At 44.3% G+C, this 83,443-nt stretch carries 67 protein-coding genes, 1 tRNA gene and 2 pseudogenes; 56 read left to right on the forward strand and 14 right to left on the reverse strand.

Annotation, left to right across the window (positions count from 1 at the left end):
• The 6 genes and pseudogenes from BN1067_RS19675 to BN1067_RS00910 all read left to right on the forward strand — a co-directional run.
• Nucleotides 1-315, forward strand: a pseudogene (locus BN1067_RS19675) (IS5/IS1182 family transposase); the annotation flags it as partial.
• Between the two features lie 356 nt (nt 316-671).
• The gene (locus BN1067_RS00890) at nt 672-2,399 is read left to right on the forward strand and encodes an alpha-amylase family glycosyl hydrolase (RefSeq protein WP_053217055.1); all 1,728 of its coding nucleotides are present in this window, start codon (nt 672-674) and stop codon (nt 2,397-2,399) included.
• An 11-nt stretch (nt 2,400-2,410) separates the two neighbouring features.
• Nucleotides 2,411-3,568: a glycerate kinase gene (locus tag BN1067_RS00895; RefSeq protein ID WP_110943236.1), complete on the forward strand. Its 1,158-nt coding sequence runs from the start codon at nt 2,411-2,413 to the stop codon at nt 3,566-3,568.
• A complete protein-coding gene (locus BN1067_RS00900; protein ID WP_053217057.1) occupies nt 3,565-5,193 on the forward strand; it encodes a sodium:solute symporter in 1,629 nt (542 codons plus the stop codon). The genes BN1067_RS00895 and BN1067_RS00900 overlap by 4 nt, the downstream gene beginning before the upstream one ends.
• 10 nt (nt 5,194-5,203) lie before the next feature.
• Nucleotides 5,204-5,746 carry a hypothetical protein gene (locus BN1067_RS00905; protein ID WP_053217058.1) on the forward strand — a complete coding sequence of 181 codons (543 nt, stop codon included), beginning with the start codon at nt 5,204-5,206 and terminating at the stop codon, nt 5,744-5,746.
• A gap of 55 nt (nt 5,747-5,801) precedes the next feature.
• Nucleotides 5,802-6,935 carry a CdaR family transcriptional regulator gene (locus tag BN1067_RS00910; protein WP_053217059.1) on the forward strand — a complete coding sequence of 378 codons (1,134 nt, stop codon included), beginning with the start codon at nt 5,802-5,804 and terminating at the stop codon, nt 6,933-6,935.
• 39 nt (nt 6,936-6,974) lie between these two features.
• Here BN1067_RS00910 and BN1067_RS00915 read toward each other — a convergent pair whose 3' ends face one another.
• Entirely contained in the window at nt 6,975-8,738 is a 1,764-nt protein-coding gene (locus BN1067_RS00915) for a glycoside hydrolase family 13 protein (protein ID WP_053217060.1), read from the reverse strand.
• Between the two features lie 374 nt (nt 8,739-9,112).
• Here BN1067_RS00915 and BN1067_RS00920 point away from each other — a divergent pair, with 374 nt between their 5' ends.
• From BN1067_RS00920 to BN1067_RS00940, 5 genes are all read left to right on the forward strand, one after another.
• Nucleotides 9,113-10,384 (forward strand): sugar ABC transporter substrate-binding protein, encoded by a 1,272-nt coding sequence (locus BN1067_RS00920; RefSeq protein ID WP_407701341.1) that lies wholly within the window; start codon nt 9,113-9,115, stop codon nt 10,382-10,384.
• Nucleotides 10,385-10,456: 72 nt separating this feature from the next.
• Complete coding sequence (locus BN1067_RS00925; protein WP_053217062.1) at nt 10,457-11,785, forward strand: carbohydrate ABC transporter permease; 1,329 nt, start codon at nt 10,457-10,459, stop codon at nt 11,783-11,785.
• Nucleotides 11,785-12,624 carry a sugar ABC transporter permease gene (locus BN1067_RS00930; RefSeq protein ID WP_053217063.1) on the forward strand — a complete coding sequence of 280 codons (840 nt, stop codon included), beginning with the start codon at nt 11,785-11,787 and terminating at the stop codon, nt 12,622-12,624. The genes BN1067_RS00925 and BN1067_RS00930 overlap by 1 nt, the downstream gene beginning before the upstream one ends.
• An 85-nt stretch (nt 12,625-12,709) precedes the next feature.
• Nucleotides 12,710-15,064, forward strand: a complete 2,355-nt coding sequence (locus tag BN1067_RS00935; RefSeq protein ID WP_053217064.1) for a glycoside hydrolase family 31 protein — start codon at nt 12,710-12,712, stop codon at nt 15,062-15,064.
• A 36-nt stretch (nt 15,065-15,100) separates the two neighbouring features.
• The gene (locus BN1067_RS00940) at nt 15,101-16,120 is read left to right on the forward strand and encodes a LacI family DNA-binding transcriptional regulator (RefSeq protein ID WP_053217065.1); all 1,020 of its coding nucleotides are present in this window, start codon (nt 15,101-15,103) and stop codon (nt 16,118-16,120) included.
• Nucleotides 16,121-16,442: 322 nt separating this feature from the next.
• Here BN1067_RS00940 and BN1067_RS00945 read toward each other — a convergent pair whose 3' ends face one another.
• On the reverse strand, nt 16,443-16,904 hold the full coding sequence (locus BN1067_RS00945) for a DUF305 domain-containing protein (RefSeq protein ID WP_324777765.1): 462 nt from the start codon (nt 16,902-16,904) through the stop codon (nt 16,443-16,445).
• 177 nt (nt 16,905-17,081) lie between these two features.
• On the reverse strand, nt 17,082-17,525 hold the full coding sequence (locus tag BN1067_RS19680) for a hypothetical protein (RefSeq protein ID WP_053217066.1): 444 nt from the start codon (nt 17,523-17,525) through the stop codon (nt 17,082-17,084).
• Between the two features lie 259 nt (nt 17,526-17,784).
• On the opposite strand from BN1067_RS19680, the gene BN1067_RS00955 reads away from it, so the two are divergent.
• Together BN1067_RS00955 and BN1067_RS00960 are read left to right on the forward strand one after the other, a co-directional pair.
• Complete coding sequence (locus BN1067_RS00955) at nt 17,785-18,375, forward strand: YdhK family protein (RefSeq protein ID WP_053217067.1); 591 nt, start codon at nt 17,785-17,787, stop codon at nt 18,373-18,375.
• Nucleotides 18,376-18,595: 220 nt separating this feature from the next.
• Nucleotides 18,596-19,039, forward strand: coding sequence for a hypothetical protein (locus tag BN1067_RS00960; protein ID WP_053217068.1), 444 nt, complete (start codon nt 18,596-18,598; stop codon nt 19,037-19,039).
• A 58-nt stretch (nt 19,040-19,097) separates the two neighbouring features.
• On the opposite strand, the gene BN1067_RS00965 is transcribed toward BN1067_RS00960, so the two are convergent.
• Together BN1067_RS00965 and dat are read right to left on the reverse strand one after the other, a co-directional pair.
• Nucleotides 19,098-19,604 (reverse strand): DNA topology modulation protein, encoded by a 507-nt coding sequence (locus BN1067_RS00965; RefSeq protein ID WP_053217069.1) that lies wholly within the window; start codon nt 19,602-19,604, stop codon nt 19,098-19,100.
• Nucleotides 19,605-19,905: 301 nt separating this feature from the next.
• Nucleotides 19,906-20,778, reverse strand: a complete 873-nt coding sequence (dat, locus tag BN1067_RS00970) for a D-amino-acid transaminase (RefSeq protein ID WP_053217070.1) — start codon at nt 20,776-20,778, stop codon at nt 19,906-19,908.
• Nucleotides 20,779-21,082: 304 nt separating this feature from the next.
• On the opposite strand from dat, the gene BN1067_RS00975 reads away from it, so the two are divergent.
• From BN1067_RS00975 to odhB, 8 genes are all read left to right on the forward strand, one after another.
• Nucleotides 21,083-21,156 (forward strand) — tRNA-Gly (locus tag BN1067_RS00975).
• A 162-nt stretch (nt 21,157-21,318) separates the two neighbouring features.
• Nucleotides 21,319-23,022 (forward strand): ABC-ATPase domain-containing protein, encoded by a 1,704-nt coding sequence (locus BN1067_RS00980; RefSeq protein ID WP_053217071.1) that lies wholly within the window; start codon nt 21,319-21,321, stop codon nt 23,020-23,022.
• A 222-nt stretch (nt 23,023-23,244) separates the two neighbouring features.
• Nucleotides 23,245-24,387, forward strand: a complete 1,143-nt coding sequence (gene queG / locus BN1067_RS00985) for a tRNA epoxyqueuosine(34) reductase QueG (RefSeq protein WP_053217072.1) — start codon at nt 23,245-23,247, stop codon at nt 24,385-24,387.
• Nucleotides 24,388-24,518: 131 nt separating this feature from the next.
• Nucleotides 24,519-25,382 (forward strand): amidase domain-containing protein, encoded by an 864-nt coding sequence (locus tag BN1067_RS00990; RefSeq protein WP_053217073.1) that lies wholly within the window; start codon nt 24,519-24,521, stop codon nt 25,380-25,382.
• An 84-nt stretch (nt 25,383-25,466) separates the two neighbouring features.
• Nucleotides 25,467-25,940 carry a tRNA (uridine(34)/cytosine(34)/5-carboxymethylaminomethyluridine(34)-2'-O)-methyltransferase TrmL gene (trmL, locus tag BN1067_RS00995; RefSeq protein ID WP_053217074.1) on the forward strand — a complete coding sequence of 158 codons (474 nt, stop codon included), beginning with the start codon at nt 25,467-25,469 and terminating at the stop codon, nt 25,938-25,940.
• A gap of 553 nt (nt 25,941-26,493) precedes the next feature.
• Nucleotides 26,494-28,392: a PrkA family serine protein kinase gene (locus BN1067_RS01000; RefSeq protein ID WP_053217075.1), complete on the forward strand. Its 1,899-nt coding sequence runs from the start codon at nt 26,494-26,496 to the stop codon at nt 28,390-28,392.
• 676 nt (nt 28,393-29,068) lie between these two features.
• Nucleotides 29,069-31,930 (forward strand): 2-oxoglutarate dehydrogenase E1 component, encoded by a 2,862-nt coding sequence (locus BN1067_RS01005; protein ID WP_110943238.1) that lies wholly within the window; start codon nt 29,069-29,071, stop codon nt 31,928-31,930.
• Nucleotides 31,917-33,200 carry a 2-oxoglutarate dehydrogenase complex dihydrolipoyllysine-residue succinyltransferase gene (gene odhB / locus BN1067_RS01010; protein ID WP_053217076.1) on the forward strand — a complete coding sequence of 428 codons (1,284 nt, stop codon included), beginning with the start codon at nt 31,917-31,919 and terminating at the stop codon, nt 33,198-33,200. Before BN1067_RS01005 ends, odhB begins: the two co-directional genes overlap by 14 nt.
• Before the next feature lie 360 nt (nt 33,201-33,560).
• Here odhB and BN1067_RS01015 read toward each other — a convergent pair whose 3' ends face one another.
• A complete protein-coding gene (locus tag BN1067_RS01015) occupies nt 33,561-35,300 on the reverse strand; it encodes an SgrR family transcriptional regulator (RefSeq protein WP_053217077.1) in 1,740 nt (579 codons plus the stop codon).
• Between the two features lie 86 nt (nt 35,301-35,386).
• Here BN1067_RS01015 and BN1067_RS01020 point away from each other — a divergent pair, with 86 nt between their 5' ends.
• From BN1067_RS01020 to BN1067_RS01045, 6 genes are all read left to right on the forward strand, one after another.
• On the forward strand, nt 35,387-36,640 hold the full coding sequence (locus BN1067_RS01020; protein ID WP_053217078.1) for an MDR family MFS transporter: 1,254 nt from the start codon (nt 35,387-35,389) through the stop codon (nt 36,638-36,640).
• A gap of 245 nt (nt 36,641-36,885) precedes the next feature.
• Nucleotides 36,886-38,046, forward strand: coding sequence for a sporulation protein YhbH (yhbH, locus tag BN1067_RS01025; protein ID WP_053217079.1), 1,161 nt, complete (start codon nt 36,886-36,888; stop codon nt 38,044-38,046).
• Nucleotides 38,047-38,187: 141 nt separating this feature from the next.
• Complete coding sequence (locus BN1067_RS01030; RefSeq protein WP_053217119.1) at nt 38,188-38,976, forward strand: alpha/beta hydrolase; 789 nt, start codon at nt 38,188-38,190, stop codon at nt 38,974-38,976.
• Between the two features lie 146 nt (nt 38,977-39,122).
• On the forward strand, nt 39,123-39,650 hold the full coding sequence (locus BN1067_RS01035) for a hypothetical protein (RefSeq protein ID WP_053217080.1): 528 nt from the start codon (nt 39,123-39,125) through the stop codon (nt 39,648-39,650).
• Between the two features lie 422 nt (nt 39,651-40,072).
• Entirely contained in the window at nt 40,073-41,263 is a 1,191-nt protein-coding gene (locus BN1067_RS01040) for a NupC/NupG family nucleoside CNT transporter (RefSeq protein ID WP_053217081.1), read from the forward strand.
• 311 nt (nt 41,264-41,574) lie between these two features.
• Nucleotides 41,575-43,005 carry an aldehyde dehydrogenase family protein gene (locus BN1067_RS01045; protein WP_053217082.1) on the forward strand — a complete coding sequence of 477 codons (1,431 nt, stop codon included), beginning with the start codon at nt 41,575-41,577 and terminating at the stop codon, nt 43,003-43,005.
• Between the two features lie 73 nt (nt 43,006-43,078).
• Here BN1067_RS01045 and BN1067_RS01050 read toward each other — a convergent pair whose 3' ends face one another.
• Complete coding sequence (locus BN1067_RS01050) at nt 43,079-44,440, reverse strand: MATE family efflux transporter (RefSeq protein WP_053217083.1); 1,362 nt, start codon at nt 44,438-44,440, stop codon at nt 43,079-43,081.
• A 130-nt stretch (nt 44,441-44,570) separates the two neighbouring features.
• Here BN1067_RS01050 and BN1067_RS01055 point away from each other — a divergent pair, with 130 nt between their 5' ends.
• From BN1067_RS01055 to BN1067_RS01080, 6 genes and pseudogenes are all read left to right on the forward strand, one after another.
• Nucleotides 44,571-45,656 carry an undecaprenyldiphospho-muramoylpentapeptide beta-N-acetylglucosaminyltransferase gene (locus BN1067_RS01055; RefSeq protein ID WP_053217084.1) on the forward strand — a complete coding sequence of 362 codons (1,086 nt, stop codon included), beginning with the start codon at nt 44,571-44,573 and terminating at the stop codon, nt 45,654-45,656.
• A gap of 193 nt (nt 45,657-45,849) precedes the next feature.
• On the forward strand, nt 45,850-46,179 hold the full coding sequence (locus tag BN1067_RS01060) for a hypothetical protein (protein WP_053217085.1): 330 nt from the start codon (nt 45,850-45,852) through the stop codon (nt 46,177-46,179).
• A 534-nt stretch (nt 46,180-46,713) separates the two neighbouring features.
• Nucleotides 46,714-47,727 carry an ABC transporter substrate-binding protein gene (locus BN1067_RS01065; protein ID WP_053217086.1) on the forward strand — a complete coding sequence of 338 codons (1,014 nt, stop codon included), beginning with the start codon at nt 46,714-46,716 and terminating at the stop codon, nt 47,725-47,727.
• A gap of 170 nt (nt 47,728-47,897) precedes the next feature.
• Nucleotides 47,898-48,755 (forward strand): ABC transporter permease, encoded by an 858-nt coding sequence (locus tag BN1067_RS01070; protein ID WP_053217087.1) that lies wholly within the window; start codon nt 47,898-47,900, stop codon nt 48,753-48,755.
• Nucleotides 48,755-49,969 carry a quaternary amine ABC transporter ATP-binding protein gene (locus tag BN1067_RS01075; protein ID WP_053217088.1) on the forward strand — a complete coding sequence of 405 codons (1,215 nt, stop codon included), beginning with the start codon at nt 48,755-48,757 and terminating at the stop codon, nt 49,967-49,969. Before BN1067_RS01070 ends, BN1067_RS01075 begins: the two co-directional genes overlap by 1 nt.
• Before the next feature lie 231 nt (nt 49,970-50,200).
• Nucleotides 50,201-51,027, forward strand: a pseudogene (locus BN1067_RS01080) (aldo/keto reductase).
• 34 nt (nt 51,028-51,061) lie between these two features.
• Here BN1067_RS01080 and BN1067_RS01085 read toward each other — a convergent pair.
• The 4 genes from BN1067_RS01085 to BN1067_RS01100 all read right to left on the reverse strand — a co-directional run bounded on the left by BN1067_RS01085 (nt 51,062) and on the right by BN1067_RS01100 (nt 55,548).
• Complete coding sequence (locus tag BN1067_RS01085; RefSeq protein WP_110943239.1) at nt 51,062-52,222, reverse strand: Ger(x)C family spore germination protein; 1,161 nt, start codon at nt 52,220-52,222, stop codon at nt 51,062-51,064.
• A complete protein-coding gene (locus BN1067_RS01090; RefSeq protein ID WP_053217090.1) occupies nt 52,186-53,307 on the reverse strand; it encodes a GerAB/ArcD/ProY family transporter in 1,122 nt (373 codons plus the stop codon). Before BN1067_RS01090 ends, BN1067_RS01085 begins: the two co-directional genes overlap by 37 nt.
• Nucleotides 53,308-53,319: 12 nt before the next feature.
• On the reverse strand, nt 53,320-54,828 hold the full coding sequence (locus tag BN1067_RS01095) for a spore germination protein (protein WP_053217091.1): 1,509 nt from the start codon (nt 54,826-54,828) through the stop codon (nt 53,320-53,322).
• A gap of 171 nt (nt 54,829-54,999) precedes the next feature.
• Nucleotides 55,000-55,548 carry a beta-class carbonic anhydrase gene (locus tag BN1067_RS01100; RefSeq protein ID WP_053217092.1) on the reverse strand — a complete coding sequence of 183 codons (549 nt, stop codon included), beginning with the start codon at nt 55,546-55,548 and terminating at the stop codon, nt 55,000-55,002.
• A gap of 1,276 nt (nt 55,549-56,824) precedes the next feature.
• On the opposite strand from BN1067_RS01100, the gene BN1067_RS01115 reads away from it, so the two are divergent.
• From BN1067_RS01115 to BN1067_RS01160, 10 genes are all read left to right on the forward strand, one after another.
• Nucleotides 56,825-58,573 carry an ABC transporter ATP-binding protein gene (locus BN1067_RS01115; RefSeq protein ID WP_053217120.1) on the forward strand — a complete coding sequence of 583 codons (1,749 nt, stop codon included), beginning with the start codon at nt 56,825-56,827 and terminating at the stop codon, nt 58,571-58,573.
• Nucleotides 58,573-60,606 (forward strand): ABC transporter ATP-binding protein, encoded by a 2,034-nt coding sequence (locus BN1067_RS01120; protein ID WP_053217095.1) that lies wholly within the window; start codon nt 58,573-58,575, stop codon nt 60,604-60,606. Before BN1067_RS01115 ends, BN1067_RS01120 begins: the two co-directional genes overlap by 1 nt.
• Nucleotides 60,607-60,634: 28 nt before the next feature.
• The gene (locus tag BN1067_RS01125) at nt 60,635-61,447 is read left to right on the forward strand and encodes a S1C family serine protease (protein ID WP_053217096.1); all 813 of its coding nucleotides are present in this window, start codon (nt 60,635-60,637) and stop codon (nt 61,445-61,447) included.
• 113 nt (nt 61,448-61,560) lie between these two features.
• On the forward strand, nt 61,561-62,334 hold the full coding sequence (locus BN1067_RS01130; protein ID WP_053217097.1) for a PRC-barrel domain-containing protein: 774 nt from the start codon (nt 61,561-61,563) through the stop codon (nt 62,332-62,334).
• A gap of 272 nt (nt 62,335-62,606) precedes the next feature.
• On the forward strand, nt 62,607-62,795 hold the full coding sequence (locus BN1067_RS01135; RefSeq protein WP_053217098.1) for a hypothetical protein: 189 nt from the start codon (nt 62,607-62,609) through the stop codon (nt 62,793-62,795).
• A gap of 591 nt (nt 62,796-63,386) precedes the next feature.
• A complete protein-coding gene (sigI, locus tag BN1067_RS01140) occupies nt 63,387-64,121 on the forward strand; it encodes an RNA polymerase sigma-I factor (protein WP_407701340.1) in 735 nt (244 codons plus the stop codon).
• A complete protein-coding gene (locus BN1067_RS01145; protein ID WP_053217099.1) occupies nt 64,121-65,311 on the forward strand; it encodes an anti-sigma-I factor RsgI family protein in 1,191 nt (396 codons plus the stop codon). Before sigI ends, BN1067_RS01145 begins: the two co-directional genes overlap by 1 nt.
• A 252-nt stretch (nt 65,312-65,563) precedes the next feature.
• On the forward strand, nt 65,564-66,496 hold the full coding sequence (locus BN1067_RS01150) for a Gfo/Idh/MocA family protein (RefSeq protein ID WP_053217100.1): 933 nt from the start codon (nt 65,564-65,566) through the stop codon (nt 66,494-66,496).
• Between the two features lie 45 nt (nt 66,497-66,541).
• Nucleotides 66,542-68,110: a bifunctional GNAT family N-acetyltransferase/carbon-nitrogen hydrolase family protein gene (locus BN1067_RS01155; protein ID WP_053217101.1), complete on the forward strand. Its 1,569-nt coding sequence runs from the start codon at nt 66,542-66,544 to the stop codon at nt 68,108-68,110.
• 5 nt (nt 68,111-68,115) lie between these two features.
• Nucleotides 68,116-68,841 (forward strand): SDR family oxidoreductase, encoded by a 726-nt coding sequence (locus tag BN1067_RS01160; protein WP_053217102.1) that lies wholly within the window; start codon nt 68,116-68,118, stop codon nt 68,839-68,841.
• An 80-nt stretch (nt 68,842-68,921) separates the two neighbouring features.
• On the opposite strand, the gene BN1067_RS01165 is transcribed toward BN1067_RS01160, so the two are convergent.
• Nucleotides 68,922-69,158 (reverse strand): YhdB family protein, encoded by a 237-nt coding sequence (locus BN1067_RS01165; RefSeq protein WP_053217103.1) that lies wholly within the window; start codon nt 69,156-69,158, stop codon nt 68,922-68,924.
• A 219-nt stretch (nt 69,159-69,377) separates the two neighbouring features.
• Between BN1067_RS01165 and BN1067_RS01170 the strand changes: the two genes are divergently transcribed.
• From BN1067_RS01170 to BN1067_RS01205, 8 genes are all read left to right on the forward strand, one after another.
• Nucleotides 69,378-70,088 carry a YhcN/YlaJ family sporulation lipoprotein gene (locus BN1067_RS01170; RefSeq protein WP_053217104.1) on the forward strand — a complete coding sequence of 237 codons (711 nt, stop codon included), beginning with the start codon at nt 69,378-69,380 and terminating at the stop codon, nt 70,086-70,088.
• Between the two features lie 209 nt (nt 70,089-70,297).
• Nucleotides 70,298-70,936 carry a class I SAM-dependent DNA methyltransferase gene (locus tag BN1067_RS01175; protein WP_053217105.1) on the forward strand — a complete coding sequence of 213 codons (639 nt, stop codon included), beginning with the start codon at nt 70,298-70,300 and terminating at the stop codon, nt 70,934-70,936.
• Nucleotides 70,937-70,959: 23 nt separating this feature from the next.
• On the forward strand, nt 70,960-71,427 hold the full coding sequence (locus BN1067_RS01180) for an S-ribosylhomocysteine lyase (RefSeq protein WP_053217106.1): 468 nt from the start codon (nt 70,960-70,962) through the stop codon (nt 71,425-71,427).
• A gap of 13 nt (nt 71,428-71,440) precedes the next feature.
• Nucleotides 71,441-72,364 carry a PLP-dependent cysteine synthase family protein gene (locus tag BN1067_RS01185; protein WP_053217107.1) on the forward strand — a complete coding sequence of 308 codons (924 nt, stop codon included), beginning with the start codon at nt 71,441-71,443 and terminating at the stop codon, nt 72,362-72,364.
• Nucleotides 72,364-73,500 carry a bifunctional cystathionine gamma-lyase/homocysteine desulfhydrase gene (locus tag BN1067_RS01190; RefSeq protein ID WP_053217108.1) on the forward strand — a complete coding sequence of 379 codons (1,137 nt, stop codon included), beginning with the start codon at nt 72,364-72,366 and terminating at the stop codon, nt 73,498-73,500. The genes BN1067_RS01185 and BN1067_RS01190 overlap by 1 nt, the downstream gene beginning before the upstream one ends.
• Before the next feature lie 145 nt (nt 73,501-73,645).
• Nucleotides 73,646-75,022: a dipeptidase gene (locus tag BN1067_RS01195; protein ID WP_053217109.1), complete on the forward strand. Its 1,377-nt coding sequence runs from the start codon at nt 73,646-73,648 to the stop codon at nt 75,020-75,022.
• Nucleotides 75,023-75,541: 519 nt separating this feature from the next.
• Nucleotides 75,542-76,012 (forward strand): PCYCGC motif-containing (lipo)protein, encoded by a 471-nt coding sequence (locus BN1067_RS01200; protein ID WP_053217110.1) that lies wholly within the window; start codon nt 75,542-75,544, stop codon nt 76,010-76,012.
• Between the two features lie 240 nt (nt 76,013-76,252).
• Nucleotides 76,253-77,665, forward strand: a complete 1,413-nt coding sequence (locus BN1067_RS01205; protein WP_053217111.1) for a SpoVR family protein — start codon at nt 76,253-76,255, stop codon at nt 77,663-77,665.
• A 40-nt stretch (nt 77,666-77,705) separates the two neighbouring features.
• Here BN1067_RS01205 and BN1067_RS01210 read toward each other — a convergent pair whose 3' ends face one another.
• A complete protein-coding gene (locus BN1067_RS01210; protein ID WP_053217112.1) occupies nt 77,706-78,341 on the reverse strand; it encodes an FMN-dependent NADH-azoreductase in 636 nt (211 codons plus the stop codon).
• A 176-nt stretch (nt 78,342-78,517) separates the two neighbouring features.
• Nucleotides 78,518-78,655 (reverse strand): hypothetical protein, encoded by a 138-nt coding sequence (locus BN1067_RS19685; protein WP_199868438.1) that lies wholly within the window; start codon nt 78,653-78,655, stop codon nt 78,518-78,520.
• Between the two features lie 206 nt (nt 78,656-78,861).
• Here BN1067_RS19685 and BN1067_RS01215 point away from each other — a divergent pair, with 206 nt between their 5' ends.
• From BN1067_RS01215 to BN1067_RS01230, 5 genes are all read left to right on the forward strand, one after another.
• A complete protein-coding gene (locus tag BN1067_RS01215; protein WP_053217113.1) occupies nt 78,862-79,716 on the forward strand; it encodes an STAS domain-containing protein in 855 nt (284 codons plus the stop codon).
• Between the two features lie 201 nt (nt 79,717-79,917).
• Nucleotides 79,918-80,283: an ArsR/SmtB family transcription factor gene (locus BN1067_RS01220; RefSeq protein WP_053217114.1), complete on the forward strand. Its 366-nt coding sequence runs from the start codon at nt 79,918-79,920 to the stop codon at nt 80,281-80,283.
• Entirely contained in the window at nt 80,273-82,396 is a 2,124-nt protein-coding gene (locus tag BN1067_RS01225) for a heavy metal translocating P-type ATPase (RefSeq protein ID WP_110943241.1), read from the forward strand. Before BN1067_RS01220 ends, BN1067_RS01225 begins: the two co-directional genes overlap by 11 nt.
• Before the next feature lie 38 nt (nt 82,397-82,434).
• Nucleotides 82,435-82,563 (forward strand): hypothetical protein, encoded by a 129-nt coding sequence (locus tag BN1067_RS20365; RefSeq protein ID WP_267893592.1) that lies wholly within the window; start codon nt 82,435-82,437, stop codon nt 82,561-82,563.
• 54 nt (nt 82,564-82,617) lie between these two features.
• Nucleotides 82,618-83,208 (forward strand): GNAT family N-acetyltransferase, encoded by a 591-nt coding sequence (locus BN1067_RS01230; RefSeq protein WP_053217116.1) that lies wholly within the window; start codon nt 82,618-82,620, stop codon nt 83,206-83,208.
• Nucleotides 83,209-83,443: the final 235 nt, after the last annotated feature.

Raw genomic sequence — 83,443 nt, forward strand, 5'->3', positions numbered from 1 at the left:
CCGTCGTAAACGTCTGAAAGACATCAACCTTTTAGATCTCCTGATGGGAAAAACCGTAGAGATCGCTCTTGAGAAAGGCGTGATTCAATCGAAGTCTCTCATCCTTGATGCGACACACACCAAGGCTCGATACAATCAAACATCCCCTCAAGAAGTATTGCGTAGCCGTTCCAAGAACGTCCGTAAAATGATTTATTCTATCGATGAATCCATGAAAAAAAATTTTCTGAGAAACCAACCGAAGATACGCTTGAAGTTGAGCTGGACTATTCGGAACGTCTTGTCGAAGTCATTGAGAAGGAACCAAAGCTCGTTTTTCGTTTACCCTCTGTTGATTCTACGATGAGCGTTCGGTGGTGACGCCTGCGGGAACAGCGCGAACGAAGATCCACTTGATTAAGTGATCTTCTTGACCAAGTTAGCTGAGGCCGTGCCCGCGGCAAGCATCCACCAACAAGCGATTCGCGGAATCAACAACAAACTTTAAAATCTCTTCTAGATTAGAAAGGACTTTTTCAGTGGCCTCTTGCTCAGCAGGGAGGTTTTTTTGCTTTATTGGTTTGTGAAACAAAAAGAGAGATAATAGTTACTTATATTTTGTTATAGATAACATTGAAAGCGGTTTTTTGGTTTGATAGAATGTAGAAATCAAAGCTGGAGGAGGCGACATCATGGATATAGACAAGAAAGCGCTTTACGCCATGGAAGAAAAACTGCAATTTATTTATGCGCAACGTGATGCAGCATATATAATGACTAATATAGAACGCTTGCTGGATGAGTATAAGACGAACATTCCGGCCCAAAATCAAAAACAAGACTTTGTCTCTGAAAAAGATACCATTTTGATCACTTACGGCGATACAATCAAAGAAGAGGGGAGAGCTCCTCTGCAAAGCCTTCATGAATTTTTGAACGGCCATGTGAAGGATGCGTTGACCGGTGTACATGTGCTGCCTTTCTATCCTTATAGTTCAGATGATGGCTTTTCTGTAATCGATTACTTTGCCGTCAATCCGGAAGTGGGCAGCTGGGAAGATGTGGAAAGGCTTTCGGATGATTACGAGTTGATGTTTGACGCGGTAATCAACCACATTTCGGCCAAAAGCGAATGGTTCCAGGGATACTTGAATGGGAACCCGGATTATCAGCAATTTTTCATTGAAGCTGATCCGGACGGCGATTACAGCAAGGTTACCCGTCCGAGGGCACTGCCGTTGTTGACGAAGTTTGAAACCGCTAACGGACCAAAGTATATTTGGACAACCTTTAGCGAGGATCAGATTGATCTGAATTACCAAAATCCAGACCTTGTCCTGAAAATCATCGAATTGTTGTTGTTCTATATCAGCAAGGGAGCGAAATTGATCCGCCTGGATGCGATCGGGTTTTTATGGAAAGAGATGGGCACAAGCTGCATCCACTTGGAACAGACCCATCAAATGATTCAGGTTTTCCGTGACATCGTGGACGCCATTGCTCCTGATACCATCCTTATTACGGAAACGAACGTGCCGCATAAGGACAATATCAGCTATTTTGGTAACGGTTATAACGAAGCGCGCATGGTGTACCAGTTCCCGCTTCCGCCGCTGACGCTGCACACCTTTTTGACCGGTGATGCAGGACACCTTGCAGACTGGGCAGACAGCCTGGAAGGAACAACGGAAGAAACAACCTTTTTTAATTTCCTGGCATCTCATGACGGCATCGGCGTCCGTCCCGTAGAGGGAATTCTGTCAGACAGTGAAGTGGAAAACATGATCAATGCAGTCCAGGATCACGGCGGGTATGTTTCCTACAAAGATAACGGTGATGGGACAAAAAGTCCGTATGAATTGAATATCAATTACTTTGATGCATTGTCAGACCCTGAAGATGAGCAGGAATGGAAAGTGAAGCGTTTCATTGCTGCACAATCGGTATTGCTTTCGGTAACAGGAGTCCCTGGCATCTATATTCACAGTATGCTAGGTTCACAGAATTACCAGGAAGGGGTTGAAGAAACGGGCCGTTACCGTTCGATCAACCGGGAAAAGCTTGACCGCAAAAAGCTGGAACAGGAACTTGCCGATCCATCATCGATCCGCAGCCAAGTACTGGCAAACCTGAAGAAATTGATCAAAATACGAACCGCTGAACGGGCATTCCATCCAAACAGCCCGCAGCAGGTATTAAAGTTGAACGACCATGTTTTTTCCATCGTCCGTACGAACAAAGACAACCCGGAAGAAAGAGTGTTTGTGTTGATCAATGTATCCGAACAGGAACAAAGCCTGACGTTCGATATGGGAAGCAAGACAGCACGTGATCTTGTTTCAGGCGATACGTATCAAGCGGATACTGGTGAACTGTCGCTTGCCTTGAAGCCTTATCAGATTATCTGGCTGAAGGTATAGGGGGAATTGGAATGAAGTACATCATAGCTCCGGATTCTTTTAAAGGATCGATAACGAGTACGGAGGCAGCCAATGCAATCGGCCGGGCTATTGAGGAAATGGACGAGCATGCGGAAATAATCAAGCTGCCGATGGCCGATGGAGGAGAAGGTACGGTCGATGCTGTGCTATTGAGCAGAGGTGGAACCGAAATAACCTGCCAGGTGGAAGATCCACTGGGCAGGAACATATCGGCGAGCTACGGCTGGATAAAGGAAGACAGGACAGCTGTCATTGAGACCGCTGCAGCTTCCGGGCTGCCACTTCTGAAAGAGAAGGAGCTGGACCCATATTTGGCATCCAGCTATGGAACCGGTCAGCTGATCCGGGATGCTTTGGATAAAGGCGCGAAAACGATCATTCTTGGACTGGGCGGCAGTGCAACGGTTGATGGCGGTGTCGGCTTATTCCAAGCGCTGGGTTTACGGGTCTACGATGAAAATGGCGATAAAATCGAACGGGCCGGAGGAAGGCTCCACCGGATCGCGAAGGTGGATACCAGTCTGCTTGAACCGAGGTTGAACCAAGTCCATATCATCGTAGCATCCGATGTGACGAATCCCTTGCTAGGCAAAAATGGAGCAGTGGCCATCTTCGGGCCGCAAAAAGGGGTAGCTCCTGAGCAGGTGGATTCCTTTGAAGCGGGAATGGCCTCCTTTGCTGCCGTTACTGCCAAGACCGTACAGCGCAACATGGTAGATGAGCCTGGCAGCGGAGCAGCGGGTGGAATTGGCTTTTTGCTGCATTCCCTGCTGACAGTCGAGTTTCGCAGTGGTTTGGATCTGATGGTCGAATTAAGCAGACTGGAGGATCATTTGAACGGAGCGGGCATCGTGTTTACCGGAGAAGGAAAAGTCGATGGCCAATCATTGTTTGGCAAAGTCCCTGTAGGGGTTGCCCGTGCCGCGAGGAGAAACAATGTTCCGGCAGTGGCTTTCGCCGGCATGATCGGCGATGGGCTCGAGCGCTTGCAGGAGGAAGGGTTATCGGCCGTCGTGCCGATTATCGATCAGCCAATGACGCTGCAAGAGGCGATGATAAAGGGAGAAACGTTATTATATAAGGCCGCAAAGCGGACAATACAGTTAATTTTATTGCATAACGGGAGTTTGGGAGGGGAAACAACATGAATAATTTTACCACGATAGATTTTGTCGTATTGATTGTGTACGTATTGGGCATTGCCTGTTTCGGCGCCTTTTTCGGCAAAAATCAAAAATCCACAAAAGACTACTTTTTAGGTGGACGGAGTATTCCCTGGTGGGCAATCGGCCTATCGGTGATGGCTACACAGGCCAGTGCGATTACGTTTATCGGCGCGCCGGGCTGGGGATATTCCGGTGGTCTGGAGCGGATCAATACCTATATCAACGTACCATTGGTTATGGCGTTTTTGATGGTGACAATTGTACCGTTCTTTTACCGGACGGAAGTATATACGGCTTATGAATATTTGGAAAGACGATTTGACGCGAAAACAAGGTCGTTGACTGCAGGCTTGTTCCTGATCGCGCGCGGTTTGGCGACAGGGGTTGTCCTGTACGCGCCTGCACTTGTCTTGTCTGTTGTAACTGGCTGGGATGTAAACGTTACGATTATCATCATGGCAATCATTGCGGTTGCTTATACCGTGCTTGGCGGGATTTCCGCGGTTATCTGGACGGATGTTATTCAAATGTTTGTCTTGTGGTTGGGTGCAGCGTTGGCTATCACTAAAATTGTCACGACGCTTCCAGACGGTTTTTCCGGTGCCATGGATCTCGGCGCGGAAGCAGGATTGCTCCAGTCGCTCGACTTCCGATTCGACTTGTCTGTTGAATACAGTATTTGGGCAGGGGTCATTGGCGGTTTCTTCATGCATGCTGCTTATTTTGGAACAGACCAGAGCCAAATCCAGCGGGTGTTGACGAGTAAATCGATCAAAGAAAGTAAAATGTCGCTACTTGTCAGTGGAATATTCATCTTCCCGCAAATGATGTTGTTCCTCGTAATCGGAATTATGCTCTATGCGTTCTATTCCCAAACTGGCAGCCCAGGGGTCGACAACTTGAACGAGTTGTTCCCGCTGTTTGTGGTTAACAATCTGCCTGTCGGGATTACCGGATTGATCATTGCAGGTGTTTTTGCGGCTGCGATGTCGAGTTTGGATTCAGCATTGAATTCTTTGTCAGCTGTATCGATACGTGACTTTTATGCAAAATACTTTAAAAAGGATGCGTCAGAAGGCCATTATTTAAAGGCTTCACGCTGGGCAACTATCTTTTGGGGACTCTATGCTACAGTATTTGCCTTCTTTGCCGGTAATCTCGGTCCGGTCATCGAAGTCGTTAACCAAATTGGTTCCTACTTCTATGGCGCTCTGCTTGGTGTATTCATTCTTGCCATTTTCTTCAGACGGGCGAATGGAACGGGAGCTTTCGCCGGTGTAATCGCAGGAATGCTCGCTGTTTGGGCAGTGGTTACTTTCGCGGATATCTCGTTTTTATATAATAATGTCGTCGGGGCAGTCGTCGCTGTTGCTGTCGGCTACGTCGTCAGTCTGATTGGCGGGGCGCCGGAAAGAGAGAAGCTTGCCGGCTTAGTTTTCGGCGATACGGAGCCTGTCCAGGAAGAGCTGAAACGGCGCCAGTCGGAAGCAGATAAAGTAAAAGAAATCGAAGAGGAAAAATCGATGAAAAAATGGCCGTACATCTTAATCGGCTACTTCTTCGTCACCTTGCTCATTTTGTATATCATCCAAACAACAACGATGTAGGTGAGAACGAATGAAAAGCTATGTTTTGCAGCAGGTCGTTGACCAGAGGGAAGCGGTGCGATCTATCAAACAGCATCAGAACAACTTGATTGCTAAATGGCAGCGCTTGTTTCGCTCGGGTCGTCAGCTTACCTCCATTGAGCTGGTTCATCTGCCTTACTGGTGCTTTACTTATCAATATCAGAGCAAACAGATGAAGGATCCGATCAAGGGTAAAGTTGCGGTAGAGACGTATCAGCATCATACGGCCATTCTGCCGGAATCGGCAACATATCGTCCGGCAGAGGAAGCGACGTCTCTGCTCCCGCCAAACGGCGAACCGGTTCCCGAGGTGGCCCGGAAGGAAATTTACTGGGAGGCCTTTTCACGGGAAAAGAAACGCAAGGACATAGCGGTGGACATTATCGATACAGCAATATTGTATGTGCCGTATTGGATCGGCTACTTGCAGGGGGATAAAATCGATATTCTGGCAGTAGACGCCGCAAATGGAAAAATCGATTTAGGAATAAAGGATGCATTGCTGGAAGCAATCATGGCTTCCAGCAAATAAGGACTGCCTCAGGCAGTCCTTCCTGTGTTTCAAAAACAACATAGGTGGGATGAAAATGGCACTTTTATCAGAAGCAATTGCACAACAAATCGTACTGGAAATGGAAAAAATTATTGAGCGTAATATTAATATCATGGACGAAACTGGCATAATTATTGCCAGCAAGGATACTGAGCGAAGTGGGAGCTTTCATGAAGGAGCTTTGAAGGTGATTCAGGAAGGAAAGCCGGTTCCGATTTACTCGGATCAAAGCCATCAGGGTTCCAAGGCGGGAATGAATATGCCAATTTTTTTCAAAGATGAACTGATCGGTGTCATCGGAATTACCGGGAATCCCGATGAAATCAGTGATTATGCCAAGATTATCCATAAAATGACCGAAGTAATGGTAAAGGAAGCTTATGTCAGCCAGGAGCTTGAGCTGGAAAAAAGCGTGAAGGAACGCTTCGTTCATGAATGGCTGCACGAGCAATGGACAGACCGGAGCGACTTTCAGCTGCGAGGCAAAACCTTGCAAATTGCCATGGGGGTATCGAGGCAGGTCTTGCTATTTGAGGTCGTGCATGAAAAAGATCAGCATGATTCAGAGCTGACCAGACAGGAACGCTTGCGCTCCGTCATGAAGGAAGTCGGCGACATGATCGGAATCGGCCGGCAGGATATTCTCGTACTATGGCAGTCCAGCCAGTTTATATTGCTGAAACAGAAACCGTCGAACGCCTTGCCGGACCAGGTGAAGGAATGTCTCAGGCGGCTTTGCAGCAATCAAGTCGGGATTCATTGCGGAATCGGCAGAAAGCAGCGTGGTATGGAAGGAGCAGTCGAATCGTTCAAAGAGGCGGAACAGGCATTGTTTTTTGCCGAACAAAAACAACAGTCTGTTGTGGTGTTTCACGATTTGGGTATTGAATCGATTGTCTACCAGATACCAGAACCGGTAAAAAAAGATTTTATCGAGCGGTTTTTTGCTGTATTTTATGAAAAAAAGCACCGTCAGCTCGTCGAATCTGTCCACGTATTCCTCGAACATGATCAAAGCATCACCGCTGCCAGCGAGGCGTTGTTCATCCATAAGAACACATTGCAATACCGTCTGAAAAAAATGGAGCAACTAACGGGATTTGACCCCAGGAAGTTTCAGGACGCTGCCCTTTATTGGCTGGCACTGGCTTTTCTGGAAAAACAATAACAGGCGTTTCCGAGTCTTTCGGAAGCGCCTGTTATATTTTCATTGTTCGAATATACGGAAACCGAATGGTGGCAAATCAATCACATTCATTCCATTTAACGGCTCCTTTTTTACGCTTTCTGTGGTGAAATGCCATTCAAGCCAAGAACCTTCGTTCAGAAAGGTGCAGTCTTGGATTGCTGCAGATTTTGAACTGTTGTTGAGGGCAAATACGAGACGTCCCGTTTTGCCGGATTTTTCATAAATAAGATGCTGATTCTCGTCCTTGGCGATAAAACGAAATCCTGATTGGTTTCCGAAAAGCGGTTCGTTTTTCCTTAGATGTATCAACAATTGGACAAAGGTAAACAGTTCACGATCCTGGTTGTCTGTTTCCCATTCCATACAGGATCGGCACCCGGGATCCTGTCCTCCGGCCATGCCGATTTCGTCTCCATAGTAAAGACAAGGCGTTCCGACAAAGGACAGTTGGAATAAGTACAGCAATTTGACTTTGTTTTTATCGCCGCCTGCAAGCGTCGCGATTCGCGGTGTATCGTGGCTTCCGAGTAGATTGAAAGCTGTTTCGTTCACACTTGCCGGATACATATGCAGCACCTTGGTGATGGCATTGGCGAATTCAGAGGCCGTGATTTTCTGTTTGGCGAAAAAGTCGACGGCACTATTGGTAAATGGATAATTCATGACAGCGTCAAACTGATCTCCTCGGAGCCACGGCATGGAATCATGCCATATTTCCCCCAATATATAGGCGTCCGGTTTTACACTTTTTACAGCCTGCCGGAACTCTCTCCAAAAGCTGTGGTCGACTTCATTGGCCACATCGAGACGCCAGCCGTCTATATCAAATTCTTCAATCCAGTATTTGGCTGCTTTTAGCAGATAATTTTTCACTTCAGGGTTTTCCGTATTTAACTTGGGCATAGAGCTGACAAAGCCAAATGTGGCATAATTGGGCTCCTTTCCTGTGGTGACAGGAAATTCCCGCAAATGAAACCAGTCTTTGTACCGCGATTTTTCCTGCTCGGTTAGAACCTCCTGAAACGGAGGAAAGTAATATCCGCTATGATTGAAAACCGCATCGAGCATTACCCGGATGCCTCGGTTGTGACAGGCTTCCACGAGTCGCCGGAAGGTTTGTTTATCTCCGAATTGGGGATCGATTTCCATGTAGTCAATGGTGTCGTATTTATGATTGGAATAGGCTTTGAAAATTGGTGTGAAGTAAATACCGGTGATGCCTAGTTCCTCCAGGTAATCGAGATGGTCCATGACTCCTTGGAAATCGCCACCGAAGAAGTTTTCGGGCGTTGGGTCGGCACTTCCCCAATCAAGCGTGCCAGGTGGATTTAATGCCGGATCTCCATTTGCGAACCGCTCCGGAAAAATTTGATACCAGACTGTATCCTTTACCCAGGCAGGCGCTGTAAATGAATCAATCGAATGCAGATAAGGAAAACAAAAGTAATTAGCAATATCAGCCGGCTGGTAGTCGAAAAATCCACCCTCGCTAAAATAGCAGGTTTCCGTCTCTGATTCGCAGCAAAAAGCATAGCGCAGCCGTTGGAAGGGCGGTTTAATTTCCACAAACCAATAATCATGTAATTCGGTGGATCCGGATTTTTTCATCGGTTTACGCTGCGATTGCCACTTGTCCCGCTTCCAATCATAGGGATCCCCGTAAATAAGCGAAACACGGTGGATATCGTCTTTCTTTGTCTGAAGGCAGATGTGCAGTGTTTCTTCGTCATACGCATAGGCAAAGTTGTCTTTCGGCCGGTGATAAATTGCTTCTTTGAACATACTTTAAACCCCTTTCCAGATGGATGGATTCCGAGGGATGCCATAAAAAAACCCGCTTTCCGATTAGGAAAACGGGGTTGTGGCCGGAGCCAGGCATTGCCCTCAAATTAGTCAGTCATTTATTCATAATATAAAGAAAGCGTTTTTATAAGTCAATCCATTTTCGCGTAAAAAGTTTTGTGTTAAGAAAACAGGTTTTCTTGAAAAGGGACAATTCAAAAGGGATCTTTTGGGAAAACAAAACGCTAAAGAAAAGATTCACAAAAAATCGAAAACTTTTGTGAAAACGGTTGCACAATCGAAAAGGGAAATGTAGAATGTAACTAATCTAGTGCAAACGTTTGCGCAAAAATAAGAAAAGGGGAGAAAAAATGATTAAAAAACAAAGAGTGTGGTTCCGTATAGTGGGCTTAACAGTTTTATGTTTTCTGCTGGCAGCATGTGCACCAGAACGGGAAGAACCGGCTGGAGGAGAGAGTGGTGACCAAAATACAGCCGAAAAACCGGAGGAATTGACGATTTGGGCAAATGACGAAGAAGCACAGCTGGAAGCGATTGAAGATATTGCTGCAGATTATGAAGAACAGGAAGGAATCAAAGTGAATGTAGTGGCAAAGTCCATGCTGGATCAAGAGCAGGAGCTATCGCTTGCAGGTCCGGAAGGGAAAGGACCTGATTTGTTTTTCCAGCCGCATGATCGGATAGGCAATATCGTTGCCCAGGGGCTTGCCGAACCGCTTGATTTGTCGCAAGAACAAATTAGCGGGTACAGTGAAGCGGCTATGGAGGCTGTCTCGTACAACTACGACGGTCAAACCGACTGGTATGGTACACCAATGGTGTTTGAAACGTATGGCATTTTCTACAATACCGATATTGTCTCGGAAGCACCGGAAACAATCGAAGACTTGCAGGCTGTAATCGAGGAATATACTAATCCGGATGAAGAACAATACGGATTTTTGATGAAGCCGAACGATCTTTATTTCGCCTATCCATTCTTCAAGAACTTTGGCGCTTATATTTTCGGCGGGGATTCTGGTGAATACGATATAACCGATATTGGTCTGAACAATGAGGGGGCTGTCGAAGGAGGAGAAGTGTATCAATCGTTCTTCGGACAGGGAAAAATACCAGCTTCCACTACCTCTGACGTCATCGACGGATTGTTTACGGAAGGAAAGGTTGGAGCAGTCATTAACGGACCATGGGCCATTCCTGGCTATAGAGATGCGTTAGGTGACAAGCTTGCATTCGCACCGTTCCCTTCCCTCAATGGGGAACCGGGGGAGACACTTGTAGGCGTCAAATCATGGATGGTTTCTTACTACTCTGAAAACAAGGATTGGGCAACGGACCTTGCGTTATTTTTAACCAACAAAGAGAACTTGCAGCATTATTATGAACTAGCAGGTGAACTTCCGCCGAATACGGAGGCGTTGGAAGGACTGGAAGACCCGATTCATGCTGCTTTTGCCGAACAAATCAAACATGGCGTCCCTATGCCAAGTACGCCACAGATGGCTCAGGTTTGGGAACCGATGAACAATGCATTGCAATTCCTAGCCGATGGGGAAGATGTCCAGCCTGTACTTGATGAAGCAGTGGAGCAAATAAAGGCAAACATCGAAGCATCCGGTCAATAGTAATTCACGATAATGGGAAGAGCTTCTTCCCATTATCTTTTATGAAGCAGCTAATTTAAAGGGGTGAATTCCATGGCATTGCCTGCTCATCAACAAGAAGACAGGAAAGGTACAGACAGAAAACCGGACAGAAAACATAACCCGGCGATTGCTGTATTGTTATCGATATTGTTCGCAGGACTTGGACAATTGTATAACAGGCGTTATGTAAAAGGAATAAGTTTTATTATCATCGAAATTGCCTTTTTGGTAACGATGTTGGAATCCATTAATTTCGGATTATGGGGGTTGCGCACACTTGGTACGATTCCGGGAACCGACCACTCGATTCGGCTGCTGGTATTTGGCGTACTCTCTTTAATCGGAGTTTTCTTTGCGGGGACTCTGTATGTTTTCAATGTATTGGACGCCAGAAACCAGGCTCGTAAGATTCAGAAAGGATGGAAGCCTGCACCTTTCAAGGATATAATCAGCGCATTTTATGAGTATGCATTTCCGTATTTAATGACCTTTCCCGGCCTGCTGCTGATGGTCTTTGTTGTCATTTTTCCATTACTCTTTTCGGTACTGCTGGCGTTTACCAACTACAATCTTTACAATTCACCGCCCCGTAATTTGGTTGATTGGGTAGGGTTTGATAACTTCGTCAATCTGGTCACTGTTCCGATATGGCAGGATACGTTCCTTAGTGTGTTTTCCTGGACAATCGTCTGGACAGTTGTCGCCACGTCCTTACAAATTGCGTTGGGACTGTTTCTTGCACTGATTGTGAATGACCCGCGAATCAAATTCAAAAAAATGATTCGGACGGTTTTGATTTTACCTTGGGCTGTCCCGGCTTTTGTAACGATTTTAATTTTTTCTGCGATGTTCAATGATGATTTTGGAGCTATTAACAGGGACATCATCATCCCGTTATTCGGCGGAGGAGGCATTCCGTGGTTGAGTGATCCATTCTATGCTCGGATTGCCATTATTCTGATTCAGACATGGCTTGGATTTCCATTTATCTTTGCCCTGTTCACCGGTGTCCTGCAAAGTATATCGAAGGACTGGTATGAGGCGGCTGACGTAGATGGGGGCTCACGTCTGCAGAAATTTCGTCATATCACCCTGCCCCATGTGATGTTCGCTACCGCCCCGCTGCTGATCATGCAGTACGCGCAGAACTTCAACAATTTCAATATCATTTACCTGTTTAACGAGGGTGGACCGCCAGTACGGGGCCAAAATGCCGGCGGCACAGACATCCTTATTTCCTGGGTATATAAATTGACCTTTGATACCAATAACTACAGCATGGCAGCCGTGATATCGATCATCATGGGATTGATCGTTTCCTGTTTTGCCTTTTACCAATTCAGAAAAACAAGATCATTTAAAGAAGAGGGTGAAATTTGATGGATCAGAAGAAAAAATCGAGGCTCGAAGTCGCGGCCATGTACATAGTATTGTTGGTGGTTGCACTGATTATTTTTTATCCCCTCGTTTGGACGGTCGGCATTTCCTTCAACCAGGGAAACAGTCTCTATTCATCCTCTATCATTCCGGAGAATTTTTCGTTGGATCATTATAAATGGCTGTTTAGTGCAGAAAGCGATTATCTGCTTTGGTACAAAAACTCTTTATTGGTGTCCACTGCTACAGCCATCGGGAGTGTGCTATTTACCTCTCTTGTCGCCTATGCATTTTCCCGCTATCAATTCGTCGGTCGAAAAAACGGTTTGTATGTTTTTTTGCTGCTGCAAATGTTTCCGGTAATGATGGCAATGGTAGCTTTATATATTTTCTTGAATATGATTGGATTGCTAGATACGCTGACAGGATTGATTCTCATTTATTTAGGCGGGCAGATTCCGTTCAATGCCTGGCTAGTCAAAGGTTATTTTGATACGATACCGAGAGAATTGGATCAAGCAGCACGTATAGATGGCGCGGGGCATTTGCGTGTTTTTTGGAGTATTATGCTGCCACTCGCCAAACCGATACTGGCGGTCGTTGCCTTGTTTAACTTCATGATGCCGCTGTTCGATTTTCTGTTGCCGTCGATTGTGTTGTCGAGCGCGGAGAACTATACGCTGGCGGTTGGACTCTATAACTTTATTAATGACCAGTTCGCCAACAACTTTACCAGGTTTGCAGCCGGATCTATCTTGGTAGCCGTGCCGATTGCTGCTGTCTATCTCTACTTGCAACGGTACTTGATTTCTGGTTTGACGGCAGGGGGAACCAAAGGGTGATAATGGTGAACCGATTGCTTTGAATCTGGTATGAAAACGTTACAATAAAGGATATACCAACAACTTGATGCACAGGAGGTATTATATGTTAGAAGATACTAGTTTTGCGATTCATCCCGGGACAGAAAAGCAGAATGAAGCGGCTGCCTACCATGATATCGGCAGCGTCATCGATCAGGAAAAGGTGGATGATACATATCATTTCACCTGTGAAAATGGGCGGATCGCCATCTGTTTTTATACGGATTCGATTGTACGAATCGTGATGAACCCAAAGGAAGCGCCGAAAATGAAGGGTTCCCGGTCCGTCATACCAGAACCAAAGCATGTGGAAGTTCGGGAAGAAATCACTTCAGATTTGCATTTACTTCACACGGCCAAGCTGCGGCTGTCGATTTCGAAGTCTCCTTTTAGGATGAACATTTTTGACCAGGAAGGAAAGGAACTAGTTGCAGAGGGAGAGCACGGCATGGCATGGCGGGAATCCGGCGAAATTGCTGTCTTCAAGGAGATGGATGTGGCAGATCATTTCTACGGTTTCGGAGAGAAAGCCGGCTTTCTCGATAAACGTGGCGAAGTTTATGAGATGTGGAATACCGACGTATATGCGCCGCACAATCCGGAAACAGATCCGTTGTATGAATCGATTCCGTTTTTTATGACGTTGAGAAAGGGGAAAGCCCACGGCATCTTTTTTGATAATTCGTACCGTTCCTGGTTTGACATGCGTTCATTCGGAGACCGTTATGCTTACCGTGCAGAGGGAGGAGAGCTCGATTATTATGTGATGGCTGGTCCGGGCCCGAAAGAGGTGGTGTACCAGTATACGTACCTGACAGGAAGAATGCCGCTTCCGCCAAAATGGGCGATTGGTTATCATCAGTCACGGTACAGCTATCAGACAGAGCAAGAAGTGCGTACGATTGTCCAAAATTTTATCGACAGGGATATCCCGCTTGATGTCGTCCATCTCGACATCCATTATATGAACGGGTACCGTGTCTTCACGTTTGATGAAGAAAATTTTCCGAATCCGGAGCAGTTGATAAAGGACTTGCGTGAGATGGGGGTACGGGTGGTCCCAATCGTAGATCCAGGGGTGAAGAAAGATCCCGAATACCCGGTTTACCAGGAAGGCGTCAATAAGGACTTGTTTTGCAAGTACCTCGAAGGGGACATTTATTTTGGCGATGTCTGGCCGGGTACGAGCGCTTTTCCTGATTTTACCGATGAGGAGTCACGTACATGGTGGGCAGAAAAACACCGGTTTTACACGGATATCGGTATCGAGGGTATCTGGAATGATATGAACGAGCCCGCTGTATTCAATGAGACAAAAACGATGGATGTGCAAGTGATGCACCGAAATGATGGCAGTCCGGCTACACACCGTGAGCTTCATAATCTTTATGGACTGTTGATGGGCAAAGCGACTTATGAAGGCTTAAAAGACCAGTTGAATGGAAGACGCCCGTTTCTGCTCACCAGGGCGGGATTTGCAGGAATTCAACGCTATGCAGCAGTCTGGACAGGGGATAACCGCAGCTTTTGGGAACATTTGCAAATGTCGCTGCCGATGGTGATGAATCTTGGTCTATCGGGCGTTGCTTTTACCGGACCGGACGTAGGAGGGTTCGCCCATCATACGAATGGAGAGCTACTTGCCCGCTGGACACAGGTAGGAGCATTTACCCCATTCTTCCGCAACCATTCGGCAATTGGCTTTTTGTATCAGGAACCGTGGCGTTTCGGGGAGCGCTATGAAGCAGTCATAAAGGAATATATCCGGATGCGCTACCGCTGGATGCCACAGTTTTACTCTTTGTTCGCTAAAGCCAGCAAGCAGGGCTTGCCAGTAATGCGGCCATTGTTTATGGAGTTTCCGGATGACGAGAAAACCTATAACCTTAACGATCAATTCATGATTGGAGATAACGTTATTATTGCTCCGATCCTTGCACCGGCAGTAGTGGACCGTGCTGTTTACCTGCCGGAAGGGGAGTGGATCGAAGCAGCCAGCGGCAAGGTGTATCAAGGAAAACAAACGTATTTAATCCATGCAGAGCTGGAGGATTTGCCGTTGTTTATCAAAAAAGGGACAGCGGTGATGCAGACGGAATGGACATCCAACCAGGATAAATCGTGGAAGCGGGTATCGATGGATATCTATGCTGGTGAAGATGAGGAAAGATACCGTTTTACTTATTACGATGATGATGGGGAAACGTTTGCTTACCAGCATGGCAGTTACTTGGAGCTGGAGGTGGAAATTGTTTCGACAAAAACGGCTGTTAACGTGGAGATCGTTAACCGTAATGGTGATTATGTGCCGGCTTATGGTCAAATCGATGTTCAAGTAATTGGGCGGAAGGACGGCCAGGATGTTATAATAAATGGAGATAAAATGAACGGAAGCAATTACCTGTCCTTGGCAGAGTAATCTGCTTTAAACAGGAGTAGAGGGTGAATTCGGCAAATGGTGACAATTAAGGATGTAGCGAAGGCGACTGGTGTTTCACCCTCTACGGTTTCTAGAGTCATTGCAGATAATCCCCGGATCAGCCCAGATACAAAGAAAAAAGTACGGGAAGCAATGGAAAAGCTGGGTTACCATACGAATATTCACGCCCGGAATCTTGCGGCAAAATCGACCAGAGCCATTGGGGCTATCATGCCATCTTCCGCAGATAAAGCGTTGCAAAATCCCTTTTTTCCAGAGGTGCTGAGGGGGATCGGGGCTGTCATCCATGAAAGGCAGTATTCCTTGACTCTCTCCAGCGGCGAGACAGAACAGGAGATTCTCGAAGAAGTCCAGCGGATGGTGTATGGGAGTTATGTAGATGGGGTCATTCTTTTATATTCCCGTGTCGACGATCCAGTCGTGGCATTTCTCGAAGAAAAGGGGTTTCCTTTTGTCATGATAGGAAAACCTTTTTCAAGGCTGGATGAAATCACACACGTCGATAACGATAATTTTACAGCGGGAAAACAGATTACGAATCACTTGATTGCCCGTGGTCATGACAGGATTGCTTTCATTGGCGGTTCAAAAGATTTGTTTGTTACAAGGGATCGGGAATCCGGTTATCAGTCTGCTTTAGAGGATGCCGGTTTACCCGTTCGTGACGGTTATATTATCCATACAGAATTTCTTAAATCCGGCGGTAAGGAAGCTGTCGAGCAATTGCTTTCGCTGGCTGTTCGGCCGACAGGGATAGTTGTAACCGATGATTTAATGAGCCTTGGGGTATTGAGTACGTTGGAGGAATCCGGTGTCCAGGTTCCTCGTGATATTTCATTGGTCAGCTTCAACAATGCTTATCTTTCGGAAATCACGAGACCGGCACTGACTACTGTCGATATCAATATTTATGCGTTAGGTGCCCAGTCAGCCATGGCGTTGATTGAACGAACGATAGATAAAACGATCAAGCCTAAGCGGATCATTGTACCATATAATATCATTTATCGCAGTTCGGTTAGGGAATATAAGTAGAAGTTGTTTTTGCAAGACCACTGAAAAAGTCCTTTTTAATTTAAAAAGTTGCGTTATCTGTTGATTCCGCGAATCGCTTGCTGGTGGATGCTTGCCGCGGGCAGGCCTCAGCTAACTAACTTGGTCAAGAAGGTCCCGTGACCAAGTGGATCTTCGGCTCACGCCGTTCCTGCAGGCGTCACCACAGATCGCCCTCATAGCGGTTTTTACCTTAAATATAAAACGAATTGTAAAACTTCTTGGGTATAAAGTGCACAAACCCCTTGAAATTAGACGAAAAGCGGTATGCATGGAATTCAAATTCCACACATACCGCTTTTTTTTATTCTTTGTCTTCGAGATCTTCTATTAATTCTTTCATTTCCGTGATTTCTTTCTGCTGTGCTTTGATAATTTCATCGGCTAATTTGCGGACTCTCGGGTCTGAGATTTCTGCCCGTTCGCTTGTCAGGATTGCAATCGAATGATGTGGAATCATCCCCTCCATATAATCGACATCATCAACAAGTGTTTGGCTTCGTAACAGAAAAAGTGATGTGAAGAAAACAATAATACTTCCACTCAGGATTCCGATGTTTAATTTACGGTTTCGAAGCATATTACGCATGAATCCTAACATGATAACAGCCATGGTTGCTCCCATTAATAAAGCCATGTATGCTCGTGTTTCACTGAAAAATATATGATCTAACTTAAAAGTACTCCAGTATTTAAAGAGGAACATGATAATGGTAGAAGTACCCACCATTCCTGCAAACTTCCAATATGGCTTCAATTGTCCCACCCCTTTCTATAAAAAGTAGTTATGGTTACTTTTACCCGCAATTTTGCAGAATTTATGCAGAAAAAATAGAAAGGTTGAAAATTTATTTGTTTTTAAGCGGACTTCGTTACATCCTTCGTTAAATGGAGAAATTGCTTTCTTAAACCTTCCATTGGTATCCGATCCCCCAAACCGTCGTTAAATGTGATTCGATAGGGAATTCAGCCTGTTTAAGTTTTTCCCGTAAATTGCGAAGGTCGTGACAGTAGCAAGGTAATTCATTTTTTTCCAATTTGATTCAATGACTAATCCGTCTCTTGTAATGGTGCCGCTATGTGAGCTTATGATATTTTTCATTGTTCCAGTGGGATCTTTGGAACTTATGAGAATGTTTTTACCGAGATCGGTTATTACTACTTCGGTTTCTGTTTTCGATTCCATAAGCGCAATATGATTAAGGGTACCTTGTGTATAACTATCTTCTAAAACGTCACGATGACTATTCCCTCTATAAAGGATTGATTGAAATTCTTCCTGTATACGTGAATCAATCACATTATGATGAAGATAAAACATCAGAAATGATTCCAAAACTAATACGGAAAGAAGAAAGCAAACGGTAAGTTTTGTCGAAATCTTCATCTGTTAAATTCCTCCTGTCTCCAAAAATGGATAGACCTCTATCATCCTTAAACCCTATTAATCATAGCATGAAGATTTGCAAAAAGTATGAAGATGAATAGGACAAGGTTATAATTCCATTCCCTATAGGAAATAATCGTTGTAAATGAGGAATGCCATAACGATTTGTTAGGGCAGTTGTAGAATGATAGTCAATTTAGAGAGATCCATAAATTTTGCATTTTTGCCTACTATAATAGGGTGTAAAGGAGGATTGGACATGAATAAACGAGTTACCATTATAGCAGCATTATTAGTGATGATAACGTTAGCTGCTTGTAGTTCAGACAGTCAAGAAAACACAGAAGATTCAAGCAGCAACCACGATTCTGATCAAACTTCTCAAGAAATGAATGAGGAACATGAGCATGGAGAAATGGAACATATGGATGGAGAAATACCAAAAGATATGAAAGAAGCAGAGAATCCCAAATATGAAGCGGGAAGTAAAGCTATCATCCAAGATGGTCATATGGCAGGAATGAAGGGAGCTGTGGCAACCATTGTAGGAGCTTACGAGACTACGGTCTACGCCGTCTCTTATGATCCCGTTTCAGGTGGGGAAAGAGTAGAGAACCATAAATGGGTGGTTCATGAAGAACTTAAAGAATCTGATCAAGAGCCATTTCAACCAGGAAGCAAAGTCACATTGGAAGCTAACCATATGGAAGGAATGGCTGGTGCTCATGCGGTTGTGGAGACAGCGGAGCAAACAACGGTTTATGTGATTGATTATGTCCCCCAAGACGGAGGAGATAAAGTTACCAACCATTTATGGGTTACGGAAGAAGAACTGGCACCAGCTGAATAAAAAGTTAAAAAGCGTTTGCCTGATTGGCGGATGCTTTTTTCTCTGTAAATGCTCTTCTCTTCACGATAATGGTAGTCCTGGACTCATAAATGCATGCATTCATTTCCCTGGAATCTCTACACTCGCCCATAGTCCATGTGAAATCGTTTAAGTTCCTCCGAAAAAGGATATAGATTACTAGCACCTATTTCTAACGGATTAATAAACGGAGGGGATTCACATGAAAAAATCGACGATTGGAATGATTGCCGGTTCAACGGCATTAGTATCAGCGGGTACGGTAATGGCTGTCAAGAAATATCAGGAGAAATCAGGGAATGGCAGCCTGAACGGCAACGACATGTTGGAAAAAGTCAAAACAGGTGCCAGCAAAACGATGCAGAAGACGAAGGCCGTCCTTGATAAGCAAATGGATATGATGAATAAAGAGAAACAGATGATCGATCAAGCCGATTCGAAAATGCAAAGCAGTAATCATGCTGGACAGCTAGATCCAACCATCCAGAAAAAGGATGACATCGAAAGTCCCGATGCACCACAGGATGAAGCAGAACAAGGGTTGACAGGGCTTGACCATGAATACCGTTCGGAATGGGTTGCCAACGGTTTTCCCCAAACACATCGTGAAATGGAACGTCTCGAAGAGGAAGACGAAAGTAAATAACGAAAAAACCGGACCCTTTATCAGGGATCCGGTTTTTTTGTGCTATGTAATCCTAAAATTAAGCCTTTAACTGATCGAGCAGCCTTTCTGTATGCTTGGGTGTTTTTAAATGATAGATGGTAATATCGTTGGTGTTTCGGAGTTTTTCTTTGATAGCTGGGGCTCTTCGTTTCTTGAATCGGGCAACCCACAGAAAAAATTCCAGGTCAAGCTTTTCACGGCAGTCTTCTCCCATATCTGGACGGGTTTTTCCTTGGTATTGGATCCGTCTTTTAACAATGCCATACAAGCATCTCAGGGTGGAATAGTCGAGAAAGATGACAGTGTCTGCTGCCTTAAGCCGTAATTCCATGGTGGAACCATAGTTGCCATCAATAATCCAGGCATCTTGTTGGGTGATTTCCTCTTGGAGCTTTTGCAGCTCTTTTTTGTTGATCGGCTGCCAACCCGGTTTCCAGAAATAAGCGTCTAAATGATAAACAGGTAATTGAAGTATGTTGCCTAATTCCCTGGCCAATGTCGATTTACCGGCTCCGCCGCTTCCGATGATGGCGATTTTTTTCATGGATTACTCCCTCCCGATAAGCTTATTTTTTTGTGAGGTCATGAGATCGTGGTGAGGGTGAAACTGGAGAAAAAAAGCAAATCCTATTGGGAAAATTTGCATCGTTTTTCTGGTGACAGATTTTTAATCATACCATTATTTTTCGAAAAATCAATATCTTTTCAGGAGAAAATATGACAAATGGATAAGATGGAACACAACCTATCTTCACATACAAAAACCGAACGAGTTCGAAGCTTCCGATTTCGAATCATCGTCCGGTTATTGCTTTTGGTGCTGTGCTTTTTTCCCAGTCTCTTTGTTACGTTGCTTTTGGAACGGAAGATGCAGTCAAGCCGGCATCTTCCTGGTAGGCCGTTTGCAATTTTTTCGTAACAGGGCCAGGCTCCCCGTTTTGCACGTTTTTTCCGTCAATCTTAACGATTGGCATGACTTCGGCGGTACTGCTCGAAAGAAATACTTCATCGGCCTCTTGCAGATCCTCCAGCTTGAATGCTTGTTCTATGAAGGGGATACCCAGCTCTTTTGCAAGAATCTTCACTCTGGAGCGGACACATCCGTGTAAAATGTTGTTGGTTTCCGGATGGGTATGGATTTTTCCCTCTTTCACGATGTAAGCATTGGATGAGCTGCATTCGGTTACTTTTCCATCGCGATGCAATATTGCTTCAAAAGCACCATGTTCCTTGGCCTCTTGTTTGGCTAGTACGTTCGGGAGCAAATTCAAACTTTTAATGTAACAATTTTGCCAGCGCTCGTCCGGCATGGTGATTGCTGCCACCCCACTGGTCAATTTTTCCATGGGGCGCGGCAAATCTTGTACATACGCATAAAAATTCGCTTCAACATCGATCGGAAATACGTGGTCACGTAAGGCAGAGCCTCTTGTTGCCTGGAGGTATACTTTAGCGTCGTTTTCTACTTTGTTGATCTTTAATAGCTCTTCCAACAAGTGGTAAAGCCTTTCTTTGTTGAACGGCAAGGTCAACTTGACTGCCTCTGCCGAACGGAAAAGCCTGTCGACATGCTCATTTATCAAGTAATAGTTTCCCTGATACACACGGATCACCTCATATATACCATCGCCGAACTGGAGTCCGCGCTCTTGGAATGGATAACTCAATTCGTCTTCGTTCACGAAGGTTGTTTGAGACAAAACTTTCGGATGAATCATAAGCAGAAATCCTCCTTTGCGAAGTTAACAGTTATAAAAAATTATAGCATAGAATAATCTTGTATTATATTATAGAATGGCTTGCAAAATGAATGGATCCAAAACTGTTCACAGGAAGCTTTGGTGTAGGCACCGTCCTAGTATTTTTTAGGCCAGCTGCGGACAATTTATAGATAAAAATTTTTTTCGACAAAAAATGATATTTACCTATTGCATCTACAGAATCTGATTGTTATAATGATTAACGTTACTTCAAAGAAACGTTGTTCCATTTAGGAATGATGGAGATAAACGATAAAAATATGCGGGTGTAGTTTAGTGGTAAAACCTCAGCCTTCCAAGCTGATGATGAGGGTTCGATTCCCTTCACCCGCTCCAATGTACTTATGAGCCAACGCAGTGTTTCGTTTTTAAAGCAACGAGGCATTGCGTTTTTATTTTGGTTAAAATTAACTGGATGTCTCTGGAGATGCTTGCTTGATAGGAGGTCAGGGAAGATTGTATCCTATAAATAGTCAGTGTTTAAAAGAGGTGTCATAGATGAAGGATTTGCAAAGAAAACTGCAGCAAATTGATGGGAAAAGCTATAAAGGGTATAAGGGGATTCAAGGTCGATATTCCTTTCACCGTTATGAGCTTGTCATCGACTATGTACAAGGAGACCCGTTTGCCTCTCCTTCCAAAATCAGGCTGATTGTTCCGGATGCTTACCGAAAGATCAATCCGGCTTGGAAGGAGAACCGGCAGCGGAAAATATATAGTGAAGATCGGATTGCCAGGGCAGTGTCCAAAGCAATTCATCATAATACTGTTTACAGCAAAGGTTCAGGGAAAAGCGGCTTAATAGCAATTGACAGCCCCGGACAGGAAATTCTGGAACGCAGTGCTGTCCAGCTTGATCCTGGATTTACCACGATCTGCTTATCGATTGGACTGCCTGCAAATGGCAGGAGAATCAATGGAAAAGAAGCGGAAAAACTGTTTTTTGACATTATTCCGGGTATTATGGAAAAATCGATATTTTCCATTTCGGATAAGGAGATAGAAGAAAGTGTTCAGTTAGCCGATCAGCATCAGGTGATCAGGCAAAAAATGAAGGAAAACCGCTGGATTTCCTTTATTGCCGATGGGTCTGTTCTGCCTCGCCAAAGCGGAATCAGCAACCGTCCCATGAAACAGGCGGTACCATTTGAAAGTACACCGGAAAACAGGGTGTCGATTGAGCTGCCTCACCGCAAAGAGCCGATTACAGGAATGGCGCTTTCCAAAGGGATTGTCCTAATTGTCGGCGGTGGATACCATGGGAAAAGTACGTTGCTTCATGCGATTGAACGGGGAGTATATCATCATATCAGAGGCGATGGACGTGAATATGTGTTGACCGATCCAAATGCGGTGAAGGTACGTGCCGAAGACGGACGTCAAGTCAGCACGGTCAATATATCGCCTTTTATCAATGACTTGCCGCATAAAGAGGATACCAGTGGCTTCTCCACCGAAAATGCAAGTGGAAGCACGTCACAGGCGGCCAATGTCGTCGAGGCGTTGGAGGCTGGTGCTACTACTGTTTTAATCGATGAGGATACCAGTGCGACGAACTTCATGATCCGTGATCAGCGGATGCAGGAGCTGGTCGCGAAAGAAAAAGAACCGATTACACCGTTTATTGATAAAGTTAGGCAAATGCGTGATCAGCTTGATGTGTCGACAATCCTGGTAATGGGAGGTTCTGGCGACTACTTTGATGCTGCCGACCAGGTGATCATGATGGATCGCTATCAGCCTCACAATGTTACCGACAAAGCCAGGGAAATTGCCAGGAAGTATCCTTTTTCGCGTAACCAGCAGGCTGGTGAATCGTTTGGCAGTCTGCCGAACCGGCGCTTTCTGCCTGGCAGTTTGCAAACAAACCAAGGGAAAAAACACAAAGTGCAGGCGAAAGGCTTGACGACGGTTCTTATGGGACGTACGGATATTAGCCTGCATTACGTGGAGCAGCTAGTCGATGCTTCACAAACGAGAATGATTGCCGAAATCATCCGGCATATGGACCAGAAAAAGTGGCTGGACAACGAACGGACGTTGACAGAATTGCTTGATGCAATCGAAGCACAGATCGAACAAAAAGGACTTGCTTCCTTTGCGCCATTTCCGGACCAGCATCCGGGAGACCTGGCCAGACCGCGCCGATTCGAAATAGCCGCCACCCTAAACCGCATGCGAACCGCCAAAGTAAAAGAATAGACCGGGGTCGGCATAGACCGGGGTCAGTCCCCGAACAAGTGAAGGGACAGTCCCTCCCCCGTTTAGGGGACAGTCCCCAATAACGGGAAATAGCGTTATGCCGGGGTTTTGCCGTTTTGAACTGTTGGAAATCGGCTTTTTGGGGACAGTCCCCAGACCCGTCGAGGGACTGTCCCCGGGTTACCGCGCGTTGCTGTAATACGAAGAAAGGAGGGGATATGGATGGCTTATGAGGAGTTGAAGCAGGAGATTATAGCGTACAGTAAGTCGATTGGGATTGATAAGGTCGGATTTGCTTCTGTGGATGTATTTACAGAACTGAAGTCACGGCTGGAACGGCAGGAGGAGCTGGGTTATCAATCGGGCTTCGAAAAGGGTTCGATCGAGGAACGGACGAATCCTGTCAAGTTGATGCCGGAGGCGCAGTCGATTATATCGATTGCCCTTGCCTATCCCTCCAGGTTGAAGGACGCCCCAAAAAGCAAGAAAGGGGAAAGGCGTGGACTATTTTGCCGCGCTTCATGGGGAAAAGATTACCATGATGTTTTGCGCGATAAATTGGAAAAGCTCGCATCGTTCATTTCCGAAAAAGTCTACGGGTTTTCTTACCGGTCAATGGTCGATACAGGAGAACTGTCGGACAGGGCTGTTGCAGAACGGGCAGGCATAGGGTTCAGCGGAAAAAACACGACGCTGATTACACCAGAGTTCGGATCCTATGTCTATTTAGGGGAAATGATTACGAATGTCCCTCTCACACCGGATGAGCCGGTGGAGGACAGCTGTGGCGAGTGCACCAAATGCATTGACGCGTGCCCGACCGGAGCCTTGGTTCAAGGCGGACAATTGAACGCGCAAAAGTGCATTGCGTTTTTAACACAAACGAAGGATTTCCTGCCTGATGAATACAGGAGTAAAATTGGGAACAGGGTGTACGGCTGTGATACCTGTCAGCTGGTTTGTCCGAAAAACCGGAAAAAAGATTTTCATCTACATCCGGAAATGGAGCCTGATCCGGAGGTTGTCAAACCGAAGCTCGTTCCGCTTCTATCGATGTCCAATCGGGAATTCAAGGAAAAATTCGGCGATATTTCAGGATCATGGCGTGGTAAAAAACCGATTCAACGCAATGCAATCATTGCTCTCGGCCATTACCGGGAAGAAAGTGCTGTGGATGAGCTAATCCGTTTGATGAAGGAAGATCCTCGGCCGGTAATCCGCGGGACCGCAGCCTGGTCATTGGGGAAAATCGGGACAGAAGAGGCTTTTGCTGCTATTGAAACAGCCATGCCGAAAGAAACAGATGAGAAAGTAGTTTTTGAAATGGAGAAAGGACTTCATTTCAAAGAAAAACAACACGTTTAAACAATCGGTGATCATCCGGATCCTTCGATTGAAAAAAACCTCCGTTTCAGTCTGCAGACAGGCTGGTGGAGGTTTTTCTTGTTCAGAGAATGCATATTCCTTCATATAAGTTAAGTAGGAGGGATACACGCATGGATGACAAACAGCTATTGACGGCGTATTGGCAGCGTCTTTTGGAGCAAAGAAGCGATGGGAATCCGGATAATTGGCTATTGCGAAAAAAACGTCTGCATGAGGAACGCGGGAATAAGGTTCCGAGAATCAGGGGGGAAGGGAAGCTGCTGCGAAAAAGCAGGGACCGCCAGGACCAGACCAGGGTAGAGTATGATTTACTGGCGGTATTTTTCATCAAACAGGGAAATTCCTTCTACCATGAAGAGGAACAGCATCGCCATACCGCGGTCATCCAGGCGGGACAAGTGATCAGTGATCAGGTGGAAATTCCTTCGAAGCAAACAAAACAATTACCGGCCATCGAATTATTTGGTAAAGAAGAAATGCGTTCCCAACGCTTTTCGTACGATAGACGGGCTGCAGTTCAATATGCTGAACGGTGGTGGAATGATTATAATCCGGCGTTCCGGAAGTTTGCGGTAGACTGCACGAATTACATCTCCCAATGTCTTTATGCTGGCGGGGCACCGATGTGGGGAATGCCTGACAAGGGACGAGGCTGGTGGTACCAGGATAGCAGCTGGAGTTACAGTTGGGCAGTGGCACATTCCCTTCGCTGGTATTTAAGCGGATCGACACAGGGGTTAAAGGGGAAAGAACTGGAAAGGGCAAGTGATTTACTTCCTGGAGACGTCATTTGTTACGATTTTCAAGGAGATGGACGTTGGGATCATAACACCATTGTCGTATCTAAGGATACAAACGGTCAACCGCTTGTCAATGCCCATACAGATAACAGCCGCCACCGCTACTGGGACTATCGTGACTCGATGGCCTGGACCGAAAATTGCCAGTATAAATTTTTTCGGATCGGCGAGTAATCCTATTTGGTTCATCCCGTGTTCTCGTAACTTCCATTAGTTGTGGTATAATAATCTGGTTACTAACGATATGGGGTGAAAAAAGTGGCAATACACGTAGTTTTATTTCAGCCGGAAATCCCTGCCAACACGGGTAATATTTCACGCACCTGCCTGGCTACCGGTGCAACACTGCATCTGATCAGACCGCTCGGTTTTTCCACTGATGATCGAATGCTGCGAAGAGCAGGGCTGGATTACTGGAAGGACGTAAAAATACGTTACTATGATTCCTTGGACGAATTGTATCAAACATATCCGGACGGGGATTTTTATTATATTGAAAACTTCGGAACAAAGCATTATACCGATTTTGATTTTAATAAGCCGGAAGAGGATTTATTCTTCGTATTCGGCAGAGAAACCAACGGAATTCCGAAAGAATTGCTTGAAGGAAAAGAGGATAAGTGCCTGCGTATCCACATGAATGATATGGTCCGTTCGTTGAACCTGTCTAACACGGCCGCAATCGTTGTCTATGAAGCGCTTCGTCAGCAAGGGTTTCCAGGGTTGCATTAGTTTCCAGGGTTGCATTAAGGCATAATAAATCAAAAACACCAGCCGTACAGCTGGTGTTTTTTTGCTTATCGAAATAAAAATAGGTCAGAAAACCATAGGACAAAAACATCTGTCTCTGCCTAATGGGTTGGTCCAATCGGAGTTTTCCTTATCGTTTTGGTGTTTGTTTGGAATCACGTCCCGCTGAGAAAATGGCAGTAAGGAACACAACTGCTACACCCAGGATCAAGGCTATATTCATGCTCATGGAAGGCTTCCTCCTTTATGTTCTGTGCCAAGCAGGCAATAAATAATATATGTATCTTGCCTCTATTATAACGAATTATGAGAAGCTTGTGAACTGCGAGCGATGAAATAAACTCCCTCTTCCACCGGAGCGAAAATCATCGTCACAGGTTCCATGTTGCTATCATTCATGTTAACAGGGGTGGCGACATAGATTAAAGTAACCATCTTTTCTTATGGGAACCAAAAAGGGAGCAGGTGACGTTGACACCTGTGCTGAGCATACTGTTGGGTAGTTTTTGCTAAATTCTTCAGGGAGGGCGTAGAGATGGATATATTGAAAAAAATCCAGAATCATAGAGAAGATCAGGAAAAGCTGAAATGGGAAGGGACCTTTGCAGATTATTTGGACTTGTTAAAGGAACGGCCATATTTAGCTCAATCTGCCCACTCAAGGGTATATAACATGATTAAGCATAAGGGAGTCAAAGAGCGCGAAGACGGAGTCAAAACCTACAGCTTCTTTTCCGAGGCGCTCTATGGATTGGATGAAGCGTTGGAACGACTTGTGGAGGAATACTTCCATCCGGCAGCAAGGAGGCTGGATGTCAAAAAGCGGATCTTACTTTTAATGGGCCCGGTAAGTGGAGGAAAGTCCACACTGGTAGCCCTGTTAAAACGAGGACTGGAGGAATATACGTTGACGGATGAAGGGGCGGTCTATGCAATTAAAGGCTGTCCGATGCATGAAGATCCCCTTCATTTAATCCCGTCACATTTACGGGCTGATTTTGAAGAGGAATATGGCATTAAAATCGAAGGAAGCTTATCGCCGTTGAATACCATGCGGCTGGAGAAGGATTACGACGGCCGGATTGAAGATGTCATGGTGGAAAGGATCTTCTTTTCTGAGGATAAACGCACAGGTATTGGCACCTTCAGTCCTTCCGATCCTAAATCCCAGGATATTGCGGATCTGACCGGATCGATCGACTTTTCTACCATCGCTGAATACGGCTCGGAATCAGACCCGAGAGCCTATCGGTTTGACGGGGAACTCAACAAAGCCAACCGCGGTATCATGGAGTTCCAGGAGATGCTTAAATGTGATGAGAAATTCCTCTGGCATTTGCTGTCCCTTACCCAGGAAGGTAATTTCAAAGCAGGCCGTTTTGCCCTTATTTCCGCTGATGAACTGATTGTGGCCCATACAAACGAATCGGAATATCGATCGTTTATTGCCAATAAAAAGAACGAAGCGCTTCATTCCCGGATGATTGTCATGCCGGTTCCGTATAATTTGAGGTTGAGTGAAGAGGAACGGATTTATGAAAAAATGATCAAGGAAAGCGATATAAAAGATGTCCATATCGCCCCGCATACCTTGAGGGTTGCTGCGATGTTCACGGTACTGAGCAGATTGAAAGAATCCAACCGCGGAAGCATCAGCCTGCTCAAAAAAATGTACTTGTACGATGGGCAGGATGTGGAAGGATACAGTGATGCCGATGTCCTGGAAATGAAAAAAGAATATGCCGATGAAGGGATGAGCGGAATCGACCCGCGTTATGTCATCAACCGGATATCTTCGACGATCATCAAGAAGGAGATGACGTCGATCAATGCGCTCGATGTGCTTCGTTCGCTGAAGGACGGACTGGACAGCCACGCATCGATTTCCAAAGACGACAAAGAAAGGTACTTGAATTTTATCTCGATTGCTAGAAAAGAATACGATGAAATTGCAAAAAAAGAAGTGCAAAAAGCATTTGTGTATTCGTACGAAGAGTCGGCGCGGACGTTAATGGAAAATTATCTGGATAATGTAGAGGCTTATTGCAATAAAACCAAACTCCACGATCCGCTGACTGGAGAAGAAATGCACCCGGATGAAAAACTGATGCGTTCGATCGAAGAACAAATCGGTATCTCAGAAAATGCTAAAAAAGCGTTTCGGGAAGAGATTTTAATCAGAATCTCTGCTTATGCCCGAAAGGGGAAAAAGTTCAATTATCAATCACATGAACGCTTGCGGGAAGCGATCCAGAAAAAATTATTTGCCGATTTGAAGGACGTTGTTAAAATTACGACTTCGAGTAAGACACCAGATGAACAGCAGCTCAAGAAAATCAATGAAGTGGTTGCAACCCTGATTGACGAGTATGGCTACAACTCCACGTCAGCCAATGAACTGCTGCGCTATGTCGGCAGTTTATTAAATCGATGATTGGTTTTATGTCTTTACAATAAAAATTCAACAGCTTGAAGTAGTATGTTGCCCATAACAATAACCGAGCGATATTCGAAGTACTAAGCATTCGAATTCGTTCGGTTATTTTGATTTATCATATAAGGCAATTCACCTCTCACCTCTCACCTCTCATCTCTCTGTTTGATGCGTGCTTCGTATTACTCCGGCAAGATACTGCGCTTTCCATGGGCACGGCTTTAACTTCCTCAGAAAGCACCAACCGCTTTCTTGCGGGATTTTCAGCTCGTGCTGTACCCATAGGAGTCTTCGCATCTTGCCTTCGCTTCGTTTTCGCGAGCTTTTTCGATAGAAGCTATTGGTTAGACACCGATGTCGCCCCCGGGATAGGCCGCTTAAATCCTCCTATCTGGTTTACGGACGAGAACCAATAAAATTCGCCAGTGATTCCGGCTGATTTTTCGATATGGATCATAGAACAGCCTTGTTCCGCAATAACGATGCCAAGGCCATTTACATATAATATTATATATTTCGATTATTTTGATAGATGCTGTCGGAAGGTTATTGTTTCCTAGTATAAAATAGGGTATATTAGTTGATGTAGAAAGAGGTCAGTTCTATAATGGTCATTGAATGTTCAATGGTGTTTAATTGATGTGGAGAAAGTGAACTTCTAATGGGGGTATAAGTCGTGACACAGCAAGAATCTAGTGGAAGATTCTGGGAAAATTTTCATGGACCAAACATGGGGTATATTGAAGAACAGTACGAATTGTACAAACAAGACCCCTCAACAATCGATGCATCTCTGAAAGAAATGTTCGATCAGCACGGGGCGCCTGAATGGTTAACACAAACAGGGGGATTACAGCAAACTGATTCAGCGGCAACGTCAGCCAACGATATTAAGAAATTAACCTCGACAATGAAACTTGTGGAGGCTATTCGTCGTTATGGTCATTTGGAAGCGGATATTTATCCTGTAGGTAAGGATAAGAATCGCAAATCCGAATTGGTCGATCCGTCGTATTACGGTTTGACGAACGAAGATTTGGAAGCGATTCCTGCAGGTTGGATTTGGGACGAAGCCCCTGCTAATGTGACCAATGCGCTTGAAGTAGTAAACTTGCTGAAAAAGAATTATGCGGGTACTACTTCCTTTGAATATGATCATGTAAACAATGATGATGAGCGGAAATGGCTCCAGGATAAGATTGATACCGGTGCCTACGTATTGTCATTAAGCAAAGAAGAGAAAAAACAGTTGTTGAAACGACTGACAGAAGTAGAAGGATTCGAGAGTTTCCTTGCCAAAACCTTTGTCGGTCAAAAAAGGTTTTCCATTGAAGGATTGGAAATGATGGTGCCGATGCTTGATAAAGCAGTCAACAACTCCTTTACGGATGACACAGAGGAAATTTTGATGGGGATGGCCCATCGTGGCCGTTTAAGTGTATTGACCCACGTACTCGGTAAGCCTTATGATAAAGTATTTTCTGAATTTCATTATTCATCGGATAAAGAATTGATGCCATCAGCTGGTTCAAAGGGAATCAATTATGGCTGGACCGGCGATGTGAAGTATCATTTCGGGGCAGTGAAAAACCTGGGGGAAGACAAGGTTTCTCCAACTAAAATTACCCTGGCTCACAACCCTTCCCATCTCGAATTTGTAAACCCAGTTGTGGAAGGCTTTACAAGAGCTGCCCAGGAAGATGTGGATCAGGCAGGAAAACCGGTGCAAAGCCAGGACCGCGCATTCAGCATCTTGATTCATGGGGATGCAGCGTTCATCGGGGAAGGTGTCGTTGCGGAAACATTGAACATGAGTGATTTGCCTGGATACCGGACTGGTGGCACCCTTCACTTGATTGCGAACAATCTGGTCGGCTTTACGACTAGTCAGAATCAGGGCAGGTCTACAAGGTATGCAAGTGACTTGGCGAAAGGATTCGAAATTCCGATTGTCCATGTGAATGCAGATGATCCGGAAGCGTGTGTCTCTGCCATGGCACTTGCTTATGAATACCGCCAGACTTTCCATAAAGATTTTTTGATCGATTTAGTCGGCTATCGCCGGTACGGTCATAATGAAATGGACGAACCGCGTGCTACACAGCCGCAGTTGTACAAAGAGATCGATAAACATGATTCGGTTGCTGTTGTCTATGCAAAACGCCTTCAAGAAGAAGGGGTTATCGGCGATAGTGATTACGAGAAGTTGAAAAAGGAACGAGAGCAGGAGCTTAAAGACATTTTCGATAACATGATGGAAAATGAAACAGATGAACCAGAACCGAAACCTGCTCCGGAAGCGCTGTCTAATGGGCTGGACGGGATCAAAACAGCTGTTCCGTTAGAGCGGTTGAAGAAACTGAACGAAGGTCTTCTCAAACGTCCGGAAGGCTTCCAAGGATTTAAAAAGCTGGAAAAAATCCTTAAGAAACGCGGAGAAGCGTTGGAGGATGGAAACAAAGCAGACTGGGCGACTGCAGAAACACTAGCTTATGCATCGATTTTACAAGATGGTGTTTCGATTCGCTTGACCGGCCAGGATTCTGAGCGGGGAACCTTTGCCCACCGCCATCTGGTTCTCCATGACGTGGAGACTGGGGAAACTTACTGTCCGATGCACGGATTGGATGAGGCGAAAGCTTCATTTGCCATTCATAACAGCCCATTGTCTGAAGCGGGCGTGCTGGGATTTGAATACGGATACAGCGTTCAATCGCCAAATACGTTGGTGCTGTGGGAAGCGCAATTTGGTGATTTTGCCAATGCGGGACAAGTGATTTTTGATCAATTTATCGCCGCTGGCCGCGCAAAGTGGGGAGAAAAGTCGAATATGGTACTGCTGCTTCCTCATGGTTATGAAGGCCAGGGGCCAGAGCATTCCAGTGCAAGACTCGAACGTTTCTTGCAGCTAGCTGCCGAAAACAACTGGATTGTCGCCAACGTGACAACGAGTGCGCAGTACTTCCATTTGTTACGCCGTCAGGCAGCATTGAGAGGGAAAGATGCAGCCCGGCCACTTGTGGTAATGACACCGAAGAGTTTGTTGCGGAACCAGCGTGTAGCTTCCACTGCTGAAGAATTCAGCGAGCGTAACTTCGAAAAAATCATCACGCAGCCCGGCCTGCCAAAAACAACGAAAAAAGCGAAAAGATTGGTTATCGGCAGCGGAAAAGTGATGGTGGACATTGCTGAGTCAATGAGCCAGAACGAAGATAAGGTGAAAGACATTCATATCATCCGGCTGGAGCAAATTTATCCTTTCCCGGAAAAAGAACTGGCAAAAGCGTTGAAGGATTGTCCGAATGTCGAGGAAGTTGTCTGGGTTCAGGAAGAGCCGAGAAACATGGGCAGCTGGAACTTTGTCAAAGAACTTTTATACAATCTGCTGGATAAGCATCAACAGCTGCGTTATGTCGGTCGCCCTGATCGATCATCACCGGCGGTTGGAGAGCCAAACATACACAAAACAGAACAAAAACGAATCGTGCAGGAAGCCTTAAAGCTGTCTAAAGGAGGAGATTCCAGTGAAGGAAATTAAAGTCCCAGAATTAGCAGAATCAATTACAGAAGGTACCATCGCCGAATGGCTCGTCAAAAAAGGTGATAAAGTTGAGAAGGGCGACCCGGTACTGGAATTGGAAACCGACAAAGTGAACGTCGAAGTGAACGCCGATTATGCTGGTGTGATCGTGGAAATCACGAAAGAAGAGGGCGAAGATGTCGAAGTTGGGGACGTCATCGCGAAAGTAGATGAGAATGGGGAAGCAGGCGGAGGCTCTGGAGAAGACAACCAGGAAGAAGCAGCAGAGCCCCAAACTTCTGCTAAAGATGCCGGACAAGAGGATACTCCGGAAGAAAAACCAGCTGCAGCCAGCCAAACGGCGGAACAAGCATCTTCCGGCAGCAAAGATACGGTGGCTTCACCTGCTGCCCGGAAGCGTGCTCGTGAATTAGGCATTGATCTTAGTGATGTATATCCTCGTGATCCACTAGGTCGTATTCGTCCGGAAGACGTTGAACAGGCAGCCAAAGGCGGACAAAAGCAACCCGAAGCACCAAAAAAAGACAAGCAGCCTGCGAAATCCTCTGGGGAAACAGAATTCGACAAGCCGGTTGAGCGGGTGAAAATGACCCGACGTCGTCAAACGATTGCCAACCGTCTGGTGGAAGCGCAGCATAATGCAGCCATGCTGACAACGTTCAATGAAGTAGACATGACCGCAATCATGAAGCTTAGAAGTGAACGCAAGGATAAATTCCTGGAGAAACATGATGTCAAACTCGGTTTCATGTCGTTCTTCACGAAAGCGGTCGTCGGTGCTTTGAAGGAATTCCCGCTGATCAATGCTGAAATCCAGGGGAATGAACTTATCTTGAAAAAGTTTTATGACATCGGTATTGCCGTTTCCACTGATGACGGACTTGTTGTACCTGTCGTCCGTGACGCAGACCGCCTGGACTTTGCCGGAGTGGAACGGGAAATTGCCCACCTTGGTAAAAAAGCGCGGGATAAACAGCTGCAAATGGCTGATTTGCAAGGCGGCTCGTTCACCATTACAAATGGCGGCATCTTTGGATCACTGTTATCGACTCCGATTTTGAATGCACCGCAGGTTGGTATTCTTGGTATGCATTCGATTCAGAAACGTCCGATCGTCATGCCGGATGATTCTATCGAAGTTCGTCCGATGATGTATGTCGCATTGTCTTATGATCATAGAATCGTAGACGGCAAAGATGCCGTACAATTCCTGGTTCGGATTAAGCAAATGCTGGAAGATCCTTACGACCTGTTGTTGGAAGGTTAAGACAAAACGTTACCCTTTTGCTGAAGGGCACGGTTTTACAAAAATCGCTCAGAAGTTTTTAACTCCTGGGCGATTTTTTCTATTTATTCAGACGAAGTGTTTACTTTACCAAAACAGTGAATATTGCAACGAGGATAAGCAAAGGAATTAAAACTTTTCACTTTTATTATCTTGAGGAACGCTTTGGCACTCAAATTAGGGAGGTGATAGAGGTTTAAGTCATCTTGCTGAAATCAGGGCGTGGAAACGAAGAAAAACACCTTTGTCTAGTGAAAGAAAGGCGAAAGGAGGTGCAGGAATATTCAGTGAATGAGGAAGCCAGCCAGGCTATAAATTTGATCAGACTCCCTTAGTCGTCTGTTATTTCACCCACAACTTTCGGAAGTCTACCTGGCCAAAAGATTTAAAGCGTATATCCTGAATCATAGGATGAAAGATTCTGTTTTTGACAGGATGATGTTGAAATAGGATCAAATGGTTGTCCTTCAAGTAATCTTCTATCACATCGATGATTTTTTCCCGATCCTGATTGGTTTTTGAATGTTTGAATGCTTCCAGGCAGTTGTCGATATTCGCGAGCTGGTCTGCTGTCATGAAGCGTCTGAACAACAGGACCTCATTGTAAAAAGCACCTAAAAAAGACAAGTGATGATCAGACGTTGAAACTTCGCCCATCAAAACCATATCTGCCCGCTCATCGAAGGCAAAAGAATAGAAATCGTCAAAATTGAAGGTGTTTACTTCTAAATGGATACCAAAGCAGGAAGCCTGTTCTTGTAACCAGGCAGCTTCTCTTTTTGCTTTTAGGTAGTCCAGGCAGTACAGCTGCAATGTTTCCCCCTTGTACTCTGATAATTGAAGTAAACCGGGTACTTGTGTTTTATCCCTGCTGCGTTGGCCGGACTTCCATGGAAAGAAGCTGGTAGCTTCGACCGGTTCTTCCAAGCCAAGTTCGCGATGCATAATGTGCGGGTCAAGCAAGTGAAACAACGCTGTCCTGAAATGCGGATTTTGTACAGCTGTTTGTTTGGTGAAATTGAAAGCGAGAAATCGAAAGCCGGTTTCTACTTCTTTCTTCTGAATGCCGCCGTCCAGGTCTTTTGCATTGCTGAGATTATAGGTAACGGTTTTTACCGTATCCACCGGGATTTTCCAAAATTCAATCCGGTCTAAAAAAGGTCGTTCCAGGAAATATTGATCGAAAGCTTCCAGTACAATTCGCTTTTCACTTCTTTCTCTTAATCGGAAAGGTCCTGTGCCGATCCACTGTTTCTCATCGAACGGTACATCCTTGGGCAGGATGGAAAGATTTGTACTGCTCAAATAACGGAGAAAAAAAGGATTTGGTTGTTTTAACTTGATGGTCACCTGGTGTCTATTGGGACAGTCGATTTCTTCCATGTCATGGACGAGCCAGTAGTAAGGCGTTCCCGGTTTAAAGCGGTCCAGCGTGTGCTTTACATCGGCGCTTGTTAACAGCCCCTGGTGGTGGAAGCGTATCCCTTTGCGCAGATAAAATGTCCACCGTGTATGGTTGTCATCCACTTGCCAATGGTGGGCGAGATGCGGACGGATGCAGTCCCTTTTCCTGCTGTATGTTACAAGCGTATCGCCTAGTTGCTCGATCATGTGATTCTCTACAGTGATAGAACTGTAGACAGGATCAAGCGTACTTAAATCCCTGGAAATAATGGTGCGCAAAATGTCTTTATCCTGTTTGGATTCCTGCAAACCAAACATCTTCTGCAGCTGAGGCGAAATGGAAGCGACCCAGGCCTTTGGTATCGGCAGCTGTAGCAATTGGACAATATCGTCCAGTTTATCCTCCTGAATAGAGGCTTTGACAAACTGCTCAACCTCTTTTTGAAAGGAACGATAGAAGGTTATGCTGGAGGGATGCCCTCGCCCGATTCCAGGTGTATAGCTCAATTTCTCTTCTTCTTCAAACTTCCTCAGCTTGCGTTTCACGTTCTTTCTCGTACAAAACCAAAGTGTTTCCAGTTCTTCGAGTTTAAAGGTTACCTGTTTCTGCTGTTCTTTGCTGTATAGGTAGGACCGAAGCGTATAGTACGATAAATCTCTGATAACTTTCACCTCCATTAAAAGGGGACATTAATAGATTGATTATACCCTTTTTGCCCCTTTTAGGAAAAGGCAAAATAGAAAGCAGAAGGAGGGGAAGCTTTATGTTTAAGTCACTGCATCCTAATATTCGTGTTCGTATTTATATTTCTTTTCTCAGCCGGATTATCGGTTCGATGATTTTTCCGTTTATGGCAATCTATTTTACTGATAAGATCAACGCCTCAACCGCAGGAATCTTGTTGTTGGTCAATGTAATCGTTCAATTTTTGGCCGGTTTGTACGGCGGCTTTCTAGCGGACATGCTCGGTAGGAAGCGATTGATGGTCGTGGGGGAAACGATGAAACTTATTGCTTTTATCGGCATGCTGTTCGTCAATTCTCCATGGTTTACATCGGCGGTCGCTACCTTTGTCATGATGCTGGTCATAAGTATCGCCAACGGTTTTATTAATCCGGCCGCAGAGGCGATGTTAATCGATGTCAGCACAAAAGAAACAAGGGCTTTTATGTATTCCGTTAATTACTGGGCTGTCAATTTTTCTTTAATGTTAGGGCTCATGGTAGGCGGCTGGCTGTTTAAGACACATTTCTTTGAATTGTTGGTAGGGCTGGTCTTGATGAGTTTCGTCACACTATGGATGACCAGTGCTTTGATTGAAGAAACCATGACGAAGGGGAAAAATGCCGATAAAAAAGAGTACGGACTGATGCCTCTGCTGCGAAGCTATCAGACGGTCGTGAAAGACTTTCCATTCGTATTGTTCACCCTTGGCGGCATTGCTATTTTATCGCTGGAATTCCAGCGCAATAATTTTATAGCCGTCCGGCTGGAACAGGAAATAGTGCCAAAAGCTTTTTCCTGGATGGGTGGTCATTCCCTGCTTATCGATGGGGTCAGACTGCTCAGTCTCCTCACAGTCGTCAATACCATCATGATTGTGTTGTTCACCGCATTGATTTCAAAGTGGATTAAAAACAAACCGGAACAGCCAATCATGTATGCAGGCTTTCTATTGTTTGGCTTGGGATATGCATTTATGGCATTTTCCAACCACATTCCAGGTTTATTCCTGGCAGTTGTGGTGCTTTCCATCGGCGAATTGTTGTATGTCCCGACGAGGCAGTCGTTACTCGCCGATATCGTCGACGACAGTAAACGCGGAGCTTATATGGCATTCAACGGCTTTGTGTTCCAAGTCGGAAAGATGTTCGGAGCACTGGGCATCATCATCGGTGAGGCCATTGGCGGAATCAGCATGGCTGTCTTGTATATCGTTTTCGTCCTGTTCGGAATTGCCTTTACGCGGGTAGCCCTTCACAAAAAAGCCGGCCAGCACCAGCAGGTAGCCGCATAATAAGAGATAGAGGGACAGTCCCCTCTTCATATCTGGGGGAAGGGTTGGCCGGTTCTGTTTATATGTACGATATATTTTCTTCACCATGAGGGTTGCTTGACATGCAATCATTTAGATTTTCTATAAAAAGGAAAAATGACGATCATAGTTTTCTCAATTAGCCAAACCGTCCAATTATCAAAATCTTTAATCAAATAAACCTGTCTTGCATACTATAGAAATAATAATACAAAGGAGGGTAATAGATGGCTGATTCGAAGAATTTTGTGATTTCAGAAGAAGATTGGTCCCTCCATAGAAAAGGGTTCGACGATCAAAAGCGCCACCAAGACAAAGTTCAGGAGGTACTGAGAAAGAAGTTGCCCGATTTAGTAACCGAAGAAAACATCATTATGTCCCGGGGGAAGGATATGGTGCGGATTCCGATCCGTTCCCTCGATGAATATAAAATCCGTTACAGTCAGGATAAAAACAAACATGCAGGACAAGGGGACGGCGACAGCAGTGTGGGGGATGTCATTGCAACTGACGGCACGCCGCAAAAAGCCGCTGGCAAGGATTCCGGTGCAGGCGACCAGGCCGGCCATGATTATTACGAAGCGGAGGTTTCTTTTGAAGAATTGGAAGAAGCCTTTTTTAGTCAACTAGAGCTACCCAACTTGCAAGAAAAGGAAAAAGACAATATTGTCACTTCCCATATAGAATTCAGAGACATACGGAAAAAAGGGCTGACCGGTAACATTGATAAAAAGCGTTCCATGCTGGAAGCATATAAACGCAATGCGATGGCAGGAAAGTCCGGATTCAATCCGATTTACCCGGAAGATATTCGTTATAAAACGTGGGATACTATCGAGAAGCCGGAATCCAAGGCGGTTGTATTGGCCATGATGGATACCAGTGGTTCGATGGGATTGTTTGAAAAGTACGTGGCCAGAAGTTTCTTTTTCTGGATGACCAAATTCCTTCGTTCCAAATACGAAACGGTCGATATCGAGTTTATCGCCCATCATACCGAAGCGAAAGTGGTTGATGAGGAATCTTTCTTCAGTAAAGGGGAAAGCGGCGGGACGATTTGCTCCTCCGCCTACCGAAAAGCATTGGAAATCATTGATGCCAAGTATCCGCCTGAGCAGTACAACATCTATCCGTTCCATTTTTCCGATGGAGACAATCTAACATCGGATAATCGCAGATGTATGACGCTGGTCGAGGAACTTATTGAAAAATCGAGCATGTTCGGTTATGGAGAAGTCAACCAGTACAACCGCCATTCTACTTTGATGCAGGTTTATAACAAAATCGAATCACCGAAATTCCGTTACTATATCCTTCGCAAAAGAGCAGACGTTTTCTACGCCATGAAACGCTTTTTCAATAACCAGAAAGAAGAGGTTTTTTCATAGATAACGAGAGGCAGATCTGAGTGGGAGACCCCCGCCAGATCTGCCTTTTGTCGGTGGAGGAAGATAAGTCTGTTAGAAGATTTAAGGGTCTAGTGGAGATAGAATGAAAGGGAGGACAGAATGCTGGAAGGGAGGAAGGAAATGGCTTTATTAAGATGCGAATTTTTTTCCGATACGTTACGGTTGTCTACTTCGATGATGGTTATTCTCCCTGAACAAACCGAAGGACAGATCGGAATGAAAAACAGGCAGAAGGACGATGCCCATCCGGTATTATACTTGCTGCATGGGTTTAGTGATGATGAAACCGTTTGGACGAGACGGACATCCATCGAACGGTATGCAGCTGATAAAGGTCTCGCGGTAATCATGCCGAATGCCGATCATAGTTACTATACGGATATGCGTTTTGGAAAACGTTACTGGACTTTTTTGACGGAGGAGCTTCCACAGAGGGCACACGATTTTTTTCATTTATCGGACAAGCGGGAGGATACATTTGTAGCAGGCTTGTCGATGGGCGGTTATGGTGCCTTCAAATGGGCATTGAACTATCCCGGGAAATTCGCGGCAGCGGCAAGTTTATCAGGGGTGACAGACATGGCAGCACATTTGAAAAATGCCAGGACCCGGGAAACGACTTCCAGTGCCCCGCTTTCCCTTGTCTTCGGACAAGACGAAATCAAGGATACCTATGAGGATTTGTTATGGCTGCTAACGTATAATGAAAAGAATCCAGGAACAAAGCCGGTGCTTTATCAAGCCTGTGGAACCGAGGATTTTTTGTTTCCCCAGAATCAGACTTTCCGGGAAAAATGTACACAGACAAGCCTTTCCTTGACGACCGATTTTGGTCCAGGGGATCATCATTGGCAGTATTGGGACGAACAAATCAAAAAAGTATTGGAGTGGTTACCGATCCGCAAGTGAAGAACGGGACATGTCATCTGAAGGCATGTCCTGTTTCCATATCTAAAACACAGAGTAATTACAGAGGAATTCGGGATTTTTCGCCAAAAAACGTTTAGCTCTTGCAAAGGAAATGGTAAAATGGTGGAAAAAGGGAGGGGGAGATCTTGATATTGCAGCAGTCAACCGTTATCTGGTCACGAATACTAGTGTACATGCTTTTCCTGCTGTTCTTGTGCTCCTGTCAGCAGTCTTCCTCCATCCCAACAGGATTTTATGGTTATGAAAAGGAAAAGGCCGAAAGCGCCGCGTCCGAACTTTCGTTTTCACCGGATTTACCGGAATACATGCCAATAGAAACCGCTTTTTTGATTTCGGACCGTTATTATCTGAAAGACAGCGGGAATGAGGCGATGGATATCAGCTTCTATACGGAGGATAACGATCTTTTGTCCATCCAATTTATCGAAGGGGATATTGATCCAGCGTTGGTCGAAGCGGACACGGTCATGATTGGCGAACGATTAGAAGGTGAGTATGTCGATAATTCCTTTGCGAAAATCCTTTGCTGGCAACAAAATGGAATTACTTACAAAATGTCTTATCGGCAAAATGTACTAGGTGTCAGTGAAGAACAAAAAAACAATGTATCCAAGCAGGATCTTGTACAAACAGCTCGCTCTTTTCATTCATAATAAAAAGTAAATGGAAGCTTATAAGAAAACCTCCCTTTTCTTACAAGCTTCCTTTTTTATTCCGGCATGTTCGCTTTTACGCGTTTTTAGTCCGGTTATAGAAGAGGTTATTGGGGAACAAATAAATTAAATAATAGGTTTTGATGAATAATGTCGAAAAATACACTTGCATGACGTCTGACAAGCTGTTAAAATCCATAAATGGAAAACAACGACTGAAAGCATTTTCATTTTAGGTGCAGGGCTGGAAAAACATGGCGTTTATTTAAGACCGAAAACCTGTTTTTATATTCGGTTTGAGGTAAATGGTCACATGCTTCTGAGATGAGCGGGTTTCATGTCTGTCAAAATAAGCGGGACTGCTGCTGTTCATAAAAGGAACAGCAAATGTTCTGCCAAAGATTTTAAGGGAGGCTCATGCCGTGGATATTCTTCTTGGTTTGCTGGCGATTGTTGTCATCCTCGGGATTTCATTTTTATTGTCCAATGACCGCAGCAACATAAATTTTAAAGGAATCGCAATTATGCTGATCGCACAATTGATTACCACTTGGTTCATGTTTAAGACCACGATCGGCGGAATGGTGATCACCGGTATTTCGGATGGATTCAATAAGTTGATTGATTTCGGAATGGAGGGAATCAATTTTGTCGTTGGCGGTTTAATGATCGAAGAAGGCGGAAGTGTGTTCTTTTTCAACGTGCTATTATTGATCGTCTTCTTTTCCACCATCCTGGCTGTCCTCACCCACCTGAAGATATTGCCTACCATTATTAAATATTTCGGAGGGTTTTTATCGTATATCACTGGATTGCCAAAGGTAGAATCATTCAACGCTGTCAACAGTATCTTTTTTGGACAATCAGAGGCACTGATTGCCATCAAGTCGCAGTTTCATCATCTTAGTGACAACCGTCTTTATATTGTAAGTGCTTCTGCAATGGGATCGGTATCTGCTTCTATCGTCGGTGCCTATATTCAAATGCTGCCTGCTCAATATGTTTTGGTGGCACTGCCGTTAAATATGTTCAGTTCGCTGATCATTGCTTCCATGATCTCACCCGTAAAGGTCGACAAGGAGGAGGACCGGGTCGATATCAAGGAAGTATCAGACTCGAAAAGTATCTTTGAAGCAATGGGGAACGGAGCGCTTGATGGCGGAAGAATTGCCTTGATCGTCGCTGCCATGCTGATCGCCTTTATTGCTTCTCTGGAACTGGTTAACTGGATCATTCAGGCTATTTTCGCCGGAGTAACACTTCAGCAAATTCTTGGTTATATTTTAGCTCCAATAGGCTTCCTGATGGGGATTTCACCAGGAGAGCTTGTCCAGGCTGGCGGTATTATGGGTACCAAAATCGTGACCAATGAATTTGTCGCCATGTTGGAATTGCAACCGCTGGTCGATACGCTGTCCGAGAAAACAATCGGTATTGTAACAGTGTTCCTGACTAGTTTTGCAAACTTCTCCTCTATCGGTATTATTGCAGGTACTGTTCAGGCAATTGATTCGAAAAAAGCCGTTGCTGTTTCCAAATTCGGTCTCAAACTGCTCCTGGGAGCGACATTGGGTTCGATTTTGTCTGCTACCATGGCAGGGCTGTTCTTATAATTAAATAGAGAATGTATCTTTGACTTGATTATCAAGGCTGCCGGAGTGACTGGCAGCCTTTTTTCATCACAAGGTATTAATCAGAGCCAGCACTCAGTCCTGACGTTAGGGTGGTTATTGGAAAAGAAGCATGCACATAAGAACTGCGGTAAGCGAATCTTTTCGCCGGAGTGAATCAAGCGTTCGAACATGTTGGAAGTAGGATGAGCGACTGGCCCTTTTCCAAACAGAAAAATTAACCGGTGGCAACGTTTATATTACAATGGGGGTGGAATGAGAAGTAATATCACGATGAAGAAAGGACGTTGTCTATGCCGGAACAATTCAAGCTGTTTATCGATGGTCAATGGGTGGAAACAAGCGAAACGCAGGATGTGATCGATAAATATACCCAGAAGACGTATGCTACTGTTTTCACGGCAGGGGAAAAACAAGTTGATCAGGCAATTTCCAGTGCGGAAGCCGCTTTCCGATACAACCAGCTCTCCCCATATGAACGTTACGAGATTTTGAAGAAAGTCAGTGAATTGCTAGTAGAAAATAAAGAGGAATTGGCTCAAACGATATCAAGAGAAGCCGGAAAACCAATAAAACAAGCGCGTTCAGAAATCGACCGCAGCTCCCAAACGTTTGAAGTGGCTGCAGAGGAAGCAAAACGCATCACTGGGGAGGGAGTACCGGTAGAAGCAGCACCTGGATCAGAAAACCGAATGGCGTTTACTATTCGCGTTCCGGTCGGAGTGGTCGGCGCCATCAGTCCGTTCAACTTCCCGTTGAACCTCGTTTCGCATAAAGTAGCTCCAGCTATCGCTGCCGGTAATGCAGTGGTGTTAAAACCCGCTAGTGCTACTCCTATCACATCCTTAAAGCTGGCCGAACTGTTTGAACAGGCTGGATTGCCGAAAGGACTGTTCAATGTCGTTGTTGGCTCCGGTTCTGTCGTCGGACAGCAGATGATGGAGGATGAGCGGATCCAGTTATATACGTTTACCGGAAGTGCCAAAGTTGGCCTGAAACTCAAACAGACCACCGGATTGAATAAGCTTATTTTGGAGCTGGGTAATAATTCTCCGGTTATCGTGGACAAGGAAGCAGATGTGGAACAGGCTGCAAACAACATTGCCCAAAAAGGCTTTGCATTTGCAGGGCAGGTTTGTATTTCGGTTCAGCGCGTTTATGTCCATGAGGAAATCCGGGATACCTTTAAGGATAAGCTGTTGGAAGCCATTAAATCGTTGAAAGTCGGTGATCCAAGCGACCCTGATACAGATGTCGGCCCGATGATAGCTGAATCAGAAGCAGAACGCGCTGAGCAATGGATAAATGAAGCTGTTGATAACGGGGCCACGGTTTTGACAGGCGGCCGGCGGAAAGGTCCCGTTCTTCAGCCAACCGTAGTGGACAATGTAAAAAAAGATATGAAAGTAGTCTGCGAAGAGATATTCGCACCAGTAATTAGTTTGATCAGTTTCAGCGATTTGGACGAATGCATTACAGAAGTGAATGAATCGCCTTATGGTCTTCAAGGCGGCATTTTTACCCAAAATCTTGATACAGCGTTTTACGCGGCCAAAAAAGTAGAGGTCGGCGGACTGATGATCAATGATTCATCGCAGTACCGGGTAGATTTGATGCCGTATGGCGGTGTGAAAGACAGCGGATCGGGAAAAGAAGGTCCTAAATATTCCATTGAGGAAATGACCAATGAACGCCTGATTGTATTGAATTTGAAAAATGGATGAACATGGGAGAATGGAAATATAGAGAAAGAGAGCTGTTCCAGCGGACAGCTCTTTTTTGAGAAAAGATTACTCGTTATTCATGTGCAGGCTGGCTGCTAAGCTTTCTTTGCAAATAGACAAGTCTACCGAATAATGTGATCGCTCCGGCACTAAGTCCGATGATAATCCCCATCCAGTAGCCGAAGGGACCGAAATGTGTATAATTCGCGAGCAGCCATCCACTTGGAAGGCCGATCAGCCAGTAGGATATCAATGCCATCACAAGGGTGATATTGACATCTTTATACCCGCGTAATGCACCTTGCAGCGGAGCTCCGATGGCGTCCGCAAACTGGAAGAAAATTGCGTAAAAAATAAATTGCTTCGTCAATGTGATCACTTCTGGGTTGTCGTTGTATAACCGGGCCACCGCGTCATCGAGGGTGTATAAAACCAATCCGGCAAGAAAGGAAACCGCAATACCGCAACTGAGTCCGATATATGCATATATTTTGGCGTCGTGATGTCGCTTGCCTCCTACTTCGAACCCTACTGCAATTGTCAAAGCCATCGCAATACTTAACGGAATCATGTACAAATAAGATGCGAAGTTGATCGCGGCCTGATGGGCGGCAATTGTTTCCGTATTGTATACACTCATTAATAAGGTTACTGCCGCAAAAATACTGGTTTCAAAAAAGATGGCAAATCCGATCGGCACTCCGATTCGCAGCTGTTCCCACCAGGCGTGCATGGAAGGTCTGCCCCATTTCCGAAATATGCCGTATAAACGGAACGGTCTGTATCGATGGATGACCCAGACGGCGACAGCACTCGAAATCCAGTATGTCAGGGAGGAGGCAATACCAGCACCGATCCCACCCATAGCCGGCATTCCTAATCGTCCGAATATGAACATATAATTAAATAGAATGTTAAGCGGCAGCGATATTAAAATAATCACCATGGAGGTTCGCGTCTGGCCAAGTGCATCCATAAAGCAGCGAAGCAAGTTGAAAATAAACAAGGGAATTATACCTGTTGCCAAGGAAGCCAAGTAATACTTTGCGACACGGGCGACCTCTGCATCTAAATCCATCCGATTAAGAATCGGCTGGACAACAAAAATACCGACAATCGTGACAGCTGCAGCTAATCCAATTGCTAAATAAATGCCTTGACGGACGATTTCCGGAACTTCTTTTTCCTTTGCTGCACCTACCAATTGCGAAACGATCGGCGATAGAGCAAGCAAAATCCCGTTGATGCCTGTAAAAATCGGCACCCATAGATTGGAGCCGATTGCTACACCTGCCAAGTCCGCTGTACCAAATTTTCCGGACATAACGGTATCGAAAAAGTTCATGGCATATAAGCTTAATTGGGTAATTAAAATGGGAATGAGAATGGTGAGAAACAACTTGAGTTTTTGTTGTAATGAATTTGTCCGATACATACTACTCTTCCTTTTTATCATGTTTTCGATTAGGATAGAGAGGATTATAGCATATTCCAGATTATTATTATACGGGGAGCCGTTTATTCATAAAAAAACAATACGTATGAAAAGAAAGAGGGATCATCATATGAGTGACAAACGAATATTATTTACAGGCGGTGGTACTGCCGGCCATGTTATAGTCAATCTTGCAGTCATTCCCCATTTTCAAAAAGAGGGATGGAAAATAGATTATATCGGGTCTAAAAGTGGTATTGAAAAAGAGTTAATCAGCCGTCTCGACAATGTGGACTACCATGAAATCTCGACAGGTAAGCTTCGGCGTTATTTTTCAAAGGAAAACTTCAAAGATCCTTTCAAGGTATTGAAAGGAGTGTGGCAAGCATACCGGATTATCGGCAAGAGAAAGCCATCGGTCATTTTTTCAAAAGGTGGATTTGTATCTGTACCGGTACTCGCTGCTGCGTGGCTTCGAAAAACCCCTGCCGTCATTCATGAATCTGATTATACGCCGGGTCTGGCTAATAAGCTCGCCATTCCCTTTGCCAAGAAAGTGTTGACGACATTCCCTGAAACCATTCAGTATCTACCGGAATCAAAAGCGGAATGGATTGGCGCTGTCGTCAGAGATGAACTGTTCCAGGGCAACAGGGAAAAAGGGCTGGCCTTTGCCGATTTGGATAACAGTAAACCTGTATTGCTGATAATGGGTGGAAGCGGCGGTTCGGCCAAAATTAACGAAGCAGTCCGGAGCCATCTTGATGAACTGTTAAAGGATTACCAGATTATCCATATTTGCGGAAAGAATAATGTAGAACATTCTATCGATAAGCAGGGTTATAGCCAGTTTGAATACGTGAATGAGGAACTGAGTGATTTGTTTGCTGCTACCGATTTCGTTTTATCAAGGGCTGGGTCCAATGCCATTTTTGAGTTTCTTGCATTGAGGAAACCGATGCTGCTTGTACCGCTTTCCCGGAATGCCAGCCGTGGAGATCAGATACTAAATGCCGAGTCTTTTCAAAAACAAGGCTATGCGCACATGGTCGAGGAAGAGGAACTGACCGGTACAAGACTTGTGCAGGAATTAAAGCGCCTGAAAGAGGAGAAAGCGACTATTCTCCAAAACATGCGTAATTATGAAAGCCGTGAAGCGAAACAGCAGGTGATTTCCGCCATTAAACAGGCTGGACGTCTTGGCAGCCAAAAATAAGACAGTAAGACAGGGACAGTCCCCGGTATAAAATCCCCGGGGACTGTCCCCTTATTTAGGATCCGTTAAGTTTTCCCTGTAAGCAACAGGTTGGCTATAAAACCATATAACTATAAATCGGGTTCCTGCGGTCGGACAAGCATTGCAAGGTTTGGTTATAATGGAGAGAAAATGAGGTAAGTGAGGGAGTAACATGAGATTGACAATTTGCCGCTATTGCGGGAAACCAATTGAAAAGCGGGACCAGCTGGTGACAGCCTCCAATTGGCTGAGGGTGCGTCCATATCATTTTATTTGTTTTCAAGAAGTAGAAAAGGAGTCAACAACCATCTACAATAGCTGGACACCGTTAAATGGGCCGGCTGGAAATGTGACTGCCGTGATAATGGCTGGTTTGGCCGGTTGGCTGCTGGCTACGGATAGTTTGGGAATGGCCGGAAGTCTGATAGGCTTGCTCGCTTTGTATCGGGTACTGATCCGACTTGTTGCTTTGGTCGGATTTGAATCGAAAGTACCTAAATAAAAAGCAGTTTAAAAGAAAGGCAGGAAGGGTAAAAAGTAATGAATTGATTTGTCTTTTTACCCTTAATTGGCAGATAAATCGAGCAAATCTTACGAAAACGCTATAATATGCTACTATATGCCTGCAACTGACATCTTTCGACATTCTTAGCTTGATAGTACGTTCCAATAGATTTGGGTTCCCCGTTTCATTCCGATAAAATGAAAGATGTTGCTCGTTGATGCGTTTTAATTTTATGATTTGGAATCTTTTGTTGTTTTGGACAGTGGATACAACTTTTATAATCTTCACCACCCCCTGGAACTAAGTTTTGATCATCCTCCAATATTTTATTTTTCCTGAAGTAAGCATAAAATGTCGCGAGCCGTGCCAACGGACTATTAGCTTTTTATGACCATTTTGACTGGGGTAGTTTAACTGCAGTAGTGTCTGCATGGACTTGATGTGCTGCTTCGAAACACCGAACCATAAAATTAACATGCTTCAATGTTGTATGACGGTAAAAAAATAATGAATAAAGGGGTAATCAAACAGATGAAAAAATTATTATTTCTAATGATGGCAAGTTTACTTGTAATCCTGGCCGCCTGCAGTGGTTCGGAACGTTCGGCAGGTGGCTCCGATGGAGAGGGAAGTATCGATACGATTGTGCTTGCAGATGCTGGCTGGGATAGTATCCGCTTCCATAACAGCGTGGCCCAAAAAATTATTGAAGAAGGTTACGGTTATAAAACGGAAGTCACGCCAGGTTCTACAGCTGCTACCCTGCAAGGGCTGCGCGAAGGCGATATTAATGCCTACATGGAAATCTGGACGGATAACGTGAAAGAAGTGTACGAAGAAGCAATCGATTCAGGCGATATCGAAAAAGTATCAACTAATTTTAATGACAATAATCAAGGCCTTTACGTTCCTACGTATGTAATCGAAGGGGACGAAGAACGAGGAATCGAGCCAATGGCACCAGATTTGAAAACAGTGGAAGACCTTAAAAACTATCCAGAGGTATTTGAAGATCCCGAGGATTCCGGCAGAGGGAGGATTCTGAACGCGCCGAGCGGCTGGGCAGTAGCAGAACAAATCGATCAAAAGTTTGAAACATATGGATTGGATGAAACTATGAACAATTTTATGCCAGGTTCAGATGCTGCTATCGTTACCTCGTTGGCAGACGCATATGAATCCGGAGAGCCTTGGGTAGGTTATTATTGGTCACCTACAGCGGTAACGGCGATGTATGATCTAACGTTGTTGGAAGAGCCTGCTTATGATGAAGAAACGTGGAACGAAACAAGAGGAACCGAGTTCCCGCCGAACGATGTGGTGGTCGGTGTGCATAAAGATCTTCCCGACCAGGCACCAGAAGTAGTTGAGTTTTTGAGTAACTATGAAACAAGCAGTGCGCTGACCGAAGAAGCGCTGACCTATATGAACGAAAATGATGCATCTGCCGACGAAGCTGCTGAATGGTGGATGAAGGAAAATGAAGATGTTTGGACCGAATGGGTACCGGAAGACATAGCAGAAAAGGTAAAAGAAGCACTTTAATTAGCTGCTGATCATGTGAAAGCCGGATCCTGTCGATAAGCGGCAGCCGGCTTCTGTCACTAGCTGGCCGGACTGGTCAGCTACTTTCGGTTTCAAAGACCAGTATTCTATAAAACTGGTACAAATTAACGAATAGTGAGGTGAAAAACTGCTTAATAGCAGTTGTGCCGATGAATGATTTTCCTGATATTCAAAGTCATCTAGGTGACTATGTTTCTGATTTTGTCGATTTTTTGGATAATGCCCTGTCGGGTTTGTTTGATTTTATCTTTTTTATCTCTTCCAGAACCATCAATGGAATTGAAGCGTTCTTAGACTTTTTGCCATGGTGGTTGTTTCTTGTTCTTATCTTTTTGATGGGCTGGTATTTTAAATCCCTTTGGTCTGGATTGCTTTATGCTTTCTTCATGTTTTTAGTCGGTACCTTCGGATTATGGGAAGAAATGATGATGACCATCTCCATTGTGTTATCAGCCGTAATTATTTGTTTGATCATCGGTATTCCGTTGGGGGTTTGGATGGCGTTTAGCAAAGGATTTTCGACGGTGATGCGTCCGATCTTGGATGCGATGCAAACCATGCCGAGTTTCGTTTACCTGATTCCGGCAATTTTTTTCTTTGGGCTTGGGAACGTATCGGCTATTTTTGCAACATTGATTTATGCACTGCCTCCGGTTATCCGTTTGACAGAATTGGCGATAAGAGGAGTGGACCCGGAAGTGGTGGAATCTGCTCAGTCATTCGGATCTTCTAGATGGCAGATGCTGACGAAGGTGCAGCTGCCGCAAGCCTTGCCGACAATCATGGCGGGTGTTAACCAGACGACGATGATGGCACTTGCCATGGTTGTTATTGCTTCAATGGTTGGAGCGCAGGGATTGGGAGAACAAGTATTGATTTCGATTAACCGGATCGATATTGCTCTGGGATTCGAAGCGGGTATCAGTATCGTATTCCTTGCAATCATCATTGACCGTGTTACCGGCGGTGTAGCCGATCGATTCCAGAAGCATAGGAGGGCTAAATAATGGCGAACAGTAAAGTGAAAATCGACCACGTTTCCAAGATTTTTGGTCCGAAACCGAAGTCGGTGATTCCGCAGGTGAAAAACGGCAAATCCAAAGCGGAAATATTGGAAGAGACTGGCCATACGGTCGGTGTCTATGATGCCTCGATGGAAATCGATGAAGGCGAAATCTTCGTTATCATGGGATTATCAGGAAGCGGAAAGTCGACGTTGATCCGTTGTTTCAATTTGCTGAACAAACCGACTGACGGTGCGATCTATGTAGACGGTGCGAATATTGTTGACTACAATTCCTCTCAATTAAAAAAGTTCCGGCAGGATAAAATCGCGATGGTCTTCCAGCACTTTGGTTTATTTGATCACCGCACCGTGTTGGAGAATATCGAGTATGGATTGGAAATTAAAAATGTTGCCAAGGAAGAAAGGCGGAAAATCGCCATAGAGAACCTCGAAGTAGTCGGGTTAAAGGGATATGAAGACAAGTATCCCGATGAGCTTTCCGGCGGAATGCAGCAACGGGTTGGCTTGGCGCGGGCCTTGGCCAATGATCCGGATATCCTTCTGATGGATGAGCCTTTTAGTGCATTGGACCCGCTGATTAGGCGGGAAATGCAGCTGGAACTGCTGGATATACAAGAGCGGCTCAAAAAGACCATCATTTTCATTACGCATGATGTCAACGAGGCATTTAAACTCGGTGACCGTGTCGCGGTCATGAAGGATGGGAAAGTCGTGCAAATTGGTACGCCGGAGAACATATTGGAAAGTCCGGCCAATGATTATATCTCTGAATTTATCAAAGATATCGATCGTTCGAAAATTCTTCAGGCCGAAAATGTGATGATCAAACCGAATGCTCTCGTTTCATTGAAGGATGGTTTGAAAGTTGCCATCAAGGAGATGGAGGAAAACGGTATCTCCAGTGTGTTTGTTGTTAATCGAAGCAGGCAATTGCAAGGGATTGTGACAATTGATGAAGCCATTGAGGGTATCAAGGAAAAGAAAACACTGGCAGAAGTGTTGAGTACCGATGTGACGACCGTTGGGAAAGAGGAATACGTCAATGATATTATTCCGAAGGCACTGGAATCCAGATATCCGCTTGCTGTAACCGGTGAAAACGGCAGGCTCGAAGGCTTTATCTTACGAGTGCATGTGTTGTCCGGTCTTGTAGCAGAGGAAGTCAAGGAAAGTTCGGAATACCACGGTTTATGATCGGAACAACATAGATCACCAGGACAGCAGCTTGCGGAGAAATCGAAGGTTTCTCTGCAAGCTTTTATTTCTCTGTTTTTTGGTCTATTTAGATAGGTAGGTTTGTAAACCTCATAAGGTAATGTTTGATGGTAACTTCGGAATTAACACGGGGTTCGTGTTTCTTTTCATACTGCTTCTATTTCGATAGAATGTAAGCGTATTAATATCTTATTAGGAAGGGGTTAACAGATGGGATTGAAAACAACGACCAAACTTCATAACGGGGTAGAAATTCCTTCAATCGGGCTTGGCGTATACAAAGTCGAAGAAGGGGAGCAGGTTTATGAATCAGTAAAATCTGCCCTGGAAATCGGCTATCGCCATATTGATACTGCTTCTTTTTACCAAAACGAAGAAGGAGTAGGCCGTGCCATCCAAGACAGTGGCATTTCCCGGAGCACATTTTTATTACAACCAAAGTTTGGAACAATGAGCAGGGCTTCGCTGAAGCACTTGAGGCATTTAACCGGAGCTTGACTAAACTTAGGACAGATTATGTCGATCTGTATCTGATCCATTGGCCAGTGCCAGACCGCTACAAAGACACCTGGCGGGCTCTTGAAAAAGTGTATCGGGATGGAAAAGTCCGGGCAATTGGGGTAAGCAACTTTTTACCACACCATTTGGACGACCTTCTGCGAGATGCCGAAGTAAAACCGATGGTTAATCAAATTGAACATCACCCGAAACTGGCACAATTGGAAACAAGAAAGTTCTGTCAGGAGCAGCAAATCGCTGTTGAAGCCTGGTCCCCGATTGGAAAGGCCACTTATTTAGATGACCCGGTCCTTTGTGAGCTCGCCGAAAAGTATGGTAAAACCGCCGCACAAGTCATTCTCCGCTGGCATTATCAAAATGGAACGATAATTATTCCAAAATCGACACGGGCAGAAAGACAACGGGAAAATGCGGACATTTTTGACTTTGAGCTTTCCGGCACAGACATGAAAAAGATAAATGGCTTAGATCACGATTACCGGCTGGGCGCTCATCCCGATCACTTTAACTACGGATAAAGCGAACACCGGGAAGCATTTGCTTCCCGGGATTTTATTCAATGATTCCTTCCCTGATGAGATTGATATCCAGATTTAAGTCGAATTTTATTTCCGGTATAAGCTTGCGCCATTCTTCTTGGGAGATGGGATGTTTCGCATTGTAAATACTTCCGAAGCCAATCGGGTCGACTTTCAACTCTTTGAACTTCCCGAGCACCTCATAGGCCTGACGTTTTAGGTCTTTTTCTATTGCTTTTTCCAGTTTTTTCACTACTTTGTCATCATCCAGATTAAGTTGCTCAGAAATTTCCATCAGCCTTGCCTGAACTTTTATATCGGCGCGGAAACGAAGTTCCTCCTTTGAGACAAGCTTAATCGAATGGTGGCTGCGCAAATCACTCATTGCCAAAAACAAAGATTCCTCTTCCCGTTGATCGGTATCCCTCTGGCGGTTACTGGAAAATTCATCGATAGGTAAAGTAACATCTATGCGACCAGCTCGATAGCGGCCAGAAAGCAATTTAATAAAGAATCCTTCTTCAATGGAGATATCTCCGGCATAAATTTCATCCCGGAATAAGGCCATTCGTTCGATGCTCGGCATATGACCGACTACATTAACCAGCGGAAGAACTGGGTCATTCCCGATATCATAGTATTTGTGCATGAAATCCCTTAAAGTTGTCTCGATTAAGATTTCTTGCTCAACGTTCGTATTAATCAACTGGTAAAGGTGAGTTCCTACATTGGTCGTGCTTTGTTGAAATACTTCCGACAATACATCTCCGGCTGCACTTTCCGTTACTGCCAAAAACATGGTGTCCGGAACTTTGGCGTCACGTACAAGTGTATCGAGAATACTTGCCACTCCTTTTTCGGCGAGCGGTTTGCCCATCAACAGAACGCGCAGCTTTCCGGGAACCAGCCGGAAATTGGACTTCACGTTCGCTTTCTTTTGGGTTCCTTTTAACGTTCTTCCTTTGGAAGAAACAATTTCATTTATATTTTGGGCATGGGGATCAAATTGAAAGTAAACATAAGTAGTGTTCAATTGCTGGCTGTTTTCCTCGTCTGCATCTACTCCCATGGTGTTGATGACTCCTAGCCTTTCGATAGGATCAGCGGTTGCACAGCCTGCCATAAGCAACAGAAAGAAGTAAGCAACGAGTGTCTTTTTCACGTTTTGGCACCTTCCTTCTTGCGTTTCCTCCATTTACTTTTCCACCAAACAAGCGGCAACAATACTAATGGATAGACAAAAGCAATCCAAAAACCTACATTGGCGACAGTATCAATAATTTTTAAGATCGTGTATTCATGTTTGGAGATGCCTGCTCCGATAAATAGTAAAATGGCAACGACGTATAGTACTTTGCGTTGCTGAACGTGATAAAGCCTTTTGGTAATATAGGAAATCATCCAGGCAAGCAGAATCATATTTGGAAGGATGACCATCATCCACTCGGTGACGACTAATACATCGAAACGCCCAATCACCGAGTACTCCACTATTTTGAACAGGACGAGTACCGGCCAAATCTGTTGAGGCAATTCTCCCGGACTAAAATAACCGATACTAATGACAGTGACTAACAAAATAAGTAAGGTGGTGAATGCCAATCCTAGATGGGCTGGAAGTTTTGCTTTTTCTTTATCGGAAATAAACGGATAAATGAAAAAAAGTATTTCCAGACCAATATAGGAATAAGACGTTTGTCTGGCACCTCGCAGCAATTCTATAGGAGATGCAGCCAGCAGCGGCTGGAAGTGAGTGAATTCCATGTAAGCAACTGATTTATATAAAAAACCCAACAACCATAGGGCGAGGAAAAAGAATATAAATGTAATGCCCACTGCGACTCGGAGACCACCCATCACCGCATATACAATCAATAACACAAGTACGATACTGAACACCCAGGGACTCGTTCTGGGGAAAATAAACGTTTGAACGACCTGAATATAATCCATCGTGACGCTGAGCAGGACAAAAAAGAAGTAAATGATATAAACGGTGCTGAATAGTTTCGCAATCCGATTACCGAATAAGTCCGTGTGTACTCCCAAAATATCGGTGTTATCGTATTGGTTCAAAATAGCAAACATGGCTGCCAGGACTAGATGGACAAACAGCCCGGCAATTAACACGGAAATCCAGGCATCCTGTTTTGATTCCATGAAAATATAGCGGGGAACGCCCATGATTCCAGAGCCAGTCTGGATACTGGTTATGATAAAAAAGAGATAAAAGGCATGGATGCGCATCGAGGGCTTGATCGTCAAATTTATCTGTTTCAACCTTTTACCTCCCTATTCATCGATGTCCTTCATTTTTCGTGATTTCTTCCTAGGATAACGGACGATATCCTGCGGCTTGTATGCCAAACTGCGGGTTGTGTTAAGAAAGTATGGCACCCGGAAAAACGTCTTGCTGAAGTCTTTTCCTACATAGGGATACAACGGAATTAAGTATGGCCTTCCAAGCGATTTGATTTTTATCAAGTGGAAAATCAAAAAACAAATACTGGCCATAATCCCAATTAACCCCAAAACTCCGCTGAGTAAGATGAGGGGGAAACGAATGACACGGATCGTCGACCCAATCAAATAACTCGGCGCCGTAAAAGAGGCTAGAGCACTGATAGCTACGACGATGATCAGGATGTTACTGGTAAGTCCTGCAGCCACGGCCGCTTGCCCGATAACGATACCTCCTACAATACCGATTGTTTGTCCGACCTTTGTCGGCAGGCGTGCTCCGGCTTCTCGTAAAAGCTCAATCAATAGTTCCAATAACAACGCTTCAAAAACTGGTGGAAAAGGGACAGCCGCCCGGGAAGAACCGAGCGTTGTCAAAAGCGGGGTCGGAATCACTTCATAGTGGAAGGTGATTACCGCCACATATGCTGGTGTCAGCATGGCAGAAATAATTAAGGCAAAAAAACGCAAAATGCGGATAAAAGAGCCCACATTCCAGCGCATGTACACATCTTCCGTTGATTCAAAAAAGCTGAATAAAGATGTCGGTGCTGTAATACCAGTCGGGCTTTTATCGACCAAAACACCCACTCTGCCTTTCGTCAATGCATAACTGAATCTGCTCGGCAGCTCTGTTTGATAAAACTGTGGAAAAACAGAGGTAGATGAATCCTCAATATAATAGGTTAGCGGTGTGGCATCTTCGATTCGGTCGACAACTAAATCCTGTAGTCGCTGGCGCATTGTTTGTACATCTTCCATATTGGCCAGGGATTTTAAGTATACCAACCGAATCTCAGTCGGGACCCGTTCTCCGATGATTAGTTTCTCTGTAACCAAATCGCTAGTATTCACCCGCCAGCGAACCAGGTTGATGTTTGACATTAACGATTCAGTAAAGGAATCCTGTGGGCCAAGAACAGTGGACTCCTTATCAGACTTATCGACCTGGCGCTTTTCTTTGTCTGGAATAGGATACGTAAGCAACTTAGCTTCATTTTCGATGTAAATCCCGACAGATCCCTCTATAAGCGCATCGGTTATCTCTTGTATATCTGTTTGAACGATATTTTTGCCTAGAGGGAGCCTGTTTCTCACTTTTTCCGACGTCCACTGCTTATCACCTTTAAGAAGGGGGGTTAGTACACTCTCATTGAGCGACTGTTTTTTGATTATCGTATTAATATAGAAAACGAGTATGCGCTGACCGCCGGTCTCAAAGTCCTGCATTTGAAAATCCGGATTATTGAGCATAGCTGTTTGTAGCTTTGTCTTTAAGTCTTCAATCGATGAAGGAAGCAGCTCCTTCGATTTGTCCCTGCGTTTGCCACGTCTTTTCATCGCCATTCCTCCACCAGAACAATTATTCCTAGTATGCGGAAAAAACATGAAATTATCACAGCAAAGAGGAGAATACCTGGAATAATGTACTGGCTATTTTTTAGCAGCAGCTATTAATATAAAAGTAGGCAAAATAAAAAGCTGCCGAATTTTCGACAGCTTCGAAGTAAATCAAAAACCATAAACAATAACATCCAGTTTACCTGTATCAGGATCGAGTATTAATCCATGGACCGGTATATCTTCTGGCAAAAGTGGATGACTTTCAATGGTATGAACGCTTTCCTTCACCATATCTTCTACTTTCTGATAACTGCCCAGCCACTCGGCAAGATTCTTCTCTTGGCCAGCGCTGTCTAGTGATTCGTCACTGATACCTTGCAGGCTCATTCGCTCTATTGTGGATTTATATTCAAAATCCTCCATCCAGCAATCGCGATGCCCGATGACAAATACTTCGTCAGCTCTTCGTTCATACACAGCAATAAGCAAACTCCGCATGACGCTGTCGTAAGAATCGGAAACCAAGGCGCCTGCATTTTTGATCATTTCTACATCTCCATCATGTAAGTTAAGAGCGTCTGAAAGAAGGGTTTCCAGCTGCGGTTCCATACAAGTTAAAACCACTGCATGCTTATTCGGATACCGTGGTGTTTTTCTTGGTAAATCCTCCCCTTCGACAAATTTTCGGTTATATTCCAGCATTTTCTCAAGCAACATAAAAGTCATCCTTTCTATCTGCATCCAAGATACCGATAGTAAGCCAGAATTTCAATTCATAACTACTACTAAAGTAGGGTTTTCAGAAAACAAACCAAAAAATCTTTTAATGTTCGCCTATGTGTGTTAAATTGTCTTAAATAGTTAAAATTTTAACAATTCTTCACCTTATGCCAAAAAGATTCAATATTCAACCTCGATTTTACTTCGTATGACAAATTTTTATCCGAGCACCCCCAGTTAGAGCAAAAAGGAACGAATCTTTTTAATAAATAAGGGTCCTACGAAAGGGTGAGATGATGGAAGAGATGATTAGAAAGTGCCGGTTATGCCAAGAACCGATGCCGCCATCACCGTTTATGACGTGTCCTTCATGTTTAGCAGATAGCGAAAAGGTGAAGACATACATCTTGAAACATCCACATGTGACCCCTGAGAAAATTGCAGAAGCAACAGAAGTACCACTCGATAAAGTTTCTAACATGGTAAAATTAGGCGTTAATTCCAAATAAGCTATAGGAAAAGCTTGCCTCTTATGGCAAGCTTTTTTTGTTACAGGAACTTTTTGCCGGGGAGACAATCAGCGCAGGTAAGTTCTTTGAAAAATTGGTGATACGGCTGATTAGATTCACTCAAGAACTGTCAGAAAAGTAGAACTACAGGTTGACACACAATGTTCACAATTATATAATGATAAAGCATAAAACGACGAAAGGAGGTCGCAGACCATGAAAAAAGTAACGATTGTACGTTCTTATAACTTCATATGCCTGTGGCCTTCTGGAAAAGTTTATGTAGGCATTAACTAGCTTAGAGAGATTCTATGTTAATCCAACTACATAAGTGTATTTTCAATCAGGTCACGAATAACCATTTCCGTGACTTTTTTATGTTAGACACACGTCTGCGGATGTGTGTCTATTTTTTTATCCAAATTTGGTTTAAGGAAAAACATATAGTTAACTATCACTTGAAAAAAGTCCTGCGGATTTTCAATGGAACTAGTATAAGAAACCCTAAGCATTCGCCATTATTTGGCGATATGCTAAGTGTTTCTAACACTTGTGAAGGGCAGATTGAGATTAAAAGGAGCCAAGTATAAGAAACCCTAAGCATTCGCCATTATTTTTGCGATATGCTAAAGGTTTCTAACATATACTGATCAAGGATTTGAGGAGGGGTTGTGAATGGATGTTATTCAACGGAAACTGGAACTGGTAGAGGATTGGAAAGAGAGCGGTTAGCAAATTTATTGAAGAAAAAAGCAGGTGAAAATATGTTTAGTGTATTTTGGAAGTTAGATTGGTTTTTTAAAAAGTATTGGAAAAGGTACAGTTTTGCAATCGTTGCGTTGATTGCTGCCAGTTTAATTGACCTTATTCCGCCGAAGCTTGTCGGAATAGCGATTGATGAAATGCAGTTTCAAACGTTTAATTGGGATCGAATGACCGAACTGCTATTGCTATATGGTTTGATCATCGTTTTAAGTTACACCGTCTCATTCTTATGGGATTATAACTTATTCGGCGGTGCAGCCATTATGGAAAAGCTGATGCGCACCCGTCTGATGAATCATTTTCTGCGGATGACACCGACATTCTTCGGAAAATACCGGACAGGCGACTTGATGGCAAGGAGTACGAATGATTTAAAAGCGATTTCGATGACGACAGGCTTTGGCATCCTTACGCTGGTTGATTCAAGCATATTTATGCTAATGATCATAGCGGTGATGGGCTTTACGATCAGCTGGAAGCTAACGTTGGCGGCACTTTTGCCACTGCCAATCATGGCTGTTGTCATGCAAAAATACGGAAATGTCATTCATCATCGATTCACGAGAGCACAGAATGCCTTTGGAGAAATGAATAATGAAGTATTGGAATCGATACGCGGGGTGAGGGTGATCCGTGCATTCGTTCAAGAAGAACAAGACCAGAAGCGTTTTCAATCCATGACGGCTGATGTGTATCAAAAAAATCTGGAAGTAGCAAAAGTGGATGCGTTATTTGAACCGACCATGAAAATTCTCGTAGGGTTGTCTTATACAATCGGGTTGGGCTATGGAGCCATGCTTGTGTTCCAAAACTATCTAACCTTGGGTGAGCTTGTCTCTTTCAATGTTTACCTTGGAATGTTAATTTGGCCGATGTTTGCTGTCGGCGAATTGATCAATGTTATGCAGCGGGGCAACGCATCGCTTGATCGCGTCCAGGAAACGCTTGGTTATCAGGCGGACATCCTGGACCCGGCGGAACCATTAAGCGTCAAATCCGCTGATTCCATTGTTTTTGACAAGGTAAGCTTCGCTTATCCTGGAAGTGAACAGGATAGTCTGCGGTCCATTGATTTTAAAGTGGAAAAAGGGCAGACAGTTGGAATTGTCGGGAAAACAGGCGCTGGAAAGACGACTCTGTTTAAACAATTGCTCCGGGAATATCCCGGATTACGTGGCGAAATCCGCATAGCAGGATTACCAATTGAGCAACTATCATTACAGAACATCCGCAACTGGATTGGTTACGTCCCGCAAGAGCAAATCCTGTTCTCTAAAACCATTCGGGAAAACATACAATTTGGAAAGCCGGATGCAACAGACGAGGAGATATTCCGAGTCATGGAAATGGCCCAATTCTTAAACGACATTAGAGCTCTTCCCAATGGACTCGATACGAAGGTAGGGGAGAGTGGGGTTACCTTATCAGGAGGGCAGAAACAGCGGGTGTCCTTAGCGAGGGCATTTATTAAAGATCCAGAAATTCTTATACTGGATGATGCCCTTTCGGCAGTCGACGGTAAAACAGAGGCTAATATCATACGGCATTTAAGACAGGAACGAAGCCAGAAAACTACGTTTATTGCAGCCCACAGATTGTCAGCCGTAGAACATGCCGACCTGATCGTTGTTCTGGATGACGGGCAAATTATCGAAAAGGGGACACATGAACAATTAATGGAGATGGATGGCTGGTATGCAGCACAATATCAACTGCAGCAGCTTGAAGAACAGGAGGTGATCTCCTAATGAAAAAAGCAACAACAGAAGGTAGATTATTTCAATATGCTGTGCGGTTCAAGAAAACAATCACGTTAGGCCTCTTATGCCTAATTGCAGCGGTAACACTTGAACTGGCAGGCCCTTTTATCGCAAAACGTGTCATTGACGATCATATCACAGGAATCGAAACGACTTGGCACCAAGTGGCCGCTAATGAGGATAAGTATACGGTTTCGTTTAACGGAAATTTTTATAAGCGCGAAGACCGGATGAAACAAGGGGAAACTTCCTTGGGTTCAGTCAGTCTGCTGCAGGTGGGGAGATCTTACTATCTGACTGACAATCAAGTAAGCCAAACAGGGAAACGTAGTGTGGAAGAAGGAATGGTTACGGTCAAGACGCCGGAAGGAACAGAAGTAACAGAAGCACAAAAGCTAAATGTTTCTGACTTGTATAGCTTTTTTAAACCGGAACAGTCCCCGATTGTTTGGCTTCTCGTTTTATACGTAGTCCTGCTTTTGATTGCAGCTGTCTTCCAATTCGGAAAGACATACTTGTTGCAAAAGGCTTCCAACCGGATTGTGGAAAAGATGCGAAATGACATTTTCCAGCATACCCAGGAGGTGCCGATCAATTACTATGTCAACCAGCCAGCCGGGAAAATTGTCGCACGCATCACCAATGATACGGAAGCTATCAGGGATTTATATGAACGCGTTCTATCTGTTTTTGTCACAAGTATCATTTACATGGCAGGAATTTACACAGCGCTGTTCCTGTTGGATTTTCGGCTTGCAGCGTTATGTTTAATCCTGTTACCGGTCATTTATTTATGGATGAAAGTTTATAAGCATTTTGGCACGAAATACAATCAGGTGGTCAGGTCGACGGTCAGTGATATCAATGGAAACATCAACGAATCGATCCATGGTATGCCCATTATCCAGGCCTTTCAAAAAGAAGACCAGGTAAGACATGAGTTTGAGCAGATGAATGAACGGCATTTTGTGTATCAGCGCAAACTGGTAAAGCTAAGTGCGTTAACGTCCCATAATCTCGTCAACGTGTTACGCAACATTACGTTTGTCGCATTTATTTGGTATTTTGGCTCCTCTTCTCTTGGCCTTGAAAGTGTCGTTACTGCTGGATTACTCTATGCATTTGTCGATTATTTAACACGCTTGTTCAACCCTGTTAATGACATCGTCAACCAATTGCCTTTGTTGGAGCAGGCAAGGGTGGCAGCTTCCAGGGTATTCGAGCTGATGGACCAACATGGTGAAGAAGTCGAAGTTGCGCCGATTGCCAAATATAAAGGACATGTTCAATTTCAATCGGTTTGGTTCGCCTATGATGAACCAGAATATGTGCTGAAAAATATAAATTTGGACATTCGTCCGGGAGAAACAGCAGCCTTTGTCGGGCACACCGGTTCAGGCAAAAGTTCGATCATGAATCTATTATTCCGGTTCTATGATCCTCAAAAAGGGAACATATTGATCGATGGCAAGAAGACACTTGGATTGTCGAGACAACAAGTTAGAAGTCATATGGGAATCGTATTGCAGGATCCGTTCTTATTCACTGGTTCCATTTTGTCGAATGTAACCATGAATGATCCCACTATTTCCCGGGAAATGGCGATAGATGCATTAAAGGCAGTCGGTGCTGACCGTTTTATCGAACGGTTGCCGAATCGATACGATGAACCGGTGAAGGAGGGTGGCAGCACATTCTCCATGGGAGAACGGCAGCTGATTTCCTTTGCCCGGGCATTGGCTTTCGACCCATCGATTTTGATTCTGGATGAAGCTACGGCCAATATTGATACTGAGACTGAAAATATTATCCAACAGGCATTAGAAGTGCTGAAAAGAGGACGGACGACCTTGGTTATCGCTCATAGATTGTCGACAATCCAGCAAGCGGATAACATCTTTGTACTGGAGAATGGTACAATAAAAGAACAAGGTAATCACCAAAGTCTGCTGGAGCAGGCTGGCCTTTATTATCAGATGTATCAGATGCAGCAGGGCGGAATGAAAAGCCAGCTCGTTTAAGCAAGATGCAAAAGCTTGGGGTGGGCAAATGGCAAACTCGAACGACCCAAAACAGGATATCATCGACAAGGATTTATATGAAGAGATTCCAGAGGAAGAACTGTTGGAAATCCTTGAAGAGGAAAAAAGAAAATCCCGGGAGCAAAGACGAGAAGAACGGGAACAAATAAAGAGGCCGTTTCCTAAATGGGCATTTTGGCTGATTGCTGCCATAATGACAATTAATGTGATTGCACTGCTCCCGACCACGATTTCTATCCCCGCTATCGACTTTTTAATCAGTTCAGCTAAATTGTCCACTGACGATGACGTCAGCAGCTATAAGCCTGCTGTGGTGGTGATCGAAGCAGGAAACAGCCAGGGGACAGGTTTTTCCATCACTGATGATGGGGAAATATTGACCAACCACCATGTGATTGAAGGAGAGAAACGGATTTTGGTTGCCTATCCGGATGATGGACTGTATGATGCAGAAGTGGTGGCCGCTTACCCTGACATTGATATTGCCGTACTTCAAGTGGAGGGAGAAAATTTACCGCACTTGGAGTTGGCTGGGAACAGCGACAGCTTTACAGAAGAAGAGCCTTTTTATTTTATAGGGAATCCCTTACGTTTTCAGGGAATTGCCAATGAGGGGAAAATCATCGGCTATACCGAGCTAGCTGATTGGGAGGAACGTGTTATGATGCTGGAAGCTCCTGTTTACAGAGGGAACAGCGGCAGTCCGGTCATAAATGAAAACGGAAAAGTTATCGGTGTAGTGTTTGCGACACTGGAACATACGGAACACGGAAAAGTCGGCTTGGCCGTTCCCATCGAGTATTATCTTCAAAAACAATAAATCAATTACCCGCAGGAGTTTGTATCCTGCGGTTTTTTGTGTTTGCCTGAAAGCATGGTGCGTTTTAAGGATTTAGGACAAGGGTATTAAATGAAAAAAAAGGAGGAATGATGATGCTTTACTATGCATCCTCTTTGAGCGATTATCAATTGAAAGCAACGGATGGGGAGCTTGGCAAAGTCAAAGAATTATATTTTGACGATAAACAATGGGTACTCCGTTATTTCGGAGTGGACACAAGAAAATGGCTGCCTGGTAAAAAAGTGCTTTTATCCCCCCGATCCTTACAAACGGTTGATGATGAAAACCGAGTAATCGAGTTGTCCAGCGATAAAGAAACGGTACGGAACAGCCCTTCGTTGGATGAAACTTCGCCACTAACCAGAGAATATGAAATGAATCTGACAAGATATTATGGATGGGCTCCATATTGGACTGGCGGATTTCTTTGGGGAAGGGAGGATGTTCCGCTGGTCGGTGCAGTTACCAATTCCGAGCAGGCGATTGATATCCAGGAAAATCGGGAAGAAACCCTGGCAGAAGAACTGACGCACAATTTACGGGAAATAGACGAGTTGATAGAGAAATTCACTGTGCATGCATCAGATGGAAAAATCGGAAGTATCAATGATGTCCTGTTAGATGGGGAGAGTTGGAAACTTCGCTATCTGGTTGTCAAGAACAGCCAGGATTTCTCTTGGAAGTATTCTTTGTTGTCCCCAGATTGGACACAGTCGGTGGATTGGGTGGACTACAATCTGTACCTTGATGTTACGCGGGAAACGGTGAAAAACGGACCGGGAATCGAGGAGAAACAGGAAATTTCAAGAGGAACGGAACAAGATCTGCACACTGCTTATGGGAAGCAAACCTACTGGAACTATTAAGGTAGATATATGCGCGAACGAGTCCGGGACAAAAGCATGAGCACCAAAGCAAAAAAGAACGAATCCTAAACGCCAATAGGATTCGTTCTTTTTTTTATATGTTCCTTCGATAGATTTCTTTTTGTTCTGTTGTTTGATGCGTACTTCTAATCGCTACGGCAAGCTGCTCCGCTTTCCACGGGCAGAGCTTAACTCGAAATGTTATAATGGGATAAAGCCCTTTCAAAAAAAGAGGAATTTTATGAGTGCTATGTTTAGGGAGGGATTGTAAGATGAAAAAACACTTTAAATATCATTTGAGTGTAGGGATTGTTTTTTACTTTCTATCTCTACTTATTTTCTTAGCGATTGACTCTTCATTGCCTTTTATAGCAAGTATATTTATTGCTTTTTTCGCATTTGAAATGAGTGTTCATTACTTGGCTCATAAGGACAGAAATGAAAATAAAATAAAGCCCTAAATCCGTTAGAATCCATCAGCTACTAATTAATAAATACCAAATGTGCTTACCCGATTACCTACAGTCCCCTCTTCATTTACCCATACGTTACGATTTGTTTCACCATCTTCACCTATAAAAATTCTAAAGTATCTTCAACGACTTCTTTCATGAAGAAAAGGAATTCTTTTACTAGCTCTTTATCATAACCAATAACGATCGGGATTCAGTCAGTAGATGTATTTCCTTTTTCGGTTATTGTCGCTAATCATTACTTCCGCCTTCAGTAGCTCAGACCATCCAATAACCATTTTCCTTAAAATGGAAGAATGAAATCTTGAACTAAAGATTGTAATAATAAATCTATTCGTATCAAAGTTTTTTTCATTTATTTGGCGAAATTTATCATTTGATGACAACTTTTTAAAGAAAATGTAATCTTCTTGTGATAGCTTCCTGTTCTTTCTTTCGGTATCATTAATCATACTACAGAACAATGGAGATTATCATGCAGAATAAAAATCATCGAACAATACAACACAGCAAATTGAATAAAACACCCAGAAAAAAACTGCGATTTTCGAAATTTTTAAAGGCTGGAGGTGATGAGGGTTGATCACTCATCGCTCTGCTACGGATGATAAACAACGGCTGGAAGATTTAATTGAAATGGTGCAGAATGGAAATGAAGAAGTGCAAAACAGGCTATTGAAAGCGTATCAACCTTTTATCGCCAAAAGTGTTTCCGATGTATGTAAAAGATATATTAATCCTCAAATAGATGACGAATTCAGTGTCGGACTGCTTGCATTCAATGAAGCGATGCTTTCCTATTCTCCGGATAAGGGCAGTTCGTTTTTATCGTTTGCCAGATTGGTAGTAAAGCGGCGAGTGATTGATTATATCAGGCAGGAACAGACTAAAATGGTTGCTGCATCCATTGATGAACCGCTGGAGGATGCCCAGTTGGAAAATCCATCGGAAATTACTGCCGCCAAAGCGATTTACCAGGATCAGTTGGATAGCTGGTATCGCAGAGAAGAAATCAAAGATTTGCAAGGCAGACTCCAAGAGTATAAATTGTCGTTTGAGGAGCTTACGGTTATTTCACCGAAGCATCGGGACGCAAGAGAGTCGGCCGTCCGGGTGGCTAAAGTGCTTTATGAGAATGAATTTCTGAGAAGCTATGTCCTTAAGAAGAAAAAAGTTCCGATTAAAAATCTGGTCAACTATGTGGACGTCAGCAAAAAGACTTTAGAGAGAAACAGAAAATTCATCCTGGCCATCTTTATCATTCTTAGTGGGGATTATATTTATTTAAAAGATTATTTAAAGGGGTTGGGTTAGTGAAAAGAGGAATCATCATGGAGCGGCACCGCCATTACATGATTGTGATGGACAAAGATGGTATGTTCCATAAGGCCGAACCGGTAGCTTCTGCAGAGGTCGGGGCTGAAGTGGAATATAAGCCGCTGCAGAACGGCCGCTTCCATCACTTTTTGTTAACTGGGAGACACACGAAGATTGCAGTCATGACGGTGTTGGTTATGCTCATCTCCTTTCCGCTTTACGCTTGGTTTGACGGTGACAAAGTATATGCTTATGTAAATGTCGATATTAATCCGAGTGTAGAAATGGAAGTAGACGAAGCAATGAAGGTAAAAAGTATCAGGCCGTTGAATGAGGACGCAGAACAAATATTGGATGAGTTAGGGAGCTCCTGGATAAATAAAACGGTCGAAGAGGTAACCGCCTTAGTAATTGATCAAGGAAAGAAAGATGAGATGATTGATGGCGGGAACGTGGTGATCATCGGAGTCAGTTACTTAAATGGACAAAAAAAGGAAAAATACATTACAGACATATTGGACGATTATTTTAATCAATCCCTTCAGGAAGAACTTAGTGTCGCGACATTTGAAGTGCCTGAAGAAATTCGTGAAGCTGCCAAATCCGAAAGTAAATCGATGAATGAGCTGTTTGCTGAAGAAGTGAATAAAGAAGAGAAAGCCGATCCGGAAGCCTTTCAAATCGATGATCAGGAAAAAGAACTTATTGAATCTTATTATAGGGAAGAAGATCACGAGGAAGAAGCTGGCCAAAAGGAGACGTCTGACACTTCAAAAGAACAGGCAGACAAAGTAGGAACAGCAGATAAATTAGAAGAGCAGCAACGCAAGAACAAACAAAGTTCAGGTGCTAATGACAAACGCACAGATTCAGAAAAGCATATAAATTCTGAAGAAAAGGCAGAAAAAAAGCAAGCAAACCAATCCGATTCTAAAAAGAATTCAAACAAGAAAAAAGAAAAGCAGGAAATCAAACGGCAGAAAGCAGCAGATAAAAAGCAGAATAAACAGCAAAGCGACCGACAAATGAAACACACACAAATCGAAAAACCGAACAAAAAAAGTAACAAACATGCTGATAATAACAAGTCACAGGTTCAGAAAAAAGACAAAAAAAGCCATCCAGCCAAACAGGGGCACAATGATAAACGGGGTAAGCCCGATGATCACCCAGGTAAATCTCACTAAAGGTTAGCTCTTTTCCAGCGATAGGAAAGGGGCTTTTTTTGTGCAGGAATGTTGATATCCAATCCAGTGTGCATGTTGAATTCACATGGGGGACACGCCCTGCATGGATAGAAAGAGGAAAACGGACTACACCATTCTTGCCGGAGTGTTAATCCATCGCTGTGGAAAAAAACTGCGCTTCCTTTTAGTTGGTAGCGCTATCTTAATGAAGTACAATGAACCTATAGACAAAGCAGAGAGGAAGCTGTTGGAATGAAGACTGGAAAACCGAAAATAGGAATTGTCGGCTTGGGGAATATTGCACAGAAGGCTTACTTGCCGATTTTGATGAAGGAGGAGGACTGGCAAATTTCCGGTGCCTATTCTCCGAACCGAAGAAAACGGGATAAATTGTGTAAGGAATACCGGATAGACAGCATGCAAAGTCTGGCATCTCTGGCCGATCAAAGTGACGCTGTATTTGTGCATACTTCCACGGAAACGCATTTTGAAGTGGTTTCCTACTTGCTTGAACAGGGAAAAGATGTTTTCGTCGATAAACCGTTGGCTGCAAGCCTGGAAGAAGCAGAGGAACTTGCAGAATTAAGTGAAAAGCTGGGAAGAAAGTTGATGGTTGGCTTTAATCGGCGATTCGCTCCGCTTTATATAAAGGCAAAGCGCTTAGCCGGGGAATTCACCTGGCTTCAAATGGAGAAGCATCGGGCCGCAGACATCGGACCGAATTCATTCGCTTTCACCATGCTTGATGATTATTTGCATGTAATCGATACCATCCGCTGGCTAGCCAATAATGCGGAGTTAAACGTTTCAGATTTGTTCACGAAAGAAAACGATTCAGGCCACATGGTCTTTGCCAAACACACCTTTCAAGGGAACAGGCAGCATTTTACGGCAGCCATGCACCGTTGTGCAGGAACGAATGTAGAAAAGTTAGAAATAGTGAATGAACAATCGATAATCAGGGTAAATAATTTAAATACACTACAGGTAGAGGAGGAAAACGGATTAACGGTCAGCTCTCCGCCATCATGGGAAGATATCCTGACGACGAAAGGCTTTAAGGGGGCTGTTACCCATTTCATCTCTTCTGTAAAATACGGAGACGCACTTGATGTGGACGGGTGGGAAGCAGTAAAATCACAACATTTACTTGATTCACTGATAAAAAAACATCAACAGCAATAAAACGATTCTTTCAGTAGTATTAAAGACAGAGAGGGTTCGATTCATATGTCCAAATTGGACTTAAAGCAATTTGAAAAAAAGTTGATCGTCCGTACCATTAAGGAAGAAGACATTCCGCAAATTATAAAATTGCAGGAAGCATGTTTTCCGCAAATGATACCATGGAAGCCGGAGCATCTGCGAAGTCATCTGGAACATTTCCCGGAGGGACAATTCTGTGTGGAATTAGAAGGGGAAATTATCGGCAGCTGCTCCAGTTTAATCATTAATTTCGATGAATATGACGACAAGCACACATGGGATGATATAACGGATGAAGGATATATTACCAACCACGATCCGGAAGGCTACAATTTATATGGCATCGAAGTAATGGTCGACCCGGAATACCAGGGGATGAAAATCGGCAAGCGTTTATATGAAGCGCGCAAGGAGCTTGCTAGGGAGCTTAACCTGAAAAGTATCATCATTGGCGGGCGTATTCCCAACTACCATAAATATCAGGATGAGTTGACACCACGTCAATATGTGGAAGAGGTAATCGAAAAAAAGATTTACGACCCCGTACTAACCTTTCAAATCATGAATGGTTTTACCGTGATGCGCATCAATCCAGGCTATTTGCCTGATGATGTCCAATCGGCCAAATACGCGACATTGATGGAATGGAACAATATCGACTATCGGGCAAAATCGAAGCGGCATTTTAAAACGGCGTATCCAGTTCGGATAACCGTCATCCAATATATGATGAAAAATATTGAATCTTTCGAGGAATTTGCAAGGCAAGCGGAGTATTATGTTGACGTAGCTTACGACTTTGGTTCTGACTTTGCCGTCTTCCCTGAAATATTCACTACCCAGCTAATGTCCTTCCTCGAGGAAAAGGTACCGTCCAAGGCAGTACGCCGATTGACTGAATACACAGAAGATTATATTGAGTTATTTACTTACTTAGCGATGAAATACAATATCAACATTGTTGGCGGGTCTCACTTTGTCGAAGAGGATGACCATATTTACAACATTGCCTACCTCTTTCGCCGGGATGGAACGATTGAAAAGCAGTATAAAATTCACGTTACCCCAAATGAAAAGAAATGGTGGGGGATTCAGCCTGGAGATGCGATCAAGGTGTTTGACACGGATTGCGGTAAAATCGCCATCCAGGTATGCTATGATATCCAATTTCCAGAGCTTACTCGTTATGCGGTTGATCGGGGGGCGAATATCATTTTTGTACCATTTTGCACAGATGATCGGCAGGGCTACTTGCGCGTCAGGTATTGTGCCCAGGCGCGTGCAGTCGAAAACCAGGTTTATACGGTTATCGCCGGGACGGTAGGGAACTTAACCCAGGTTGAGAACATGGATATCCAGTATGCACAATCTGGCATTTTTACCCCGTCTGACTTTGAATTCGCACGGGACGGAATCATTGGGGAGTGCCATCCTAACATTGAAACGGTTGTAGTCGGAGATGTCGATTTGGAAATCTTACGAAGACAGCGTAAATCTGGAACCGTACGGCAGCTTCGCGATCGTCGGCGGGACCTGTTTGAAATTAATTATAAAAAACTCGATTTAGGAGAAAGTGCTGAGAAAAAGGGGTGATCAACATGCTCAATGGACAAGTAGCAATTGTAACAGGAGCATCCCGGGGTATTGGCAAAGCAATTGCACTCGAGCTTGCCAAACATGGGGTGAAGCTGACGATCACAGGTAGTTCGGATGAAATTCATCGTACCAAGCGGGATTTGGAGGATGAAGGCTATCAGGATATTTTTTCGTTCCGTGCCGATGTTACCAAAGAATTAGAAGTTGAGCAGGTAGTACAGGCCACAAAGACAGCGTTTGGAGCCGTCGATATTTTGGTAAATAACGCTGGCGTGGGAGTATCAAAAAAAGTGGAGGATATAACGGTTGAAGAATGGAAAAAAACATTTGAAGTAAATGTTCAGGGGGTATTTCTTTATACAAAAGCAGTGACACCTATCATGAAGCAGCAGCAGTCTGGTACGATTGTGACGCTTTCATCGGATGTCGCTCGTTATTCCTTGCCGGAAAAAGGATCGCTATACACAGCGACCAAATATGCAGTGCAAGGATTTATCGGATCAGTCGCCCAAGAATTGCAACAGTACGGCGTTCGTGCCAGTACGATTAATCCAGGTTTAGTGGATACGAATTTTGGCGACACCAAGCAAGGAGAAGCCGCTAAAACGGATTGGTTGAAAGCCGATGAAGTGGCAGAGGCTGTCCGTTATATGGTGGAAGCACCGAAACATATGGTAATAGATGAAATGTATTTGCATCCGCTATGCCAGCAATACCCTCGTACGTAGAAAGCACTCCTAACCAATCTTACTGCAAAATCATAACAAAGGCTGTCCCGTTCGGTTGTTTCCAGCGGGACAGCCTCTTTTTATAACTCGATTTCGATAGACGGTGTATGTGCCATGGCATGGTCGATATAATGGAGCAGATTTTCGTGTGAATCGATAACGCTTTGCTCGCTTCCTGTATAGTGAAATGCGTGAAGGAAGGTTTCAATCTTCTTCGCTAAAAAATCATCCTTGGTCCGCACCATTAATACGAGCAAATCGTCCCACTGTCCCCAAAGAGTATAATACAGCGCTTTGTCATAATCAGGTATAACCATTTTCATCCCTCTTTCTAAAGGGTTGCTTTTAGTTTTGCCTGAGACGTTTGAAACAATTTACGTGCGTTTTTGGAGGGCTTGGTAATTGTTAACGTTAAAACAGGGAAACAACGACAAAAACGAATTGTTTTTTCCATCGATTGGTGCGTGTAGAAGCGCATAAACCTTCTTTCTTGAACCATACTAGCATTAAACCTAATAGAAGGAGGACTACACACCATGAAATGGAAAGCATTAGGCGTCACTTTATTGGGTACCGCAATGCTGATGGGGTGCAACAATAATGACGGCAACCAAACAGGACAGGGTACAAATGATAACGGGGTCCAACAGACTCGTTTTAACAACACGACAGATTATCCCAACCGTGGGAATGCTCCTGATGATGATGGTTGGCTCGATAATCGCAATATGGCAAACGATGATAATCAAGACAATCAGGGGAATCAAAACGATAATAATAATCGGTACGATGTCGACGAGCAGCTGGCAAACCGGATTGCAGAACAAGTTGACGACATCGACCGTGCTTATGTATTGACTACTGGCAACAATGTGTACGTAGCTGCCGAATTGAACAAAGGAACAAAAGGAAACAATGGTAACGGCGGAAATAACAATGATACCGGTGGAAACAATAACGGCAATGACGGCAACAATGCCAATTTCGGCGCCAACGGAAACAATAACAATAACGGAAACAACAATGGTGGAGACAATAATCAAGTGAGCGACAAAATCAAAGAAGAAGTCGCTAAAGTAGTGAGAGAAGCCGATGACAACGTGGACAATGTCTATGTTTCGACAAATCCTGATTTCGTTAACCTGTCCAATGACTATGTTCAGGACGTAAGGAACGGCGAACCGGTCGAGGGCTTCTTTGAAGAATTTGGTGAAATGACACGACGAATTTTCCCACAAAATCGATAGGAGTTTCCGTGGGATGTGAAAACGGCTGACCATATTGATGGCTGGCCGTTTTTTCTATTGTTGGCGAAAAGGATGCGAAACCTCGCCAACTGTATTTCTCAATAATGAATCGTAATTGATTAAGCCCATTTAATGTGTTATATTATTACCGATAATCCCAATAAAACATAGTGTATTAGTATGAATTAAAAAATGGGAGTTGAAAATGAATGGGCCGTGAATTTATCGATTTATTTAATGAGTGGGCTGGCTCTTATGATGAAACAGTAACAGGTCATGATCCTCAGTATCGTGCTGTATTTGATAAATATGATACAATACTAGAAGAAGTTACCAGACATTCCAGTGGAAATGTTCTGGAATTTGGCGTCGGTACAGGCAATCTATCCAAAAAGCTATTGGATGCCGGTCACAAGGTGATCGGCGTTGAGCCATCACAGGCAATGCGGGAAGCAACTGCTAAGAAATTTCCAGATTTGCAAGTGCTGGATGGGGATTTTTTATCCTATCCTGAATTAGAAATCCCGATTTCGACGGTTGTAAGTACGTATGCTTTCCATCATCTGACTGATGAGGAAAAAGGCCGTGCGATTGGAGGATTTAAGGAGCTGCTACCCGCCGGAGGGAAAATCGTTTTTGCCGATACAGCTTATCAAAACGAAGAAGCGAAGCAGCAGATTCATCAGCGGGCAAAACAAAACGGGTATGAAGATTTATTGTATGACTTAACGACCGAATATTACCCGATGCTCGATGTACTGCAAACATTGTTTGAAGAAAACGGTTTTTATGTTACGTTTAAACAAATGAATCAGTTTGTTTGGCTCATGATTGCAGAAAAGCAGTAACTTTACCAAAGGAGTGGAGAAATATGCCGGAAAAAATGAATGTAGAAAGCTTCAACCTTGACCATACGAAAGTAAAAGCACCTTATGTCCGCCTAGTGGGAGTAACCACAGGTCAAAGTGGTGATAAGGTTTATAAATATGATATCCGTTTCTGTCAGCCGAATAAAGCACATATGGAAATGCCAGGATTGCATTCCATTGAGCATCTGATGGCGGAAAACATTCGCAATCATATCGATAATGTACTTGATATCGGACCAATGGGTTGCCAAACCGGCTTTTATTTAGCCATTCTAAACAATGACAGCTATGAAGAAGTATTGGACGCGTTGGAAAAAACATTGAAAGATGTACTGGAAGCAACTGAAGTGCCAGCCTGCAACGAGGTGCAATGCGGCTGGGCTGCCAACCACAGCTTAGAAGGAGCTCAAAAAATTGCTGCCGACATGCTCGAAAAGAAAGACGAATGGCAGCAAGTTTTCGCAGAATAGGGGGGAGACCGATATGACTCGCTATCGAAATGTGCAGGAATTGATCGGTAACACCCCATTAGTTGAATTGACCAAGTTCCCCCTTCCCGAGGGGGTTCGTTTTTTTGCGAAGTTAGAGTTTTATAACCCTGGCGGCAGTATTAAGGACCGCTTAGGCCAAGAGCTGATCAGTGATGCGCTTCGCAGTGGCAAAATAACGGAAGGTGGAACCATTATCGAGCCAACAGCGGGCAATACCGGTATTGGGCTGGCATTAGCTGCGATTGATAAAAACGTTTCGGTTATATTTTGCGTTCCGGAGCAATTCAGCATTGAAAAGCAGGAATTAATGAAGGCGTTGGGAGCCACCATCGTTCACACTCCCACCGAGGAAGGAATGCGTGGGGCAATCGCTAAAGCGGAACAGCTGGTCAAGGAAACACCGAATAGTTATTCACCACAACAATTTGGAAACCACGCAAATCCGGCAACTTACTATAAATCGCTCGGTCCGGAAATTTGGCAGGATCTCGAGGGAAATGTGGATGTATTTGTTGCCGGAGCAGGTACCGGCGGAACATTCATGGGGACTGCACGCTATTTAAAAGAGCAAAACCCGGATATGAAGACAGCCATCGTCGAACCGGAGGGCTCGGTGATTGCCGGCGGAGAACCCGGACCCCATAAAACAGAAGGGATTGGCATGGAGTTTCTCCCGGATTATATGGACCGCGCTTATTTTGATGCCATCCATACTGTCCCCGATACCTTCGCCTTTGAATATGTCAAAAAACTGGCGGCCATGGAAGGACTGCTGGTGGGTAGTTCCTCTGGGGCGGCTTGTTATGCTGGTTTACAGGAAGCCCAGGAGGCCAAACCAGGTACCAACATTGTCACGATTTTTCCTGACAGCAGTGAGCGATATTTGAGTAAACGTATTTACCAAGGAGGAGTATAATGAAGTCCAAAACAAAAGTAATTCATGCAGGTATTACAGGGGATGAAAAAACAGGCGCCGTTTCCGTGCCAATTTATCAGGTGAGTACTTATGCCCAAGAGGCGGCAGGAAAACACACCGGATACGAGTACTCCCGTACCGGTAATCCGACCCGACACGCTTTGGAAACAACCATAGCGGAGTTGGAAAATGGGAAAGCCGGATTTGCTTTTGGTTCTGGTATGGCGGCGATTACTTCCGTTATGATGTTATTGAATAGTGGAGACCACATTGTCATGACCGATGATGTCTATGGTGGAACGTACCGATTAATGACTGGCGTATTGAACCGGTTCAAGCTTGATCATTCTTTTGTCGATACCAGTGACCCGGAGAAAGTGAAAGCAGCTATCCAACCGAATACAAAAGCACTTTATATCGAGACACCAACCAACCCGCTGTTGAAAATCACCGATCTGAAAAAAATGACGGAAATCGCCAAGGAAAACGATCTTTTACTGATTGTGGACAACACGTTCGCGACCTCTTATTGGCAGCAGCCAATCGACCTTGGTGCAGATATTGTGCTTCACAGTGCAACCAAGTATGTGGGCGGTCATAGTGACGTTGTAGCCGGTTTGGTTGTTGTGAATTCCGACAAATTGGCAGAAGACCTTCACTACATCCAGAATTCTGTCGGCGGTGTGCTTGGACCACAGGACTCCTGGTTGTTAATGCGTGGAATCAAGACCTTGGGACTGCGTATGGAAGCAGCGGAAAAAAACTCCCAGCAGCTGGTGGAATTTCTGCAAAACCATCCCCAAGTAAGCACCATTTATTATCCCGGTCTTCCTAATCATAAGGGCCATGACATCGCCAAACAGCAGGCTGACGGTTTCGGAGCCATGATTTCCTTTGATGTAGGCAGTTCCGAACAAGCGGACCAAGTGTTGTCCAAGGTAAAATACTTTACGATTGCTGAGAGCTTGGGAGCGGTGGAAAGCTTGATTTCGGTACCGGCGAAAATGACGCATGCTTCCATTCCAAGAGAACGCAGGCTTGAATTGGGTATTACCGACGGATTGATTCGTATTTCCGTCGGAATCGAAGACGGCGAAGACCTGGTTAACGACCTTAAACAAGCGATGGAAAAATAGTTTTCGGTATAACGAAATCTGCTTTATTTAAAAAAGGGTTGTCCCCGGGATGGTCATACGATGGCTATAGGGGGGCAGCCCTTTTCCTATTGCCTGAAAAATTATGCTAAAATAAAATCAGCATGGACAAAGGAGATGGACTAGTATGTCAGAAAAGGTTTTAGCATATTTACAAGATAATAGAGAGCGTTTGTTGGATAAATTAAGTGAGTTTCTATCCATCCCAAGTGTTAGCACCGACAGTGTACATAAACAAGATGTGGCGGCAGCTGCCGAATTTGTGGCTAATTATTTAACTGAAATCGGATTTTCAACGGTGGAGGTACAGGAGACGAAAGGACATCCGCTGGTCTACGGAGAATGGAACGGTGCTGGCGATGAGGCTCCGACTGCTTTGTTGTACGGTCATTACGACGTGCAGCCTGCAGACCCGCTGGAATTGTGGGACAGTGAACCGTTTAAACCGGAAATACGGGAAGGCAGGCTGTACGCTCGCGGAGCGAGTGATGACAAGGGACAAGTATTTATGCATCTTGCCGTATTCGAAGCCTATATGAAAACCGAAAGATCGATCCCCGTTAACATCAAAGTTTGCATAGAAGGGGAAGAAGAAATCGGCAGTGAAAACCTTTATCAAGTACTGGAAGAGAAAAAGGACCAGTTTTCCGCCGATTTTGCCATCATTTCGGATTCAGGGATGGTCGATACCGGCCAACCGACCGTGTTGTACGGACTAAAAGGCTTCACCGGATTGGAATTCACCGTTCACGGTCCTTCCAGTGACCTGCATTCCGGAATTTATGGCGGAGTTGTCCGTAATCCGGCGATGGCAATGGCGCATATGCTTGCTTCGTTAAAGGATGAACAGGAAGTTGTCCAAGTAGAAGGGTTTTACGATGGGGTAGAAGAACTGACCGAGGATGAGCGCAAACTCATTGCTGATGTACCAGGAGAAAACTATCAACAGACCACTGGAGTAGAAAAAACAGTGTCGGAAAAAGGATTTACCGCCAAAGAACACATGATGGCCAGGCCGACCATGGAAATCAACGGCATGTATAGTGGTTATCAGGGTGAGGGCACGAAAACAATCATTCCTGCTTCAGCTACCGCGAAGCTGACCTGCCGTCTAGTTCCAGGTATGGATCCGGATCACATTCAACAGTTGGTCATCGACCACCTGCGCAAAAATTTGCCGGCAGGTGTGACGATGGATGTGAAGCCAGAGCCACTATCTGCTAAAGCATATAAAGTTAATCCGGATCATGCCTTGATAAAAACAGCAGGCGACTCTCTCCAAAAGGCATTTGGGAAAGAAGCAGTCTTTGCCCGCCTTGGCGGATCGATTCCGGTTGTGGAGTCGATTGATTCGATCTTCCATATGCCTGTAGTGCTGCTTGGCTTCGGAACACCTGAAGACCGACTGCATTCCCCTAATGAAAGTTTTCCATTGGAAAGCTTTGATAAAGGGATGGAAACACTCGTCTATTATTGGAATCAGGTGAAAGATACGTCGCTTTAAACCAGGTAGCTGGGCCTTAACTATATGAAGTAATGAAGGCCATCCTTAAATTCACATGGGTATTAAACTCGTTTGATTTTCCCTCTTTCTATCTAGAAACAAATACCAAGCTGCGGAAAAATGTGAGACTCCAGTGGGAAAGGAACAGTCTGAAGACCCCGCAACTGGCGCTTTTTGCCAGAGAGGAGGCTGAAGCGTTCCCCACGGAAAGCGAGTGTTTTTCCGCAGCATCGGACTATCCCGCATCTTGATACGAGTGGAGATATCCACATAAACTGAATGTCTTACTATGTCTCAATAAAATGAGTGCAAACTAGACAACAATGTCTGAGAAAAGAGCCTAAATAAAAGAGCCGGACGAGTATTCGAATGCTTAAGTTTTCGAATCATCGTTCGGTTTTGCTTTGGCTTTTTGTTCCGGTCTTGTTTCCATGTGAACGTTTTATGAAAGCTTGCCAGGTGATATTACGAAATGATGAAGACCAGCTATAATGAGGTTATACCAAGGAGGAGAGAAACGTGAAGAAAATCGTTATTTATTTTGGAATTCTAATTGTGGCGATTTTGTTAGTAGCTTGCGGCAGCCAGGAAGCAAAAGAGAAGGAACAACTTGCGCCTAACCATGAATTGACCGCAGGGACAAATCAACTCCCGCAATTCCTGAATGAGGCCTCGGAAGGCTTGCAAATGGTATACCAGTCTGCTGCCGAACATCAAGAACTGCTTGAACAAATACCATGCTACTGCGGATGTGGTGACGAACAGGTAGGGCATAAAGACAATCATGACTGCTTCGTTCACGAAATAAAAGATAATGGGGAAGTAGTTTGGGATACACATGGGATTGGATGCCAAGTGTGTATCGATACGGCCGTATATTCGATAAATGAATTCGAGAAGGGTGCGGATATTTCGACTATACGAAAAACAATAGACGATACGTACCAAGATAACGGTTATCCGGAACCAACACCAACTCCGGAGGTTTAAAAAATACAATAAAATGATGTAATAAAAATGTCCGGGAGCTACTTCCGGACTTTTTATTATAAGATTAGGAAGCTACGTCATCGAAATCAGGAACCCCGCTTGCGTCGCCTCAGACTGAACTTTTCCGTTAAATAAAAGGGGAGACAGTACATGCAGCCCCTTTGTTTCCTTCTTTCCCTACATCATTGAGAATGGCCGCACATATATTGATGTAACACCACCACAAAGGAGAGATCATTGTTGAAACAAGCGGACCAGAAGTCGCTGGAAAGAGCGATAGATGAAATAACGGAAATCGCCGAAGGATTTGGGCTTGATTTTTATCCAATGCGTTATGAAATTTGTCCGGCCGAAGTGATTTATACATTTGGTGCATATGGAATGCCGACAAGATTTTCTCATTGGAGCTTCGGCAAACAGTTTCACAAAATGAAGCTCCAATATGATCTTGGGCTGAGCAAGATTTACGAACTGGTCATCAATTCAAATCCCTGTTACGCCTTCCTGCTCAACTCTAACAGCTTGATCCAAAATAAACTGATTGTTGCTCATGTGCTGGCACACTGCGATTTCTTTAAAAATAATATACGTTTCCAAAATACGAACAGAGACATGGTAGAAAGCATGTCGGCCACAGCAGAGCGAATTGCTGCATACGAGAAAGAGCATGGTCAGGAGGAAGTGGAATCGTTTCTTGATGCCGTCCTTGCCATTCAGGAGCATATTGATCCAAGGATGATCAAACCAAAGCTCGATTGGGAAAAGGACGATCAGGAAGAAGAGACCCCAACAAAATCCTCCCCATACGATGATTTATGGAAATTAGATGACAAGTCTTCAACCATTGATCGTCCGAAGAAAAAGAAAAAGGCTTTTCCTCCAAAGCCGGAAAAGGATTTGCTCTTGTTTATAGAAGAATACAGCCGCACGCTGGAAGACTGGCAACGAGATATATTAACCATGATGCGGGAAGAGATGCTTTACTTCTGGCCGCAGCTGGAAACGAAAATCATGAACGAAGGTTGGGCATCCTATTGGCATCAACGTATTCTTCGCGAAATGGACCTGACCAGTGATGAGTCATTGGAATTTGCTAAATTGAACGCAGGTGTCGTTCAGCCTTCCAAAACCCAAATCAACCCTTACTACTTAGGGGTGAAAATGTTCGAGGACATAGAAGAACGCTTCAACAATCCAAGCGAGGAAATGATCAAATGGGGAGCTGAACCAGGAAAAGGACGGGAAAAAATATTTGAGGTCAGGGAAATCGAATCGGACATATCGTTCATACGAAACTATATGACAAAGGAATTTGTTCAGCGGGAGGATATGTATTTATTCCAAAAACAAGGCCATGAATACAAAATTACCGATAAAAGCTGGGAAGCGGTCAGGGATCAGCTAATCACCATGCGTGTGAATGGCGGTTTTCCTTATATTACGGTCCAGAATGGAGACTACCTGCGGAACGGAGAGCTTTATTTAAAGCATCACTTCGAAGGAGTAGAATTGGATCTGATTTATTTGGAACGGACCCTTCCGTACATTTACGAGCTTTGGGGACGCAACGTCCATCTGGAGACGGTGGTCGAAGATAAGGCAGCATTATTCAGCTATGAAGGAAACAAGGTATATAAAAAATACCTCACATAAAGAAAAGGCAGACCATGGTCTGCCTTTTTTGCCTAGATAGTTAGAAAGTGCGTGCCAATTCTTTTGCGCGGGCAATGCCGTCTGCTTTGATTTCTTCTGCTTTGTCAGGCATTGCTGCATGGCCTTCGATAAACAATCCTTCAAAGGAAGGAACGCCAAAGAAATTCATGATAATACTGAGGTAGCGATGTCCCATTTCCAGTTCTGCCGCAGGTCCTTCTGAATAAATACCGCCGCGCGCCTGGATGTGGAGAGCCTTTTTATCCGTCAAAAGACCAACCGGTCCTTCTTCTGTATATTTAAATGCTTTCCCCGCTACGGCTACGGAATCGATGTATGCTTTCATCAATGGAGGAAAAGAGAAGTTCCAAAACGGTGTGACGAAAATGTATTTGTCTGCCTTGATGAACTGTTCACTTAACTCCGATAGACGGCCGACCTTATCCTGTTCCTCTTTGGAAAGCTCTTCGAATCCTTTTCCAGACTGAAGCTTTCCCCACCCTTGAAAAACATCGGCATCGATATAAGGGATGTTCTCTTTATATAAATCGATTGGGACGATTTCATCTTGCGGATTTTCCTGCTTATAGGTTTCCATGAATGCCTGTGCGGCAGCCATACTGAACGATTGTGTTTCATCGTGTGGATGGGCTGTGATGTATAGTACTTGGGCCATTAAACTCACCTTTCTGTTTTTGATACAATTAGTTTGTAAATAAAAATGGAAAAACATACGTTATCCATTACTTTGAATTAAAGATATTCAATTCAAGGTATCATAGTAAAACATGAGCCGGGCCACTGTCAATAAAAAAGGACTAGCCGTTTTTTCGGTTAGTCCTTCGAGGTTGTTTAGTTTGGTATATACGGATTTCCGCTAATATTCTTTCTTGCTTCAGCAGATATCTGAATAGGCTGAGTTGCTGTCGATTTCTCTGGCATGATCGGCGGCTTTCCGCTTCCATCATAGTGTAAAGGCTTTTGTCCCATTAAAAAAACCTCCTTTTATAGATCTATTATATCAGAAAACGATTACATTCATCCTGATTTTTATTTTTTTTTGCACTATTCCAGAGGAAGGCTATACCCTTTTAATTTACTGGTACAGGTGTGATAAACTGAGGAGGAAGAAAGGATGTCGAAAAAGCGTAGTAAAAAAGATTTAGGTACTAAATGTTTGAAAGGGGGTAGTGAAAATGTCCAAACAGGATGAATTATTATATCATTTTTTAATGGATCATGCGGATCAGATTACCGATAACTGGCTTCGTACGAGGAAGGATACAAAAGGCTCCTTGTATTCCCTTTATGCAGATCATCAAACCGAAAACATGCTTCGCGAACAAAATAGGATGACGATAGAGGCAGTAAGCAGCTCATTGCTCGCCGATGAAGGAACGATAATTCAGCAGATTGATGTATGGGCTAAAACGATCGGAGAAAGCAGAGTCAATTCAGAAACGCCTATATATGAAGTGATCGAAGCGGTCAACAAGGCTGAATATATCTTTATGGAATTTGTCCACCGTTTTATTGAAGAATATGATGAAATCGTAAGCAAGCAGGATATCTTGCAGTGGAATCACAAAATTAAATCGGCCTTTAATCAAATGGTGACAAAGTTTACCGAGGTTTACTTCCAGATTACCAGGCAGCGTCTTTTCTCACAGCAGGAATTGATTCATGAATTGAGCACCCCTATCATCCCGGTGTTTGACAACATGGCAATCGTCCCGCTGATAGGAGAATTGGATTCGCATCGTGCCCAAGTTGTTATAGAAACTATTCCGAAAAAATGTGTGGAAAACCAGGTTGAGCATTTGTTTATCGATCTTTCCGGTATGCCGACAATCGACACGATGATCGCCCAGCAAATTTACCAGCTGACCAGTCTGTTGAAATTGCTCGGTATTTCCTCTACCATTTCCGGAATTCGCCCGGAAGTGGCACAGACAGCTGTTCAATTAGGGGTTGATTTTGAAAGTTCCGGAACATATAGTTCACTGAAACAAGCACTGTTGACCGCTGGATTAACGATAACAGCAGAATAGTTTACTAAAAAAGTTTCCCGGATGGGGGGCTTTTTTTTGTTGGCGGGATTTATAGTTAACAGGATTGGCAGTCGCTGTCATCCTTTTAAGAAGGGGGAGGTCGTACCTGTTTTCTTAACATTCAAATAATTGTTTGAATGTTATTGGGGTTTTAGATAAAATAGAATTATACTCAAATATTCATTTGAATGAGGTGATGCTATGTCGGCAGATCGTTGTGATATTTATTGTTATAATGAGGAAACAGTTACTCGTGTGAAAAGTAAAATGGAAAACGAAGATATATCAGAGATAGTGAAGATTTTCAAAGTGATGGCAGATCAAAACCGCGCTAAAATTGTATTCGCTTTATCTCAGGAACAAGAGCTGTGTGTTTGTGATGTAGCGAATATCATTGGTACTTCCGTGGCAACTGCATCCCATCATTTACGGACGCTTCGCAAGATGGGAATCGCAGCCTGTCGTAAAGAAGGAAAGCTTGCGTTTTATTCGTTGACCGATGAATCTATGGTCCAATTACTCGTTCAATCCTTTGAACAAAAAGGGGGGTTGCCGGATGGATGCTAATCTGGCAAGTGGGGAAGAAAAAAAGGTTTATCGTGTTCAAGGTTTTACCTGAGCTGGCTGCGCTGGAAAGTTCGAAACGAACGTTAAACACCTGGATGGTGTTTCTGATGCTACCGTGAATTTTGGTGCTGCTAAACTGACCGTGTATGGAAATGCATCTGATAAACAGTTAGAAGAGGCAGGCGCGTTTGAAAACCTGAAAATTATTCCTGAACATGAACGGATGGACCAGGAACGTCCTTCCATCTGGAAACAGGAAACCACTCTACGTGTTTTGCTTGCATTCCTACTCCTGGCTGCTGCTTGGATTGCCGGAAACATGCAACTGGAACATGGATTTATTCCCGTTCTTTTGTATGGTGCCTCGATCTTAATAGGAGGATATAAGCTCCTGCTCCAAGGATTAAAAAACTTGGCAGCTTTTCAATTCGATATGCGGACGTTAATGACAGTCGCGGTAATCGGAGCATCTGCAATCGGAGAGTGGGGAGAGGCTGCAGTTGTTGTCATCCTTTTCGCCGTCAGCGAAGCATTGGAGTCCTATTCGATGGAGAAAGCAAGAGAATCCATCCGATCATTACTTGATATTGCCCCAAAGCAGGCATTGATCAAACGAGAAGGAAAAGAACAACTAGTCCCTGTGGAGGACATACAAATAAAGGATGTAATGATGGTAAAGCCCGGGGAAAAAATCGCGATGGATGGGATCGTAATTAAGGGGAGCGCTACCGTAAATCAAGCAGCAATAACCGGGGAGTCGATTCCGGTATTAAAAGAAAGCGGCCAAACTGTTTATGCGGGTACCTTGAATGAGGATGGTTTTGTAGAAGTCGAAGTGACAAAGCGAACAGAAGATACGACGCTTGCCAAAATCATTCACTTAGTGGAAGAGGCTCAAGCGGAACGGGCTCCATCCCAGGCATTTGTTGACAGATTTGCAGCCTGGTATACTCCCGCTATCATTTTGTTTGCCTTGATTTTAGCAATCGTCCCCCCGCTGTTCTTGGGAAATTGGCACGATTGGTTGTATCGAGGACTTGCTGTTCTGGTAGTGGGATGTCCTTGTGCGTTGATTGTTTCCACTCCTGTTTCAATCGTCACAGCGATCGGAAGCGCTGCCAAGTATGGAGTATTAATCAAAGGCGGCGTTTATTTGGAAAAAGCTGGAACTATTTCTGCGGTTGCTTTTGATAAAACAGGAACGCTGACAAAGGGGACTCCGGAAGTAACCGATCTAGTGTCTCTTTCCCGGCAAACTGAAAGGGAGATACTGCTTATCGCGGCCGCTGTGGAACAAAAATCCGGGCATCCTTTAGCAGCTGCCATAACCCGCAAGGCGGACAATGAATTATTAGCATATCACGATACTCCTGTGGAAGGCTTTTTGTCTATGACAGGAGAAGGCGTGAAAGCTTTCGTAAATGATACAGAATACTTTTTAGGCAGCCCTAGCTTGTTTTCGGGGATGATGGACATACAAGAGGACATCTCCAAGCAAATTTTGACGCTGCAGCAGCAAGGGAAGACCGTTTTGGTACTCGGTACAGCTCAAGAAGTGCTTGGTCTGTTAGCTGTTGCTGATCGAATCAGAGAGTCGAGTAAGGCAGTAATAGGCAAGCTTCATGCCAGAAAATTAGAAACAATCATGTTGACAGGGGACAATACAGCAACTGCTAAGGAGATTGCCAAACAGCTGGGAATCAATGAAGTCCGGGCTGAGCTAATGCCTGAAGCAAAATTGGCTTTTATCAAGCATATGCAAAAAAATCGGGAGATTGCTATGGTCGGCGATGGGATCAATGATGCTCCCGCATTAGCCGCCTCCTCGGTAGGAATCGCTATGGGAGGTGCCGGAACTGACACGGCATTAGAGACAGCAGATATTGCGTTGATGGCTGATGATTTGGAAAAACTTCCATTCACCATGAAACTAAGCAGAAAGACGTTACAGATCATTAAACAAAATGTTTCCTTTTCTTTGCTGATCAAGCTCGCCGCACTTCTGTTGGTCATTCCCGGTTGGCTGACGCTCTGGTTGGCGATTTTTGCAGATATGGGTGCCACCTTGATTGTGACGCTTAATGGGCTTCGACTGCTCAAGGTAAAAGAATAATAATTGGTTGGACCTCTGCGAGTGCATGGAGGTCCTCTTTGTTTGGGATTGTTTCAAAAGGGGGGACAATCGCCGTAAAAAAACCAGGTATTGCTGATGTGAAGGATCGTTTTGTAGTGGGGAAAAAATTTTTAGGATTGCAGCTAATAGCCATTGTGTTAAACTAATTGAAACACATCTTCGAGTTAACTAAACAGATTTATTCGAAGGGGGAGAGAGGTTTGTTTACTTACCAGGTGGACGAAGAGATTCAATTGAAATTGATGGAATTAAGCGATGCAGAGGAACTGTTTGAGTTGACAAACAGCTCCCGGGATTACCTGCGTGAATTTTTACGATGGGTTGATGGAACTACCGCAGCGGAGGATACAAAAGCTTTCATTCAGTCAGGGTTACAACGCTTCGCAGAAAACAAGAGCCTGACAACGGCTATTTTATTCCACGGGGAAATTGCAGGAGTAATAGGTTTTCACGAAATTAATTGGCACAATAAAAGTGCCTCAATTGGTTATTGGCTTGGTGAAAATCATCAAGGGAAGGGAATCATGACCCGGTCCGTAAAAGCATTGGCGAGTTACGGTTTTGACAGGCTTGATTTAAACCGCATCGAAATCAGAGCAGCAGCGGAAAATGGAAAGAGCAGAGCGATACCGGAAAAGTTAGGATTTGTCAAAGAAGGACGTATCCGACAAGCAGAGTGGCTGAATGACCGTTTTGTTGATCATGTGATTTACGGCATGCTGGCATCAGAATGGCCCTATACATACAATCGAAAACCTGCAGAATCCAAGCCTTCGGACTCCTTCCAATAGTAGAACAAAAAACTCCGTCTTTGTTACGAGGCCACTGAAAAAGTCCTTTCTAATCTAGAAGAGATTTTAAAGTTTGTTGTTGATTCTCACGAATCGCTTATCGGTGGATGCTTGCCGCGGGCACGGCCTCAGCTAACTTGGTCAAGAAGATCACTTAACCAAGTGGATCTTCGGCTCGCGCTGTTCCCGCAGGCGTCACCACCGAACGCTCATCGTGGAATCAACAGAGGGTAAA

Source organism: Virgibacillus senegalensis (assembly GCF_000821245.2).
GTDB classification, from domain to species: domain Bacteria; phylum Bacillota; class Bacilli; order Bacillales; family Amphibacillaceae; genus Sediminibacillus; species Sediminibacillus senegalensis.

Coding starts and splice junctions, on each gene's coding strand:
- dat (WP_053217070.1), bottom strand. CDS start 20,778: ATGATTCATCCGAAAGTTTTGTCTCAAACAACCTTCGTGAACGAAGAC.
- BN1067_RS01085 (WP_110943239.1), bottom strand. CDS start 52,222: ATGGAGGAAACGCAAGAAGGAAGGTGCCAAAACGTGAAAAAGACACTC.
- BN1067_RS01210 (WP_053217112.1), bottom strand. CDS start 78,341: ATGGCCCAAGTACTATACATCACAGCCCATCCACACGATGAAACACAA.
- BN1067_RS01215 (WP_053217113.1), top strand. CDS start 78,862: ATGTCCAAACAGGATGAATTATTATATCATTTTTTAATGGATCATGCG.
- BN1067_RS01130 (WP_053217097.1), top strand. CDS start 61,561: ATGCTTTACTATGCATCCTCTTTGAGCGATTATCAATTGAAAGCAACG.
- BN1067_RS01050 (WP_053217083.1), bottom strand. CDS start 44,440: ATGTATCGGACAAATTCATTACAACAAAAACTCAAGTTGTTTCTCACC.
- BN1067_RS01070 (WP_053217087.1), top strand. CDS start 47,898: ATGAATGATTTTCCTGATATTCAAAGTCATCTAGGTGACTATGTTTCT.
- BN1067_RS01150 (WP_053217100.1), top strand. CDS start 65,564: ATGAAGACTGGAAAACCGAAAATAGGAATTGTCGGCTTGGGGAATATT.
- BN1067_RS00910 (WP_053217059.1), top strand. CDS start 5,802: ATGGCACTTTTATCAGAAGCAATTGCACAACAAATCGTACTGGAAATG.
- BN1067_RS01180 (WP_053217106.1), top strand. CDS start 70,960: ATGCCGGAAAAAATGAATGTAGAAAGCTTCAACCTTGACCATACGAAA.
- BN1067_RS19685 (WP_199868438.1), bottom strand. CDS start 78,655: ATGGGACAAAAGCCTTTACACTATGATGGAAGCGGAAAGCCGCCGATC.
- BN1067_RS00895 (WP_110943236.1), top strand. CDS start 2,411: ATGAAGTACATCATAGCTCCGGATTCTTTTAAAGGATCGATAACGAGT.
- BN1067_RS01175 (WP_053217105.1), top strand. CDS start 70,298: ATGGGCCGTGAATTTATCGATTTATTTAATGAGTGGGCTGGCTCTTAT.
- BN1067_RS01160 (WP_053217102.1), top strand. CDS start 68,116: ATGCTCAATGGACAAGTAGCAATTGTAACAGGAGCATCCCGGGGTATT.
- BN1067_RS01135 (WP_053217098.1), top strand. CDS start 62,607: ATGAAAAAACACTTTAAATATCATTTGAGTGTAGGGATTGTTTTTTAC.
- BN1067_RS01115 (WP_053217120.1), top strand. CDS start 56,825: ATGTTTAGTGTATTTTGGAAGTTAGATTGGTTTTTTAAAAAGTATTGG.
- BN1067_RS01045 (WP_053217082.1), top strand. CDS start 41,575: ATGCCGGAACAATTCAAGCTGTTTATCGATGGTCAATGGGTGGAAACA.
- BN1067_RS01065 (WP_053217086.1), top strand. CDS start 46,714: ATGAAAAAATTATTATTTCTAATGATGGCAAGTTTACTTGTAATCCTG.
- BN1067_RS00965 (WP_053217069.1), bottom strand. CDS start 19,604: ATGAAAAAAATCGCCATCATCGGAAGCGGCGGAGCCGGTAAATCGACA.
- BN1067_RS01185 (WP_053217107.1), top strand. CDS start 71,441: ATGACTCGCTATCGAAATGTGCAGGAATTGATCGGTAACACCCCATTA.
- BN1067_RS01075 (WP_053217088.1), top strand. CDS start 48,755: ATGGCGAACAGTAAAGTGAAAATCGACCACGTTTCCAAGATTTTTGGT.
- BN1067_RS19680 (WP_053217066.1), bottom strand. CDS start 17,525: ATGAAGATTTCGACAAAACTTACCGTTTGCTTTCTTCTTTCCGTATTA.
- BN1067_RS01000 (WP_053217075.1), top strand. CDS start 26,494: ATGGATATATTGAAAAAAATCCAGAATCATAGAGAAGATCAGGAAAAG.
- BN1067_RS00900 (WP_053217057.1), top strand. CDS start 3,565: ATGAATAATTTTACCACGATAGATTTTGTCGTATTGATTGTGTACGTA.
- BN1067_RS01155 (WP_053217101.1), top strand. CDS start 66,542: ATGTCCAAATTGGACTTAAAGCAATTTGAAAAAAAGTTGATCGTCCGT.
- BN1067_RS01020 (WP_053217078.1), top strand. CDS start 35,387: ATGTTTAAGTCACTGCATCCTAATATTCGTGTTCGTATTTATATTTCT.
- BN1067_RS00925 (WP_053217062.1), top strand. CDS start 10,457: ATGGCATTGCCTGCTCATCAACAAGAAGACAGGAAAGGTACAGACAGA.
- BN1067_RS01120 (WP_053217095.1), top strand. CDS start 58,573: ATGAAAAAAGCAACAACAGAAGGTAGATTATTTCAATATGCTGTGCGG.
- BN1067_RS01060 (WP_053217085.1), top strand. CDS start 45,850: ATGAGATTGACAATTTGCCGCTATTGCGGGAAACCAATTGAAAAGCGG.
- BN1067_RS01095 (WP_053217091.1), bottom strand. CDS start 54,828: ATGAAAAGACGTGGCAAACGCAGGGACAAATCGAAGGAGCTGCTTCCT.
- BN1067_RS01190 (WP_053217108.1), top strand. CDS start 72,364: ATGAAGTCCAAAACAAAAGTAATTCATGCAGGTATTACAGGGGATGAA.
- BN1067_RS01220 (WP_053217114.1), top strand. CDS start 79,918: ATGTCGGCAGATCGTTGTGATATTTATTGTTATAATGAGGAAACAGTT.
- BN1067_RS00905 (WP_053217058.1), top strand. CDS start 5,204: ATGAAAAGCTATGTTTTGCAGCAGGTCGTTGACCAGAGGGAAGCGGTG.
- BN1067_RS00980 (WP_053217071.1), top strand. CDS start 21,319: ATGAAGGATTTGCAAAGAAAACTGCAGCAAATTGATGGGAAAAGCTAT.
- BN1067_RS01125 (WP_053217096.1), top strand. CDS start 60,635: ATGGCAAACTCGAACGACCCAAAACAGGATATCATCGACAAGGATTTA.
- BN1067_RS00890 (WP_053217055.1), top strand. CDS start 672: ATGGATATAGACAAGAAAGCGCTTTACGCCATGGAAGAAAAACTGCAA.
- BN1067_RS01015 (WP_053217077.1), bottom strand. CDS start 35,300: ATGGAGGTGAAAGTTATCAGAGATTTATCGTACTATACGCTTCGGTCC.
- BN1067_RS00955 (WP_053217067.1), top strand. CDS start 17,785: ATGAATAAACGAGTTACCATTATAGCAGCATTATTAGTGATGATAACG.
- BN1067_RS00990 (WP_053217073.1), top strand. CDS start 24,519: ATGGATGACAAACAGCTATTGACGGCGTATTGGCAGCGTCTTTTGGAG.
- BN1067_RS00935 (WP_053217064.1), top strand. CDS start 12,710: ATGTTAGAAGATACTAGTTTTGCGATTCATCCCGGGACAGAAAAGCAG.
- BN1067_RS00930 (WP_053217063.1), top strand. CDS start 11,785: ATGGATCAGAAGAAAAAATCGAGGCTCGAAGTCGCGGCCATGTACATA.
- yhbH (WP_053217079.1), top strand. CDS start 36,886: ATGGCTGATTCGAAGAATTTTGTGATTTCAGAAGAAGATTGGTCCCTC.
- BN1067_RS01030 (WP_053217119.1), top strand. CDS start 38,188: ATGGCTTTATTAAGATGCGAATTTTTTTCCGATACGTTACGGTTGTCT.
- queG (WP_053217072.1), top strand. CDS start 23,245: ATGGCTTATGAGGAGTTGAAGCAGGAGATTATAGCGTACAGTAAGTCG.
- BN1067_RS01170 (WP_053217104.1), top strand. CDS start 69,378: ATGAAATGGAAAGCATTAGGCGTCACTTTATTGGGTACCGCAATGCTG.
- BN1067_RS01100 (WP_053217092.1), bottom strand. CDS start 55,548: ATGTTGCTTGAGAAAATGCTGGAATATAACCGAAAATTTGTCGAAGGG.
- BN1067_RS01055 (WP_053217084.1), top strand. CDS start 44,571: ATGAGTGACAAACGAATATTATTTACAGGCGGTGGTACTGCCGGCCAT.
- BN1067_RS01195 (WP_053217109.1), top strand. CDS start 73,646: ATGTCAGAAAAGGTTTTAGCATATTTACAAGATAATAGAGAGCGTTTG.
- BN1067_RS01165 (WP_053217103.1), bottom strand. CDS start 69,158: ATGGTTATACCTGATTATGACAAAGCGCTGTATTATACTCTTTGGGGA.
- BN1067_RS00940 (WP_053217065.1), top strand. CDS start 15,101: ATGGTGACAATTAAGGATGTAGCGAAGGCGACTGGTGTTTCACCCTCT.
- BN1067_RS00960 (WP_053217068.1), top strand. CDS start 18,596: ATGAAAAAATCGACGATTGGAATGATTGCCGGTTCAACGGCATTAGTA.
- BN1067_RS00915 (WP_053217060.1), bottom strand. CDS start 8,738: ATGTTCAAAGAAGCAATTTATCACCGGCCGAAAGACAACTTTGCCTAT.